The 115,343-nt window shown below is 53.2% G+C and carries 82 protein-coding genes and 4 pseudogenes (2 of these 86 cut by a window edge); 56 read left to right on the forward strand and 30 right to left on the reverse strand.

The features are described 5' to 3' along the window. The 3 genes in view from AC6I8W_RS25190 to AC6I8W_RS25200 are tightly spaced (at most 15 nt apart) and all read left to right on the forward strand, a layout consistent with a single transcriptional unit that may run on beyond the window. Positions 1 to 433 carry the 3' portion of a class I SAM-dependent methyltransferase gene (locus AC6I8W_RS25190; protein ID WP_497839289.1) on the forward strand. 272 nt of this gene lie to the left of the window's left edge, so the window shows 433 of its 705 coding nt (coding positions 273-705); its start codon lies off the left edge, out of view; its stop codon occupies positions 431 to 433. Continuing rightward, positions 426 to 2,030 carry a (2,3-dihydroxybenzoyl)adenylate synthase gene (locus tag AC6I8W_RS25195; RefSeq protein WP_497839290.1) on the forward strand — a complete coding sequence of 535 codons (1,605 nt, stop codon included), beginning with the start codon at positions 426 to 428 and terminating at the stop codon, positions 2,028 to 2,030. Before AC6I8W_RS25190 ends, AC6I8W_RS25195 begins: the two co-directional genes overlap by 8 nt. Positions 2,031 to 2,045: 15 nt before the next feature. Continuing rightward, positions 2,046 to 3,371 carry a salicylate synthase gene (locus AC6I8W_RS25200; protein WP_497839291.1) on the forward strand — a complete coding sequence of 442 codons (1,326 nt, stop codon included), beginning with the start codon at positions 2,046 to 2,048 and terminating at the stop codon, positions 3,369 to 3,371. Between the two features lie 52 nt (positions 3,372 to 3,423). On the opposite strand, the gene AC6I8W_RS25205 is transcribed toward AC6I8W_RS25200, so the two are convergent. Next, entirely contained in the window at positions 3,424 to 4,101 is a 678-nt protein-coding gene (locus AC6I8W_RS25205; RefSeq protein WP_497839292.1) for a hypothetical protein, read from the reverse strand. Positions 4,102 to 4,398: 297 nt separating this feature from the next. Between AC6I8W_RS25205 and AC6I8W_RS25210 the strand changes: the two genes are divergently transcribed. From AC6I8W_RS25210 to AC6I8W_RS25250, 9 genes are all read left to right on the forward strand, one after another. Continuing rightward, a complete protein-coding gene (locus AC6I8W_RS25210; protein WP_497839293.1) occupies positions 4,399 to 5,352 on the forward strand; it encodes a helix-turn-helix transcriptional regulator in 954 nt (317 codons plus the stop codon). Between the two features lie 132 nt (positions 5,353 to 5,484). Next, the gene (locus tag AC6I8W_RS25215; protein WP_497839294.1) at positions 5,485 to 7,683 is read left to right on the forward strand and encodes a TonB-dependent receptor; all 2,199 of its coding nucleotides are present in this window, start codon (positions 5,485 to 5,487) and stop codon (positions 7,681 to 7,683) included. Positions 7,684 to 7,741: 58 nt separating this feature from the next. Continuing rightward, on the forward strand, positions 7,742 to 9,226 hold the full coding sequence (locus AC6I8W_RS25220; RefSeq protein WP_497839295.1) for an ABC transporter substrate-binding protein: 1,485 nt from the start codon (positions 7,742 to 7,744) through the stop codon (positions 9,224 to 9,226). Beyond that, entirely contained in the window at positions 9,223 to 10,170 is a 948-nt protein-coding gene (locus tag AC6I8W_RS25225; RefSeq protein WP_497839296.1) for an ABC transporter permease, read from the forward strand. The genes AC6I8W_RS25220 and AC6I8W_RS25225 overlap by 4 nt, the downstream gene beginning before the upstream one ends. Further along, positions 10,167 to 10,922: an ABC transporter permease gene (locus AC6I8W_RS25230; protein ID WP_497839297.1), complete on the forward strand. Its 756-nt coding sequence runs from the start codon at positions 10,167 to 10,169 to the stop codon at positions 10,920 to 10,922. The genes AC6I8W_RS25225 and AC6I8W_RS25230 overlap by 4 nt, the downstream gene beginning before the upstream one ends. Then, positions 10,919 to 12,394, forward strand: coding sequence for an ABC transporter ATP-binding protein (locus AC6I8W_RS25235; RefSeq protein ID WP_497839298.1), 1,476 nt, complete (start codon positions 10,919 to 10,921; stop codon positions 12,392 to 12,394). The genes AC6I8W_RS25230 and AC6I8W_RS25235 overlap by 4 nt, the downstream gene beginning before the upstream one ends. After that, the gene (locus AC6I8W_RS25240) at positions 12,372 to 14,135 is read left to right on the forward strand and encodes an ABC transporter ATP-binding protein (protein WP_497839299.1); all 1,764 of its coding nucleotides are present in this window, start codon (positions 12,372 to 12,374) and stop codon (positions 14,133 to 14,135) included. The genes AC6I8W_RS25235 and AC6I8W_RS25240 overlap by 23 nt, the downstream gene beginning before the upstream one ends. Continuing rightward, the gene (locus tag AC6I8W_RS25245; RefSeq protein ID WP_497839300.1) at positions 14,126 to 15,862 is read left to right on the forward strand and encodes an ABC transporter ATP-binding protein; all 1,737 of its coding nucleotides are present in this window, start codon (positions 14,126 to 14,128) and stop codon (positions 15,860 to 15,862) included. Before AC6I8W_RS25240 ends, AC6I8W_RS25245 begins: the two co-directional genes overlap by 10 nt. A 15-nt stretch (positions 15,863 to 15,877) precedes the next feature. Then, positions 15,878 to 17,155, forward strand: a complete 1,278-nt coding sequence (locus AC6I8W_RS25250; RefSeq protein WP_497839301.1) for a cytochrome P450 — start codon at positions 15,878 to 15,880, stop codon at positions 17,153 to 17,155. A 15-nt stretch (positions 17,156 to 17,170) separates the two neighbouring features. On the opposite strand, the gene AC6I8W_RS25255 is transcribed toward AC6I8W_RS25250, so the two are convergent. The 5 genes from AC6I8W_RS25255 to AC6I8W_RS25275 form a co-directional block, all read right to left on the reverse strand. Next, positions 17,171 to 17,554, reverse strand: a complete 384-nt coding sequence (locus AC6I8W_RS25255) for a hypothetical protein (protein WP_497839302.1) — start codon at positions 17,552 to 17,554, stop codon at positions 17,171 to 17,173. Positions 17,555 to 17,572: 18 nt separating this feature from the next. Continuing rightward, entirely contained in the window at positions 17,573 to 18,493 is a 921-nt protein-coding gene (locus AC6I8W_RS25260; RefSeq protein WP_497839303.1) for an HlyD family secretion protein, read from the reverse strand. Further along, positions 18,486 to 18,680, reverse strand: a complete 195-nt coding sequence (locus AC6I8W_RS25265) for a DUF1656 domain-containing protein (protein ID WP_497839304.1) — start codon at positions 18,678 to 18,680, stop codon at positions 18,486 to 18,488. Before AC6I8W_RS25265 ends, AC6I8W_RS25260 begins: the two co-directional genes overlap by 8 nt. After that, positions 18,670 to 20,535: an FUSC family protein gene (locus tag AC6I8W_RS25270; protein ID WP_497839305.1), complete on the reverse strand. Its 1,866-nt coding sequence runs from the start codon at positions 20,533 to 20,535 to the stop codon at positions 18,670 to 18,672. The genes AC6I8W_RS25265 and AC6I8W_RS25270 overlap by 11 nt, the downstream gene beginning before the upstream one ends. A gap of 110 nt (positions 20,536 to 20,645) precedes the next feature. After that, a complete protein-coding gene (locus AC6I8W_RS25275) occupies positions 20,646 to 21,551 on the reverse strand; it encodes a LysR family transcriptional regulator (RefSeq protein ID WP_497839306.1) in 906 nt (301 codons plus the stop codon). Between the two features lie 411 nt (positions 21,552 to 21,962). On the opposite strand from AC6I8W_RS25275, the gene AC6I8W_RS25280 reads away from it, so the two are divergent. Genes AC6I8W_RS25280 through AC6I8W_RS25290 form a run of 3 tightly spaced genes read left to right on the forward strand, consistent with a single transcriptional unit; the run spans position 21,963 to position 24,631 of the window. Further along, positions 21,963 to 22,949 (forward strand): ABC transporter substrate-binding protein, encoded by a 987-nt coding sequence (locus AC6I8W_RS25280; protein ID WP_497839377.1) that lies wholly within the window; start codon positions 21,963 to 21,965, stop codon positions 22,947 to 22,949. A 1-nt stretch (position 22,950) separates the two neighbouring features. Next, the gene (locus AC6I8W_RS25285) at positions 22,951 to 23,793 is read left to right on the forward strand and encodes an ABC transporter ATP-binding protein (protein WP_497839307.1); all 843 of its coding nucleotides are present in this window, start codon (positions 22,951 to 22,953) and stop codon (positions 23,791 to 23,793) included. Then, entirely contained in the window at positions 23,765 to 24,631 is an 867-nt protein-coding gene (locus AC6I8W_RS25290) for an ABC transporter permease (RefSeq protein ID WP_497839308.1), read from the forward strand. The genes AC6I8W_RS25285 and AC6I8W_RS25290 overlap by 29 nt, the downstream gene beginning before the upstream one ends. A gap of 83 nt (positions 24,632 to 24,714) precedes the next feature. On the opposite strand, the pseudogene AC6I8W_RS25295 reads toward AC6I8W_RS25290, so the two are convergent. Continuing rightward, positions 24,715 to 25,181: pseudogene (locus tag AC6I8W_RS25295) on the reverse strand (YbaK/EbsC family protein). A gap of 234 nt (positions 25,182 to 25,415) precedes the next feature. Between AC6I8W_RS25295 and AC6I8W_RS25300 the strand changes: the two are divergent. The 11 genes from AC6I8W_RS25300 (at position 25,416) to AC6I8W_RS25350 (ending at position 36,876) form a co-directional block, all read left to right on the forward strand. Further along, complete coding sequence (locus AC6I8W_RS25300; RefSeq protein WP_497839309.1) at positions 25,416 to 25,958, forward strand: GNAT family N-acetyltransferase; 543 nt, start codon at positions 25,416 to 25,418, stop codon at positions 25,956 to 25,958. A gap of 153 nt (positions 25,959 to 26,111) precedes the next feature. Further along, complete coding sequence (locus AC6I8W_RS25305) at positions 26,112 to 26,852, forward strand: carbonic anhydrase (protein WP_497839378.1); 741 nt, start codon at positions 26,112 to 26,114, stop codon at positions 26,850 to 26,852. 303 nt (positions 26,853 to 27,155) lie between these two features. After that, positions 27,156 to 28,043: an SMP-30/gluconolactonase/LRE family protein gene (locus AC6I8W_RS25310; RefSeq protein ID WP_497839310.1), complete on the forward strand. Its 888-nt coding sequence runs from the start codon at positions 27,156 to 27,158 to the stop codon at positions 28,041 to 28,043. A gap of 51 nt (positions 28,044 to 28,094) precedes the next feature. Then, positions 28,095 to 29,261, forward strand: a complete 1,167-nt coding sequence (locus AC6I8W_RS25315; RefSeq protein WP_497839311.1) for a mandelate racemase/muconate lactonizing enzyme family protein — start codon at positions 28,095 to 28,097, stop codon at positions 29,259 to 29,261. An 11-nt stretch (positions 29,262 to 29,272) separates the two neighbouring features. Further along, positions 29,273 to 30,049: an SDR family NAD(P)-dependent oxidoreductase gene (locus tag AC6I8W_RS25320; protein ID WP_497839312.1), complete on the forward strand. Its 777-nt coding sequence runs from the start codon at positions 29,273 to 29,275 to the stop codon at positions 30,047 to 30,049. Between the two features lie 47 nt (positions 30,050 to 30,096). Continuing rightward, a complete protein-coding gene (locus AC6I8W_RS25325) occupies positions 30,097 to 31,101 on the forward strand; it encodes an ABC transporter substrate-binding protein (protein WP_497839313.1) in 1,005 nt (334 codons plus the stop codon). A 24-nt stretch (positions 31,102 to 31,125) separates the two neighbouring features. After that, complete coding sequence (locus AC6I8W_RS25330; protein WP_497839314.1) at positions 31,126 to 32,679, forward strand: sugar ABC transporter ATP-binding protein; 1,554 nt, start codon at positions 31,126 to 31,128, stop codon at positions 32,677 to 32,679. Next, positions 32,676 to 33,656 (forward strand): ABC transporter permease, encoded by a 981-nt coding sequence (locus AC6I8W_RS25335; RefSeq protein ID WP_497839315.1) that lies wholly within the window; start codon positions 32,676 to 32,678, stop codon positions 33,654 to 33,656. The genes AC6I8W_RS25330 and AC6I8W_RS25335 overlap by 4 nt, the downstream gene beginning before the upstream one ends. A 9-nt stretch (positions 33,657 to 33,665) precedes the next feature. After that, entirely contained in the window at positions 33,666 to 34,670 is a 1,005-nt protein-coding gene (locus tag AC6I8W_RS25340; RefSeq protein WP_497839316.1) for an ABC transporter permease, read from the forward strand. Positions 34,671 to 34,780: 110 nt separating this feature from the next. Further along, positions 34,781 to 35,467: a GntR family transcriptional regulator gene (locus AC6I8W_RS25345; RefSeq protein ID WP_497839317.1), complete on the forward strand. Its 687-nt coding sequence runs from the start codon at positions 34,781 to 34,783 to the stop codon at positions 35,465 to 35,467. A gap of 347 nt (positions 35,468 to 35,814) precedes the next feature. Then, positions 35,815 to 36,876 (forward strand): glycosyltransferase family 9 protein, encoded by a 1,062-nt coding sequence (locus tag AC6I8W_RS25350; RefSeq protein ID WP_497839318.1) that lies wholly within the window; start codon positions 35,815 to 35,817, stop codon positions 36,874 to 36,876. A 63-nt stretch (positions 36,877 to 36,939) separates the two neighbouring features. Here the strand turns inward: AC6I8W_RS25350 and AC6I8W_RS25355 are convergent, their stop codons facing one another. Continuing rightward, the gene (locus tag AC6I8W_RS25355; protein WP_497839319.1) at positions 36,940 to 37,950 is read right to left on the reverse strand and encodes a glycosyltransferase family 9 protein; all 1,011 of its coding nucleotides are present in this window, start codon (positions 37,948 to 37,950) and stop codon (positions 36,940 to 36,942) included. 652 nt (positions 37,951 to 38,602) lie between these two features. Between AC6I8W_RS25355 and AC6I8W_RS25360 the strand changes: the two genes are divergently transcribed. Beyond that, positions 38,603 to 39,088 carry a hypothetical protein gene (locus tag AC6I8W_RS25360; RefSeq protein ID WP_497839320.1) on the forward strand — a complete coding sequence of 162 codons (486 nt, stop codon included), beginning with the start codon at positions 38,603 to 38,605 and terminating at the stop codon, positions 39,086 to 39,088. 83 nt (positions 39,089 to 39,171) lie between these two features. Here AC6I8W_RS25360 and AC6I8W_RS25365 read toward each other — a convergent pair whose 3' ends face one another. Next, positions 39,172 to 39,597, reverse strand: a complete 426-nt coding sequence (locus tag AC6I8W_RS25365) for a DUF1090 domain-containing protein (protein ID WP_497839321.1) — start codon at positions 39,595 to 39,597, stop codon at positions 39,172 to 39,174. A gap of 1,359 nt (positions 39,598 to 40,956) precedes the next feature. On the opposite strand from AC6I8W_RS25365, the gene AC6I8W_RS25370 reads away from it, so the two are divergent. From AC6I8W_RS25370 to AC6I8W_RS25510, 29 genes and pseudogenes are all read left to right on the forward strand, one after another. Continuing rightward, a complete protein-coding gene (locus AC6I8W_RS25370) occupies positions 40,957 to 41,148 on the forward strand; it encodes a DUF4762 family protein (protein WP_497839322.1) in 192 nt (63 codons plus the stop codon). Positions 41,149 to 41,279: 131 nt separating this feature from the next. Continuing rightward, on the forward strand, positions 41,280 to 41,951 hold the full coding sequence (locus tag AC6I8W_RS25375; RefSeq protein ID WP_497839323.1) for a thioredoxin domain-containing protein: 672 nt from the start codon (positions 41,280 to 41,282) through the stop codon (positions 41,949 to 41,951). 2 nt (positions 41,952 to 41,953) lie between these two features. Then, positions 41,954 to 42,901 carry a lysophospholipid acyltransferase family protein gene (locus tag AC6I8W_RS25380; RefSeq protein ID WP_497839324.1) on the forward strand — a complete coding sequence of 316 codons (948 nt, stop codon included), beginning with the start codon at positions 41,954 to 41,956 and terminating at the stop codon, positions 42,899 to 42,901. A gap of 68 nt (positions 42,902 to 42,969) precedes the next feature. Then, positions 42,970 to 45,108, forward strand: coding sequence for a peptidase domain-containing ABC transporter (locus AC6I8W_RS25385; RefSeq protein WP_497839325.1), 2,139 nt, complete (start codon positions 42,970 to 42,972; stop codon positions 45,106 to 45,108). 8 nt (positions 45,109 to 45,116) lie between these two features. Beyond that, positions 45,117 to 46,292 carry an efflux RND transporter periplasmic adaptor subunit gene (locus AC6I8W_RS25390; RefSeq protein ID WP_497839326.1) on the forward strand — a complete coding sequence of 392 codons (1,176 nt, stop codon included), beginning with the start codon at positions 45,117 to 45,119 and terminating at the stop codon, positions 46,290 to 46,292. Continuing rightward, positions 46,285 to 48,231, forward strand: coding sequence for an ABC transporter permease (locus tag AC6I8W_RS25395; protein WP_497839327.1), 1,947 nt, complete (start codon positions 46,285 to 46,287; stop codon positions 48,229 to 48,231). Before AC6I8W_RS25390 ends, AC6I8W_RS25395 begins: the two co-directional genes overlap by 8 nt. Beyond that, positions 48,228 to 49,616, forward strand: coding sequence for an efflux transporter outer membrane subunit (locus tag AC6I8W_RS25400; RefSeq protein ID WP_497839328.1), 1,389 nt, complete (start codon positions 48,228 to 48,230; stop codon positions 49,614 to 49,616). The genes AC6I8W_RS25395 and AC6I8W_RS25400 overlap by 4 nt, the downstream gene beginning before the upstream one ends. A 9-nt stretch (positions 49,617 to 49,625) precedes the next feature. Then, positions 49,626 to 50,897, forward strand: coding sequence for a beta-ketoacyl-[acyl-carrier-protein] synthase family protein (locus AC6I8W_RS25405; protein WP_497839329.1), 1,272 nt, complete (start codon positions 49,626 to 49,628; stop codon positions 50,895 to 50,897). Beyond that, a complete protein-coding gene (locus AC6I8W_RS25410; RefSeq protein ID WP_497839330.1) occupies positions 50,897 to 51,709 on the forward strand; it encodes a MaoC/PaaZ C-terminal domain-containing protein in 813 nt (270 codons plus the stop codon). The genes AC6I8W_RS25405 and AC6I8W_RS25410 overlap by 1 nt, the downstream gene beginning before the upstream one ends. Positions 51,710 to 51,771: 62 nt before the next feature. After that, positions 51,772 to 52,020, forward strand: coding sequence for an acyl carrier protein (locus tag AC6I8W_RS25415; RefSeq protein ID WP_497839331.1), 249 nt, complete (start codon positions 51,772 to 51,774; stop codon positions 52,018 to 52,020). Between the two features lie 3 nt (positions 52,021 to 52,023). Continuing rightward, entirely contained in the window at positions 52,024 to 52,758 is a 735-nt protein-coding gene (locus AC6I8W_RS25420) for an SDR family NAD(P)-dependent oxidoreductase (RefSeq protein ID WP_497839332.1), read from the forward strand. 706 nt (positions 52,759 to 53,464) lie between these two features. Beyond that, the gene (locus AC6I8W_RS25425) at positions 53,465 to 54,013 is read left to right on the forward strand and encodes a tyrosine-type DNA invertase (RefSeq protein ID WP_497839333.1); all 549 of its coding nucleotides are present in this window, start codon (positions 53,465 to 53,467) and stop codon (positions 54,011 to 54,013) included. Positions 54,014 to 54,502: 489 nt separating this feature from the next. Next, entirely contained in the window at positions 54,503 to 55,024 is a 522-nt protein-coding gene (locus AC6I8W_RS25430; RefSeq protein WP_497839334.1) for a fimbrial protein, read from the forward strand. Between the two features lie 77 nt (positions 55,025 to 55,101). After that, complete coding sequence (locus tag AC6I8W_RS25435) at positions 55,102 to 55,788, forward strand: fimbrial biogenesis chaperone (RefSeq protein ID WP_497839335.1); 687 nt, start codon at positions 55,102 to 55,104, stop codon at positions 55,786 to 55,788. Positions 55,789 to 55,867: 79 nt separating this feature from the next. Then, positions 55,868 to 58,426, forward strand: a complete 2,559-nt coding sequence (locus AC6I8W_RS25440; protein ID WP_497839336.1) for a fimbria/pilus outer membrane usher protein — start codon at positions 55,868 to 55,870, stop codon at positions 58,424 to 58,426. Positions 58,427 to 58,452: 26 nt separating this feature from the next. Further along, positions 58,453 to 59,526 carry a fimbrial protein gene (locus AC6I8W_RS25445; protein ID WP_497839337.1) on the forward strand — a complete coding sequence of 358 codons (1,074 nt, stop codon included), beginning with the start codon at positions 58,453 to 58,455 and terminating at the stop codon, positions 59,524 to 59,526. 31 nt (positions 59,527 to 59,557) lie between these two features. Beyond that, positions 59,558 to 60,103: a fimbrial protein gene (locus AC6I8W_RS25450; protein WP_497839338.1), complete on the forward strand. Its 546-nt coding sequence runs from the start codon at positions 59,558 to 59,560 to the stop codon at positions 60,101 to 60,103. A gap of 81 nt (positions 60,104 to 60,184) precedes the next feature. Beyond that, entirely contained in the window at positions 60,185 to 60,883 is a 699-nt protein-coding gene (locus tag AC6I8W_RS25455; RefSeq protein ID WP_497839339.1) for a LuxR C-terminal-related transcriptional regulator, read from the forward strand. 65 nt (positions 60,884 to 60,948) lie between these two features. Next, positions 60,949 to 61,620, forward strand: a complete 672-nt coding sequence (locus AC6I8W_RS25460) for a LuxR C-terminal-related transcriptional regulator (protein WP_497839340.1) — start codon at positions 60,949 to 60,951, stop codon at positions 61,618 to 61,620. Between the two features lie 157 nt (positions 61,621 to 61,777). Then, positions 61,778 to 62,347 carry a tyrosine-type DNA invertase gene (locus AC6I8W_RS25465; RefSeq protein WP_497839379.1) on the forward strand — a complete coding sequence of 190 codons (570 nt, stop codon included), beginning with the start codon at positions 61,778 to 61,780 and terminating at the stop codon, positions 62,345 to 62,347. A 157-nt stretch (positions 62,348 to 62,504) separates the two neighbouring features. Further along, positions 62,505 to 64,026, forward strand: a pseudogene (locus tag AC6I8W_RS25470) (IS3 family transposase). 204 nt (positions 64,027 to 64,230) lie between these two features. Continuing rightward, positions 64,231 to 64,595, forward strand: a pseudogene (locus AC6I8W_RS25475) (transposase); the annotation flags it as partial. A gap of 1,171 nt (positions 64,596 to 65,766) precedes the next feature. Continuing rightward, positions 65,767 to 69,303 (forward strand): S6 family peptidase, encoded by a 3,537-nt coding sequence (locus AC6I8W_RS25480; protein ID WP_497839341.1) that lies wholly within the window; start codon positions 65,767 to 65,769, stop codon positions 69,301 to 69,303. 623 nt (positions 69,304 to 69,926) lie between these two features. Beyond that, complete coding sequence (locus AC6I8W_RS25485; protein ID WP_497839342.1) at positions 69,927 to 70,523, forward strand: helix-turn-helix transcriptional regulator; 597 nt, start codon at positions 69,927 to 69,929, stop codon at positions 70,521 to 70,523. A gap of 641 nt (positions 70,524 to 71,164) precedes the next feature. Then, positions 71,165 to 87,352 carry an Ig-like domain-containing protein gene (locus AC6I8W_RS25490; RefSeq protein ID WP_497839380.1) on the forward strand — a complete coding sequence of 5,396 codons (16,188 nt, stop codon included), beginning with the start codon at positions 71,165 to 71,167 and terminating at the stop codon, positions 87,350 to 87,352. A gap of 136 nt (positions 87,353 to 87,488) precedes the next feature. Then, complete coding sequence (locus tag AC6I8W_RS25495; protein ID WP_497839343.1) at positions 87,489 to 88,412, forward strand: OmpA family protein; 924 nt, start codon at positions 87,489 to 87,491, stop codon at positions 88,410 to 88,412. A 506-nt stretch (positions 88,413 to 88,918) separates the two neighbouring features. After that, positions 88,919 to 91,141, forward strand: coding sequence for a type I secretion system permease/ATPase (locus tag AC6I8W_RS25500; protein ID WP_497839344.1), 2,223 nt, complete (start codon positions 88,919 to 88,921; stop codon positions 91,139 to 91,141). 128 nt (positions 91,142 to 91,269) lie between these two features. Next, complete coding sequence (locus AC6I8W_RS25505; RefSeq protein ID WP_497839381.1) at positions 91,270 to 92,448, forward strand: HlyD family type I secretion periplasmic adaptor subunit; 1,179 nt, start codon at positions 91,270 to 91,272, stop codon at positions 92,446 to 92,448. 4 nt (positions 92,449 to 92,452) lie between these two features. Further along, positions 92,453 to 93,973, forward strand: coding sequence for a TolC family protein (locus AC6I8W_RS25510; RefSeq protein ID WP_497839345.1), 1,521 nt, complete (start codon positions 92,453 to 92,455; stop codon positions 93,971 to 93,973). Positions 93,974 to 94,297: 324 nt separating this feature from the next. Here AC6I8W_RS25510 and AC6I8W_RS25515 read toward each other — a convergent pair. From AC6I8W_RS25515 to AC6I8W_RS25615, 21 genes and pseudogenes are all read right to left on the reverse strand, one after another. Further along, positions 94,298 to 94,390 (reverse strand): annotated as a pseudogene (locus AC6I8W_RS25515) (hypothetical protein); the annotation flags it as partial. Beyond that, positions 94,348 to 94,578 (reverse strand): hypothetical protein, encoded by a 231-nt coding sequence (locus tag AC6I8W_RS25520; RefSeq protein WP_497839346.1) that lies wholly within the window; start codon positions 94,576 to 94,578, stop codon positions 94,348 to 94,350. The gene AC6I8W_RS25520 and the pseudogene AC6I8W_RS25515, both read right to left, overlap by 43 nt. Before the next feature lie 17 nt (positions 94,579 to 94,595). Further along, positions 94,596 to 95,978 (reverse strand): VasL domain-containing protein, encoded by a 1,383-nt coding sequence (locus AC6I8W_RS25525; protein WP_497839347.1) that lies wholly within the window; start codon positions 95,976 to 95,978, stop codon positions 94,596 to 94,598. Between the two features lie 46 nt (positions 95,979 to 96,024). After that, on the reverse strand, positions 96,025 to 96,297 hold the full coding sequence (locus AC6I8W_RS25530; protein WP_497839348.1) for a GIY-YIG nuclease family protein: 273 nt from the start codon (positions 96,295 to 96,297) through the stop codon (positions 96,025 to 96,027). Between the two features lie 6 nt (positions 96,298 to 96,303). After that, on the reverse strand, positions 96,304 to 96,702 hold the full coding sequence (locus AC6I8W_RS25535) for a YdcA family protein (RefSeq protein ID WP_497839349.1): 399 nt from the start codon (positions 96,700 to 96,702) through the stop codon (positions 96,304 to 96,306). Between the two features lie 121 nt (positions 96,703 to 96,823). Beyond that, a complete protein-coding gene (locus AC6I8W_RS25540; protein ID WP_497839350.1) occupies positions 96,824 to 97,294 on the reverse strand; it encodes a hypothetical protein in 471 nt (156 codons plus the stop codon). A gap of 14 nt (positions 97,295 to 97,308) precedes the next feature. Beyond that, positions 97,309 to 97,764 carry a type VI secretion system baseplate subunit TssE gene (gene tssE, locus AC6I8W_RS25545; protein ID WP_497839351.1) on the reverse strand — a complete coding sequence of 152 codons (456 nt, stop codon included), beginning with the start codon at positions 97,762 to 97,764 and terminating at the stop codon, positions 97,309 to 97,311. Further along, positions 97,764 to 98,309: a type VI secretion system lipoprotein TssJ gene (gene tssJ / locus AC6I8W_RS25550; RefSeq protein ID WP_497839352.1), complete on the reverse strand. Its 546-nt coding sequence runs from the start codon at positions 98,307 to 98,309 to the stop codon at positions 97,764 to 97,766. Before tssJ ends, tssE begins: the two co-directional genes overlap by 1 nt. Next, on the reverse strand, positions 98,287 to 99,372 hold the full coding sequence (gene tssG, locus AC6I8W_RS25555) for a type VI secretion system baseplate subunit TssG (RefSeq protein WP_497839353.1): 1,086 nt from the start codon (positions 99,370 to 99,372) through the stop codon (positions 98,287 to 98,289). Before tssG ends, tssJ begins: the two co-directional genes overlap by 23 nt. After that, a complete protein-coding gene (gene tssF / locus AC6I8W_RS25560; protein ID WP_497839354.1) occupies positions 99,336 to 101,090 on the reverse strand; it encodes a type VI secretion system baseplate subunit TssF in 1,755 nt (584 codons plus the stop codon). Before tssF ends, tssG begins: the two co-directional genes overlap by 37 nt. Positions 101,091 to 101,179: 89 nt before the next feature. Further along, a complete protein-coding gene (locus AC6I8W_RS25565; protein ID WP_497839355.1) occupies positions 101,180 to 101,425 on the reverse strand; it encodes a DUF1240 domain-containing protein in 246 nt (81 codons plus the stop codon). Positions 101,426 to 101,631: 206 nt separating this feature from the next. Continuing rightward, a complete protein-coding gene (locus tag AC6I8W_RS25570; protein ID WP_497839356.1) occupies positions 101,632 to 102,042 on the reverse strand; it encodes a hypothetical protein in 411 nt (136 codons plus the stop codon). After that, positions 102,035 to 103,459, reverse strand: coding sequence for a PAAR domain-containing protein (locus AC6I8W_RS25575; RefSeq protein ID WP_497839357.1), 1,425 nt, complete (start codon positions 103,457 to 103,459; stop codon positions 102,035 to 102,037). The genes AC6I8W_RS25570 and AC6I8W_RS25575 overlap by 8 nt, the downstream gene beginning before the upstream one ends. 31 nt (positions 103,460 to 103,490) lie before the next feature. Then, the gene (gene tssA / locus AC6I8W_RS25580; protein WP_497839358.1) at positions 103,491 to 105,092 is read right to left on the reverse strand and encodes a type VI secretion system protein TssA; all 1,602 of its coding nucleotides are present in this window, start codon (positions 105,090 to 105,092) and stop codon (positions 103,491 to 103,493) included. Continuing rightward, positions 105,092 to 108,574 (reverse strand): ImcF-related family protein, encoded by a 3,483-nt coding sequence (locus AC6I8W_RS25585; protein WP_497839359.1) that lies wholly within the window; start codon positions 108,572 to 108,574, stop codon positions 105,092 to 105,094. Before AC6I8W_RS25585 ends, tssA begins: the two co-directional genes overlap by 1 nt. After that, positions 108,571 to 109,779 carry a KPHS_23130 family T6SS system protein gene (locus tag AC6I8W_RS25590; RefSeq protein ID WP_497839360.1) on the reverse strand — a complete coding sequence of 403 codons (1,209 nt, stop codon included), beginning with the start codon at positions 109,777 to 109,779 and terminating at the stop codon, positions 108,571 to 108,573. The genes AC6I8W_RS25585 and AC6I8W_RS25590 overlap by 4 nt, the downstream gene beginning before the upstream one ends. A gap of 96 nt (positions 109,780 to 109,875) precedes the next feature. After that, positions 109,876 to 110,292, reverse strand: coding sequence for a hypothetical protein (locus tag AC6I8W_RS25595; protein ID WP_497839361.1), 417 nt, complete (start codon positions 110,290 to 110,292; stop codon positions 109,876 to 109,878). A gap of 191 nt (positions 110,293 to 110,483) precedes the next feature. Continuing rightward, positions 110,484 to 110,951 carry an XAC2610-related protein gene (locus AC6I8W_RS25600; protein ID WP_497839362.1) on the reverse strand — a complete coding sequence of 156 codons (468 nt, stop codon included), beginning with the start codon at positions 110,949 to 110,951 and terminating at the stop codon, positions 110,484 to 110,486. A 57-nt stretch (positions 110,952 to 111,008) separates the two neighbouring features. After that, positions 111,009 to 111,482: a hypothetical protein gene (locus AC6I8W_RS25605; protein ID WP_497839363.1), complete on the reverse strand. Its 474-nt coding sequence runs from the start codon at positions 111,480 to 111,482 to the stop codon at positions 111,009 to 111,011. A gap of 3 nt (positions 111,483 to 111,485) precedes the next feature. After that, complete coding sequence (locus AC6I8W_RS25610; protein WP_497839364.1) at positions 111,486 to 113,561, reverse strand: kinase; 2,076 nt, start codon at positions 113,559 to 113,561, stop codon at positions 111,486 to 111,488. Between the two features lie 11 nt (positions 113,562 to 113,572). Next, positions 113,573 to 115,343: the 3' portion of a type VI secretion system Vgr family protein gene (locus AC6I8W_RS25615; RefSeq protein ID WP_497839365.1), read on the reverse strand. Its footprint extends 581 nt past the window's final position; only the last 1,771 of its 2,352 coding nucleotides appear in the window; the start codon falls outside the window, past its right edge; the stop codon is at positions 113,573 to 113,575.

Consider the following 115,343-nt stretch of genomic DNA (forward strand, 5'->3'; position numbering starts at 1 on the left):
GATTATCCCGGACACGGTGGACAAGTTGCAGCTACCCGAGCGGCTGGGTGCGGTGGTGGCCTTTGGGGTACTGGGGCACCTGACGGCTGAAGCGCGTCAGACGCTGTGGTCGATATTGCTGCCGCGACTCGCACCGGGCGCGCCGGTATTTGTGGAGTTGTTGCCGGTCGAAAAACCCATGAAGTTGCCCACCATGACGTTGGCGAGTGAGAACATCGGTCAGCGTCATTATCACGCCACCCTCGAAGGTGAGCCGGGACCCAACGACACCATGCTATTGACGTCATGCTGGACGGTGAGCGGCGGTCCTTGTGCCACGCAGGTGATCCGTAACCGCAGCGTCTGGCATACCTTTGGCCTGGACGATCTTGCCCGTGAGACTGGGCTACATGCCGAACGTCTGACGGCACAGGCGGGGGTGTTGTATGTCTGAACCGATTGCGAACCCCGATCATCGCATCCTGCCGGAGGCGATGCGCTGGCCGCTTGCGTTGGCTGAACGTTATACGCAACGCGGCTATTGGCAACCGGAAACACTGGGTCAGTTGATTTTGCGATGGCGACAGTATGGCGCACGCCCAGCCCTGATAGAACCAGACCGCAGCTGGAGTTATCACCAGTTGATTAACCAGGCTTGTCGCTTCGCCAGTGAACTCAGGCAACGAGGGATGCGAACCGGGCAAACGGTGGTTATTCAGTTGCCCAACGGTGCCGATTTTGTGGTGGCCTTCTTTGCGGTGATCCTCAACGGAGCGGTGCCCGTGCTGATGCTACCTGCTCATCGTCAGCGCGAAATCCTGCACGTAGTGGAACTGGCCCAAGCGGGCTGGTTCCTGAGTGATGCCGAACAGGCAGGCATTGATGCTCAGAGCCTGGGGGCGAACGCCCCGGATTGTCATCGCCTGTTCTCAACGGCAGACCAACGTTTTGCCGCCAGTCAGGCCCCGGCGATTGAGGGATTGCCGCCCGGCGATGCGCCCCAGCATATCGCGTTGCTGCTGCTTTCTGGCGGTACTACCGGGTTACCGAAGCTGATCCCGCGAACCCACGCCGATTATCACTACAACTTTCGCGCCAGCGCCGCGCTTTGCCATGTACAGCCGGATGACCGTTATCTGGCGGTGCTATCAATGGCGCATAACTTTCCCCTCGCCTGTCCGGGCATTCTCGGCATCTTTTCCCGTGGTGGTTGTGTGGTGGTCCCGGCCACTGTCGCCGCTGAGGATGCGTTTGATGCGATTCGTCAGCACCGCGTGACGCTTACGGCGCTGGTGCCCTCGCTGGCAACGTTATGGCTGGAGGCGGCGGAATGGGAACAACCCGATCTGAGTTCTCTGAGGCTGGTCCAGGTGGGGGGCGCGAAACTGGGAGCCGATGCCGCTCGTCAGTTGCTGACCCAGTGGGGATGCCAGTTGCAACAGGTGTTTGGCATGGCGGAAGGGTTGCTGAACTACACACGACTGGATGACTCACCCGAACTGATTACCACCACGCAGGGCCGACCGCTGTGTGACGACGATGAGATCCGGGTGGTGGATGAGCTGGGCCAGGCCGTGGTCAGCGGCCAGGTGGGGGAATTGCTGGTTCGCGGGCCTTACACCATCCGTGGCTACTATCGCGCGCCTGAACACAATCGGAAAGCGTTTGCCTCCGAGGGATTTTACCGCAGCGGCGATCGGGTGCGGCAGTTGCCTGGTGGTGAGCTGCTGGTGGAGGGGCGCACCCGTGACATGATCAACCGCCACGGAGAATCGGTCGCCGCCGATGAAATCGAGGAGTGTCTGCGGGCGCATCCGCTGGTGCGCGACGTGACGGTATTGGCCGATGCGGCCGGGGAGCAACAGGAAGCGATCCATGCGGTGATCATCGCCCATAGCCCTTTCACGCTGGCTGAGATGCGGGCGTTTCTGGAACAGCAGCAAGTCGCATCCTTTAAATGGCCGGATCGCCTGACCCTGGTGGAGGCTTTCCCGCTGACGCCAATTGGCAAAATCAACAAACACGCGCTGGCAGCCCGGCTGGCGGTTTAATTTTCAGGAGTCAACATGACGGATACACGCACCGAACTTCGACTCAACCTGCCCGCAGATCAGACGCTGGCCGCGATTGTCAGCCTTATCCGGCAGAATCCGACGGAGGATTACTATGTCTACGAACGGCCACCCAGCTGGTATGTGGGTCTCGGTAAACGGTCGAGTTTAACCCTTTCACCGGATGGCGCCCAGGCGATAACCGAAAGCGAAGCAGGCTGCCAGACGGTGCCGGTTACCGCTCCACTGGCGCATTACGCCCGCCAGTTCCGTGCGCAACATGCCAGCGCAGGACAACGGGTGTTTGGCATGGCCGGATTTAATTACGCAGCCTGCATTCGCGGGCTAACTTTCCCGAGCGGCGAGTGGCCGCTACTGTCGCTGCTGGTGCCGCGAGATGAACTGGTGTTTGCCGCCGGGAAAGTCAGGATCCTGGCGCAGAGCGCCGACCAATGCCAGCGGCTGGCCCAGCAATTACAGGATATCTCTCCGGCACCGGCTGGCAGTGCGTTGTTGGCTGACCTGACCGCGCAGGGTAAAGATTATCAGCAACGGGTGACACACGCGCTTGAAGAGATCGCCGCAGGCGAATACACCAAGGTGATTGTGTCGCGCGCTCTGGCGCTGTCACAACGCGTCGACATGCCCGCGACGCTCTGGCGCGGCAGAATGTCCAATACCCCGGCACGCAGTTTCTTGTTGCAGCAGGGGGCGTTTGCCGCCACCGGCTTCAGCCCGGAGATGGTGGTGACGGTCGAGCAGGGCATCGTCACCAGTGAACCGCTGGCGGGCACCCGTGCGCGATCCGGTTCGGCGGGTGAAGATGCGTACAATCGGGCGGAGCTGCAAAGCGATAGCAAAGAGATTGTGGAACACGTTATCTCGGTCAAAGCGGCGATTGAGGAACTGGAAACGCTGTGCGTGCCTGACTCGGTGGCGGTCACCGACCTGATGTCGGTCCGTGAACGAGGCAGCGTGCAACATCTGGGTTCGCAGGTGCGTGGCGAGCTGGTCTCGGGACGCGATGGCTGGGATGCTTTTAATGTGTTGTTCCCGGCGATCACCGCCTCCGGTATTCCCAAGATACCGGCGCTGGCCGCCATCCTCAGATTGGAGGCGATGCCGCGCGAACTCTACTCCGGCGCGATTCTGATGCTGGAAGGTGATCAATCGTTTGAAGCGGCATTGGTGCTGCGCAGCGCGTTTCAGGATGCACACAGAAGCTGGATCCAGGCCGGAGCCGGGGTGATTGCCCAGTCGAATGCGTTGCGTGAACTGACGGAGACCTGCGAGAAACTTTCCAGTGTCGCGCCTTACCTGTTGGTTTCACAGGCGAAATAAACGGGTTATTACCGATAGGTCCCACAAGCGTCCGTGGGACTTTTTTCATCATCTATTTTTCCTTCATATATCGCGCCACTTTGGTGTGGATGTTTACGTCGATCATTAAGGCTGATAACAGGTAGAGAAAGAAAGCAATACAAATGAAACCAAAAAACATAGCCGCATGTTTTTGTTTTTGGGTGTTGTTGATCCTTTCGTTGATCCCTTCTCGTTCTCCCACCAGACCAATTCGGCTACAGATTGAATGCGTCAGGTCGGGCGATATTCTCCTCTCTCTTGCTATATTTTCATAGACATCTGAATAACAATCGTCAGGCGTCAGGTCCCATGTGGTTTCCCCAGGGATGTTTTTAGCTTCATCATAGGTCAGCAAAAAATTTTCTTTTGTTTTTATTAACATCAATGCTGCCCATTTGTCGGGTTGGTCAATCGTGCTTTTATGCATTAACACGGAAAAGGTTGAAATCATTGCTAAAAGAATGAGCGCTATGATGCTATAACCGCTTTTTTGTATGGTCGTTAACTTCTTTGTTTTCCAGAAGTTAAATTTTGTCAGGCTAAGTTTGAGTTCAATCGGTCTGACTCCCGCCTTTGAAAAGTAACCATCGTCATTTTCAGGCGTCTTCTGTAGCCATTTATAAAACAAAGCGGCCATGCTAAATAGGGCAGAAATAAGCGCGGTAAAGAAGTTAGTATACAGCACGCTAAGAATATCAGCATTATTCAAAACACCCTCCATGAGTTTTTGGAATTTTATGGACATTAAAAATAGATTAAAAAATAACAAACTGCATCGTCGAATGCTACCCGACCCCCTATCATCAATCTGCCTGGCACCCTGGTAATAAGTCGGCTTGTGGGCGCAAGCCCCGCAACACCAGGAACTGTCAGGAAAGCGTCAAGAACTGATAATGATTATTATTTACATTTTGGCGCGCCTTAGTATGATGACTCTCTGAGTTTCGTTTCGGGAACTAAGCACCTGACCACTTCGCCAGCCGGGTACTTACAAAAGAGGGTTTTTATGCAATCCACTCACCAGTTACATTCTCTGCAACAGTTAACCGATATGGCGCACAAATGGGGCTATGACTACGAGCTGGCTAATGCCAACTGCTCGGTGCGCCAGTCTGGCGAGTTTGACGGCACGATCAAAACGGTCACGCTGCCCTACGGTGTCAATCTCTGTCTCAACGAGCTGACCGCCAACGGTGATGATCACCGCAGCGGCACGCTGCATCATTGTCTGACCATTTTGCTCACGCTCGACGGCGATGAACCCAATTACCATCTTGATGATGGCAGCCCGTTACCGGCAGAGAGAGGCATGGCGAAGGTGATTGCCACCAAAGATCGTATGCGTCTGTGGTGCCGCAATCCGCGTGGACATCATTGCCGCAGCCTGGTGATTCAGGCGGCGCCAGAACGCATCAGCGATAAAGAGCTGGCGGAGCAGGTTGAACGTATTCTGCAACGTAACCATGTCTTCGGGTTTATCGTGCCGCAGTACACCATTGACCGGGCCAATGAGCTGTTTGGCTTTTGCGATAACTGCGTGATTGGTCGGTTACAGACCCACAGTTGTGTGCTGGATCTGATGGCACAGGTGCTGCGCGCAGCCGATCAGGACCAGCCCCAGGTAGGGGTGATGGCACCGCATCGTGATGTGGCGCGAATGCTGAAGGTGAGGGATAAACTGGTTACTGAGCTGGACAGCAACCATTGCCTGTGTGACCTGGCACGTGACGTTGGCATTAGCGTCAGCGCACTAAAAAGTAAGTTCCAGGCGGTGATGGGACAGTCGGTTTTTGCCTTTCTGCGCGATCAGCGCCTCAACCGGGCGCGGCTGGGGTTAGAGTCGGAAGGATGGACGGTAAAACAGGCCGCTTACTATGTCGGTTATCAGCATCCCAGTAACTTCTCGACTGCCTATCGGCGCAAATTTGGTATGCCTCCCCGCGACTCCCTCAGCCTTTGACTGGCTGAAAACATAACTCATTTGGCTTTGCTCATAGCTGAGTTAACTAGGGTGTCGTATGACCGCCCCATACAATTGTGACAGATATAAAAACGATTTTTTTTGTCTCTGTTTCAATACCATGGGGATGTCATGCGCACCACTTCACACCAGCATCGCTTAAAACAAAATCTGACGACCACCATCAAACCTCTCTGCCTGTTGTGCGGTCTGGCGATTTCAGCCCCGGCTTTCAGCGCGGAACAAGCCACCGACAGCAAAAAGGAAGAAACCCTGCTGGTGACCGCCCGCAAGGTGAAAGAGGACCCGTTGAAAGTCCCGGTCAGCATGACCTTATTTGATCGTCAGACACTGAACGACCGCCGCATTAATGATGTGGAGCACTTAATCCGTGACGTGCCAAACATCAGCTTCAGCTCACTGGGGGATATGCGCTCGACCTATATGTCGATCCGTGGCGTCGGCCCAATGGCACAGCCGCTCGGTTTTGATGATACGTCGGTCGTGACTTACATCGATGGCGTGCCGCAACCGGCCTTCGGTTCGGATCTGCGTTTCCTGGATGTCGAACGGATTGAAGTGCTGCGCGGCCCGCAGGGCACGGTGTTTGGCCGCAATGCGCAAGCCGGGGCGATTAACATCACCACGCGCCAGCCTGGCGATACCTTCGAAGGTACACTGCGCGCGGAAGCGGGCCTGAACAGTGAATCCGAGAATGTGGGACAGTTGACGGTTTCCGGGCCACTGATTGAGGATCGCCTTGGCGGACGCTTCTCTGCCGCCTATTCCAATCTGGGTGCCGATGTGGATAACCTGGCGCCGGGTGGCAAGTTAGGTAAGGTGGAAACCGGGGTGTTCCGTGGTTCGCTGGTCTTCACACCCGATGACCGAACCCGCTTCGTGTTGACCGGCAACTACGAGCGCGACAACAACACGCCATCCAACTTCATTCTGAAAAATGGTCCGAACTTCCCCACGGTAGAACTGGATCCTAAAGGTTGGGTCGATCGTGAGATCTCCGGCCTGTCATTAACCGCTAATCGCCAGTTTGATCAGATGCAGTTCACCTCCGTCTCGGCAGTGAACCATTACGATTTCAAAAACCTGACCAATAACTCCGAGGCGCTGACCTTCAGCAAAGTGTTCGGGATGCCGACGTCGGCATTTATTCCCGCCACTGACTGGAGTACCTATGACGAAAGCCAGAACAGCCTGTATCAGGAACTGCGGCTGAGCAGCCTCGATGACGCCGATATTGTCTGGGTCGGTGGCATCAACTACCTGCATGACAGTTACAAGCTGACCACCAAATATGATTCAGCGTTCTTCTCTTCTACCAACGGGACGCGCAACGGGGATTATACCACCGACAGCTATGCCGCTTTTGGTGAGGTAACGGTGCCGTTATTTGGCTCCGAAAAACTGAAAGGGACGTTAGGCGGCCGCTACACCCATGACCGTAAAACCTATGAATCGCTGTATCGCTCCAACGGGTTCCCTGGCACGGTGGCCTCCTTCAATCAGAGCGGGGTGCTGAATTACGACATGGTGACAGGTCGCGCGGCGCTGAGTTATGACCTGACGGATGACTCGACGATCTATGCCAGCGTGGCACGTGGTGCGAAGAGCGGTGGCTTCCCCAATTTTACCAACAACGCCCCCAGCGGTTTGAAGGATGAGCCTTATAAAGATTCCTCTTCGTGGAGCTACGAGATCGGCAGCAAAAACCGTTTCCTCGACGGGCGTGCTGAACTGAATGCCTCGTTGTTCTACAACACGGTGAAGGATGAAAACCTGTTTGCGCTGGATTCAGCGTCATTCACCTTCGTACCCAAACCGATGGATACCCGCAATTATGGCGTGGAACTGGAAGGCTCACTGCAACTGGCCGAGCACTGGAAGGTCAGTGGCGGGGCGGGCTACACCCATACCGAGTTGCGCAATGTCTCGGATGATGTTGCGGCCTCATCCGGTGCGCGTAACGGCAACCGCGTACCGGCAGTACCGAAATTCAACACTAACCTGACGCTGCAATATTACGACTCAGCCGCCTGGCTGGGGCTGCCGGAAGCCAACATTTTCGCCCTGGCACAGCATCAGTATGTTGGCAGTCGTGAGGCGGATGTCGGCAGCCACTTCAAACTGAATGCCTACCAGCTCTACAACGCCAAAGTGGGTCTGGAATTTTCCGCCTTTGATGTCTACGTGTTTGGTCAAAACCTGACGGATGAACGTCCACAGTACATCGGCTTGTATTACGGACCGGGCAGCGAGGCGGTCACGGTGGGACATGGTCGTGTGCTGGGCGTCGGTACACAAATCAGATTCTGATTAAGCGTGCGCCCGGCTTGGTGTCCGGGCGCGTCATTGAGTTTACCCGGATACAAACATGATGAGATTTCGCCTGTCAGGCTGGTGGTTGCTGGGCATGATCATGGCGCTGCCCGCCACTGCGGCAACTGACCGTACGCTCCGCGTGGTGATGCTGGGCAGCCAGAGTGAAACGCTCGATTACGGGCGTGCGCAAACCTATTACCCCTGGGTGGTGACCGGCAATGTGTGTGATGTGCTGGTGGCGGATAAACAGGGCAATCCCGACTATCAGTTGAGTCGAGCCATCACCCCGAATCAGGATGCCACACGCTGGACTATCTCCCTGCGTGCCGGGGTACGCTTTTCCGATGGATCGCCGCTGACCGCTAATGATGTGCTGGCGAGCCTGCGCTTTCTGGCCGCCTCTCCCGGTTTTGCCGGGTTCTTCAGCGATGTCGATATGCAGGCCAGCCGGGTGGTTAATGCCGGGGAGCTGGAGCTGATCCTCACCCGTCCACGCGCTGACCTGGTGACCACGGTGCTCACCGCTGCCAGCATGGTATGGAAACAGGGCCGGGGGGATGCGACGATTCCGGTATGCAGCGGGTCTTATCAGGTCACGTCCTTCAATGCGCAGAATGGTGCGATGCTCAGTCGCAACCCTTATGCCTGGCATCCGGCGGCGTGGTTTGATCATATTGAGATCCGCCCGCTGGCTGATGCCACGGCACGGGTCAACGCGCTGATGAGTGGGGCCGCAGACTATGCCTTTGACATTCCGGTCAGCAGCGCCCGCAGCGTAGACGGACGTCAGGGTTGGCAAATCATCCGCAGCGGTGTGGCGAATGCCAGCGGTTATTACTTTGCCATGAACACACGGGTAAAACCGTTTGACGATGTCGAGGTGCGGCAGGCGCTGAAAATGCTGGTGAATCGCCAGCAGTTGCTTGATGTGGTTCTCGGCGGTTATGGCTATCGCGGAAACGATGTGTTCGGCCAGGGGTTAAGTGGTTTTGACAATCAACTCCCACCGCGCCAGACCGATATTGCCGCTGCCCAGGCGCTGTTGCGGAAAAAAGGCATCACGCAACTCACTTTGCTGACCGCTGATTTAACTCCAGGGCTGAATGACGCGGCCGAACTGCTACGTCAGCAACTGGCCGATGTGGGCATCACCCTTAAGGTTGCGACGGTAGCCGCCGCCGACTATCTGGGGGATATTCCACGCCTGCATCAGGCGCAGATGTTGTCGATGTTTGCGTTAAATCGTCCCTTCCTGGCGGCGATTCCGATGCTGTTTGGTCATGACAATCCCTATAACTATGGCGGGTGGTATCCGGACGATTTTGCCGGTGGTGTAGAGCAGGCGCGTAAAACGCTCGATCCACAGCGTCAACAGCAACAACTTAATCAGTTACAACAGCAGTTGTGGCAACAAGGACCGTATCTGCTCTGGGGGTATCGCGATCAGCTCTCGGCGGCGGTTACGCCTTTGCAGGGCGTTGAACTGAACCAGGGTATTCCCTTGTTTCGCAATGCCCGGATGGTGAGCGGGCAATGATGACCCGATTTGTACTCTGGCGTCTGCTCAGTACTTTGCTGCTGCTGTGGCTGGCGAGCATGTTGATCTTCTTCACCCTCGCGCTGGCACCCGGTGATGCTGCGGTACAGGCATTGGGTGAACACGCGACGCCGCAGGCGTTGCAGGCACTGCGTCACCAGTACGGCCTTGATCAACCGGTCACCGCCAGGTACGGGCAGTGGCTTGACGGTATGTTGCGTGGCAATCCCGGCGTCTCCTTTATCAGCCAGCAACCGGTGGTCGATATTATCGGCCCTGCCGCGCAGCGGAGTGGGCTGCTGGCGTTGCTGGCGGCCAGCGGAATGGTGCTGCTGGGCGGCACGGGCGGCGTGCTGGCGGCGATGCATCGGGATCAGTGGCAGGACCGGCTGTTGTCATTCATCGCAATGAGCGGATTAAGCACCCCGGAATTTATTGTCGCCACGCTGATGATCCTGCTGTTAGCGGTTGGGGCGGGTTGGTTCCCAGCGGTTTCCTTGTTGCCTGCCTCCGGCAACATCAGTGACCAGTGGTCGATTCTGGTTCTGCCTGCGTTAACCCTGGCGCTGATCAGCGGTTGTTATTTGCTGCGGATGATACGCGCGTCGCTGATCAGGCTGACTGCTGCTCCGCATATTCTCAGCGCCCGTCTGAATGGCGTGCGCGGCCTGACGCTGGTAACCCGCCATTTACTGCCTCAGGCAGTCGGTCCGTTGGCGCAATTATTTGCCGCCAGTTTGCCCTATCTGATTGGCGGTGCGGTGGTGGTGGAACGCGTATTTGGCTTTCCCGGCCTTGGTGAATTGCTGCTGACGGCGCTGAATACCCGCGATGCCATCTTACTCCAGGGGGGGGCGATGTTGCTGGCGCTGATTACCGCCCTGTGTTGGCTGGCGGCGGATATCTTTGCGGTCTGGCGCGATCCCTGGCGGAGGCGCTCGTGAGAACCGTCAGTTTACTATTGTTGCTTCTGATCCTTTGTAGCCCGTGGCTGGCTCCTTATAACCCACAGCGGAGCCTCGGTCTGGCGTGGCAACTGCCGGGTCAAACCCTGTGGTTGGGTAGTGACGGGCTGGGACGCGATGTATTGAGCCGCCTGCTGAGCGGGGGGCGTCAGATTCTGCTTTTCCCCCTGCTGTGCACGCTGTGCTCCTCATTATTCGGCAGCCTGTTGGCGCTGCTGCTGGTTGCGTTACCCGATCGCGGCAGGAGGCTGGTGGTGTTACTGGACCCGCTATTGTATATGCCGCCGCTGCTGGTGCTGATTGGGGTGATCTATGCCTTTGGCACCGGACAGGTCGCGTTACTGGTCGGGGTTACGTTACTCAATATCCCTTTCACCGTGCGTTACGTGCGTGCGCTGGCGGATCCGATCCTCGATTCCGGTTATGTCGAGGTGGCGCGTGCGGCAGGCGATGCGCTGCCGTTACTGCTGTGGCGCGAAGTCCTGCCGGTGATAGTTCCCGGTATTCTGGCCGATGGGACCACCCGTTTAGTCGCGGCAATTTATCTGCTCGCCTCAGCCAGTTTTCTCGGCATCGCCAGTCCCGGTGGAATCGACTGGGCGTCAATGGTGCGTGATGGGTTACCCGGACTGATGCTCAATCCCTGGGCCGTATTATTACCGGCGCTGTGTATCGCGCTGGTGGTGGTGGTGATCGGTTTGCAGACCGATCGGTGGAGCAAAAGCCGATGACGTGGGTAGCACAGGTATCCGATCTGACGATTTGCAATGCGCAGGGCGATACGGTGTTGCAGGAGATTAACTTCACGCTGGCCGCGGGCGGTATTCTGGCAATCATTGGCAGCAGTGGGGCGGGGAAAAGCACCCTTGGTCGCGCGCTGCTGGGTGACCTGACAACGGGGCAGCGTCACGTCAGCGGGCAAATTATCTGTTGCGGATGTGAGGTATGGCAGGCGACGCCTCGCCAGCTCCGGCAGCTGAGATTCCGACATACCGCCTGGCTGGGTCAGGACCCGGCACAGGAACTGACTCCGGGTATGACGGTTCGGCGTCAGCTCCATGAATTTTATCAAGGCGATGCCAACGTCATTAGCGACATGCTGGCCTCGCTCGGATTGCCGCAGGATAACGCGTTCCTGCAACGCTTCCCTCACCAGCTTTCGGGTGGACAACGTCGCCGGATCGCACTGACTCGGGTGTTATTGAAACGCCCGCAATTACTTATCCTCGATGAACCCTTCGCCGGGTTAGACCAGCGCCACCGTGAGCAGATGATGGCGGAACTGCGCCAGCTTCAGCAGCAATGTGGATTTGCCCTGTTACTGATCAGCCACGAACTCAATGCCGTAGCGGAGCTGGCGCAGCAGATACTGGTACTGCATAACGGGCAGCAACTGGAGCATGGCGACACCCGGCAGTTGTTCGCTACCCCAAAAAGTCCACTGTTGCGCGAATGGCTGTCTCCTGTGACGTTGCCACTCCCGCTGGTCACTCAGGAAGCGCCATTGCTGCGGGTTTCACGCTGGCAGCCGGGACATTCCGGACCAACGTCATTGCCCGCGCTGAATTTCGAGCTGTCGCCGGGGCAATGCCTTGCGGTCACCGGGCCATCCGGCATCGGCAAAAGTACCCTGGCGCGATCGCTGGCCGGTTTATATCCATCCCATGATGGCGTTGCCACCCTGGCCGATCAGCCGCTGGCGAGAGATGTGCGCCAACGCTCCCGCGAACAGCAGCGCGCCATCGCGTTGGTTCCCCAGGATCCAGCCCATTCCCTGCACCCGTTGCGCAACGTCGGACAGCAACTGCAACAGGCGCTTGATCGTTACCGTTTATCCCAGCCGCTTACTGTGGAAGCGCTGCTGTACCAGGTCGGATTACCAGGCGATTACGCCCGCCGCTTGCCACGGCAGCTGTCTGGCGGTGAACAACAGCGCGTGGCGTTGGCGCGTGCGCTGGCAGGTCAGCCGAGGTTGCTTATCTGCGATGAAGTGACGTCGGCGCTGGATGTGATCAGCACCCGCACGATTCTGCAACTGCTGAGTCAGCTCCTGACGCAAGGCATGGCAGTGCTTTTTATTACTCATGATTTACCGGCAGCCAGACAGCTTTGTACCGCGAGTTTGCATCTCAGTGGTGGTGAAGCTGATTCCGGCGCGGTGTTTGACAAGGAGATTGGTAATGACTTCAACGTGCGAAACTGAACCTCAGCAGGTCAGGTTACTACGCCCGGTACGTGGCTGGATTGCCCTGGCGGTGGTACTTCAGGTGGGTTCATCGGCGCTGGTGCTGGCCCCGCTGATTGGCCTGACTGAACTGGCGCGGGTGTTGATGAGCGCGCAGGCAGATCGTGCCGCTGCGGCCTGGCATATCGTAAGAATCTCCGCGTTATGCCTGGGCGGAGGGCTGGCATTGCGGGGGTTGGCCGATCTCACCACCCATCTGGCTGATAATGCATTCTCGTTGTGGCTACGTCGCCAGTTAGCGCGCCGTATGGCGCACGCGCCGCTCAGTTGGTTCAGCGCCAACAGCAGCGGCAGAATTAAGCAGGGTATGCAGGATGACGTGACCGCGATTCATCATCTGGTGGCGCATGCCTATCCAAACCTGGCTAACGCGACGGCCACGATCCTGTGCGTTTATGGTTACCTGTTCTTCATCGACTGGCGGATGACGCTGATCACGCTGCTTCCGCTGCCGTTCTTTTTTCTGCTCTATCGCCAGATTATGCGCGCCAGTCAGGCCAAAATGGCGGAATACGGCCAGGAACTGGAGCAGGTCAATCGCTCGGTGGTGGAGTTTGTCCAGGGCATACCGGTGGTAAAAACCTTCGGCCAGCACGGTGTTGCCCATCAGGCATATCGCCGGGCGGTGGACAGCTTTCGTGATTTCTTTCTCGACTGGGTGCGCCCGCTGATCAAACCGGAAAGCCTCTCAGGGGTGATCATTGCACCGATCACCTTGTTGCTGTTGGTGCTGGTTGGGGGTGTCGCTTTTATTCATCTCGGCTGGATGGATATCTGGCAACTGCTGCCGTTTGCAGTGCTGGGACTGGGGATCTCGGTGCCCATTGGCACCTTAAGCAGCAGCGCGCAGTCACTCCAGATGGCGAAGGGGGCTTTTGCCCGGCTCGCCAGGCTACTGGCCATCCCGCAACAAAAAGAGCCGGAGCGGGTGATGCTCAATGCCGGTAATCAGGTGCGTTTTGAGCGCGTCAGCTTCAGCTACGGACCCGAGCGTCAGATTTTGCATGACGTCTCTCTGACGCTGGAACCCGGTACCGTGACGGCGCTGGTCGGCGCGTCCGGTGCGGGAAAATCAACGCTGGCGAAGCTACTGCTGCGCTTTGCCGAACCTGACTCAGGCCGGATTATGCTGGGAGGTGTCGATCTGGCGAACATCGCGGTCGACCATCTCTATCGCCAGATTGGCTGTGTGTTTCAGGAGGTACGGCTGCTGCGGCTGAGCATCAGAGACAATATCGCGCTGGGGCAACCGCAGGCCACCGATCAGCAGGTGATTGCAGCGGCACAGGCGGCCAATATTCATCAACGCATTCTGCAACTGCCGCGTGGTTATCAGTCGGTTTATGGTGAAGATGCACGCCTGTCGGGCGGGGAGGCGCAGCGCCTGAGTATTGCCCGAGCGCTACTGAAGGAGCCGCCATTGCTGGTGCTGGATGAAGCCACGGCGCAGGCAGATGCGGAATCGGAAGCAGCCATTCAGGACACGCTCTCCCGTCTCATTTCCCAACAGGACAACCGCTCGTTGCTGGTGGTGGCTCACCGCCTTGCCACGGTGGTGAACGCCGACAATATCGTGGTGCTGGCGCAGGGACGTATTGCAGAACAAGGAACGCATAACCAGTTGCTGGCTAACAACGGCGAATACGCACGTCTTTGGCAGGCCCAGTTCTCAGCCTCTCAGGAGGCGATATGCTGCTGACCCGTCTCTCGTCACTGCTGGGCAAAGATCACGCGAAGGTTCTGCAACGTTACCTGATCCTGATGGTGCTGTTCTGCCTGGTGCAGGGCATCGCATTTGCGATGGTTGTGCCGATCATTAAGGCGTTATTGCAGGATGATGTCGCGCAGGCTACGTGGTGGTTATTGCCGCTCATGCTGGGCACGTTGCTGACCTGGTATCTCAACTACGCTGCTTCAATGGGCGGTTTCAGGGTTGCCATTGCCCTGCTGAACACCTTACGTCACCGTATTGGCGATCATGTAGTGACGCTGCCACTGGGTTGGTTCAGTCCCGACAATACCAGCCAGCTAGGCGTGCTGCTCAGTCAGGGGGTGATGGAAATCCTTGGGCTGCCAGCACATCAATTAAGCCCGTTAATGCGCGCCACCTTAACACCGCTGGTGGTGGTGGTGATCACCTTCTGCTTTGACTGGCGTATCGCCCTGATCGCGCTGGTGATTTTTCCGCTGGTGGCGCTGATTTACTGGTGGGCTGGCAAGCTGGGCCGGACCGCAGATGAAGCGGTTCATCACGCCACCGCAGAAGCCAGCGATCGTATGCTTGAGTTTGCGCAGAACCAAATGGTGTTGCGCACCCACGGTTGCGGCGAGCAGGGGCATGCCAACTTTGACGCCGCTTTACTGGCACAAAATCGGGCCAGTAAACGCCAGCTGTGGCTGGTGCTGCCGCCGTTACTGGCTAACTCCTGGTTGGCGCAACTCAGTTTCCTGACGTTGATGGCCAGTGTCACCTGGCTGGGGCTGACCGATAACGACCCGCAACAGCTGGTCACCTTGCTGGCGTTGCTGGTGCTGATTAACCGGGTGATTGATCCCCTGACCGAAGTGGCTGCCTATGGCTCAGGGATCCGCATGGCTGCTGCACAGATGGATGCGGTGGAACGGGTACTGGCTGAACAACCGTTGCCGCAGAGCGAAAAGCCGCAACCTTACAGTGGCGAGGCCAGCATTGCGCTGCATAACGTGACCTTTGGCTACCAACCTGAACGTCCCATCCTGAAGAATGTGTCGGTCATACTGCCTGCCAACACCACCACGGCACTGGTGGGCCTGTCTGGCGCAGGTAAAACCACCCTTACGCGTTTGATCGCGCGTTTCTTTGATCCCAACAACGGCAGCATCACGTTGGGTGGCACCGATCTGCGTCAGTTAAGCAGCCGCGAGCACATGGCACTGATCGCGCCAGTCTTTCAGGACAACTATCTGTTCAGTGGCACCCTGCGGGAAAACGTATTAATTGGTAAACCGCAGGCCGATGCAGAGGAGATTGCGCAGGTGGTCAGGCTGGCGCGATTAGACGAACTGCTGCAACGGCTGCCGGATGGCTGGCAAAGCCAGGTGGGTGAGGGCGGCGGTCTGCTTTCTGGCGGTGAACGGCAGCGTGTCGCCATCGCCCGCGCGTTGTTGAAAAACGCACCGATTTTGCTGCTGGATGAAGCCACTGGCGCGCTTGATGCCGAGAACCAGGCCGCGATCACCGCCGGGCTACAGTCACTGCACCATCGTTGCACGTTGCTGGTCATCGCCCATCAGCTTTCGACCATCCAAAACGCGGACCAGATTCTGGTGCTGGATCAGCAGCAAATCATCGAGCAGGGCACTCATCAGCAATTACTGGCCGCAGGCGGTCGCTATGCCGATTTCTGGCAGGCGCGTAGCCGTGCTGAAGGCTGGCGTCTGCAATAAACCGGGGAGGTAACCATGTCCGAAGCGATTATCAACAGTGAACAGGGCGCGCAGTATTGGCCTTTGCCTGAGGTGGATCTGACCAATCTGGATCTGTTCAGCCAGGGGTTTCCACATCACATCTTCACCGAACTGCGTCGCCACAATGGGGCATTGTTCCACCCCCGGACAGCACTCACCCCTGATGGTGAAGGGTTTTGGGTGTTCACGCGTTATCACGACATTGCTGCCATCGCCAAAGACAACGACACCTTTTCCTCTGCCGGTGGTGGTGATCGGCAAGGCGGCGGAACCATGATTGAGGATTTGCCGCGCGAAATGGGGCCGGGGTCGGTGATCAATATGATGGATGATCCCCGCCATAAGGCGCTGCGCAGGATGATTGGCCCGGCCATCACCAATGCCCGTGTGGCGGCGATGGAAGATGTGCTGTCTGCCGCAGCGGGATCTGCCGTACAGGCTGCGCTCCAACAGGAAACTGTCGATTTCGTCTCCGCTATCGCGGCGGAGCTGCCTCTGTTTGCTATCGCCAATCTGGTTGGCATTCCGCACGACGATCGCCATCAGATCTTTGCATGGATTAACGCGGTGCTGGATTATGCAGACCGCCAGTTGGGTGAAACCAGCGTCAGTAGCCAGGAGGGCATGAAGAACTTTATGGCCTATGGGCATAAGTTTGTCGAAGAGAAACGCCAGAACCCAGGCAGCGATATTGTGTCGCTGGCCGTGACGGGTGAGTTACCCAAAGGGCTGGGAAAACTGACGCCGCTGGAACAATTGATGGTGTTCAGCGTAGTGATGGTGGCAGGGCTGGAAACCACACGTAACGCCATTGCGGGCGGCATTCTGGCGTTTATTCAGCATCCAGCGCAGTGGCAGCGCCTGCAACAAGACGGCAGTCTGATGAATTCCGCACTCGACGAGATCCTGCGCTGGACGTCGCCCACACCGTACAACCGTCGAACGGCAACGCGCGATGTGATTATTGGTGACCGCCTGATTCGGCGTGGAGAGAAAGTCACATTATGGTGGGCATCGGCTAACCGGGATGATGCGTATTATGAGCAGCCTTTTGCCTTCGATATTGGCCGCCAGAAAAACCTGCATCTGTCATTTGGGGGTGGGGGACATAGCTGCCTTGGTGCGCAGTTAGCGAGGCTGGAAATGCGCGTTGTTTTGCGTCATCTGTTGGATAACGTGAATGAATTTATGCTGGATGGTGACGTCAATTGGGTACGTAGTAATAAACACACCGGGATTCGGAGAATGCTGGTGCGGTTTGTGAAACGTTAATCGAGTCGTACCCCATCAAACTTTATTGGCTTTCACCGGGCTATCACCACAGAACCGCAAACAGGCGGTTCTGATTTTTCCCATTTCTTTTCGATTCGAATGTTTGCGCATCTTCATCAGCTCATCCAGCCGCTGCGTATCTGTTTCAATGCTGATCATACCCCGGCATACCGCGCTGAGTTTTTTTCGCTGCTGAATCAGCCATTGACCGCGAAGCTGACGATCCGCTTCACTCTCTTCTGCCCGCATATGGTCGTAAACCATCACAAAGGGTAACGCCTGTTCAATGAGCCGGGACATTTCGTCCATCCACTGAGTGGCGTAACCCTCAACTACCGCCTGTTGATTGAGCGTAATCATGGGAAAGCGACTGACATTAAGTACCACAAAATTTTGCATAACCTCTCCTGAAGCAGATTAAAACCAGCGAGCCAGCAACGCTGTCAGCCGCCCCTGGGGTCCAGAGCCGTCTGCCATAGCAATACTGGCGCTCATGCCCGCTGTGATAAGTTGATTTGCGGGAAGATCGTCGAATTCGATACGCACCGGCACCCGCTGTGCCAGGCGTATCCAGCTGAACGTAGCCTCCACGCTGGGCAGTCCTTGTGCACCAGAGGCCTGATTGCTATCGCTGATGCCGTGACCAAAACTGGCAATGTGCCCGTGTAATTGTTCGGGTTGCCCCATTAAGTGGATATTGACGCGATCGCCAATATGCATCGCATGCAGCTTGGTCTCTTCAAAATAACCGGTGATCCAGAAGCTGTTCGCTTCTATTAAAGTGATATCGGGTGTGCCTGCGACGGCGTAATCACCCGGCTGTAAATGCAACTGCGTGATAAATCCATCAGCAGGTGCGTGGATGGCAGCGCGTTGCAGATTGAGCCGGGCCAGTGCCAAAGCGGTACTGGCTTGCTGTTGCTGCGCCTGAGCCACCAGTGCGGCTTCCTGCGCGCGCTGGATCTCTTCTGTCGCCATTAGCGATCTCATCTGTTGGCGATGTTTTTCTTCCTCACGTTTTTGCAGCAGGGTGGCATTCGCTTCATTGAGCTGTGCCTGCGCACTGGCGACGGCCAGTTCAAAACGGGCCGTATCGATACTGAACAGCAGTGCGCCTTTAGCTACCCACTGGTTGTCTGCGACGGGCACGCTGCTGATCGTGCCGGAAATTTCCGGCGCAATGCGAATCACCTGAACACTGACTCGCCCATCACGTGTCCAGGGAGCCAGCACATAGGCGCGCCACAGAACAACCGCCAGCAGCAGCGCAATCGTAACCATGACAAAGCTGAACACGACTTTTAACGCGTGTTTGAGGGGAGAAGATAATTCAGACATAGAGAATCAGTACCGCCAGTAATATGAAGGAAAGAGAAAATTCAACTAACGCCGGGTGCCACACCCGCCGCAGGATACCCGTACGTAACAGACCGAAACGAACCACAAGAAACAGCGGCCAGGTAAAGCAGAGATAAATAAACAGCGGTGGCAGATAGATGCCTGCGATGGAGACTTCACTCAGCATGCCATCCTCCTGAATTTCGCAACGCGACGGCGATGGTGGTCAGACACTCTGCCAACTGCTGATTATCACCTGTTAACTGCCGGGCAGCGCGGTGTGCATGACGTGCGGCAATTAAGGGTTGCCGGGCGCGGCGTGCCATTCTCTGCCTCACGACATCAATGACATGGCGTTGCTGAGAAGATGTCGGAAGTTCAGGCAAAGCCAGTAAGGCGCGCCCCAGATTGAGATGAGCCAGTCCCCACTGCATAGCCTGCGTTTGCTGTTCGGGTTGAGTACGCAGTAAACCCACCACCTGCGCCAGACGATGTTGCTGGTGTTGCTGCCAACGCGCGGCGGATACCTGTTTCCCCGCCAGGAGGGCGAGGGTACTGCGCCGCATCTGTGCCTGCAGCCGGGCAATGTGACGCAGCGGGTTACGTGGCATCAGTTGAAAGGCCAGCAGGGTCAGCAACGTACCGATCAGCCAGGCCAGCGACCAGTTCAGAAACTGCTCCGGGTCATAGACCATCGGGTTGGCGGCTGCTGTCAGAGTGTTGAAGCCGACTAAATAAGCCAGCCCGCTCAGCATCGTCTGCGGCTTGCTGGTGGCATAAATGCCTGGCAACCAGAACAGACTCAAGACCAGCAACAACAGCGGTAAACCCTCAATCAGGGGCAAGACCATAAAAGAGCAGATAAAGGCCAGCGGCAGGGCGAACAACGTACCCAGCAGAAATTTGCGCGCACCTGCTGCGGGCTGAGGTGCGGTTGAGAGCAAGGCAAAGTAAGGTGCAATGATCAGCAGCATGATGTCGCCAGCGGGCCATCCGCTGCCGACCCAGATTGCTGAAGCGATGAACAACGTGATCGTGGCACGTATGCCATTACGACGTGCGCCAGGCCAGTCGCGATGGAAAGCAAAGTTTGCCACCGGCTGAGTGACGGAATGGGATGACAGGGACGCGATAATAGCCAGCACCTGGCCCAGCCGAGCTATATGGGCCATTTCCTGCGACGAAAGCATGTCGTCAGTCTGGCGTTGCGAACAACTGTGCGCTTTAGCTATCCCGGCATGGCCAAGGTTTAATTCCTGAGTGACCTCCTGCCAGCAGGGGCTGATGCAGCGGGTGTTGTCAGTCGCCAGCAGTAGCAACAGATCCATCGCCCGGCGAATCGCCACCGCTTGCCGTGCCACAGCGGGTGACTCCTGGCTGGCAGCGGCAAGTAAATCATCAACCCCATACAATTCGGTCAGTAGTTGGCGATGCGCGGGTGATGCTGCATCACCCGTTGCCAGCAATGCGGTCGTTTGCTGTGTCAGGCGCAACAGTATGGATTCAACTTTGGCACCGAGACTGCGGCGGCTAAACAAGGCAGTGACCACACCCAGTGTTATGACACCCACCGCCACCGTCGAGGCGCGTCCCACAGCGTGTTCAAAGCCCAACTCGGGATGCTGCATGGCACCGAGGGTTGCCAGGCCGATGGTGTAACCGGCGACGGCAGCACCGGAGGCACGAAAGTGGCGCAGCACGCTCATCGCCATAACGCACAGCCCCAGCCATACGCTATCGGCCAGCGCAAACAGCCACGGTTGCTGGATGAAACATGCCATCAGGATCAGGGCGGCGACCATGCCAACCAGCGTGCCAATAAGCCGCCATTTGCCTTTGCCCAGTACCGCACCCTGTACCGGGTTGAGTACCAGCAGGACGGTGGTGGCGGCGGAGTAAGGCATATCCAGCTCCAGCCAGTAGGCGATCACCAGTGCCAGATTGGCGGCCAGCAGCGAACGCAGTACATAGGTGGCACGTGGTGAGGTCAGGTCAAACTGCTGGAGACGTCGGGTAAAAGGTAAAACAATCGCGCTGTTCATCAACTTCTCTTCCACGGTGAGTTGGAAACTCAATGTAGTGATGAGTGATGATGTCGGGAAGTGAGCTTTTTCGAATCTATGCGTGCGTCAAACGCACGCATCTATAGATGTTAATCGTTGTCATTGCACAGTTGATGGATAGTCTGGCGCAGCCAGCGGTGAGCCGCATCATGCTGAAAACGTGGATGCCAGGCCTGAGTTAACAGCACCGTTTCCAGCGGCACCGGCAATTCGAACAGGCGCGCCCGCAGGCCAGAGGCGATTGCGCTGCGCGCAAGGTGTTCCGGTAACGGCAGCAGCAGATTGGAATCCTGTAGGGCAAAGATGGCACTGTAGGGTGTCGCGACAATCAGCGAGACCTGGCGCTGTAATCCCAGATCTTTCAATGCACTGTCAATCGGACCATGGGCTTTGCCGCGTCTGGAGATGCTGATATGGCCCCAGCGTGTTAACTGCTCGGGCGTGATGTCCTGAGAGAAAATGGGATGATCTTCCCGTGCCATACCAACAAAGCGCGTGGTAAACAGTGGCTGGACGCGGATTTCCGGGCCAAGCTGACGTGCCGCGCTGATAAACAGGTCGATGCGCCCACCACGCAGCATCTCAACGTCGACATCATCTTCCTCGGGGGAGAAGTGCAGCACCGCGCGTGGCATCTCTCTGGACATCGCTTCAAGCAGCTGGCCGGAGTAATACCCGACAAATGTATCGTTAGCGCGCACATTGAAACGGCGGGTAACCTCCTGCAATTGCACATGCTCGCCGGGGGTTAACACCTGGGTGGCCTGTTCCACTGCGGTGCGCACCTGTTCGCGTAGCGCCAACGCGCGTGGTGTTGGCACCAGCTTACGCCCCGCCTGAACAAAGATGGGATCGCCCAGCGTATCGCGTATTCGCCCCAGCGTACGGCTCATGGCTGGAGCACTCAGGTTCATGCGCCGTGCGGCGGCGGCAACGCTGCCTTCCTCCAGCAGTACATCCAGCGCCAGCAGCAGGTTCAGATCCGGGTATTTCATCACAGTCTCATATGCAAAAAGTCTTCCCGATCCTTTTATCGTGGTTAACGGTTTTTATCAATGCATGTGTTCTATGCACTTGAGTCCTGTATCGCGTGTCATGGTCTTTGAGCGACGATTCGACAAGCTTTGCGGCTACCGTACTGCTTTATTCGCATAACGATATAAAATGAATTTCTATATTTAAAACCCGTACAGTGATGCAGGTATGTCGTGAGAATAATATATTCCAAAAAGTGATTTATTAATGCGCGTTGATGGCTTCAGAATTAATTCTCTTTATCAAAAAACGAAACTCATTTTATTGCATAGCACGCGTGATATCGATGCGCCTAATGATTCGGCTTATTATTTAAGGGAATTAAAATGAATTTACTTCCAGCTAACCGGTTTGCCTCTTTCTGGCCTCGAATGGGCATTCCTTTGTTGCTGTTCGGCAGTCTGTTCGGTTCTGGCGCGGCCAACGCCGAGGGCCAGATCAGCATCGCCCAGCAGTACGGTATCGGCTATCTGATCCTCGATGTGGTGCGGGATCAGAAACTTATCGAGAAACACGGTAAGGAAGACGGGTTGGATATCAAAGTCGACTGGCGGACACTTTCAGGTGCTACCGGGTTAAATGAGGGGCTGCTGTCCGGCTCGTTGGATGTGGTTGCCGCCGGGGTGCCACCGGCGCTGACGCTGTGGGACCGCACCAAAGGCAAGCAAAATGTTAAGGCAATTGCTGCACTCGGGTCGATGCCCAATTATCTGCTGAGTAACAATCCGGCAGTGAAAAGCGTGAAGGACCTGAGCAGCAAAGACCGCATCGCCGTACCGGCTGCTGGCGTCGGGTTCCAGTCCCGGACATTGCAGATAGAAACGGCGCGCCTCTACGGCAACGCGGACTACAAGCGGTTTGATAATATTACGGTAAGTCTGCCGCATCCAGACGCCAGTGCGGCGTTGATCGCTGGTGGTTCGGAAATCACCGCGCATTTCTCCAGCCCCCCTTTCCAGTATCAGGCGTTGGAACATCCTGGTATTCATAAAATATTAAGTTCTTACGACGTATTAGGTGGGCCGGGAACCTTTAATCTGCTTTATACCACCGCGAAATTCCATGATGAAAACCCCAAAACGTACCGCGCATTCTTTGAGGCTTTAGCCGAAGCAGAGAAGATCATTAAGGCCGATAAAGCGGCGGCGGCACAAACCTATATCCGCGTTGAAAACTCCAAATTACCGGTGGCCTTTATTCAGGAAATGATTGAGGACCCGGAGAATAATTTCACGATTACGCCAGAACGTACCTTTATTTATGCCGATAAGCTTTATCAACTGGGTGTACTGAAAAACAAAGCGGCTTCGTGGAAGGATTATTTCTTCAGTGAAGCCTATATCTTGCCTGGGAGCTGATATGTCTGAGTTGTCTGCGCCATTATTGCAGGTTGAGGACGTTAACCTGCAATACCGCACCCATGAACGTCTGATTCAGGCTACGCACGATGTCAGTTTTGATGTCTGGCCTGCTGACCGCTTCGTATTACTGGGGCCGTCAGGGTGCGGGAAATCCAGTTTGTTGAAAGCCATTGGCGGGTTTCTGGCACCGGTATCTGGCTCCATCCGTCTTGCGGGTGAGACAGTCAGTCAGCCCGGCCCTGACCGCATGATGGTCTTCCAGGAGTTTGATCAGTTACCGCCGTGGAAAACCGTGCTGGAAAACGTGGCTTTCCCGCTGATCGCCAGCCGCCGGGTGGGGCGGGCTGAAGCGAAGGAGCGTGCCGAGTATTTCCTGCAAAAAGTCGGACTGGGGGCATTTCGCAACGCTTATCCCAATACGTTATCCGGCGGTATGAAGCAGCGGGTCGCCATTGCGCGCTCGCTGGCATTGCATCCGCAGGTTTTACTGATGGATGAACCCTTTGCGGCGCTGGATGCGCTGACCCGGCGCAAAATGCAGGAAGAATTGCTGAACCTGTGGGACGACGTGCGGTTTACGCTGCTTTTTGTTACCCACTCCATAGAAGAAGCACTGATTGTCGGCAGCCGCGTGCTGCTGCTGTCACCGCATCCGGGAAGGGTAAAAGCCGAACTCAACTGTCATCAGTATTCACTGGCGGATTCTGGTGGCACGGCGTTTCAGGCGGATGTCACCCGCATTCATGATTTGTTATTTCCGCAACCCGCCACGCCAGTCGTAGCATCACAATGCCAATCGAGAGGGGATCGTCATGAGCAGCCAGCCGCCTATCCGGCCTGAGTACCAGCGCGAGTTAACCCCGCTGGAAGATTTTACGCTGGTCACGCCGTTGCCTTTACGCGTGCGACTTGGGAATCAGAGCTGGCTGCGGAAGTCGTTGTTATTGCTGGTACTGATCATGATCTGGGAAGTGGCCGCGCGCTGGCAAAACAATGACCTGATGTTTCCCAGTTTCTGGCAGACCTTTACCGCTCTGCGTGAGGATATGGCGAGTGGTGAATTGCCAGGGCGTGCGTGGCTGTCAGTAAGCCTGCTGCTGAAAGGCTACGTACTGGGTACTTTGCTGGCGTTGCTTTTCAGTGCGCTGGCAATTTCAACGCGTATTGGCCGCGATTTGCTGAGTACGCTGACGGCCATGTTTAACCCGCTGCCCGCGATTGCCCTGCTGCCGTTATCGCTGCTCTGGTTCGGCCTGGGAAATGCCAGCCTGGTGTTCGTCATTGTGCATTCAGTGATGTGGCCGATGGCGCTCAACACCTGGTCCGGTTTTATGGGCGTTTCCGAAACGCTGAAAATGGCAGGCCGTAACTACGGACTGAAGGGATGGCGTTATGTGGCGTGGATTCTGATCCCTGCTGCGTTACCGGCACTGCTGTCCGGGCTTAAAATTGGTTGGGCATTTGCCTGGAGAACACTGATTGCGGCGGAGCTGGTGTTTGGCGCGTCAAGCGGCAGCGGCGGGCTTGGCTGGTACATTTTCCAGAATCGCAATGAAATGTACACCGATCGGGTATTTGCGGGGCTGGTGACGGTCACCGTCATTGGTCTGCTGGTTGAGGGGCTGGTGTTTGCCACCCTTGAAAGGCTGACGATTAAACGTTGGGGTATGCAGAACTGACGCTACCGCTGTCACCCGGCAGCAAGCCCGCTGCCGAGGTTTACCGTCTGGAAGAAATGAATGTAATCCGTTTTGAGCGGATATTAGCCCACATCAACACTCAGACTCACCCATTTGGCCCCGGTAATGCTGGCCAGCCTTTCTGGTGAGATGCGCACTCCAGAGCGTGCATTTCCGCCCGCTGGCAGTACTTCAGGATAACTGAGCAGACTTTCATCGCAATAAACGCTCACTGCCGGATTCACCCCGAAGGGGCAGACGCCACCGGGAGCAAAACCTGTCTGCATCTCTACCTCTTCTGCCGCCAGCATACGTGCCTTCACACCAAAAAATTCTTTGTATTTGCGGTTATCCAGTCGCCGATCGCCCGCCATGACCACCAGCACGACCTGATCATTAACCCGAAAGGACAGCGACTTCGCGATTTGCCCATGTTCAACGCCAAATGCTTCTGCTGCCTGAATCACGGTTCGGTCGGTGCTTCCAACTCGGTCACGGTTATTTCTGGTGCGTGTGTTTGCAGGAAGCTGCGAACGCGTTGAATACCCATATTGCTCTCCATGTAGTTCATCTCAGCCCAAGGATACCCGTCGGTCTGCGGGCCGACGCCATTAGCAGCACAAATAATACCTATATCAGACTCAACGGCAAGTTCACCTCGTCGTACAACGACGGCCGCAGGGCGCTAGCTTTAAATAAGGTTTTACCTGCAAAAAAGTGCGTTATTCCACATCTTTCTTTGGTACTGTTTTCAAACTTAACCTCATACCCAGGAGAAGGACGTATGTTTGATAAACAGATAAATATACAGGAACGGACAGATTCAAAATCGGGATATATAGGTAAATACATTATCAGGGAAGCAACGACAGAAGATGTTCCCCAAATTCTCGAACTTCATTTTAATGGATTAAGAGAGAGCAATTCATGTTCTGCTGATACATCATTAGATGCTGACCTCTATAATTTCAGCGAGTATTATCCGCCAGGTCATGCCAGGTTTGTGGTGGCTGTAACTCAGCAAGGCGTTATTATGGGCATGGGAGCCGTTGTCAGTCAGTCAACGGAAGCGTGTGAAATCAAAAGGATGCGTGTATCGAGCGCGTTCCGGCGGCAGGGTGTTGCTCAGGGCATACTTAATGAGCTACTGGCGTTTGCTGCAAGGCAATATCCGGGAAGAGAGATTCATCTCGACAGTTCCCAAACCCAGACGGCAGCTCATCGGTTATATGAAAAAAATGGTTTTGTGCGCTACGCTGAAAAAATGATTGGCGGGGATATACCCAGTTATCTGTTCCGTAAGCCTAATAAAGCTATTTCCTCCTAAAATAAGACAGAATAATGCCAATCGGGCGTATTTATTACTGCTTAAATTAGATTTGATATGGTGACTCCCCTTGCACTGAGGGGTTTTAGTCAGGTTTTTCCATGTATAGCTTCTATCTGAATTCATACATTTCAACATTGAAAGGAGTGCATGATGAACCATAACCACCTGAATCAATCGTCACGTCGAACATTATTGAAACAGTCGCTTGCGATATCAGCTCTCTCGATCACTGGCCTGGCAGGCTTGTCAGTGCCCTCGGTCAGCTTTGCTGCATCACTTAGCAAAGCTGAACGTGATGCCATGACGCCTGATGCAGTCATTGAGCATTTCAGGCAGGGTAATCTGCGCTTCAGGGAAAATCGTCCTGCGAAACATGATTATCTGGCACAGAAACGCAGTAGCGCTGCGGGCCAGTATCCGGCAGCCGTGATCCTCAGTTGCATTGACTCACGTGCACCGGCTGAGATTGTGCTGGATGCAGGGATAGGGGAGACATTTAATTCTCGCGTTGCTGGCAATATCAGCAATAGGGATATGCTGGGGAGCATGGAGTTCGCCTGTGCAGTCGCCGGGGCGAAGTTGGTGCTGGTGATGGGGCATACCAGCTGCGGGGCAGTTCGGGGGGCAATTGATAATGCCGAGTTAGGAAATTTGACGGGGTTACTTGATGAAATTAAACCTGCGATTGAAAAAACCAAATACAGTGGCGAACGTAAAGGAAGTAATTACGATTTTGTCGATGCTGTAGCCCGAGAAAATGTTGTGTTAACCATTTTTAATATTCGCAAAAATAGCCCGGTACTAAAAAATCTGGAAGACCAGAAGAAGATTAAAATTGTGGGCAGCATGTATCACCTCGTAGGTGGAAAGGTTGATTTTTTTGAGGTGTAAATCTGTCACTATATATTAATTATTTTTTTATAACTGATTAATTGTATGGGATATTGTCTTTATTTAGCGGTTTATTGGCCGGGTGTTAATATATGCCCGGTTCCTGCCATTTGATCCTGGTCACGCGTAAAAATAACCTGACCTTTCACGTACCCCTCCCAGTCCCCGGACAGAGGACAAGATTGAACGAAAAATCGCCGTAACGATCACACTTTTCACAAGCTGTTCACAATTTGGCTTGCCTGATATATCAGATTTGATACTTACTATATCTAACATGTCACCTGATCGGATAATTCAGCAATGCAACTTACCGAGTCACCTCAAGTCATTCTTGACTGCCAAAACGTGTTGGGAGAAAGCATCCTCTGGGATGATCGTACAAATCAACTCTGGTGGACAAATATTCATGCCCGTGAAGTGTGGTGCTGGGCGCCTGGTCAGGATAAAGAACCACGAATTTTTCCCATGCAACAACGGGTTGGGGCGATTGCCTTATGTGAAGGGCCGGGCATAGCGTTGGCGCTGGAAAAAGGGTTCGGCATGCTGAACACGGACACTGGCGAGGTTGAATGGTGCGCGGATGTTGAAGCGGCCGTGCTTGATACCCGACTCAATGATGGCAGGGTCGATCCCGCCGGACGCTTTATTTGCGGAGGGATGCATGAAGGTTCGCCGCAGTTGCCCCATTCCGCGCTCTGGCGTTGGGAAGGCCGCAATGAGGTGACTCTGTGTTTGCCCCATGTGTCCTGTGCAAACTCACTGTGCTGGAGTCCGGATGGCAAGACGATGTATTTCACCGATATGCCGGAAGGCACCATCAACGCCTATCCCTATAACCCGGACACCGGTGAAGCCGGTGAACCACGCTTGTTTGTCGATCTGGTCGAGCAGCCCGGTCTGGCGGATGGATCGGTCGTGGATGAAGAAGGGTATTTGTGGAATGCCCAATGGGGTGGGGCGCGTATCGTACGTTATTCCCCGGAGGGTGACATCGATCGCATCGTCTCTCTCCCGGTCGACAACCCTAGCTGCCTGGCGTTTGGTGGCTTAAATCGGGATGTGCTGTTTATTACCTCTGCCTGGTGGGGGCTAACCGAAGAACAGCGCCAGCAACAACCCTTAGCCGGCAGCGTCTTTGCTTTCAGGCCTGGGGTTCGGGGCCAGCGAGAACATCGATTTAAACGCTAACGTGCTGCGCCGTGCAGTGTCCTGCCACTTTCCTTCATGAGTGACTTATCAATGAAAATAAAATCAGTGACGTCTCATCTTTTACGTGTGCCATTGGGAGATAAAACCTTCTATTCATCGCAGGCGGCGTTTCCGGAGAGAAACAGCTACCTGGTCCGCATTGAAACCGATACCGGACTGATTGGCTGGGGTGAAGGTGGCCAGTACGGACCGGCACAACCGGTTGCGGCGGTGGTTGACCACGTTTTCACCCCACGCATCATCGGGCGTGATCCCACTGAGCCCGTCCGAATCTGGGAGGAGTTGTACGCATTTTCTCGCGATTTCGGCCAGCGCGGCACCTATATCGAAGCGCTTTCCGCTATTGATATCGCGTTGTGGGATATCGCCGGGCAGGCCGCCGGTGTTCCAGTGTGGAAGTTACTGGGTGGGCGTTTTCGCGACAAAATCACCGCCTACGCGACAGGGTGCTATTACCCGGAAAACTTCGCTGATTTGCCTTCCATCCTGACGTCATTGCAGGCCGAGGCGGCAAGTTATGCCAATGCCGGATTCGGTTTGCTGAAGGTCAAGATTGGGTTGTTATCGCTGGAGGATGACATTGCCCGGTTACGCACCATCCGGGAAGCTGTCGGTCCGCATATCGGCCTGTTAGTGGATGCCAATCATGCCTACAACGCCGCTACCGCCGTTCGAATGGGGCGGATGATGCAGGAGCTGGGCGTGCTGTTTTATGAGGAGCCGGTGGTTCCCGAGGATCGTGACGGTTACCGCAAGGTGCGTGCTGAAAACCCGATTGCGGTAGCAGGCGGAGAGTGCGAATTCACCCGTTACGGTTTCCGTGATTTTATCGCGGGCGGGTGCGTGGACATAGTTCAGCCCGATCTGGCCGTGTGCGGCGGCTTTACCGCCTTCACGCAAATCCTTGCGCTGGCTAACAGCTGGGGCGTTGCCACCGTGCCACATGTCTGGGGTTCCGGTATCGCCGTGGCAGCAGCGTTACAGGCGGTGGCGATTATTCCCTCCTTCCCCTTCACCGCTAATGGACTGCCGTTATTGAATCAGCCTGTGATTGAGTTCGATCGCAAGCATAACCCGTTGCGTGATGATCTGCTGCACCAGCGCTTTGAGCTGGTTGATGGGTGCCTGGCCGTGCCTGATGCGCCAGGACTGGGCGTCACAGTGCGCAACGACATACTTAGCCAGTTTTCATATTGAGGAGATAAACCATGAGATATCAGGGAAAAAACGTGCTTATCACCGGTGCCGCAGCCGGATTGGGTCAGGTTATCGCCACCTCCTACGCCCGTGAAGGGGCCAGTATTGCCATTATCGATTTTGCTGACGCCAGTGACTCCGTGGCAAAAGTGCAGGCACTGGGGCAGAAGGCGGTGGCGTTTAAGGCTGATGTTCGTGATCAGGTAGCCATTCAGGCCGCAGTGCAGCAGGCCGCCACCTTCTTTGAGGGCCGCATCGATGTGCTGATTAACAATGCCGGTTTTAACGGCCATTACAATCTGGTGGAAAACATGCCACTGGAACAATGGCGTGAAACGCTGGATATCAATCTCACCGGCACCATGTTGGTCACTCAGGCGGTGATCCCACATATGAAAGCCAGCGGCGGCGGTGCCATTGGGATCACCGCCTCCAATGTGGCACGTCGCGGATTACCCTATCGCGCCGATTACGTCTGCTCCAAATGGGCATTGCTGGGCCTGAATCAAACGCTCGCACTGGAACTGGTCGATGACCATATCCGCGTTAACGCGGTCTGCCCTGGGCCGATTGAGGGGGATCGCATTGAAGATGTGATGGTGCGGCAGGCCGAAGCCGAAGGTAAGAGCCTGAGTGAAATGCGCAAGGCCTGGGAGGACGCGGCACCGATGAAACGCTTCGTCACCGCAGAGGAAGTGACCGCCGCCATGATGTTTCTGACCAGTGACGCCGCCAGTGCGATGACCGGGCAGGCATTGAATGTCACCGGCGGATTTTTGATGACCTGAGAACAGCTTCCCAACACCAAAACACCCCTACACCCGAGGAAGTCAAAATGAAAAATAGAACAACCTACGCCCTCGCTGGCGCAATGACGCTCGCCCTGCTTTCAGCTTCCGCAGCCAGTTGGGCAAAAGAACTGGTGGCGTTTTCCCAGGCCGGTATGGAAAACGAGTGGCGCGTTATGGACACCAAAGACATGGAGAAAACCTTTAAAGACGCGGGTTACGACTTTGTCTGGACCAATGCCAACTCCGACCCCGCCAAGCAGATCTCCGATATTGAAGATTTGCTGGCGCGCAAGCCAGCCCTGTTGATCGTGGCACCTATCGAGTATGAACCGCTGGCACCGGTGCCGGATATGGCCACCAAAGCGGATGTGCCATTGATTGTGGTCGATCGCGCCCTGCCTGGCGAACCCGGTAAAGGCAAGTGGCTCGCATTGCTCACCACCAATTTTGTCGACACTGGTGAACTGGTGGGGAAAGACGTGGTGAAAGGGCTGACGGAGAAGAACGGGGCACCCAAAGGCAACCTGCTGCATATCACCGGAAACAAAGGGGCATCGCCGGTGGTTGATGAACAGAAAGGGCTGGATAACATCCTGAGCAAATACCCTGAGATTAAATTCGTTGCCAGCTGCGACGGACTTTACTCGCGCGAGCCGGGTCGTAAGTGTGTGGAAGACCTGTTCCAGGCTTTCCCGAAAGGCAAAATTGACGGCATCGTGTTTGACAGTGATGACATGATGATCGGCGGTATTCAGGCCATTAAAGCCGCAGGCAGAAATGAGTTGCTGGGCTACCTGTGGGGTAAAGATGGCACGGTTGATGGCCTGCAAGCGATGATCAATGGTGAGGCGCGCTTTAGCGTGCAAACTCCGCCGTTCTTCGGTGCAAAAGCCCTGGAAGTCTTCAACCTTTTCCGTGCGGGCAAGCCTATCGAACCTAAGACGCAGTACGTGCCTAAGGAGATTTTCCAGCGCGATACCGATCAACATCGGGCGCGTTTACCGCTGCGTATTCAGGAGTTGAAAGCGATGGGTGTTGGCTGCTGCTAACCCCGGTAACGGCAGGCAGCGGGTATGGCTGCCTGCTTTTCTCACTGCGACAACACCTGGGAATACGATATGCAACCATTAGCCAGACTTGAAGGCATCAAGAAGACCTATCCGGGCGTGAAAGCGTTAAGCGGTATTGATTTCGACGTAGTAGCCGGCGAGATCCATTGTCTGGTGGGCGAGAACGGCGCGGGCAAATCGACGCTGATGCGGGTGCTGACCGGCGCGACACAGCCGGACAGCGGCACCATCTTTATTGACGGAAAACCCACGGTGCTGGATGCCAAAACCCGCCTCGACCACGGCATCGGCATTGTCTGGCAGGAACTGGATCTGATCCCTGCCATGAGCGTATCCGAGAACATCTATATCGGTCATGAGCCGATGCTGAGTATGGGACGCATTGACCGCGCGGCATTACGTGAAAATACGCAGAAGCTGCTGAGTAATTTCGACCTCAACGTATCCCCCGATACCCGGGTGGATCGTCTGGCTCCCGCCCAGCAACAACTGGTGCAGATAGCCAAAGCGCTCAGCCATCATAACCGCATCCTGATCCTGGATGAGCCAACGGCATCACTCACCGACAATGAAGTGGCAAACCTGTTTGTTCTGCTGCGCAAATTACGGCAGCAGGGGCTGGGTATTGTCTATATCTCGCATCGGCTTGAAGAGTTGACCGCGATTGGTGATCGCCTCACCGTACTGCGTGACGGACACTATATTCTGACGGCCAACGTCGCCTCACTCAGCCATAGCGATATCATTAAAGCGATGGTTGGACGCCCGCTGGCGGAACAGTTTCCCCGTGGTTCACGTAAAACGGCGGATATTGGATTACAGGTAACTGGGTTAGGGCGACACGGGGAATTTGAAGAGATAAGTTTCAGCGTCAATAAAGGAGAAGTACTGGCCATTGCCGGGATCATCGGTGCCGGACGCAGTGAACTGCTCGAAACCCTGTTTGGCCTGCGTAAGGCAGATAAAGGCAGCATCCGCATCGATGGCGAGCCGGTCAATATCCGTCATCCACGGGACGCGGTGCGGCTCGGTATGGGACTGGTGCCGGAAGAGCGCCGCGAAAGTGGGCTGATCCTCAACCGTGCCATTAATGACAACCTCATTTATCCCATCATCAACCGGCTTGGCAATATCCTGCACTTTAGCCGCAGTGAAATGCGTGCGGTCAGTGACCGTCTTATCAAACAGTTAGCGATTAAAGCCCCTTCAGGACAGGCGCTGGCGGGGAGTTTATCTGGCGGTAATCAGCAGAAAATCGTGATTGGCAAATGGCTGGCAGCAGGCGTGAAAGTGTTATTGCTGGATGAGCCGACACGCGGCGTAGACGTGAATGCCAAAGCAGAAATTTACCGTCTGATTGACCAGCTGGCGCAAACCGGTGTCACCGTGGTGGTGGTGTCCTCTGAATTACCCGAAGTGCTGGGCATTTCCGATCGCGTACTGGTGATTGCACAAGGTCGCCAGACTGCACTTCTGAACACCGCCGAAACCAGTCAGGAAGAGATTATGTCTTTTGCGGTCGCCAGCACCAGCATGCCGCAACCGGAGGAAGCATGAATTCAACGACCTTAAACAAAAAAGAGACGCTCAACCTGGGGCGTCTCCCTGGTGAAAGTCTGCTGAGGAAGCTGTTATCTGCCTGGGCACTGGTGTTTATCTGGGTGGCGATGGCGATCGTGGCCTCGATCATCTCGCCGGTTTTTCTCACCAGCACCAACCTCAGTAATATTCTGAACCAGGCTTCGATACTCGGCATTCTGGCGTGTGCGCAGTTTCTGGTGGTGCTGATTGGCGGTTTTGACCTCTCCGTCGCGGCCATTCTGGCACTCTCCTCAGTGATCTTTGCCAGTGCGGTTCCGGTATCAACCGGGTTGAGCATGATGCTGGGTTGTCTGGCAGGCGCGGCCCTGGGCCTGCTCAGCGGTATTGCCGTCACATGGGGCCGGGTGCCGCCGATGATTGCCACCCTGAGCGTGATGGGCATCGCACGTGGTTTGGCATTCGTGGTGTCAGAGAAGAGTGTCGCCGTGCCAATGGCTAAACTGGCTGCTTACAAATTCAGTTTCTCAATACTTTCTTTGCCTGTGCTGACCTGGATGATAGCGGCGTGCCTGCTTTACTGGATGCTGAATTCACTGCGTTTTGGCAGAAATCTGTATGCCATTGGGGGCAATGAACGCGCCGCCAGCCTGGCAGGTATTGGTGTGCGCACCCATAAACTCATCGTTTACACCCTGGCGGGTGCGTTGTCCGCGCTGGCAGGGTTGATGCTGGTGGTGCGTACCTCATCAGGTGTCCCTCACGTAGGGCAGGGCTGGGAGCTGGATTCCATCGCCGCAATTGTCATCGGTGGTGCACGCCTGTTTGGCGGGGAAGGCAACATCCTGAAAGCCATGATGGGGGTGATTATTTATCAAACGATCGCCAACGTGATGAACCTGGCGAGCCTCGATCCTTTCTATCAGGACATTGTGAAAGCGCTGGTGATCATCACGGTGGTCGGCGCGACGGCTATGCGTACAGAAAAGATGTAGGAGAAGACGATGACAACGCAAACGGCAAAAACAGGCCTGAACCTGCGCAATCCGGCCTTCTGGCAGGATAACGGTACGGTGGTGGTATTAATCGCTTTTATTCTGCTGGCTACCGCAGTATCCGGTGGCGTTTTTATCCGACCGGATAACTTAATCACCATTGCTTACCAGGCATCGATCGTCGGTGTGCTGGTGCTGGGCCAGTCATTAGTGGTGATCTCTGGTGGGTTGGATCTGTCTATGGTCGGTATTTTGATCCTTTCAGCCGTGATCATGGGTGGGGCAGGCTCGGAACAACAATCGATGATGCTGCTGGGTGGATTGCCTTATATCGGTTTATGGCCGGCTATGGTAGCTGGATTCCTGGTGGCATTGCTGTTTGGTTTGTTAAACGGACTGATGGTGACGCGACTGCATATTCCGGCATTCATCGCCACGCTGGCGAGCACCTTACTGCTGGGGGGGATCATCCTTCTCACCACTGGTGGTGCTCCAATTTACTATCCAGACCCGTTTTTCACCCACTTTGGTAACAGCATCTGGCTGGGATTACCGGCACCGATTTATCTCTTTGTTGCCATGACACTCATTACCTGGTGGATGTTGAATCGAACCCGTTTCGGCAGAAAACTTTACGCCATCGGCGCGAATGCGCGTGCCAGCCATTATTCTGGCGTGGCGGTAAATAATGTACGCTTGTGTGTCTATATGTTGAGCGGCTTGGCGGCAGGGGTGGCAGGTTTTATGTTTCTGAGCCGAACCGGTTATATTGCGGCGGCTTCGGGTGGCGATATGCTCATGACCACCATTGCTTCGCTGGTAGTGGGCGGCATCAGTTTGTCCGGTGGGTTTGGTGGTATTAAGCATGCGATATCGGGGGTTCTGTTACTGGCCGCACTGAGTAATTTGATGAATATTCTGCTGATTTCTCCCTATGTGCAAAATGCGATCAACGGCTTTGTAATTCTTATCGCGGTGTCGGTGTATAGCCATATTCATCACGATCGCGCGTAAGCAAGAATGGGTGGACTTGTTTCACCCAAAATCGCTACGTAGACTGATATATAAGATTTCAGGCTTTCTAACGGTAAGCAGCTTAATGAGCGATGGATTGGATGACGATAATGACAAAAACGCAAACTGACGCGCTTCCCGCGATTTCTCTGGAAACACTGGGCAATCAGATTGTTGATGCGCTGAGTCAGGAGATTATTTCCGGCAGGTTAACACCCGGACAGCGCGTTGATCTCAGCTATTACGCGACACAATGGAACATCAGTATCACGCCGGTACGCGATGCGGCACGGAAATTAGAAGCGCTGGGCTTAATGGAGATTTTTCCTCGTCGTGGGGTGTTTGTGGCAACGCTGAATGCCAGAGATGTCAAAGAGTTGTTTGATGTGCGTATCGCGCTGGAAAGCGCCACGATTCGTCTGGCGACGCCGCATATACCGCGTGAAGAAGCCGAACAAACGCGTGCGCTCTATCTCCAGGCGGGTGAACAATTGCATCAACAGGGCGTTGAGCAGTCTCTGCCCGCGGTAGACCTGCTGATCCATAAGCTGGCATTGCAATATTGCGACAATGTCAGATTAACCAAAATGATGCAGGAGATGTGGAGCCAGATTGAGTGGTGTCAGAACACCATTGCCTCACAATTGCAGGAGCCTTTCCTGACAACGTTACCTGAGCATATTGCGATATGTGATGCGGTGATAGCCGGGGATGCTGAGGCTGCTTCGCAAGCGATGTATCGTCATCTTACCCTTACTGCTGAACGTATTCAGCGCTTGCTGATCCAGGCAAGTTGAATAATATCCCGAACATATAGTCAGCCTTACTGCTCAAGTGATTTTCTTTTGGCATGCACCCAAGACTTTTTTTGCTACCTCTTCGCTGCTAACATTGGCCGAATAAAGCTTCAGGTGCTTCCGCCAGGGAAATAACCCGCACCGTGTATACTCCCCAATACCCCTAACTCACGTAAGCGTAATGTGAGGTTTTTTGGGAAGATAGCCACCTGAAGCCTGGCGAGTTAATCTGCTGTTTATCGGATGAAAATGTACTTTCGCAATGAACTTTAGTCCCCGGATTAACCTCTAACATCTCCATAAAGACTTAATTTTGGGTGTTTTTTGTGCATTTGAAGGGGAGAGACGTGAAGAAAAAAAAGATAGATCTCATAGACCGAGTTTTAACACTTTACTCGCGATTTTTTAGCAGGGAAAAATCCCCTTCTTTACAGAATATTAATCCTGAAACTGTCGTGATCTATTCTACGACTGCGCTTGGCGATTTTTTGATGAATACACCGGCTATATGGAGCCTTAAAAATCGCTTTCCTGCCAGTAAATTCATTCTGGTGTCAAGCCAGAAGAATATGGATTTAGTCAGTCGTTATCAGTGGTTCGATGAAATCTATATATGGGACAATAAGTTACTGAAATACGCGCCATTGTTTTTTAAGCTGCGCCGTCAAAAACCCGATTTATCGGTGATATTACACGCTCACTTTCCGTACGATATTATGAGCGCAGTATTAACCGGTAGTAAGGTCATTATGCGTGACCACTACGGCAATGAGTCGCCACTTCTCAATAAGTATCTGGACCATTACTCGGGTTATTTCGACGGTCACACCATTAAGCGTAAACTTCAATTGATTGAGCCACTGGGGGCGCAGTCGGATCAGACCCGGATGCATCTGCCGGAACTGGAAATCAGTCCGACGACTGCTGCTAACCATCGGCGTATCGGCTTTCAGTTAGGGGCATCTAAAGATATTCGCCGCTGGCCGCTAACCTCATTTGCCCGGTTGCTGACAGCGCTGCTCGATCGCTGGCCTGACACGGAAATTATTGTCACTGGTGCGGCTCATGAACAGCATCTTGAAAGGGAATTTATTGATAGCCTGCCGCTGCATTACCGAAAAAATGTAACGCCGATGGCGGGTAAAACCGATCTTGTCGGATTGATTAACTTGATCCGCAGCCTGGACCTGTTGGTCACGGGTGATACCGGGCCGATGCATATTGCGATCGCCGCGCAAGTTCATACCGTCAGCCTCTTTTCTACCGCTACTCCACGTCACACTGGACCCTGTCAGGACAGTGACCTTCATATCATCATTCACCGTCCTCCTGAAAAGGAGTCGCCACGTCCCATGGCTTCGATCAGCGTTGAAGAGGTCGAACAGGCCGTAGTGAAACTGTTGGGATAATCACCCTACGCCAAAGGCCTGCACATCGGAAGCGGCCAGTCCTGGACACTGGCCTGAAGAGACTTACTGAATGATGGTGTGCAGGAAGGCGTCATAGACCTCATCGCTACTCAGCGAGGTTACCTGACGCGATGCCGGTTGCAGTACCTGATGCTTCACCTGCCAGGGATGCCAGCACGCCGGGTCACTGTCGCCAAACAGCGCGACAACCGGCAGTCCCAGAGCAGCACCAATGTGCATCGCACCACCATCACTGCTCACAAGGCCGCTAGCGAGGGACATTGCTGCAATCAGTTGCGGCAGGGTGGTGGTCGCCACCGCTTTCACCGGCAGGTGTGCGCAAAGTGCCATAATTTCACGGGCTTTCTCATCATCACCGGGATGGCGTGGATTGTCACGGCTACCCGGTGACCACAACAGCATAATCTGACAGCGATACCGGGTAGTAATTTTTTCGGCCAGCTCGGCGAACCGGGTTGCCTCCCACTGCTGGCTTGGTTTGCGGGCGCTAATTTGCAACGCATAGACCGGGAGTGCGGGATCGATAGCGTGGCTGTTACGCAGGTTATTCGCAATCTCAGCATCTGCCAAAAGGGTCAGTTTACCCGGCGAAGTGGCGCTGAGATTAAACGGCCGTCCAAGACTAAACAGGATTTCGCTGATATGTTGCTGAGATTCACTGGCAGGCGGAAGCAGTTCGGTAATCAGCGGGTGTGACTTCTGACCGAGGGCGATAACTCTGGCAGGACGTATTATTTTTACCCACTTCAGCCCATGCTGGTCCCAGCTGCTTTTTGCCAGGATCACCGCATCGTACTTCTGCTTTTTCAGGTTAAGCATCAGCATCAAGCGCTGGAGCAGACAGCTCAGTCGCCCTTGTCCTTCGTCACGATGATGCAGTTTGGTGTAATACAAAAGCTGCCGTATGTCGGGATTATTCTGTAACACCGGCGCTGCATAATTATTGGTCAGTACATCGACCTGATGTTGGCCAGACTGTGCCAATGCACTTATAAGCGGTGTCGTCAGTAACGTGTCGCCAATATTATCCCGACAAATAACTAAAACCTGCATATCTGATTTCCTTTGAGCACCGACGACTCTGTTCTGGCTTGACGAAAATGAGGCGCGCATCGTTAACGTCCTCAGAATGTGAGCATTATGGCAAAAATCAACATATTAGTCAGCGAACAACGAGGTTGGTTCAATCGATCGGATAACTGGAAGAGGTATTGCGTCATGGAGTATGGAATTTGACCATTTTGTATGAAAAGTAGAAAGCGTTTTCTCATGAAGGCTGAAATAGCAACTAGATTGACAAGGTTATGCCTGATTATGCTGGAACATATTCGCGCTCAGGGGTATTTATTTTATAATCAGGATGTTGAACGCTGGGTATAACGAGATATTGTTCAACATTATAACCTGATTTTGACAAAATACTGACGCTTTTAATTTTCTCATCGTTAACGCGCGAATTTCTTCAACTGCTGCGTTATGTGGGAATTTTTGTTGGCTACCCACTCAAAAAACCTTTTGTATCTTTTTAATTTTGACCGCGCGCATAGAGCCTCAGCCTAATATATCAGGTTGATTGCCCCCATTAAACGTTGCCTGTTATATTTACGTGAGATGAGAATAACATCTAACCGTAAAAAGGGCTTGCAACCTTTGTTATGATTATAACCCACTTTATACAAAAATTGTGCACCTTAGTCGAACAATAATGCGCACAGTGTCAGGCGGCACATTTTCTCCAGCGCCGGAAGGTATAGATATCGAGTCAATGTTAATATCTGAAGGGGAAAAGAATAAATTACAAAATCAAGAGTTTTCTGGCATCATTTTATGTCTCTATTTGCTATGTCAGTGTGTTAAGATTCTCAGGATTCCATTGACAGGATATAGGGATATGAAGAGGATTATTTTTAGTGTGGTTATGGCTTTCGTGCTCTCAGGATGTGTGTCAGTTGGAAAAAATTTTGATGAATCAAAGCTGGCAAATATCCATAACGGTTTAACAACAGAGCAATCAGTCATCGCTTATTTTGGCACACCATCAACTCAGTCAACAGATAGTAATGGCAATCAGTTTATGATGTGGAATTACAGTCACGGCAATGCGTTAGGATATGCAGATGCTAAGGTATTGATGATTCAATTATCGAATGGTGTGGTACAGGATTATACAGTAAGTAAATCAGCAATTTAATTACAGCACATCAAATATTGCGACTGACAATACTGTATGTGAGATAAACATGTTATGGAACCCGCAGGCATGCGGGTTTTATTTCAATTAATGGTATTGAATTCTGTTTGAGTATTGAAAAGTTCATCTGAGAGCGCATCAAGTTCGCCTTTCTTCTTATCCAGATTGTGTTGATATTTTGATACCTTTTCAGTGTTACCCTTTATTTTTGCATTTTCGAGGTCATACTCGATTTCGCGGATATCTTCCTTTCTTTCAGAAATCTTTCGTTCCAGTTTGACAATACGTTTTTCGACATCCTGCTTAACACGTTCCGGTGTGCAGTATGTATTAACTTCAGCGATGGCACGTTTTAATCCATTGACTTTACCTGTGTTGTTATATTCCTGAGCAATTTTTAGCTCGTTATCAAGGGCCGTTCTTTTGGCCTGACAACCTTCAATGGCACTGGCTGATGTAAGGCAGGGGAACATAAAAGAAATTAAAAAAGTTGTAGTTAAGTATTTCATCGTTAAATTCCTGTTGATATGTAGTGAAAATCGTCATTTAGACTATTAAGAGGATGATGTTACTTTTTGAGTGGCAGGAACTCAAATCATAAATATTTTTATTTTCCACTTCTTTTGTTTTTAACTAAATATAAATGTTCATGGTCATTTTGATATATTTAATCGCAAGGGGGTGAGGAGTTATTGATTTAGGTCAATGTTTCAATCACATGAAATCTGTAAAGCGATAAAAGGAATGTTCTTAAAGTGCAGGGGATGAAAAGTATGTTTAATGTGCGTTCATATTTTTCAGTTAAAATTATACAGCCACGGTGAATCCCCCTGTGCGGCGGGGCTAAGCCATTACTCCTGTGTCAATTAACAGCAGCGGGTCAGGTTGTGGCTTTTCCTGACCCACCGGGAGGCACCCGGCATCGTGGCGAATAATGGCTGATGGATTTTAAATTAACAATCATTCTCATATGACATTATTTTTATGAGATTTAAAATTCACAGATTGACATTGATCAACTAATTTTAAGTGAAATGAATTAATATTAATGACGTGTTAAGCGCGAATGTGACACGCTTTAATTGTTCGAGTGTTTGCCTGTCATTTAATATTGACCTCATGTTTTAACCTGCGGAAGCAGGTTTTTTTTTGCGATAAATAATTTCTTAACCTACCAACTGTGTGGGTTGTCGCATTTAAGCAATTCAAACCCTTTCAGGGTGTTCCTCCAGTTCGGGGCTTGTATCACATTAAGCAGGTTATCTATCAAAAGGAGATGATTACCCGCTTCATGAAGTCTCCGCTGATTAACACATTGCGATATTAGTCAGTCTTCATCTGTCATGTGAGAACATCGACATATAAATCTGGTTATAAATTTCTTTGTAAACATGCCATGCCTGACGGTTAGAGATAAACGTTATGCCATGTTGCAGGCAGAAGGCCCGCAGACTTGCTCTTCATACGGTGTACATCAAATTTTTTTTCTAAAAAAATTCATGTTTATGATCCTGAATGCCTGACTTTTTCCAAGAAAACTCCCCCTTGTTTAATAAGGAAGACCCGCAATGGGATAAGGATTGTGTTTTGTCTGTTAGAGTGAGAGGGCGTTTTATACAAGAAAGATCTTGCAACCATTAATAGCAGAACAACCTTTTTTCCTAATTCGTACCGTTTCAGGTGTATTGCCTAATTAAAAAAACGCCACTAAAATGCGCGGCATCCGACAATGACATTATGAAACACTCTTCCATGAGAGGTGTCATTGCGGAGCGCAGAGGCGATAATTATAAACATCACCTTTGTGTAGTATGTAATGAAATATACATAACGACAATGTTATTAATAATAAAACGAGGAGATCACGGATGAAAAAAATCAATATGTCTGAAGCTAGTGCAGTAGTTGGTGGTTGCGATACTTGTGTAAACAGCTTCGAACTGAATCTGGTTGGTGAGACTACTGTTTGTAACGCAGTAAAAACTTGTACTGATAAAAATGGTGTTGTGACTAAAACCTACACCGCTGCAGCCATCATCAACTGCAGTAGTGCAGGCTAAGAGAAATTTCACTCTCAGTTGATAAGAGTAAGTTTCTTTAAATTTTAATTAAACAGACGTTGTATTTTAGATACAACGTCTTCTTGACAGACATTCGGTAAATCTATCGTATTCAGGGTTAAAAACCTTCTATGAAAAAAAGAGTATTTTACGTTCTGGCTTATACCGTTTTTGTTGCGGTTATTTCAGCCGTGGTTACGACAGCTTGGTTCCAGGCTTTCGTTTTAAATCAACCCGGCGATAATGGTCAGCAGGTGCTGACATCTATCTCAGCTGAAAGATTGGGAAAAAGTCCGATTGCAGATGGTGATGATATTATTGAGGTTTTCTCATACGGTTGCCATTATTGTGAGAAAAATGAAAAAAATGTGGAAGAACTGGAAAAGCGTATGCCAGCAGGGAAAAAGCTCGTACGCCTGCATCTCAGCCAGGATAATCAGGCCGGGCTGGCGCGCTTTGCTCCGGTATTCGCAACACTGCAAGTTATGGGGATTGAAGAAGCTCATCGTCAAAGCGCCTATGATGCGGTCATAAAGAACCATATTGATTTGGGTGACCCGGCCAAGCGAGACGCATGGCTGGAAGAAAACAAGATCAATGTTGTTGAATACCATAAAGTCAGTCAGTCCGTTGAAGTTAAAAAACTTCTGGATTATATGACCAGCGTTTCGAGTTATTATGAGATAAATGCAACGCCAAGCTTTATTATCGCAAAAAAATGGATTGCCATTCAGGATCGTGATTTCCCGGCATTCTCTGATAAATTGCTCTCTATTTTAAAAACAGGTAACGCGCCGGAGTAACAATGAAACTTTACGCCCTGTGGTGTGCGCTTGTTTGGCGAAATATTATCACCAGATGTCAATGGCTGGTGTATAAACTCCAGCTTATCAGCTACAGAGCGCATTGTTTGTTATTTCGCCGACTAAATTATCGTATTGTTTTTTCCTTTGCACATGTCAGGCGTTTTTTAAAGCTAATCCCGCGCGATGTGAAATTGCGCGCAGCTGTTGCAGAATCTAACTATAAGTGCCTGCTTAATGATAATAGGAAATTTGATTATATCTGGCTGACCCAACGGCGAACGTTACTGATTCAGGCGGTGACTTACGGACAAAATCGCCGGTTGTTGCGGGAGCTGGCAGCCTGTTCGGCACAGCTTAATGGTATTGTCGAACCTCTTCAACGTGCAGGGCAGCCGGTGATCCTTGCACCGCTACACATGGTCTCAGATGTCTTGAGCACGATGGTCGGTGCTGCTGCATTTCCGGGGAAAGCTACGGTGATAACCTCCCGCAGCGCCAATGCCCATTCCGAAGCCGAGCGGCAGCTGGGTGGAGTAGATCTCACTTATTGTTCAATCCATGAGGATAACAAAAATATTGCTGGTAACTTAATGACGTCGGTGATGGAAGCATCGGAGAATAAACGGAATATTATTCTATTTCCTGACATTACTCCCGATTTCACGCAGTTTGCCAGTAAAGATAAAACTGAAAAATTACCTTGTCGACTATTTGATCGCCCGGCTAATTTGCACAACGGTATTATCCGATTGGCCAGAGTCATGTCTGCGAAGGTTGTATTTTTTCATCTTTATTTTGATAAAGGGTTGAAAATTTATGTTTACGAGCCTATCCCAGCCAAGAAACTGAGAGATGAAATGCCTGGAATTATCGAGAAAAGCATTCGTGATTATTCTACTGATTGGATGCTGTGGCACTCACACTCGTTGTTTTTCATTAATGACTAATAATGTACATCGATAGAACGAGTGCATCGACTGAATAGAAAAGAACAGGGCGTTTTAAGGTATGAATTATGGAAAATGTTATTCCTAAAATAGTTTATCAGGCTGAAACAAATGAATGTGCACTGGCCTGTATTTCCATGCTGGCAGAAACGCAGGGTATCGACGCACCTCTGGAAGAGCTACGTGAACATTTCCCGGCATCCGGGCATGGCACTGCGCTTTCATCAATGTGCGACATCTTATCCGAGCTGGCCATTCCGGTTTATCCGGTTGCATTCGATCTGGATGAACTTACCGAACTCCCTTTACCGGCCATTTTGCATTACGGTGCCAACCATTATGTTCTGCTGGCCTATCGGCTGGGGAGCTATGTATGCGTGATGAACCCGGCCATTGGCGAGCAGGTTTTACCCATTGCCGCACTAAGATCCGAAATCAGCGGCTATGCGCTGGTACTTGACCAGGAAAAAGGTGTTGCTACGCCTTTAGTGAAACAGCACAAACATACGCGTCGTTTCCGCGCACTGGATTGTATGAGTCTGAAACAGACAGCAGCGATTCCGGGCATTTACAACCTGATGCTGTTGGCGTTTCTGGTCTCGCTGACCCTGTTCATTATGCCGGTGATGGTCAGCTCTGCTATCAACAATGTCTTTTCTTCCGGTGGTAAAACAGACTTCCCTTACTTCTATTACCTGTTGGCCTTTGTCGTGTCGACCCTGCTGGCATTTATTGTGCGCAGCATAACCGAACGGTTTATCAAGCGTTTTGTAGTGATGCAAAGTGTCAGCGGCTTCGCCAGCCTTCTGACTAACTCACTCTCTTTTTTTGAAAAGCGCAGTCCTGGTGAAATTTACAGCCGCTTTTCTAACTGGCAGATGGCGGCAGCTCGGAAAATCGAACTGGATAACGGCCTGCGTGTGGACTGGGTTGTTGGCGTGATTGCGCTGGCGGTGATGTGCTACATCAGCCCGCTTCTTGCCGCTATTTCTGCCATAGGCGTGACGTTAATGGGACTTGTCAGCATATGGGCCATCTTCCGCGACCGTTATTACACCCAGCAAATTCAGGTGAAAAGTGCTGAGCAAAGTGACTTCCTGCTGGAATCGATACAGGGGTTCGCCACGCTTAAATCGGCAGGCTTACACAGCCAGCGCCAGACGACGTTTGCCGCATATGCTTTATCCCTCTTTGACTGTAGGCAGAAGCAAAAAGTGTACGAGCAGGTCAAAAGCAGCCTGTATCAGTTGATTGGTAGTCTGGAGATGGTTTTTTTCATGCTACTGGCGTTACCGCTGCTAAAAGACCATCGCATCTCGTTGGGTGAGTTTTTCGCCTATAGCTTTGTGCGCCAGATTTTTACCGCCTACATCACGCAAATTTTCTTTTCGGTCCTGCAGAAGAACCAGCTACATGTCATTGATACTCGTGCCGCTGATCTATTCCCACAGATCAAAAAAGAAGAGGGCACCACGGAGCTGTTGCCGCCCGTGCAGTTTAACCAGCGGCTCAGCTACCATGAACTTCAGTTTGCCTATGATCCCGGCAAACCGGTGCTCAATGGGGTGGCTCTCCAAATATATCGTGGTGAAACCCTGGCGATTGTTGGTGAGTCTGGCGCAGGAAAAAGTACTCTGCTGAAAGTTATCACCGGGCTTATCGACCTTCAGGCTGGTGAAATCCTCGCTGACGGACAGCCGGTGAGTACCTGTCAGGCAAGGAAATTGTTTTTCCTCCAAAGCCAGGAGGACATCCTTTTCAACACCAGCGTTCTGCAAAATATTACGCTGTTTGATCGTCATCATGATGCGCAAAAACAACTGCGAATTGATAAATCCTTACATGGTCTGATGCTGACTGAGGTGATTGATAGTCTGCCGGGGAAACAAAACGCACTGATCCGTGAAAGCCATCCCGCCCTGTCTCTTGGCCAGCGTCAGCGACTGATGCTGGCGCGTGCGATGTACAGTGACTGTCCGATCATGGTGCTGGACGAGCCGACTGCCAATCTTGACGAGCAAACCGCGCAGCGAGTGATGAAAACCCTGATGGAACACTGCCGTGAATACGGAAAAACGCTCATCACCGTGACCCATAGCGAAACGGCACTGCAGTTATTTGACCGCATCTGTGTGCTGAAAAATGGACAAATAAACGAGGTTCAGTGCGCGATGACTGCTGCTGTCCCTCAAGGAGAACCGGTGTGAGTTCTGTCATGAAAAAGCTCCCTGCCCTGGCAGCCAGGCATCGTAAATCATTTTATACGCTGGCCGTGCTGATACTCATCGTACTGGTTAGCGGCGTATGGATTGTGCACAGTGTGATGACTGGCACTATCACGCCGGTGGTTTCACAAGTGATTGACCGTGGTGATATTGAAAAAACCGTACTGGCAACAGGGACCCTTAAGCCTTCTGTGCAGGTGAGTGTAGGTGCACAGGTCAACGGCCAGTTAAAAAAACTGTATGTCTATGTCGGAGAGCGCGTATCCAAAGGCCAGTTGTTGGCTGAAATTGACCCAACGCTGCAACAGAGCGAATTACGTAAATCTGAGGCTGAGCTTGAGAGTGCCGTGGCGCAGAAACAGGCATCTGCGTTCACATTAACCCAATATCAACTGGAGCTGAGCCGTCAGCTACGGATGGATCGCGATGGATCCGGAACGAAAAGTAACCTTGAGCAAGCACAAGCCAAGGTTGACACTCAGAAAGCACAGATAAAAGTCAATGAGGCGCAGATCGTGCAAGCGCAGATGGCACTGGAAACGGCGAAAGCCAACCTGGGCTATACGCGCATCCTGGCACCGATGGACGGCCAGGTGCTGGGGATCGTGACTAAAGAAGGTCAGACCGTCGTCTCCTCGCAAACTGCGCCAACAATTCTGGTGCTGGCGAACGTCGACACCATGACCGTGCAAACCCGCATTTCAGAAACCGATATTCTTAAAGTCCATCCCGGGCAGCCGCTGTCGTTCTATGTTGTCGCCGATCCTAAGCATCGTTATCAAAGTGTGATGGGGGTTTTGCAGGATGCACCCAACGATGCTTTACAGGATGACAGCGCAAGCGCTCAGTCACAGCAGCCTTCCGCCGTGTATTACAACGGTGTATTTAGCGTTCCGAATCCTCAACATCTGCTGCGTACCTCAATGACGGCACAGGTGTTTATCGTCACCGAGCAAGCCAAAAATGTGTTACGCCTGCCGGTAATGGCGCTTGGTCAGCCTCAGGGTGGCGACACCTATCATGTGCAGGTGATGAAGGGGGATACCACCGAACAACGGCTTGTCCGCGTGGGTATTAACGACCGGCAGTTTATCGAAGTGAAAGACGGCCTGCGTGAAGGCGAACGTGTGGTGATGCAAAATACAGCAGAGACTGCCAATGGTTAATTCTCCGGTTATCGAGCTTTCGCATATATCCCGTCGCTTTGGTTCAGGTAATGCCGCTGTCACCGTGTTGAAGGACATTTCCCTGCGCGTTCATTCCGGGGAGATGTTGGCCATCATCGGCGCATCCGGCTCAGGTAAATCCACGTTGATGAATATTCTTGGCTGCCTGGATAAACCTTCAGAGGGTGAGATGCGCATTATGGATGTGCCTACGCAGGTGGCCAGCAGCGTAAAACTGGCGCAGTTGCGCAGTCAGTATCTGGGGTTTATTTTTCAGCGCTATCACCTGATGCCGTATCTGACAGCCGTTGAGAACGTCACTATTCCTGCGCTCTATACCGACATGCCGGCGCCTACGCGCTTGTCGCGTGCGGAATATCTGCTGAATCGCCTGGGGTTAGGTAACCGCATGGACTACCGACCTGCGCAGCTTTCCGGTGGCCAGCAGCAACGCGTCAGTATCGCGCGAGCCTTGATGAATGGTGCACCGATAATTCTGGCGGATGAACCGACCGGTGCACTCGATAGCACCAGCGGTCAGGAGTTGATGGGTATTTTACATGGTCTACATCAGGCTGGTCATACGCTGATTATCGTGACCCACGACCGGAGCATCGCCGAACAATGTCAGCGTATTGTTGAAATACACGACGGCCAGATTGTCGCTGATCGTGCCAATCCGGTTATGCCGCAGCGAACAACGCAGGGTTTACCGGCCATTGCCGCTACCGGGCGAACTCCTCTCTGGCAGAGCATCAAAGAAGCGGTGCGCATGGCGTGGCGCTCTCTGCTTGGACACCGCATCCGTGCGTTTCTTTCGATGCTCGGTATCATTATCGGCATCTCTTCCGTGGTTTCCTCTATGGCGGTGGGCGAGGGGGCACGGCAAAACATTCTGAGCCAGATAAGCCAACTTGGTACCAGTACAATCGAAATTCAGCCCGGTCTGGGTTGGGACCAACCGCGCCCGGATTTTGAACGTTCTCTGACGCTGGAAGACGTAGAGTTGCTGGGCAAACAGCCTTTTATCGACAGCCTTTCACCCGTGGTAAGCAAAACTGTGAGAGCAATCCGCGGGGGGAAACAGGTTCTGGTGTCGCTGTCGGGCGTCAGCAATGGCTTCTTTCGTGTGCAGGGTCTGCGTTTTGTTGCCGGAAACCGTTTTACGCCACGCGACCTTGAGGATCGTGAGCCGGTCATAATTATTGATCCGAACGTAGGCAGCACGCTGTTTGCCGACGGTCAGGATCCGCTGGGCGGAATTATTCAACTTTCCGGCGTGCCATTCCGGGTCATTGGTGTCGCGGATAAAAAAGGGCCGAAGTATGTTGGTGAGCAGCTTGCCGCATGGATCCCTTATACCTCTTTGCTGGAACGCATGTCGGGTGATACGCCTTTGCAGTCAATTACCCTGCGTATTGCCGACGGTTATCCGATCGAAGTTGCCCAGCGCGATGTTGAGCAACTGCTGGATTCGGCACATGGCAAGCGCGATTTCTTCACCATGACCAATGATCAAATGACGAAGACTATCCGTAAAACGTCAGAGTCGATGACGCTGCTAATCACGGCAATTGCCGGGATCTCTCTGCTGGTAGGAGGGGTCGGGGTCATGAACATCATGCTGGTATCGGTCACCGAAAGGACGCATGAAATTGGCATTCGTCTCTCGGTGGGTGCCCGCCCGGTGGACATCATGCGCCAGTTCTTGATTGAAGCGATGGTCATTTGTACGCTCGGCGGCCTGATTGGCATTATAGGATCGGGCGTCGCAGGGCTGATTTTTTCTCAGGTTACCCAGGAATTCACCATGATTTTCACCTGGCCGCCGATCATTCTGGCCTGCGGATTCTCCGCCCTTATTGGGCTGGGATTTGGCTTTTTTCCGGCACGCAATGCTTCCCGTCTACACCCGACCGAGGCGTTAGCTCGCGAATGAACAAGCTGAATCTACTCTCAACGGCGGTGATGGCGCTAGTGCTGACTGGCTGCGGCCAGGCATTGAAGAGTGAGTATCAGCGCCCTTTGCTTTCCGTTCCAGGTACCTGGCGTGTGCAGGATACCGGTGAAGGCGTGGCGCAATTTACCCCGCACTGGTGGGACAACTTTGATGATCCGCAACTCTCCCGACTTATCGTTGCCACCCTGCAAAGCAATAACGATTTGGCGCTGGCAGGCATAAAACTTAAGCAGGCGCTACTGACCGCAGGCATATCAGATCTTAATCTGACCCCTGATTTTTCCGCCAGCGCTGATGCCAGCAACACCAAATATTTGCATCACGGCACGACGCCGACGGAAAGCTACAGCAATTCGCTTACCGCCTCATATGAACTGGACCTGTGGGGAAAGCTGGCGCGCACGCGTGAGCAGTCCGACTGGCTGGCAAAGGCGTCGGAACAGGATTTGCGTGCGACCGCGCTAACACTTATCGGCACGACTTCGCAGCTCTACTGGCAGATAGCCAGCCTGAATCAGCAAATCGAGAATATGAAGCAGAGTCTGGACATTGCCAGGGATACGCTGGTCATGGTTACGTCCCGCTGGAAAGCCGGGGATCTCGGCCAGCTTGATTATTTACAAGCACAGCAAACGGTGCTGAGCCGGGAAAATAGTCTGCGTGATTTATATCAGGAGCGCGATGAAGACCGTAATGCGCTCACGATTTTACTGAGTCGTCCGCCGGGGCAATATCCAGCAGAACGTCATTCGCTGGATATTCATCAGAGCGTGCCGGTTGCGCAGCGCCTGCCGCTGGAGGTGATTGCCAAAAGACCTGATGTCCAGTCGGCCGAGCTGAATCTGCGTGCAGTGCTGGCCGGTTCCGACGTTGCGCGGCTGAACTTTTATCCCTCACTGACGCTGAATGCATCTCTGAATGCCGGGGCTACGGTGTTTCAGCAGTGGTTCAGTAACCCCTACAGAACGCTCGGTTCTGCGCTCGATCTTCCATTTATCCAGTGGAATAAGGTGCGACTAACAATTGAGCAGTCCGATCTGGATGTACAAACCGCCGCGATCCAGTTCAAAAGCGCCGCCTATAGCGCGTTACAGGATATCGATAACGCGATGTCACAGCGCCTGACCTGGCAGCAGGAGAAACAGCGTCAACTGGAAGACCTGGCTCTAAGCCAGCAAAGGCTGGCGCTGGTGGAAAGTCAGTATCGTCACGGCTCCGTTGTCTATCAAACGCTGCTTGATTCGCAGAATACGCTGCTGGATAGCCAAAACACGCTGGTGAAAACCCAATACAACTATCTGTATTCCACGATGAAACTCTGGCTGGCGCTGGGCGGCGGAGAAGGCGACGCAGTGAATCAATAAGGATAAATCATGCAAACGGAAGTTTTACAGACGACAAATATGGGACATCGGGTGGTCGTCACCGGTTATGGAGCGGTCACTCCGCTGGGTATGAATTCCACGGAGAGCTGGGCAGCCATAATGGACTACAAAACCGGCTATCGTTATTGCGATAAATCTGCTGCTGGGATCAAATCCCGCTTTTACGGGCTGATCGATGAGGAACCCTCGCTCAAGGGGGTGCCTGCCGCCATCCGCCGTCGCCTGCCTCGCTATGCACGGCTTACGCTGGCCGCAGCTCGTGAAGCTATGCAGATGGCCTTTGGCGATGAAAAACCAGAGCAGCATTACGATCTGCGCGATTGTGGCGTCATCATGGGTACCGGCTGGGCTGGGCAAGACGAAACCCAGCGGCATTATGAAGACTATATACGCACCGGTGTGGGATCACCTTTTGGATGTTTCTTCTCAATGCCTAACGCAGCCACGGCTGCCGTAAGCCTGCTGTGGGCACTACGTGGGTATCAGAACACGCCGGTAGCGGCCTGTGCGACCGGGACCATTGCCGTTGGTGACGCGTTTGAGCTGATCCGTACTGGTCGCGCAAATATGATGCTGGCGGGGGCCGGAGAGTCACTGCGTTCTGACTCGGCAGTATGGAACATTGACGTGCTGGGTGCGCTGGCCAGTGAGCAGGAGGTTTTAACCCGCGCCTGCTGTCCGTTTAACCAATATCGTAACGGTTTTGTGCTGAGCGAAGGGGCGGCAGTACTGTGCCTGGAGGAGCGGGAGTCCGCTATTGCACGCGGCGCTAACATACTTGGCGAAATTCTCGGGTACGGGAGTTACTCTGATGCCTACGATTTTACCGCACCGGCCGAGGATAAAATTGCGCGGGTGCAGACCATTCGCCGCGCGCTTAATCAGGCTGGCATTGCGGCCTGCGAGCTGGATTACATTAACGCGCACGGGACATCTACGCCGCTTAACGATCTCAATGAAACCGAGGCGATCAAAATTGCGCTGGGTGAGACGGCGGCATATGCCACACCGTGTTCCAGCACCAAATCCTATACCGGTCATCTGATCGCCGCGGCGGGCAGTTTCGAATCCATCGTCTGTCTTCAGGCTTTGCAGCATCAGATTATGCCTGCGACCTGTCATCTTGATGCGCCGGATCCAGCCTGCGATTTGGATTATGTCCCTAATATACACCGCCCGGCAGAGCTGAAGATAACTCTCAACCTAAGTTTCGGATTCGGCGGCGCTAATGCGGCACTGGTTATCGGACGGGGGCAATAATGTCGTTGTGCTACTCACAGCGAGATGCAGAGCGCTGGGCAGCGTTTTCCGGAGACTACAATCCGATTCATTTTGATGCAGCGAAGGCGAGACATCTGGGCATGGACGGATTATGTGTACACGGCATGCGTGCGATGTTGGATGTGAAGTCGGGACTGAGTCAGGTGCTGGAAAAACACGCATTGTCGACGGGGGGGCTGCGGTTTAGTAGCCGGCTTCGCGAACCCGTATTATGCGCTATACCCTATCAGTTGTCGTTAAGCGAAACGCGCATTGGTGAGTTGATACAGGTCGGTAGCAAATTACTTAATGCGCATACTCAGCGGACCAGCATCAGCAGTAGGCTGGTCGAAGCTAAACCGCTGGTGTTATCCCCGGTTACGCAGGCGAAAAGTTTGCGTGGGGAAGCTCTGGCGGCGTTGTATCGTCATTTTCAGGGCATGGGAAATCCGTCAACTCCGTTGTGGAGCTTTTTGGATGCGGTGCTATTTCGCGAGCTGGTGAATTCTCCGGAATCAATCGAGACCGTAAACAGCATTATCCCCGCGCATAAGGCTGCCAGCTTGGGTGAAGTCTTCAACCTGGTACAGGTGGTGCAGACCCATCACGACACCTATTTTTCTCCCAGGCTGTTGCTGCATGAGAGGGAATGTCCGCGATTCAAATCTTTATATTATTCCATCCAGCCAACGCTGGTGATGGGAGAAAAAGAGGTCGGCCTGGTGTTAATGGCTGGCATTCAGGCATGGCGTGTCAATGAACCGCTGATCTCAGTCACGGTTACGTTGAAAACCGGGCCGCTGGCAGCGTAGCAGAGCACTGTCATTCAAGAACACAAAATAATTATTAACTGACTAAATTAAAGGAATAAAAATTGGCTCAATTTGATGAAATTTACAGCAAGGTTAGCGAAATGCTGTGTGATGCAAAAGATTTGGAAATGGCTGACATTGCTCCAGACATGCCGCTGTATCAGCTTAAACTTGATAGTCTCGATTATGTGGAATTGATGGTGCTGGCGAAGAAAGAGTTTGGGGTAACGATTGAGGCTGATGTATTCGTCAACAATGTCAACATGACTCTTAGCGAGTTGTGCCACTATCTCAGCGAAAAAAGTCAATAAGCTATGCGTAATCAATGGATATTAGTCACCGGCGGAAGCCGTGGGATTGGACGTGCTACGGTGCTGCGTCTGGCAAAACAGTGGAATGTGGTGTTCACCTGGTGTAAGGATGAAACTGCAGCAAACGAGGTGGAGCTTGCCTGTGAGGCGTTACCCGGCATGGTTGAGGGTTATCAATGTGACGGATGTGATGAACAGGCAGTAACCCGACTGGCAGTCGATCTGCTGACGCATTACGGTGCACCGTATGCGATTGTACACAATGCCGGTATCACCCTTGATGCATTGAACATTCACCAGAGCCCGGAGAACTGGCGCAAGGTCATGGACACCAACCTTAATGCCATCTTCTACTGGAATCGTCTGTTGCTCGAACCCATGATGATGCAGGGCGCGGGTTCTGTTGTGCTGATGTCGTCAGTGACAGGCGTAAAAGGCAATAGCGGGCAAAGCGCCTACGGGGCAAGCAAAGCGGCGATGATTGGTCTGGCGCGCACATTGTCGATCGAGCTAGGACGCTTTGGTGTGCGGGTTAACTGCCTGCTGCCTGGTTATATTAATACGGAAATCATGGCCAATATGCCTAAAGAAAAGCTGGTGGAGCTGCGGAAAACGATCCCCATGAAGCGCTTCGGGAAAGTGGCCGAGGTGGCTGGCGCAGTTGCATGGTTGGTCAGTGAAGATAGCACCTATATGACCGGACAAACACTCATTTTGGATGGTGGTCTTGCCGCCTGATCCCCCTGCGTTAATTCTTCTCTGTTCAAACAGGACGTGATACGTCCTGTTTTTTCGACCTCCATTGGTTCTTTCTGCTCGTTTCCCGTCAGGCATCAATCAATGCACATCTCTTGTACGCGTGATTTCCCCAGGTTCTGAGGCCAAAAAATGCTCTTAATTGAGTCATTCCGTCCTGCCGATAAAATGAAGCGTTTACCTGAACTAACCAGTGGTTAGATTTTAGAAAAATCCTTGTGAAAAAAATGTGCTGAAAAAGGGGACAAGACACCTGTAAAGGACATAACTGACTGAAGTTAGACGGTAATGATGGGGTTTCGGCACCGTAATAACGGTGCTCATACTGACCGGAACTATTAATCCATAGATTAAAATATGCGCTAAATTTAAAAGGCGCCGTTATAAATTCTCTCAAAAATATCCTTATGGTTTTACGGGGATTCAGTGTGCGGTTTTTTTAGATGTCTTCTATTTGCTGTATTGGATTTTAAGACGTATATTGTAAATGGATTCGTGATTTATTCATGTGCCATTCAAGGAGGTTTTATAAATACGTTGAGTAAACTTGTTGTTGTTATTATTGTACAAAGCATTATTCTACCTCTCTGTATCAACAGGGAGCATTTCCAATATCAGAAAAGCATTTTTTTGTGAGCTCCAGCGAAATCAATGCTTATGTGTGATCACATGAATATGAAGAGGCACTATGAAAAATCGTAAGTACCTGACGCCGTCCGAAGTTGAAAGGTTGCTTGAGGCTACGCTGCGCGGGAAGCACGCAGAGCGGGATTACTGCCTGATCTGGATGTGCTTCATCCATGGCTGTAGAGTCAGTGAAATCAGCAGCTGGCGGTTGTCCGATATCGATATAGAAGGAAATAATATCTATATTCATCGATTAAAAAACGGATTTTCGACCGTTCATCCACTTTACAGTCGTGAGCGTAAATCATTAATGCTTTGGATGAATAAAAGAAACCAATATCGCGGAGCGGATACAGACTGGTTATTTCTTTCTAATCGGGGTACAAAATTATCCCGACAACGAATTTACTGGCTAATAAGAAATTACAGTAAGGCTGCAAATCTGACTATTAATGCTCATCCCCATATGTTGCGACATGGCTGTGGTTTTGCACTGGCTGATCGGGGAATAGATACTCGATTAATTCAGGATTATTTAGGTCACCGTAATATCCAAAACACGGTCATCTATACTGCAAGTAACGCTACGCGATTTAAAAATGTTTGGTAAGTGAAATGTAATTAATTGTTACAATGGAGTCATTTTGAACTAAACTGAAGCATACTCTAGTGAGACGGTAAATCTCTGTCAATACTGATTGTAGTGTCTGGTTATATTTTATTATTAATATCACATTTTCAATGCCTTATACATAAATCCGCTATTTAACCTCCCTCAGAATTCTCTCGGTTTTTTCTTGCATCGGTATGGCTGTTTTATAACATGCGTGAACAATGGTTTAAAAAAAACACCAACAATATATTGTAAAATATATTTTTTTAGTTTTTTGTTCTGTTTGTGTGTGTGTTTATGGTTTTAAAGTTCAAAGGAGTCACTTTAGTTCAAAATGAATCGTTTCTCTTTCGGGATTAACAGGCGATTTATTAATTGAGGCGGAGTCTCATGAACTAAATAAAGGAATGACAGATGGTGTTGTCATAACTAATTCGAGTGCCGTTTTGAAGGCATATCGATTTTTATTGTTTATAGGAAATTCTGATGAAAAAGACTCTTCTTGCTATTGCTCTGATGGCTACTTCCGCTATTTCTTCTTCTGCTTTCGCTTCTGATGGTGCAGTGAACTTCACCGGTACTATCACCGATGCAGCTTGTACCATTGATACTGCCTCTCAAAACCAGGATGTATTCCTGGGCAACATCGCTCGTACTGCATTCCCGACTGCTGGTTCTCTGGCAGCGGCCAAGAAATTTACCCTGGTACTGACTAACTGCCCGGACACCGTAACTGGCGCGACCGTACGTTTCGACGGTGAACAGGTTTCTGGCGACAACAGCATTCTGGCACTGACTGCCGGTGACAGCACAGCAACTGGCGTAGGTGTTCAGATTTCTGACAGTTCCAACAAAATTGTTTCTCTGTACGAAGATTCCTCTGTTTACCCTCTGGTCAGTACCGGTTCTAACAGCCTGGACTTCAGCGCACGTTATGTCTCCGTGTCTGACGATGTGACCGTGGGTGATGCAAACGCCGTAACTCAGTTTACTGTTGTATATCAGTAAGTTAGATTGAGATAAATCAGATCAGGGGCAATTGATGCCTCTGGTCTTTTTGAATGTTGAAGAGAGGTAGGGACACCATGAAAAACTGGCGTGCCACAATGGTGGCAGCTCTATTAATAACCTTTTGCACGATGGCGCAGGCTGGCGTGGTAGTCGGTGGCACGCGTGTCATCTACGACGGTACAAAGAAAGAGTCATCCATCAATATCAACAATCCGGACAAAAACCCTTACTTAATCCAGTCATGGGTAGACAGTGGTGAGACGACTGCGGGCGCACATGCAAATAAAGCCCCGTTTATCGTCACGCCGCCTTTGTTCCGACTGGACGGGACTCAGCAAAACATTTTGCGCGTGGTACGCGCGGGTGGTGATCTGCCGGAGAATAAAGAGTCGCTGTTCTGGCTGAATATCAAATCGATTCCTTCTGCTGAGAAGCGGCAAAACACCCTACAAATTGCGGTGAAAACACGTATCAAACTGATTTACCGTCCTGCTGGCGTGAAAGGTTCTCTTGAAGAGGCGGCGAAGACGCTCACCTGGAAACGGACCGGTAACCAGCTCCAGGTGACCAATCCGTCCCCGCATTACATCACTTTTTTCAACGTCAAAATCAACGGAACTGAATTAAAGGACGCTCACATGGTTGCACCGCAATCACAAGCCACTTTTGCCTTGCCTGCCAGCGTTGCTGGAGGATCGCTGACCTGGCAGTTTATTAACGATTACGGTGGTACCAGCAAAGTTCTGACGGGCAGTATCTGATCCCGCGGTCTGTTACGTCTAATCAAAAAGGAAGTGAGAACGCAGCCGTCAAACTGCGTTATTAGTTGGAACTAAGAAAATGAAAAAAATAACGAAGATTCATGATCCGGCCAGTTTTAGACTGTCCCGCCTTGCGCTGTTGGTAGCATGCCCGGTTGCGCTTTTAATCGGTGGAACGGACGTGGTCCATGCAGCTGAGTATTTCAACCCAGCTTTATTAGAAATCGATAACCCTGGTCAGGGGAAAGCTGATTTATCCATTTTCGAAGACGGCAAACTACAGCCTCCTGGCACCTATCGTGTTGATATTTATCTTAATGGTTCAGAGGTTGACACTCGAGACGTAAACTTCACCCTGGCGACTGATGCAAGTGGTAAGCAAAGCCTTCAGCCTTGTCTGAGCGGAGAGCTTCTGCGGGATATGGGCGTGAAAATTGGCATGTACCCTGGTATTCAGGCGACAGATGAATGTGCCAATTTCACCGCTGCGATAGATCAATCCTCAGCCAACTTCCGTTTTGACCAACAAAGGCTGGATCTGAGCATTCCACAGGCGGCATTGAATTCGCAAGCACGCGGTTATGTTTCCCCAGAGCAGTGGGACTCAGGTATTCCAGCACTGCTGTTCAATTACAGTTTCAGCGGGGCGAACAGCGAAGCGAGAAATAATGACACCCGCAATTCCAATACTTATTACCTGAACCTGCGTTCCGGCGCGAACCTGGGCGCCTGGCGTCTGCGCAACTATTCAACCTGGAACCGGGACAGCAATGGTAACGACAACTGGAACTCAATCAATACTTACCTGCAACGTGACATCCAGGTACTGAGAAGTCAGTTGACGCTGGGCGACAGTAACTCGCCTACGGAAGTTTTTGATACCGTGCCTTTCCGTGGCGTTCAGCTCGCTTCCGATGACGATATGTTGCCGGACAGCATGAAGGGTTATTCGCCCGTGGTTCGTGGCATCGCGCAAAGTAATGCGCAGGTGACCATCCGCCAGAATGGCTATGTGATCTATCAAAGCTACGTGCCTGCGGGACCGTTCGTGATTTCCGACCTCTATCCGACGGCGGGCAGTGGCGATCTTAACGTGACCATCAAAGAAGCTGACGGCACCGAGCGAACATTGGTAGTCCCTTTCGCTTCTGTACCGGTCCTTCAGCGTGAAGGACACCTTAAATACAGCTTCACCAGCGGTCAGTATCGCTCGTACAACGATGACGTTGAAAAGACACTGTTTACTCAGGGCACCGCGATCTACGGTTTGTCGCACGGTGCGACCGTATATGGTGGCCTACAGGCAGCGAGTAAATACCAGTCGATGGCTATCGGGCTTGGGCAAAACCTTGGCCGCATCGGTGCGCTCTCTGCGGATGTCACGCAGGCGTGGACCACACGTAAAGATGCTGCGAAAGAAAACGGGCAATCTTATCGGCTGCGCTACGGTAAGAGCTTCGTTGAAACCGGAACTAACTTCAGTCTCGCCAGCTACCGTTATTCGACTTCTGGTTTTTATACCCTTCAGGAGGCGCTGGAAAGCTACGACCACGGCAATCGCTATTATATCGATCATAAGAAGAGCCGTGCCGAACTCACTCTCAGCCAGAACTTATGGAAGAAGGGGGGGGCGCTTTCGCTGAGCCTGGTGAAAGAAGAGTACTGGAATAACAACCGTTCTACCGAATCGGCCAGCGTCGGATACAACAACACCTGGAAAGGGATCTCATATGGTGTGAGTTATACCTATAGTCGCAACGGTCTGGACAGCTACGGCAACCGTAACTATTACACCGATCAGATTATTGCCTTGAACCTCAGCATACCGTTGAGCAAATGGCTGCCGGGCAGTTACGCCACCTATAACATGAACAACAGCAAAAATGGGAGTACCTCGCATAACGTGGGCCTCAGTGGTACAGCGTTACATGATGACAACCTTAATTACAACATCAGCCAAGGTTATACCACGAATGGGCAGGGCGCGAATGGCTACGCCAGTGCCGACTATAAAGGGACCTATGGCGAAGTTAACGCCGGTTACGGTTATGACAACAGCCAGCGTCGTGTGGATTATGGCCTGCAGGGCGGCATTGTGGTCCATGAAAATGGCGTAACCCTTTCTCAGCCGTTGAGCGAAACGGTCGTGTTGGTTAAAGCACCGGGCGCAGATGATGTGAACATCTCCAGCAATACGGGGGTGAGAACTGACTGGCGCGGTTATGCCGTGGTGCCTTACGCCACAGCGTACCGGCGTAACCAGATTTCACTTGATACCTCAACCTTACCGGACAATGTGGATATGACACTGACTAGTACGACGGTGATACCGACCCGTGGCGCCGTGGTACGTGCAGACTTTGATCCGAACATTGGTCAGCGCGTGCTGATGACATTGACCCGTGCGAACGGCGAGCCGGTGCCTTTCGGCGCGAAGGCGGCTATTGCTGATGACAAAAAGGGCAATGGCAGCATTGTCGGCGATGGTGGGCAGGTTTATCTGTCTGGTATGCCGGATGCCGGAATGCTTATGGTGAAATGGGGAACTTCAGCGGCTGAGACCTGCCGGGTGAATTATCACCTGCCTGAACAGTCGGCCACATCGGGTATTCAACTTATTAATGGAGCCTGCCAATAAGGCGGAATATGGACATGATTGATCGCATGCATACGTTTTTTGTAGACATCACTTCACGCCGCAATTTACCTCGCCATTCTTTCTGTGGCAAAAATGCTGCGTTGCTTTGCCTGGCGCTGGCCGGCGGAATGCTGAGTGCCCGGGCACAAGCGGAAAGTTGTTACGCGACTACCGGGGCAAAAACTTACAACTTCGATTTGGCTTATTTATTGTCGGAGCCGTCAGAAAACACCGCTGGCAAGATAGTTAACAATGCCTATCAGTGGAGCCTCAGCGGCAACTATAACGTGACCTGTTCTTGTTCCGGTACCTATACTGGTGCCTATGTCACGGCAAAAGTGCCGGATACCAGCCTGGTCTACAGCGACGGTAGTCTCAATTATTACAGCATCAACGATTATCTGGCGGTGGCTAGCGAAGTTTTTATTGGCGGGGGATATGGCGCGAACAAACCAACGCCGTTTACCAGCGTCAGCAACCTGAATACCGCGACCAGTTGTGATAAGTATCCTTACGCAACCGGTTCGCGTGGTTCGATATCCCTCTATTTCCGGCGGCCATTTGTCGGAGTACAAACAATCCCGCTTACCAAAGTGGTTGATGTTTATATCGCCTCCGACTCATCAACGCAATCTCCTGACCCCGTTTCATCCGTCTGGATGAGTGGTACGGTTACTGTGCCACAATCCTGCGAGATTAATGGCGGAGGGGTCATCACCGTACCTTTCGGCGACATCCTGTCTGGTGATATCGCCACTAAGGGCGAAATGGCGAAAAACTTTACGCCTAAAAACGTCAACTTCAACGTTGCCTGCACCAATATTTCTGATGGCGTGCAGGTAAGCCTCTCTTTCCAGGGAACCCCGGATGCGAACGATCCGACCGCACTTGCTACCACCAATAGCGACGTGGGTGTCAGGATTCAGAATACCGCCGGCGAAACCATCGCCCCGCAGACTGGACGCCTCCCACTGACGATGGATTACACCACTCAGGTTGGCACCTCGGCGATTAACTTATTTCCTATTAACACCACAGGTAATGCGCCTGAGACCGGGGATTTCACCGCAACAGCGACTATTCGCGCCGAAATTGAGTAATTCCGTGATGGGACGGGTAAGGAATACGAAAATGTTTAAGGAATCCAGGGTGAATTTGAGCAACAAAGCAAAAATATCGGTGTTTACTCTATGGCTGGCAGTCATGGTGCTTTTACCTCCGGCGAATGCGGATACTCAACTTAACATTACTGGCAACATTAAAGCCTCACCTTGCAGTATTGACTTGCCTTCCGGTGGGTTGAATGTGGATTTAGGACAGAAAATATTGGCGTCCTCACTTGCTGAGGCTGGCTCGTCAACCGACTGGAAATCCTTTTCAATTGTACTGAGCGAATGCCCGACATCGACGACGGAGGCCACCATGAGCCTGAGCGGCACGGCGGATGACGTCGAAAGCACCATGTACGCGAATACAGGAACCGCAACGGGGGTGCAAATCGAAGTGCAAAGCAGTGCCGGCGCGGTGCTGGGAAACGCGACACAAATAGTGCAGAGCATTGATACCGCAAGTCGCAGTACAACGTTCGAGATGCTGGCGCGAGCTTACAGTGCGCAGGGCAATGTTACGCCAGGAACTATTGTTGGAACAATGCAGGTCACCTTTACGTACCAGTAATTAAGCAAATCGAGAGGGAGAGCAATACAGAAAAGAGAATGCTCCGTTCAGAGCACGTTACCTAGAAAACAAGGAGGTCAGATGAGCTGTTTCAATAAACTAACCCTATCAGACAATTCTGCTGCAAGTTCTGCTGGAGAAGGTGTGTTGATCATGGATACCTGCCCTGTTACGGCGATGGGCATAAAGCAAGTACTGATCGTTTCCTGCGGGATCACCGATTCCATAAGCTATGTACACAGTCTTGCTGGCATTTCAACGCGAGTTGCCAGAGCGCAGCCTTCGCTATTGATCATGGATATCTGTGGCGAACAAGAACTCATGCTGGATGGGTTGCGGCTTTTGGCGCAACTACGTAAAGCACACCCAACAATGAAGATTATCATCTGCACTGATTTTAGCGACTCTCGGGTACTTGAGCTTCTCGTGTCATCTAAAGCCAACGGAATTTTGTTAAAACAAGAACCGGTACTGGCGCTGGCGCAATGTGTCTCAAAGGGTATGTCTGGGGGGCGGCAATGGTTAAGTCCAAAAGTACAACTCCTGCTCGCAAAAACACCGGTGAAAAATACCTCACTCACCGCCAGGGAATTGGATGTACTTGCTTACCTGTTTTCTGGTCTGAGCGTTTCCAGGGTAGCGCAAACGCTACATCGCGATGTGCGCACAGTCAGTAAACATAAGCGTAATGCCATGATGAAACTGGGTTTTCATAATGACAGTGAACTCTTTGCTCAGGGCACCTGGATGGCAAAAATCGGTCCAACATCCGGTCTTTAAGTGTTATCCGTGATGTTTTTTTAAATAGATCAATGCCGGGAGTCTCGGCCATCAAAGAGCAAAAGATGAATCAGACATACACACTGCCTCGTAGCGTGGCATTAATGGATAGCCACCCCTTAACGCTCATCGGGCTCTCAACGCTTATTAGGTCTATCAATAAGAACTGTGAAATTAGCATCCAGGAGCCGAGTTTGGGCAAAATGTTTGATGCCCTGATGTATCAATCCGTGGATATCCTTGTCACTGATTTGCAAAGCGCTGAAGAAAATCTACAGGAGGGGCTTGATATATTGCGGCAAATGAATGCTCTGTTCCCGGACATGAATATCGTAGTGTATACCTCTTGTTGGGACAGTAATGCACTGAGGATTTTACTCAATCATTACAACATCAGCGTGATTGCGCGCGGAGAAGCACTTACTGACACTGAAGATTTCTTCAGAAAGGCATTTGAACAACAGCGTGTGCTCAGTCCGAAAATCTGCTGTGACCTTGCGCAAGTAAATGAAGCGCTACAATGTGTCACTTCGAGATTAACACCTAGCGAAATTTATGTCTTACGGCATCTTTATAATGGTTTGGATTTGCAACAAATTGCACGCATGAAGAAATTAAGCATCAAAACCATTAGCGGCCATAAATGTAATGCTATGCGAAAACTTGGTATCAGAACAAAATCAGAGTTGTTTTTACAGTTAAATGATAAGTTTAATCAATGGAATGATTTATCCTGAATCATAATAAGTAGATTGACGAAATGTACGGGGATATTAAAGCCTGGTACCAGTAATCCTAAAAAACCTTATTAAACCTTAACTCATTGCTTATAAGACGATTACTTGTAGAATGCAATCGTTGAAGTTAAAGATAGGGGAAAGTAAAAATATGAAAATGAAGAAAATGAAGAAAATGAAGAGAAGGAAGTATCTTACCGTTAATGAGATAGAAAGGTTGATCTCTGCCGTTGGGTTATCAAAAAATAGCGAGAGAAATAAATGCATGCTGCTAATGTGTTTTATACATGGGCTCAGGGTAAGTGAGCTTTCTCAGCTAAGGTTGCGGGATGTCGAAATTTCCAATAAAATTATCTATATATCAAGATTAAAAAATGGGTTTTCGGTTCAGCACCCTTTGCAATATCGCGAACTGTTAGCATTAGAAGCTTGGATGCAGATGCGATCCAGCTATTTGGGTTCTGATTCTGAATATTTGTTTTTATCAACACATGGTAAAAAAATATCGAGGCAGCAATTATACCGCATCTTCAGGGTGGCTGGAAAAGTCGCCAACATCAATGTTGATGTGCATCCGCATATGTTCAGGCATGCATGTGGTTATGCCTTGGCAGATAAGGGATGTGATACCCGGCTCATACAAGATTACTTAGGGCATAAGAACATCCAAAATACAGTTATTTACACTGCATCTAATGCCGCCCGGTTTAAGTCTGTTGTTTTTTAATTAGATTGTTATCCACATCCTTGCCAGTGCGTTCTTTTCTGTGCACTGGCTCAAATCATCACTTAACATAACTATAAGTTGTCTATCCATTATTAAGATGTCGTCTCAGTGGCTAAGGGGGGTGCGGACGATTTCCTGGACCTTCGGGAGATAATTTATGCACTCATATGAGGATCGGATCCGGGCCGTGGAGCTTTACTTCAGGTATGGCAAAAGGCTGACAGTTGTTGTCAGAGAGTTGGGCTATCCATCCGTTAAACAGCTTTCCCGGTGGGTTCGAATTTATGAAGAGGCCGGTGACTTACCCAGGGAATTAAAGCCAAGAAAACGCTATTCACATGCACAGGGTTGAGCATTATCTTACGCACGGCGGCTGTCTGGCTTTCACGCGGCGTGCCATCGGTTATCCCAGCAACGAAGTGCTTAAGAGCTGGATCGAAGAGATTTATCCGGGACGACGCCCGCTGATTATTCGCTCGAACACGAATAAATGCTTCAGCCCGGAAGAAAAAACCCAGGCTGTGCGCGAACTCTGCACCCGACGCGGAACCGCCCTTAAAGTTGCACAAAAGATAGGTATCAGCGTTCCGGTCCTGTACAAATGGAAGAAAGACCTGATCGACGATGAGGCTTATCAATCCATGCGTAAACGTAAACCAGCTTCTCGGGATAAGCAGCAGGATGCACTGCGCGATGAAATAAAGCAGCTTCAACAGCAGGTTCATCAGCTACAGCTTGAACGTGACATCCTGACAAAAGCGAATGAACTGATAAAAAAAGACATGGGCATCAACGTCCTGACCCTGAAGAACAGGGAGAAGACCCGGCTCGTTGATGCCCTTAAAGAAATCTATCCCGTTGCTGAACTGCTCAGTGCTCTGCAGCTTGCCCGCAGTTGCTATTTTTATCACAAAGCAAGCCTGCGTCTGCATGACAAGTACGCGAAAATACGCGTAACTATGGCAAAGATCTTTGAGGGAAATTATCGCTGCTATGGCTACCGACGCCTCCACGCGATGCTCCGTGAAAACAACACATATATCTCAGAAAAGGTTGTCCGCAGACTGATGGCTGAAGAGCAACTGGTTGTTAAGCGTGTCGGGCGGCGGCGATACAGCGCTTACTGCGGGGAAATCGGACCGGCACCTGCAAATCTCCTCGCCAGAAATTTTCGTGCCTACAGACCAAATGAGAAGTGGCTGACCGATATTACCGAGTTCCATCTTCCGGCAGGAAAGGTCTATCTGTCGCCAGTCATCGACTGTTTTGATGGCAAAGTGGTGAGCTGGGCCATAGGGACACGTCCGGACGCAAAACTGGTAAATGCCATGCTCGATGATGCGATCGATACGCTCAGGGAAAATGAAAGGCCGGTGATACACAGTGACAGAGGAAGCCATTACCGATGGCCGGGCTGGCTGGATCGTATCAATGGATCGGGTCTTATAAGGTCCATGTCACGCAAGGGTTGCTCGTCGGATAATGCGGCGTGCGAAGGCTTCTTCGGGCGGGTCAAAAATGAAATGTACTATGGCAGAAACTGGGCGGGCACATCGCTGGAAGATTTTATGTGCTTCCTGGACAGGTACATACGCTGGTATAACGAGAAGAGAATCAAAATATCATTAGGTGCGATGAGTCCGGTGAAGTACCGGGAGCATCTGGGGATCACAACATAGCAGTCCAGGAAAACATCCGCATCTCCCCGTACGACATTAGCGTTTTGGAGTAACACATTAATGGCGCATAATCATAATTATGTTAAATAACATATCCGGCTAATCCCCGAAGCGCCCGCCTCTCCTGTAAGTATCCCTGCAAAACGAACCGTTCACTTTTAGAGATCTTCCGACATACTGTTTATGTTTCCGGAGGAGATTGCCATGCGTAAAGCACGATTCACCGAACACCAGATCATCGCCGTGTTGAAGTCTGTTGAGGCTGGAAGAACGGTGAAAGACGTTTGCCGTGAGGCGGGTATTTCTGAGGCTACTTACGACAACTGGAAAGCAAAGTTCGGCGGTATGGAAGCCTCTGATATCAAAAAGATGAAAGATCTGGAGGATGAAAACCGACGTCTCAAACAGATGTTTGCCGATCTCAGTCTCAAGTGTCGGGCACTGAAGGACGTTATCGAAAAAAAGCTTTAAAACCAGCGATAAAACGGGAACTCTCCAGGTATCTGGTTTCGCAATTTGCGATGAGTATCCGTCAGGCATGCAGGATCTTGTCGCTGAAAAAAGGCATTGTTGCACTGGCGAGGAAACTGACAACATTGATGTTGAGTATGTGGAAGTCAGAAACTTTTTATAATGAACGTCTTAACGCGGTAAATTAACAAGCATAAAGTCATGACCAATCAGAGTGAGTTCGTCTTTCACTTCAATTCCGGAACGCGCTTTGCAGGGTAAAAGCCTTGCGGGAATCACATAGGAATGAAGACGACGTCTTGCAACATGTTGTAGCATCAATAGATGACTACGAAGACGACAAAGACCCCGCCTGATCCTGATATTGACTGATTAGACGATAAACGCGTTCACCGGATTTACTGCCTGCTTAAACTGAAAAGTCCTTCGCCTTGGGAATACCATGGTATAATTTATTAACCTAACTCTGCCCTGCCCTATTTCATGTTTTTTCTGTCGAAAGGGAAAAAAAGTTGAGTATCGGCAGAGCGGTTTTTTATCTGATAGGAACATTAAGCAGCCCATATTCGGAAAAATTCACCCCTGATGCTTTTTTTTAAAATCAACGTTAAATATTATCACTTTCTCAGAATCACAAAATGATTCAGGTCACATTTTATTATCACTTCGCAAAATCGATAAGAAGTAGCTGGTTCCGTTTTTTTTTCCTGTTGCAGGCCCCCGGGGGGGGAGCTCTTTAATGAGATGGTGTTTTCAATTTTCTACGCATATAAGTTCCATTGTTTTAAATTAAACAACTTTGACCTTCTTTGCATGTGAATGACTTCATTAATAAAAACAATGTGTTATATGTGTCTGTCGCTAATGGAATTAACCCAGTCTCATATGAGTCTACTTTTATTTTACCTGGCAAGATGCTTGCATTTACTTTCTGTTACAACTTTGATAGAAATTGATGATTACAAACAGTACATAAGGAGAAATAAATTAACGACTGAGATGACACATAAAGACAAAAATAACCACTATATGCAGTTATTTAATTTCGCGGGGCTTTGTCCATTGAATGAGGCTGAGAAATCACGCGCTGATGTTATGCGCTAAATATTTTCAGGGTATGAGCCCTACTATTCAGCTCGTTGCCTGAATTTAAAAAATACATTTATCCTTTTTATTCCTGCTTATGTCAGAGGGGTTGTTTTGATAAAATACTATAACACAGTATGGTACGCTACTATATTCATCTATACGACCGCTTACGCGGGAGTCATGCGACACGATGTTGATGTTCAGGATTATCGTGATTTTGCCGAGAATTTAGGGAAATATTCTGTCGGGGCGTCAGATATTGCCGTGTATAAAAAAGATGGTACGCTATCCGGCATCCTTGAGTTTTCCATGCCTGATTTTGGCATGGTTGCGACTTACGGATACAGCACACTCGTTTCACCCTCTTATCTCGCCAGCGTGCGTCACAACACCGGGTATAAGACTGTCACCTTCGGGAATGGTGCGCAATATGCTGCCACTTACACTTTGATCAATCGTAATGAGTCCCCCCTCGATGATATAGATTTTCATCTGCCACGTTTAAACAAGGTGGTGACGGATGCTGCCCCGGTCGGGGTAGTCGTAAAGTCTGAGATTCGAAAGGGGGATACCTCCCGTTATTCCTGGTACACCCGGGCCGGTGGCGGTTTACAAACCCAGGTAACAGATGATCAGACCGGAAGCATCAGACTCAGCGGAGCGTATAACTGGGTCAGCGGGGGGACCATCAATACTGCTGCGGTGACATGGCCTTCCGGGACTCTACGTGCGCCTGATTATGGCCCAGATAGTCCGCTGACTTCTCCGTTGTCGATTGGCACATTAGCTGGTGACAGTGGAAGCCCTGTCATGGTCTATGACGAAGTGGACAGCGTGTGGAAAATTGCAGGTGTGCTTCATGGTGGTACGTCGTCAAATGCCTATGGGGCCATTTCCATGTGGGAGTACATACCAGATGGCTATATCCAGGACACGGTTGCTGCTAACACCTCGCCCGACATTACTGACAGTGCTGGAGGCGGTATCATCAGCTGGGGCTGGGATGCGATAACTCAACTGGGAAGTACGTGGTCCTGGGCCGGTCTGTCAGACACTTACAGCACACTCGCACCGTCAGCAGCAACGAGTAAGGAGCTGGATGCCACAAAAGACATACGTTTTAACGGTGATGGTGGCGTCATCGAGCTGAGCGGTCCCGTCAACCTGGGAGCTGGGAAGCTGCGTTTTTCCGCTGATTACACACTGACATCGGCTGCGGGAGTCAGCGCCACTTGGGTGGGGGGCGGGATTGAAGTTGATGCCGGTAACGAGGTGCTCTGGCAGGTCAACGGTCTGACCGGTGATGCACTGCACAAAATCGGGGATGGCACGCTTCATGTGAACGCGGAAGGCATAAACCCCGGCAGCCTTAATGTTGGAGCAGGAACGGTCATTCTCGATCAGCAGGCTGATGCATTAGGCCAGAAACAGGCTTTTTCTTCCATCACAATGGTCAGTGGACGCCCAACCGTCGTGTTGAGCGACAGCGGGCAGGTTCCGACCAGTAATATTTATTTCGGCTACCGGGGCGGTACGCTGGATTTGAACGGTAACGCGCTGACCTTCACGAAAATAAACCATACCGACAGTGGTGCCAGGCTGGTAAACCACAGCAGCACGAATATGGCAAACCTTACTATCACTGGGCATACACAACCCGACAAGCAGGTGTTTCGCGGTTTTATCGGTGAGACCGATGGAAACAATGTCAATGGTGCACTGAACGTCAGCATCACTCCAGAAAAGAGCACAGCACTGGTGGCACTCACGGGCGGCATGAACCTTAACGGCAGCCTGAATGTTGACAACGGCGTCGTCATTCTATCCGGTCAGCCCGTGGCTCACGCTGGCAGTGTGGTGATTGACGATGACTGGTTGATGTCTCTGTTTAAAGCGGACAGCATCAACGTGGGCAGTAATGCTATTTTTCAGGTCGGTGAATACGCCAGCGTAACTGCCGATATTACAACTGGTGAATCGGCAAAGGTATCTCTGGGATACAACGACAGCGACAGTGAAGCTGAAAAATCATGGCGTTGTTATGCGGTAATTTATCTAAACAATGTGACCTGCAGCCAGCCGGTACGTGATGCGGATGCGCTGGAGCTTCTACCCGCCAGTACCGTGAACGGCAACGTGCAGTTGGCTGATAACGCCAGCCTGTATCTCGGGAAAGTATTCTACCAGGGGGCAGTTACGTCAACAGGAGCGACCCGCATGACGCTGGCCTCTGATGCCTACTGGCAGATGACCGGGGACAGCAATATCAGCAGCTTGGTGGCTGGTAACGGGGCATCCTTATCACTCACATCTTCCGGGAACTGGACAGCCAAAACGCTTGCAACGGACACATTTGATGCGACCGGTCTGACGGTCACGCTGGGCGTCCGGCCTTCCACTCTGGAAAGTGACCGCATTACCATTAAAAACGCCGCCACCGGCGGTAATAATCTGCTCGAAGTGGATCTGCTGGTCAGGGAAGAAGAACAGGTTGCGCTGGAACAGAACCTGGTCATGGTCGATGCGCCAGTGGGCACGGCACATGACTACTTCACGTTTGCCAGCACCTACAGTGGCTTCACTATTTATACACCAGACTATATGGTGCAGGATGAGGCAGACCGTGTGCTGTGGATGCTTAAAAAGAATAAAGAACCGGTGATAGATAGGGACAGCGAACCTACTGTGCAGGAAACTAAGGAGACGGGAGGTCAGGTTACGGCTGCACCGGATGAACAGCCTGCAGTAAATGGCAGCGGAGCAGACACTGGAGCCAGCGCAGCCGCGCAGCCGCAATTCAATCCTGATGACTGGTTCACCATTCAGGACAATAAACCCCTCATCCGCACGGTGCGAGCCATGATGGCCTCACGGCAGTACATTTTCAGCGAGTCACTCAGCAGGCTTCATGACCGCTCCACCCAGCTCCATACAGCCGGGGAAACCAGCGGAGTGTGGGTAACGGTTGATCACACACGGGGAAGTTTTCTCGATTCATCAGCGACTCAGCAGACTCTGACAGTAGGATGGGATACGCTGAACAACGGTCAGATATTTGGTATCAGCGCAGATTATACCAAGGGGGATATCCGCAGTCAGGGAAGAGAAAATCACCGTCTGGCCACAGCTGGAATGTACTACTCGTGGCGGCCGTGGAAAGGTATCTTTGTTGATGTGGCCAGCCGGTATATGTACCTCAGTCAGGAACTGATGCTTGTTCCTGTGCTCGGTGCTGGCGAGGCAAAACGCGATACCCATATACTGGCCGGTGGCGTAAGGTCAGGTTATCAGTTCAGCACTTCGGATGATATGCTGCTGATTTCCCCCTATCTCGGCGTAAGCGGTGGTGCACTTTCAGGCTATAATGTGACAGGACATGACGCGGCGATATCACTGAGTTCAGGCACGCCTTATTACGGAACCGGTGGTTTGTTGGTACAGAAACGCGGCATGTGGGCAGGTAATGATAGTATTATGCTGACGGCGGGTATTGAGTATCAGTATTCACTGGGGAAATCGGGAACAAAAACTATTCTTACCGATCGCCAGTCAGTTCGTCGTTATGATGCCTGGTCAGATAACCGCTATCGAGCACACCTCGGTGTGGAAGGACAATTGACCGACAGCCTGTCAGTTAGTGCAAAAGTCAAAAACAGCTTCGGTGGGACGTTCAAAACTGACTACAGCGGCCAGGTCGGCCTGAGCTATCATTTCTGAACTACAGTTCCCCTGCCTGACAGGCAGGGGAGTTATCAGAACCCAGACAGATATTTACGGCACATCGGATAAACAGATCAGGATTAAAGTTCATTTCCATTGCATGCAATCACCCGTCGATACCTCTCGGAACTTCGTGTCTTCAGGTATCAAATTCGACATTCTTGTTGCTGCCTCTACTGGTAAGCCAATTTTTCCTATCACATTTTAGCCAAGTATAAATGCTGTTTAAGCATACAATTAAGTTGCATTTTTTGTTTAATTATAGGAGGTTTTTTATTTCTTTTTACATTCATTCTCATTTGAGAATGGATAAAAATTAAAATATTAAGTTTTTTGTTTTAGATCTGTTGACAATCTATCCCTCTGACAGATTCCTATTTTATTCCTTGTTAAATCTTAGATTGAGTCAGAGGATTACATAAAAGTACGAATTATCCCAATTATTATAATCCTCTCGTCTTAGAGAGGATTTGTTGCATATTGTGTGATATTTTCCACACCAATTAGTAAGGTTTTTGTCATTTTTTTATCTATTTTTAGTTGTTATAGAAAGTATTTTGTTGGGAATTAATGGTTTTCAATGGAAAGCATTGAAAAGTTACATGCTTTAGTGGGGTGATATGAATATCTTATTTTTAGGTGCAGAGAATCTTAGTTTCTATGGTGTTTCTTATATACTGGAGAAAGGGTTCCCTGGAGCTGGGGTTACTACCTCGGCGATACAAAAAGTGCATTCGGCTTTAGCTAAAGAACACTTTGATATAATTGTGTTAGATTGCGAAGAAGCCTATCAGCACAGCGAATTACTAACCCGGGAACTTACAAAAACAAACACCCCTATACTGGCTTTGGTAGATGACATGAAGCAGATAAGGTGGCTACAAAAGCACATCCCTTCAATGCGGGGAATATTAAACAGAGATAGTAGTGTCAATCAGTTCGTCTCCACGATTAATCTCATATTTGATGGCTGCTACTGCTATTCATGGAATGTATTGAATATTCAAAATATTTCGGCTAATGATTTCAGTGAAGACATGTATGAGACAGCCAGGCTGACCAAACGAGAACGTCAGATACTTGAGCTATTTTTGGCTGGGCAATCAAACAAAGCCATATCAGTTAAGCTTTCTCGCAGTGAAAAAACTATCAGCGCCCATAAATCAAATTTACTCAAGAAGCTGGGGATACAAGGGTGGCAACTTAAAGCTGGATAATTATCGGACTTTTCTTTTCTTATTCAGGATTGCTTAACGGTTGCGATTTTTATTATGGCTATACTTTAAAGATTACTATCTTTATATTGAGTTAAATTGCGCCTAAAATATTAAGTGTGGATTATTTACATTGTAGTTTTGTAAGGGTTGAATAATCCATAAATCGTTTTAATACAGCGTGTTAAATGTCATTAATCCATTTCTAAGTGTTTTTCCTTTTTGTATAGGCCATGGCTGCGTCTATATCCGTACTGTCTTTTAATAAATAAAATAAGTGAGCTATCGAAAATGGCCTTATTTACAAGTGATGGCAAAGTTGAAACTCGAAATAAAATGGTAGTTGCGTCTCAGGAGAGCATATGATCGGGAAGCTAAACGGAAACTCAATCGTTTTAGTAACTAAAAACGTGGAAGGCAAAGGTGAAAGCCAATCTGCAAGCACCACACATTTACTCAAGGTTAAGGTAGAGCCTGGAAATGTTTATCTTTTAAAGAATGAAAACAATAACTTTGCGCCTGAAAACATCACATTAAAGCGCACAGGTAGCAATCTTGAAGTTTTTAATGAAGGCGATGATAAGCCATGCCTGATTCTTGAAGACTATTTTAAACAAGGGGGAGAGCATCCTCTTCTGCTTGGTATGTCTGAAGATGGGCAGATTTATCAATATATCCCCCTATCCGGCGAAAGCTATGATACTGGCTATTTGTTGACTGACAGCCAATTGTCTCCTGTGGCGTTAGGAGGCCAGCCATTGGGCGCAGGTGATGTCTTCTTTGCGAGCGAAGAATCTGACTCTCACTTCTACCCTATTCTGTTCGGCCTGCTTGGGCTGGCCGGAGCCGTAGGCGCTGGAGTTGCGATTGCCCATCATAACGACAATGACAGCCATCACTCAGAGAAGACCGTGCCTGTATCAACAGGGGTTGGAAGCGCACTGGACAATACAGGTACTGTTACTGGTTCACTCCAAAGTGGCGATACGACCGACGAGAAGCGTCCTGTCCTGGGGGGAACAGGCGAATCGGGTAACACCATAACCATTTACGACAATGGTAGCGCCATTGGTTCGGCAACCGTAGATAAGAATGGCAACTGGAGCTTTACGCCTGACGTGGATCTTGCAGATGGTAGTCACTCACTGACCACTACTGAATCGGATCCAGCTGGCAACATCAGTACAGAATCCGCGGAATTTGTTATTGCAGTCGACACCACCGCTCCGGCCACCCCGGTCGCCCCGGTCGTCACCGACAACGTGGGCGACGTGACCGGCCCGCTGGCCGACGGCGGCACCACCGACGACACCCAGCCGACGTTGTCCGGCCAGGGCGAGGCCGGTGACACCATCACCATCCTCGACAACGGCGAGGTGATTGGCACGGCCACCGTCGGCGACGACGGCAGCTGGTCGTGGACGCCGGACACCGCGCTGGACGAAGGTGACCACACCCTCTCCACCACCGCCACCGACGCGGCGGGCAACACCTCCGAGCCGTCAGCGGCCATCACCGTGACCGTCGACACCACCGCGCCGGCCACTCCGGCCGCCCCGGTCGTCACCGACAACGTGGGCGACGTGACCGGTCCGCTGGCCGACGGTGGCACCACCGATGACACCCAGCCGGCGCTGTCCGGCCAGGGCGAGGCCGGTGACACCATCACCATCCTCGACAACGGCGAGGTGATCGGCACGGCCACCGTCGGCGACGACGGCAGCTGGTCGTGGACGCCGGAGACGCCACTGGACGAAGGTGACCACACCCTCTCGACCACCGCCACCGACGCGGCGGGCAACACCTCCGAGCCGTCAGCGGCCATCACCGTGACCGTCGACACCACCGCGCCGGCCACCCCGGCGGCACCGGTCGTCACCGACAACGTGGGCGACGTGACCGGTCCGCTGGCCGACGGCGACACCACCGATGACACCCAGCCGGCGCTGTCCGGCCAGGGCGAGGCCGGTGACACCATCGCCATCCTCGACAACGGCGAGGTGATCGGCACGGCCACCGTCGGCGACGACGGCAGCTGGTCGTGGACGCCGGACACCGCGCTGGACGAAGGTGACCACACCCTCTCGACCACCGCCACCGACGCGGCGGGCAACACCTCCGAGCCGTCAGCGGCCATCACCGTGACCGTGGACACCACCGCGCCGGCCACCCCGGCCGCCCCGGTCGTCACCGACAACGTGGGCGACGTGACCGGTCCGCTGGCCGACGGCGACACCACCGACGACACCCAGCCGGCGCTGTCCGGCCAGGGCGAGGCCGGTGACACCATCGCCATCCTCGACAACGGCGAGATGATCGGCAGCACCACCGTCGGCGACGACGGCAGCTGGTCGTGGACCCCGGACACCGCGCTGGACGACGGTGACCACACCCTCTCGACCACCGCCACCGACGCGGCGGGCAACACCTCCGAGCCGTCAGCGGCCATCACCGTGACCGTGGACACCACCGCGCCGGCCACCCCGGCCGCCCCGGTCGTCACCGACAACGTGGGTGACGTGACCGGTCCGCTGGCCGACGGCGACACCACCGACGACACCCAGCCGGCGCTGTCCGGCCAGGGCGAGGCCGGTGACACCATCGCCATCCTCGACAACGGCGAGGTGATCGGCAGCACCACCGTCGGCGACGACGGCAGCTGGTCGTGGACGCCGGATATCGCGCTGGACGACGGTGACCACACCCTCTCGACCACCGCCACCGACGCGGCAGGCAACACCTCCGAGCCGTCAGCGGCCATCACCGTGACCGTGGACACCACCGCGCCGGCCACCCCGGCCGCCCCGGTCGTCACCGATAACGTGGGCGACATCACCGGTCCGCTGACCAACGGCGACACCACCGATGACACCCAGCCGGCGCTGTCCGGTCAGGGCGAGGCCGGTGACACCATCGCCATCCTCGACAACGGCGAGGTGATCGGCAGCACCACCGTCGGCGACGACGGCAGCTGGTCGTGGACGCCGGACACCGCGCTGGACGACGGTGACCACACCCTCTCGACCACCGCCACCGACGCGGCGGGCAACACCTCCGAGCCGTCAGCGGCCATCACCGTGACCGTGGACACTGCGGCCCCGGCCACCCCGGCGGCGCCGGTGGTGACCGACAACGTGGGCGACATCACCGGTCCGCTGGTCGACGGCGACACCACCGACGACACCCAGCCGGCGCTGTCCGGCCAGGGCGAGGCCGGTGACACCATCGCCATCCTCGACAACGGCGAGGTGATCGGCAGCACCACCGTCGGCGACGACGGCAGCTGGTCGTGGACGCCGGACACCGCGCTGGACGACGGTGACCACACCCTCTCAACCACCGCCACCGACGCGGCGGGCAACACCTCCGAGCCGTCAGCGGCCATCACCGTGACCGTGGACACTGCGGCCCCGGCCACCCCGGCGGCGCCGGTGGTGACTGACAACGTGGGCGACATCACCGGTCCGCTGGCCGACGGCGACACCACCGACGACACCCAGCCGGCGCTGTCCGGCCAGGGCGAGGCCGGTGACACCATCGCCATCCTCGACAACGGCGAGGTGATCGGCAGCACCACCGTCGGCGACGACGGCAGCTGGTCGTGGACGCCGGACACCGCGCTGGACGACGGTGACCACACCCTCTCGACCACCGCCACCGACGCGGCGGGTAACACCTCGGAACCGTCAGCGGCCATCACCGTGACCGTGGACACCACCGCGCCGGCCACCCCGGCGGCACCGGTGGTGACTGATAACGTGGGTGACATCACCGGTCAGCTGGCCGACGGCGACGTGACCGACGACGCCCAGCCGGCGCTGTCCGGTCAGGGCGAAGCCGGTGACACCATCGCCATTCTGGACAACGGCGAGGTGATCGGCAGCACCACCGTCGGCGACGACGGCAGCTGGTCGTGGACGCCGGAGACGCCGCTGGACGAAGGCGATCACACGCTCTCCACCACCGAAATCGATGCGGCAGGCAACGCCTCTGAACCGTCGGCGGCGGTCACCATTACGGTTGACACGACTCCGCCGGACGCCTCGAAACTTGCCATCAGCGGGTTCGCGGATGATGTGGGCGAAATCCAGGGCAACGTCGTCAGCGGCGGCAGCACCGATGACACCCAGCCGGTGATCTCCGGTACCGGCACCGCAGGCGACACGATCACCGTCTATACCACGCTGAACGGCACGCAGTCCGTGCTGGGCAGTGCGACCGTTGACGGGGACGGCAGCTGGAGCCTGGCGCTGGACGGCAGCAACGCGCTGGCGGCGGGCACCCACAGCCTGACGGCGGTGGAGACCGACGCGGCGGGCAACAGCACCAGCCCGACTCCGGCCTACGACGTCACCGTGGTGACCGGCGCCCCGGCGGCACCGAGCATTAACAGCGTGATCGACGACGTGGGCATCACGGAAGCCGTGCAGAAAGGTGCCGTCACCAACGACAGCACCCCTGCCCTCAACGGCTCTGCGGGGGCCGGCATGGTGGTCCGCGTGTACGACAACGGCAGCCTGCTGGGCAGCAGCACCGCCGATAACGACGGCAACTGGAGCTTCACCCCGGCCACTGCCCTGCAGGACGGTGACCACGTGTTTACCGCAGACGCGGTGAGCAGCGTCGGCCAGGTCAGCAGCGAAAGCGGCGCGTGGGATCTCACCGTGGATACCCAGGCCCCGGCCGCCGTCAGCGATCTGAGCCTGACCGACAACGTCGGCGACAGCCAGGGGACCCTCCTGAGCGGTGACACCACCGACGACAGCACCCCGACCTTCGGCGGTACCGCCGAGCCGGGCAGCGTGGTCAGCGTGTACGACGGCAGCGAGGTCATCGGCTCCGTTACGGCCGGCGAAGACGGCAGCTGGAGCTTCACGCCGGGCAGCGCGCTGTCCGACGGGGATCACAGCCTGGCCGTCAGCGTCACCGACGCGGCGGGCAACGAGTCGGCGCTGACGCCGGCGGTGAGCATCACCGTTGACACCAGCGCGGTAACCATCGCCATCACCAGCGTGGTGGACGATGCGGGCAGCGTCACCGGCAACGTGGCGCAGAACGGCGTGACCGACGATGCCCTGCCGGAGATCCGCGGCAGCGGCAAGGCGGGCAGCATCATCAGCGTGCTGGACAACGGCACCCTGCTGGGTACCGCCACCGTGGACCAGAGCGGCAGCTGGAGCTTCACACCGGCCAGTGCGCTGGCTGACGGCGCGCACACCATCACCGCGAACGCCACCGACGCGGCGGGCAACGTCAGTGAGGATGCGGTGACGGCCTTCACCGTCGATACCGCCGCCCCGGCCGCCCCGGCCATCGGCAGCGTCACCGACGATGTGGGCAGCGTGCAGGGCGAGCTGGCGAACGGCAGCACCACCGACGATCCGACGCCGACCCTGAGCGGCACGGCGGAAGCGGGCAGCATCATTACCGTCTATGACGGCGACAAGGCGATGGGCTCGGTGAAAGCCGACGGCAGCGGCAACTGGAGCTACACGCCGACCTCCACCCTGAGCGAAGGCGCGCACAGCTTCACCACCACCGCGACTGACGCGGCGGGCAACGTCAGCGGGCAGTCAGAAGCGTTTGATCTGACCACCGACTACAGCCAGCCGGCCACCCCGGCCGCCCCGGTCGTCACCGACAACGTGGGCGACATCACCGGTCCGCTGGCCGACGGCGACACCACCGATGACACCCAGCCGGCGCTGTCCGGTCAGGGCGAGGCCGGTGACACCATCGCCATCCTCGACAACGGCGAGGTGATCGGCAGCACCACCGTCGGCGACGACGGCAGCTGGTCGTGGACGCCGGACACCGCGCTGGATGACGGTGACCACGCGCTCTCGACCACCGCCACTGACGCGGCGGGTAACACCTCCGAGCCGTCAGCGGCCATCACCGTGACCGTGGACACCACCGCGCCGGCCACCCCGGCGGCACCGGTCGTCACCGATAACGTGGGTGACATCACCGGTCCGCTGGCCGACGGCGACACCACCGACGACACCCAGCCGGCGCTGTCCGGTCAGGGCGAGGCCGGTGACACCATCGCCATTCTGGACAACGGCGAGGTGATCGGCAGCACCACCGTCGGCGACGACGGCAGCTGGTCGTGGACGCCGGACACCGCGCTGGACGACGGTGACCACACCCTCTCGACCACCGCCACCGACGCGGCGGGTAACACCTCGGAACCGTCAGCGGCCATCACCGTGACCGTGGACACCACCGCGCCGGCCACCCCGGCAGCACCGGTGGTGACTGATAACGTGGGTGACATCACCGGTCAGCTGGCCGACGGCGACGTGACCGACGACACCCAGCCGGCGCTGTCCGGTCAGGGCGAGGCCGGTGACACCATCGCCATCCTCGACAACGGCGAGGTGATCGGCAGCACCACCGTCGGCGACGACGGCAGCTGGTCGTGGACGCCGGACACCGCGCTGGACGAAGGCGATCACACGCTCTCCACCACCGCCACCGACGCGGCAGGCAACACCTCCGAGCCGTCGGCGGCGGTCACCATCACGGTTGACATCACCCCGCCGGACGCCTCGAAACTTGCCATCAGCGGGTTCGCGGATGACGTGGGCGAAATCCAGGGCAACGTCGTCAGCGGCGGCAGCACCGATGACACCCAGCCGGTGATCTCCGGTACCGGCACCGCAGGCGACACGATCACCGTCTATACCACGCTGAACGGCACGCAGTCCGTGCTGGGCAGCGCGACCGTTGACGGGGACGGCAGCTGGAGCCTGGCGCTGGACGGCAGCAACGCGCTGGCGGCGGGCACCCACAGCCTGACGGCGGTGGAGACCGACGCGGCGGGCAACAGCACCAGCCCGACTCCGGCCTACGACGTCACCGTGGTGACCGGCGCCCCGGCGGCACCGAGCATTAACAGCGTGATCGACGACGTGGGCATCACGGAAGCCGTGCAGAAAGGTGCCGTCACCAACGACAGCACCCCTGCCCTCAACGGCTCTGCGGGGGCCGGCATGGTGGTCCGCGTGTACGACAACGGCAGCCTGCTGGGCAGCAGCACCGCCGATAACGACGGCAACTGGAGCTTCACCCCGGCCACTGCCCTGCAGGACGGTGACCACGTGTTTACCGCAGACGCGGTGAGCAGCGTCGGCCAGGTCAGCAGCGAAAGCGGCGCGTGGGATCTCACCGTGGATACCCAGGCCCCGGCCGCCGTCAGCGATCTGAGCCTGACCGACAACGTCGGCGACAGCCAGGGGACCCTCCTGAGCGGTGACACCACCGACGACAGCACCCCGACCTTCGGCGGTACCGCCGAGCCGGGCAGCGTGGTCAGCGTGTACGACGGCAGCGAGGTCATCGGCTCCGTTACGGCCGGCGAAGACGGCAGCTGGAGCTTCACGCCGGGCAGCGCGCTGTCCGACGGGGATCACAGCCTGGCCGTCAGCGTCACCGACGCGGCGGGCAACGAGTCGGCGCTGACGCCGGCGGTGAGCATCACCGTTGACACCAGCGCGGTAACCATCGCCATCACCAGCGTGGTGGACGATGCGGGCAGCGTCACCGGCAACGTGGCGCAGAACGGCGTGACCGACGATACCCTGCCGGAGATCCGCGGCAGCGGCAAGGCGGGCAGCATCATCAGCGTGCTGGACAACGGCACCCTGCTGGGTACCGCCACCGTGGACCAGAGCGGCAGCTGGAGCTTCACACCGGCCAGTGCGCTGGCTGACGGCGCGCACACCATCACCGCGAACGCCACCGACGCGGCGGGCAACGTCAGTGAGGATGCGGTGACGGCCTTCACCGTCGATACCGCCGCCCCGGCCGCCCCGGCCATCGGCAGCGTCACCGACGATGTGGGCAGCGTGCAGGGCGAGCTGGCGAACGGCAGCACCACCGACGATCCGACGCCGACCCTGAGCGGCACGGCGGAAGCGGGCAGCATCATTACCGTCTATGACGGCGACAAGGCGATGGGCTCGGTGAAAGCCGACGGCAGCGGCAACTGGAGCTACACGCCGACCTCCACCCTGAGCGAAGGCGCGCACAGCTTCACCACCACCGCGACTGACGCGGCGGGCAACGTCAGCGGGCAGTCAGAAGCGTTTGATCTGACCACCGACTACAGCCAGCCGGCCACCCCGGCCGCCCCGGTCGTCACCGACAACGTGGGCGACATCACCGGTCCGCTGGCCGACGGCGACACCACCGATGACACCCAGCCGGCGCTGTCCGGTCAGGGCGAGGCCGGTGACACCATCGCCATCCTCGACAACGGCGAGGTGATCGGCAGCACCACCGTCGGCGACGACGGCAGCTGGTCGTGGACGCCGGACACCGCGCTGGACGACGGTGACCACACCCTCTCCACCACCGCCACCGACGCGGCGGGTAACACCTCGGAACCGTCAGCGGCCATTACCGTGACCGTGGACACCACCGCGCCGGCCACCCCGGCGGCACCGGTCGTCACCGATAACGTGGGTGACATCACCGGTCAGCTGGCCGACGGCGACACCACCGACGACACCCAGCCGGCGCTGTCCGGCCAGGGCGAGGCCGGTGACACCATCGCCATCCTCGACAACGGTGAGGTGATCGGCAGCACCACCGTCGGCGACGACGGCAGCTGGTCGTGGACGCCGGACACCGCGCTGGACGAAGGCGATCACACGCTCTCCACCACTGCAACCGACGCGGCGGGCAACACCTCCGAGCCGTCAGCGACCATTACCGTGACCGTGGACACTGCGGCCCCGGCCACCCCGGCGGCGCCGGTGGTGACTGACAACGTGGGCGACATCACCGGTCCGCTGGCCGACGGCGACACCACCGACGACACCCAGCCGGCGCTGTCCGGTCAGGGCGAGGCCGGTGACACCATCGCCATTCTGGACAACGGCGAGGTGATCGGCAGCACCACCGTCGGCGACGACGGCAGCTGGTCGTGGACGCCGGACACCGCGCTGGACGACGGTGACCACACCCTCTCGACCACCGCCACCGACGCGGCGGGTAACACCTCCGAGCCGTCAGCAGCGGTCACCATCACGGTTGACACTGCGGCCCCGGCCACCCCGGCGGCGCCGGTCGTCACCGATAACGTGGGTGACATCACCGGTCCGCTGGCCGACGGCGACACCACCGACGACACCCAGCCGGCGCTGTCCGGCCAGGGCGAGGCCGGTGACACCATCGCCATCCTCGACAACGGCGAGGTGATCGGCAGCACCACCGTCGGCGACGACGGCAGCTGGTCGTGGACGCCGGACACCGCGCTGGACGAAGGTGACCACACCCTCTCCACCACCGCCACCGACGCGGCGGGCAACACCTCCGAGCCGTCAGCGGCCATTACCGTGACCGTCGACACTGCGGCCCCGGCCACCCCGGCGGCGCCGGTGGTGACTGACAACGTGGGCGACATCACCGGTCAGCTGGCCGACGGCGACACCACCGACGACACCCAGCCGGCGCTGTCCGGTCAGGGCGAGGCCGGTGACACCATCGCCATTCTGGACAACGGCGAGGTGATCGGCAGCACCACCGTCGGCGACGACGGCAGCTGGTCGTGGACGCCGGACACCGCGCTGGACGAAGGTGACCACACCCTCTCCACCACCGCCACCGACGCGGCGGGTAACACCTCGGAACCGTCAGCGGCCATCACCGTGACCGTGGACACCACCGCGCCGGCCACCCCGGCGGCACCGGTGGTGACTGACAACGTGGGTGACATCACCGGTCCGCTGGCCGACGGCGACACCACCGACGACACCCAGCCGGCGCTGTCCGGTCAGGGCGAGGCCGGTGACACCATCGCCATTCTGGACAACGGCGAGGTGATCGGCAGCACCACCGTCGGCGACGACGGCAGCTGGTCGTGGACGCCGGACACCGCGCTGGACGACGGTGACCACACCCTCTCGACCACCGCCACCGACGCGGCGGGTAACACCTCGGAACCGTCAGCGGCCATCACCGTGACCGTGGACACCACCGCGCCGGCCACCCCGGCAGCGCCGGTGGTGACCGATAACGTCGGCGACATCACCGGTCCGCTGGCCGACGGCGACACCACCGACGACACCCAGCCGGCGCTGTCCGGTCAGGGCGAGGCCGGTGACACCATCGCCATTCTGGACAACGGCGAGGTGATCGGCAGCACCACCGTCGGCGACGACGGCAGCTGGTCGTGGACGCCGGACACCGCGCTGGACGAAGGTGACCACACCCTCTCGACCACCGCCACCGACGCGGCGGGTAACACCTCGGAACCGTCAGCGGCCATTACCGTGACCGTGGATACCACCGCGCCGGCCACCCCGGCGGCACCGGTCGTCACCGATAACGTGGGTGACATCACCGGTCAGCTGGCCGACGGCGACACCACCGACGACACCCAGCCGGCGCTGTCCGGTCAGGGCGAGGCCGGTGACACCATCGCCATTCTGGACAACGGCGAGGTGATCGGCAGCACCACCGTCGGCGACGACGGCAGCTGGTCGTGGACGCCGGACACCGCGCTGGACGACGGTGACCACACCCTCTCCACCACTGCAACCGACGCGGCGGGCAACACCTCCGAGCCGTCAGCGACCATTACCGTGACCGTGGACACTGCGGCCCCGGCCACCCCGGCGGCGCCGGTGGTGACTGACAACGTGGGCGACATCACCGGTCAGCTGGCCGACGGCGACACCACCGACGACACCCAGCCGGCGCTGTCCGGTCAGGGCGAGGCCGGTGACACCATCGCCATTCTGGACAACGGCGAGGTGATCGGCAGCACCACCGTCGGCGACGACGGCAGCTGGTCGTGGACGCCGGACACCGCGCTGGACGACGGTGACCACACCCTCTCGACCACCGCCACCGACGCGGCGGGTAACACCTCCGAACCGTCAGCGGCCATTACCGTGACCGTGGACACCACCGCGCCGGCCACCCCGGCCGCCCCGGTCGTCACCGATAACGTGGGTGACATCACCGGTCAGCTGGCCGACGGCGACACCACCGACGACACCCAGCCGGCGCTGTCCGGTCAGGGCGAGGCCGGTGACACCATCGCCATCCTCGACAACGGTGAGGTGATCGGCAGCACCACCGTCGGCGACGACGGCAGCTGGTCGTGGACGCCGGACACCGCGCTGGACGAAGGCGATCACACGCTCTCCACCACTGCCACCGACGCGGCGGGCAACACCTCCGAGCCGTCAGCGGCCATTACCGTGACCGTGGACACTGCGGCCCCGGCCACCCCGGCGGCGCCGGTGGTGACTGACAACGTGGGCGACATCACCGGTCCGCTGGCCGACGGCGACACCACCGACGACACCCAGCCGGCGCTGTCCGGTCAGGGCGAGGCCGGTGACACCATCGCCATTCTGGACAACGGCGAGGTGATCGGCAGCACCACCGTCGGCGACGACGGCAGCTGGTCGTGGACGCCGGACACCGCGCTGGACGACGGTGACCACACCCTCTCGACCACCGCCACCGACGCGGCGGGTAACACCTCCGAGCCGTCAGCGGCCATTACCGTGACCGTGGACACCACCGCGCCGGCCACCCCGGCGGCGCCGGTGGTGACTGATAACGTGGGCGACGTGACCGGTCCGCTGGCCGACGGCGACACCACCGACGACACCCAGCCGGCGCTGTCCGGCCAGGGCGAGGCCGGTGACACCATCGCCATCCTCGACAACGGCGAGGTGATCGGCAGCACCACCGTCGGCGACGACGGCAGCTGGTCGTGGACGCCGGACACCGCGCTGGACGAAGGTGACCACACCCTCTCCACCACCGCCACCGACGCGGCGGGCAACACCTCCGAGCCGTCAGCGGCCATTACCGTGACCGTCGACACTGCGGCCCCGGCCACCCCGGCGGCGCCGGTGGTGACCGATAACGTGGGCGACATCACCGGTCAGCTGGCCGACGGCGACACCACCGACGACACCCAGCCGGCGCTGTCCGGTCAGGGCGAGGCCGGTGACACCATCGCCATCCTCGACAACGGCGAGGTGATCGGCAGCACCACCGTCGGCGACGACGGCAGCTGGTCGTGGACGCCGGACACCGCGCTGGACGAAGGTGACCACACCCTCTCCACCACCGCCACCGACGCGGCGGGTAACACCTCGGAACCGTCAGCGGCCATCACCGTGACCGTGGACACCACCGCGCCGGCCACCCCGGCGGCACCGGTGGTGACTGACAACGTGGGTGACATCACCGGTCAGCTGGCCGACGGCGACACCACCGACGACACCCAGCCGGCGCTGTCCGGCCAGGGCGAAGCCGGTGACACCATCGCCATTCTGGACAACGGCGAGGTGATCGGCAGCACCACCGTCGGCGACGACGGCAGCTGGTCGTGGACGCCGGACACCGCGCTGGACGACGGTGACCACACCCTCTCCACCACCGCCACGGATGCGGCAGGCAACACCTCCGAACCGTCAGCAGCGGTCACCATCACGGTTGACACTGCGGCCCCGGCCACCCCGGCGGCGCCGGTGGTGACCGATAACGTCGGCGACATCACCGGTCCGCTGGCCGACGGCGACACCACCGACGACACCCAGCCGGCGCTGTCCGGTCAGGGCGAGGCCGGTGACACCATCGCCATCTTCGACAACGGTGAGGTGATCGGCAGCACCACCGTCGGCGACGACGGCAGCTGGTCGTGGACGCCGGACATCGCGCTGGACGAAGGTGACCACACCCTCTCCACCACCGCCACCGACGCGGCGGGTAACACCTCGGAACCGTCAGCGGCCATCACCGTGACCGTGGACACCACCGCGCCGGCCACCCCGGCGGCACCGGTGGTGACTGATAACGTGGGTGACATCACCGGTCAGCTGGCCGACGGCGACGTGACCGACGACGCCCAGCCGGCGCTGTCCGGTCAGGGCGAAGCCGGTGACACCATCGCCATTCTGGACAACGGCGAGGTGATCGGCAGCACCACCGTCGGCGACGACGGCAGCTGGTCGTGGACGCCGGAGACGCCGCTGGACGAAGGCGATCACACGCTCTCCACCACCGAAATCGATGCGGCAGGCAACGCCTCTGAACCGTCGGCGGCGGTCACCATTACGGTTGACACGACTCCGCCGGACGCCTCGAAACTTGCCATCAGCGGGTTCGCGGATGACGTGGGCGAAATCCAGGGCAACGTCGTCAGCGGCGGCAGCACCGACGACACCCAGCCGGTGATCTCCGGTACCGGCACAGCAGGCGACACGATCACCGTCAGCGCCACGCTGAACGGCACGCAGTCCGTGTTGGGCAGCACCACCGTACAGACAGACGGCAACTGGAACCTGGCGCTGGACGACAGCAACGCACTTTCAGTAGGCGTGAACGATCTGACGGCGGTAGAGACCGATGCAGCGGGTAACAGTACCGACCCGACCCCGGCATACACGATCACTGTGGTGTCTGAGTCAATCGACGCACCAACGATTGATAAGGGATATGACGATGCGGGCATTAATACGGGGGATTTGGCCAGTGGCGACAGTACGGACGACGCTACGCCAACGCTAAGCGGTACAGCGGTTGCCGACAGCGTGGTGCACATCCTGGACAATGGCACGGAGATTGGCACTACCCAGGCGGACGCTACGGGTAATTGGACTTTCACCGCCAGTGGCCTTGAGGATGGAACCCATGCGTTTACGGCAACATCCAGTAGTGATGTAGGGCAGACAAGTGCTGAAAGCAATGTCTTTGACCTGACGCTGAAAACCACAGGACCAGACGTTGCGGGTATCACTACCACGGCGCTCATCACTACTGATACCAGCAATGGTCTGACAGAAGGTGATTTGTTCAGCCACAGTGCAGATGCTACCAACAGCGATCTGGTCACCCGTGACACCACGGTAACTGTCAGCGGTACTCTGAGCCAGGAGCTGAAGGACGACGAATATCTACAGATTTCGTTCGATAACGGTAGTACCTGGACCACACTGCTGTCTGAAAGCGGATCCACCTGGAGTTACGGGCTGGCGGAAGCCACAGTGAGTACGACCTATGACTTCCAGCTTCGTGTGATGGACAGTCTGGGAAATGTGGCGGATGACACCGGATTCCAGGACAGCTACAGCGTCGTGATCGATCTGGATTCGCCTGATGCGCTGACGATGGCACCGCAAGTCGATACGGCTGTTGGCTCTGAGGATGTCATGACATTCACCAGCGCCACTTACGGTACAGTCGAAGCAGGGGCAATCGTCTCGCTGGTCAGCGATGTGAATCAGAACGGAACTTACCAGGAAGGTTTGGATCAGGTGATAGGGTTCGCCACTGCCAACAGTGATGGAACCTGGACTCTGACTACCACTTTGCCAGCAGGTGCTCAGAATCTGGCCTTTGTGGTCTGGGATGCGGCAGGTAACCGTTCATCGATGTCGCTCTCCACCAGTACAGGTGTAACTGACGGTACAGGTGTAACGGTGCTCGAGCAATCATGGGGGGGAACGGCATCACCGGAAATCGGGCTAAACGCCGCAGCAGTAACCATTGATGGTTCAGGCGGCTGGTCGTTTGCTCAGAGCGTTGGTGGTACCAAGAATGATGACCTGGCCAACGCCGTGCGCGTTTACGATGCAGTAACCACTGAGGATTACACCTCTACCTATCTTGAGGAGGCGACCAATGACAATGGTGCTAACTGGAATCTCAGCGCAGGAGGCTACTGGCACTACGTCAACTCGATGACCTTTGCCGATATCAACCGCGATGGTTACACCGATTTGATGGCGCAAGTCAGTGACTATAACAACTACGGGCGCACTGGCTATTGGATACAGAATGCCGACGGCACCTGGACACCGCAAGTTGTGGACCAGGGTACCCTGAACCACCTTGGCGGCGTGATCGCTTACGATCGTGAGGGTGACGGTTATCTGGACTTTGTGCTCGCAGACTCTGAATCGGACTCCATTTCGTTTCTTAAAAACGTAGATGGTACGCTTTCTTATGAGAAGAATGATGGATTTGATAACGGCCATCCAGGAGGTGCTGTACCGGCTGATCTGAGCATCATGCACGAAGTAGGTGCGGTAGATATCGATAACAACGGTACTGTTGATATCACCGCCCACATTGATTACAACGGCGCCGGTAACTATGCGGGCAATGGTTCACGTGGGTTGGGGATTTTGTACAACACCACTAATGGTGATGGCACCACCACCTTTAGCTCCGTAGGTTACTACGCTGACGTTTTCAAAAACGATGGTGCGGATGATTATGGAAATTACTCCATATCAATGACCTATGCGGACTTCAACGGTGATGGCTGGTTGGATCTGTTCCTCGCCAGTGGTTCGAAGGCGGCGAACAACACGTCTGAAAGTCGTATTTATCTGAACGATGGTGAGGGTCATCTGCTGGCAACGGACGCCAATGCCCTGTGGTTTGGTGACGACTTACTGGGTGGTACTTCACTGGCTGTTGACTGGAACCACGACGGGATGATGGACATCATCGAAGTTCCGCGAACCGGCACTTCAGCAACACCGATGTTGTATCTGAATAATGGCACCAACGACTGGAGTGGTGGCGGAATCGCCCTGACTGATACAGCCTACAGTAACCTGACGGGGGCAGTAGCGCTGGATTATGACTGGGATGGCTCGATGGACTTGGTGCTTTATCGTTCTGGCACCAGGACTGACGTGGTGGCTAGCGACGATGCTGCACCGACACTGCTGGTGAAAAACACCAACATTGCCGCGGACGGTACCAGCCTGCAGATCCGTATCCTTGATGGTAATGGCATCAATACGTACTACAGCAACACCGTGAAGCTTTACAACTCCGCGGGTGAACTGGTGTCCACGCAGCTGATTAACCCGCAAAGTTCAGGTTCCAGCAACAGTATGGGACTGGTGAGCTTCTTCGGGTTGGATCCGAATGAAGTTTACTCGGTACAGCTGCTGCGTATCACTAATGGCGTAGCTGACCACGTCGGGGCTACTGACAGTATTGGCGGCTACGTCAACGGCACAGTAAACGAAACTTGGGGGGGACTGACCACCGGTAAAGCACACGATGCCTATGTTCTGACGGCTGAGAGTGATACGGCGGATAACAGTACCATCGGCTCCGATGGCATCACGGGTACCGGTTATAACGATACCTTCCACGGTTCATTGGGTGATGATACTTACACCGGCGGCGGCGGTTGGAATCTAACCGTTATTGGGGAACAGACGTGGGACGCAAACGCAGGTCTGGATACGCTGGACTACAGCAACTCCACCAGCGCGGTCACGGCAAACCTGAGTACGGGCACAGCCAGTGGTGCAGGCATCGGTAATGACACACTGATCAGTATCGAAGGTCTGATCGGCACCAGCCAGGCAGATACGTTCACTGACAGCGCGGCTAACAACCAGTTTGAAGGTCGCGGTGGCAATGACACGTTTATCCTGACCGGCGGCGGTAACGATGTACTCATGTACAAAGTGCTGACTGGCGCTGAGCAGGACGGTACTGGCGGTAACGGTCATGACACGGTTCAGGGATTCCATGTAGGCAATATCGCTACGGACGGAAACGCTGACGTTATCGACCTCAGCGCTATGCTCGACTACACAGGTAGCGTTTCCTTCTATAAGGATGACGGCGTACTGAAGCTGGATAACTCTTCAAAAGGCCTCATGGATTATCTGAAGGTAGAAGTGTCGGGCAACGATACGGTGATCAGTATTGATCGTGACGGAACAGGTGGCAGCCACAATTTTACTGCGGTTGTAACGCTGACGGATGTTCATACCGACCTCGTAACTCTGCTGCAGAACAATCAGATCATGGTGTGATGCAGTTGCTACGTTGACGAATGTCCACCGCCTCTGGTGAGGGACAGGTAAATAAAAGCGCAGCTCTTACGGGCTGCGCTATCGAAAAACTCTTTGCGGGTAAATGGAACCGTACTAGAGAATATGGAGCATTAATATGAAATGTAATCCTACTATGCGTGGCGTGAAGCAGGCATTGGCATGTCTGCTTGGCGGTGCTTTACTGTTATCAACCCAGGCTCAGGCCAAAGGTTTTCTGCTGAATGGCAGCGAAAAGAAGGATCAAAACACATCTGTTACAAGCTTATATCAGCCCAGCGCGCAGGTGGTGCCTGAGCAGTCACTCATTACCTACTATTATCCGATTTCTGCAAAGGTTAGCTCAGCACCGATAAGTATCTATGTCGATAAAGAGTTTCACACTGCACTACTACCGGGTGAGTTTACGACTCTGTGCGTGGCAGCAGGTCAGCATACACTGGTCGCAGCCGTGCACGACGAGCCATTTTATCGTCAGAAAACCAACGCCACTGCGCACGCGCAGTTTAATGGAGGCACAAGTTACTTCATACGTGCTGAACCAGGTCAAAGTTTGATCAGCAAACCTGTATATCGGCAGGACGCGGAAAGGGAACTATCGTCTATGGACCGCAACCATCGTCTGATTAACCGCGCTTCCAGCGTACAGCAATGTCGCTACATCGGTGGTGGCAAGGATGTCACGCTAATTAAAGATTCAGTTCTGTTTCGCTTTGCCGGTAGTAGCTATGAGCAACTCCTGCCTGAATCGAAACGAAAACTGGAGCGGATAATCGAATTCACCCGTCATTCCAATAACATTGGGGGTATTGTTCTTATTGGATTTACTGATGGTATTGGCAACAGTGAAAGTAATCGTCGTCTTTCAGCGGCGCGTGCGGAAACCGTACGCAAAGCTTTAATTGATGCTGGTATTACAGCAGCCATTATTGATACCCAAGGACAGGGCATTGCCCAGAGCGCAAATGGTTGCAGTAAGCAACAGGGCGATGGCTGTAATAAATTGAGTCGGCGTGTTGACATTATGGTGAATAGCCAGTAGTAAAATTATTTCCATATAGTTAATGTTTGTTATGTTTCTGCTCCGCCCAGTTAATTTTTCGGCGGAGCTTTTTTTTATTAAAGGTTAATTGATATTTCTATCTTGTTCATGCATCAGTGAATTCATCCGTAAAACATGATCTCAATCAAATTTAAATGTTTCATCTCTCATATAAAATGACAAGCTTACAGGCAGGCCTAGCCTTGTGAGTGACACAATTTCTGCCAGAGATGCTCCCTTCTATAAAATGTTTCTGCCATTGGTTAAATTATGATGGTGGTTCTAAGAAATTACTTATTTTTTTATTTTATAATTCATTGTTTTTATTGGCTAAAGATTCACTTTCTAAGAGGATGCCTCATCATTGCTCGCACATTTAAGAAAACTTAATTTTCTGTGTGATTTCTAATCATAATTAAGTGGAAAATAATCCATGACGTCGCGAGTAAAAATAAAATCTATGATATAAATGCAATCCGAATTGTTATTTAAGTAAAAAGAACGTTATGGGTGATATTCAACTCGCGCCAGTGCCACCGCTTATGGCTCTGGACGAAGCAGCTAACAGTGGGATGCAAGATACACTGTTAGCATCTGTCAAATGGCTAACCAGATTCTATGACAAGAATGTTAGTACAGCGGTATTATATTCAGACCTGCCAAGAGAGCGTAGGCTTTCTCCAGAAATGGCCGTTAAAATGCTTGGGCAAACAGGAATATCAGCCGGTTGGGTTAAGCGCGATCTGAAAAATATTTCTGATTATCTGTTTCCAGTTGTCATTGCTAAAAAAGACGATACCTATTGTGTACTGACATCGCGCAATAAAGGGAAAGCAGGTCAGATTACTTACACCATAATCCTGCCAGAGAGCAATACTGAGTGTAAGGTAAGTACTGATGATTTAATGCGTGATTTTACTGGCTATGCATTACTCTCCAGCCGCAGACCGGAAATGAAATCTGGCATAGATACTATCCTGCCGGAGGTTAATCGTGAAGGGCATTGGTTATTCAGTACCTTATGGCGTTACCGCCATTTCTTTTATAGCGCCGCGATCGCCGCGCTACTGGCTAACATTCTGACACTGGCCACCACTTTTTTCACCATGAACGTTTACGATCGCGTGGTACCTAACCAAGCTTACGCGACCCTCTGGTCTTTGGCGATTGGCGTGGCAATAGCGATTATATTTGAGTTTGTGTCTCGCCAGATCCGTGCCTGGCTTATTGATGTTGCTGGTAAAAAAGCTGACCTGGTACTTGGTACAACGCTATTTCGCCAGATGATGTCGGTACGACTGGAGTATAAGCCTCAATCTGCTGGCTCCTTTGCTAACCAGTTACGTGAGTTTGAGTCGGTACGTGACTTTATGACTTCAGCCACGTTAGCAACATTGTCGGATCTTCCGTTCAGTATCCTCTTTTTGCTGATCATTTATATGATCGGTGGCCCGCTGGCGTGGGTGCCATTTATGGCAATCCCGATCATCCTGATTGTCAGCATCCTGATTCAGCGTCCGCTGTCCCGCTATATGAGCGAGAATATGCGTGAGTCGTCGCTTAAGCACGGTTTGTTGATAGAAAGCATCGAAGGCATTGAAGCGCTGAAAGCTTCTCGCGGTGAAGGTGTCATGCAAAAGCGATGGGAAGACTTCAGTGCGCTTTCTGCTGCTACCTCGATGAAGATCCGTCACCTCTCCAGCCTGACACTCAGCTTTGCCACATTCACGCAACAGCTTACCACGGTGACCATCGTGGTGTGGGGAGTCTACTTAATTCACGCCGGGCAACTCACTATGGGTTCGATGGTTGGTGTGGTGATCCTTTCTGGCCGTTTATTGTCACCATTGGCTGCAATGGTAGGTTTGGCGATCCGATACCAGCAGGCGAAAACGGCTCTGAGATCACTTAACCAGTTTATGAAAATGCCGACGGATCGCGACCATACGCGCAGCTATCTCCCTTCACCGAGTTTTGAAGGCAACATTCATCTGAAGCAGGTCAATTTTGACTACCCGATTCCCGGAATGGCCAACACGATTAAAGTCATTGATAACCTCACTTTTCAGATTGGACGTGGTGAGCGTGTAGCGATCATCGGCAATATCGGTAGTGGTAAATCTACCCTTCTCAAACTCATTGCCCGTCTTTATCAGCCAGACAGTGGTCAGATGACTATCGATGGTGTGGATGTATCACAGATTGATCCGTCCGACTGGCGTACTGCTGTGGGTTACGTGGGACAGGATTGTCGACTGTTTTACGGTTCGCTACGTGAAAACGTAATGATTGGCAACCCTTCGGCCAGTACCTCACATTTCCTGCGTATATCGAAAATGACCGGTCTTGATCAGATTGCAGCGCACCATCCTATGGGATTCGATATGCCGGTTGGTGAGATGGGACAGCTACTTTCTGGCGGTCAGCGTCAATTGGTGGCTCTGGCAAGATGCATGCTGCTGGAACCCAAAATCATTTTGATGGATGAGCCGACCAGTTCAATGGATGCGCTGACTGAGGCGAAATTTATTGATCAGCTTCAGAAAGCGATCACGGACCAGACGCTGATTATCGTGACGCACCGTTTCTCATTGTTAAAACTCGTGAACCGCCTGATGGTTTTGGTTGATGGGCGTATCACGCGTGATGGAGATAAGGATGCAGTTTTCGCGGAACTTCATGCAGCCACCAACGTTGAAAATAGGAAAGATTTGCCTGAACAGGGCTGAAGAGAAAGGTTATGAATGATAAATCGAATGTGCCCGTTCAGGCTGGAGAAGTTAATTCGGGCAATGCGTTGCAAATAGTACCGCCCCAAAAAGCGGGAGGCAGGGCGAATGGAGATGACTTGAAATTCATGCGCGATCTTCAAGGCGCGCTGCTGGTACAAAAAACACCCGTCACCACCATGGTGCTATGGCTAATCATGGCGATTCTGGTGATTGCCCTGACATGGGCTCATTTCGCCATCGTGGAAGAAATAACTACGGGTGAAGGAAAGGTCATTCCTGCCTCACACGAGCAGGTCATTCAGAGCCTGGAAGGCGGGATCCTCGAAGATCTAAACGTAAAAGAGGGAGACGTAGTGGAAAAGGGTCAGGTGTTGCTCAACATCGATCCTACCCGCTCCAATGCCAGCTATCAGGAAGCGCTTTCTCGTGTTCAAGGGCTTGAAGGTACCGTGGCCCGCCTGCGTTCTGAAGCTTATAGCACCCCACTTGACTTCCCTGATGAGATTAAAAACATCAATTCGATCATCCATGATGAAACACAGGCCTGGATATCGCGACAGAAAACCCTGAATGAATCCGTTGATGCGCTAAAACATAGCCTGGAGTTGTCCGAGGGTGAAGTAAAGCTGTCCGAGCCTCTGGCGCGGCAGGGGCTGATCTCCGATGTAGAAATACTGCGGCTCAAACGTCAGGCAAACGAATTCAGGCTGCAGATTGCCGATCGCACTAACCGCTTTCGGTCTGACGCTAACAGCGATTTAACCAAGGCAGAAAGTGAACTGGCCCAGGCAAGGCAGATCCTCGCCGGGCGAAAGGACGTGATGCAGCGCACCACAATTGTGGCGCCGCTGCGCGGTACGATTAATAACATCAAAGTGACGACTCGCGGTGGTGTTATCCAGGAAGGTGCGGAGATTATGACGCTAATACCCCTGGAGGATCGGTTATTGGTGGAAGCAAAAATCAAACCTTCAGATGTTGCGTTTCTCCGTCCTGGCATGCCAGCGACGGTAAAAATCACAGCTTATGATTATGCGATTTATGGTGGGCTGAACGGACAGGTTGAGCATATCAGTCCGGATACGATTTACGATGAAGAGCGTGCTCGCACAGGTCGGGGCGATCCTAATTACTACCGCGTATACATACGTACCGACACTGCAGCCCTCCACGTAAAGGATAAGCAGTTTCCAATTATTCCCGGCATGGTTGCGACTGTAGAGATTCGCACCGGTGAAAAATCAATTTTGTCTTACTTGTTGAAGCCAGTACTGAAGGCTCGCGAAGCATTCAGGGAGCGTTAATTTTATGCATAAGAAGTTTGTTTTACAGGCAGTCACATTGTTACTGCCCTTAGCGTTGGTATCAGGTGTTCAGGCTGCCAGTAATAATTTATCCGGCGCCACATCAGGAACACGAATGCTGACTATAGCGCCTGCGCCACGAAGCGAAACCATCGGAGAGTCGATCGGTACTGATATAGACACACCTCAGACGGTGGGGACTCCGACGGCAGACATGAAAGATATCCCGCCGAGACGAAATAGTGCACCGGAGAGCGTTATGGACAGCGCGAAGTTGCACACATGGTTTCAGAAAATGGTGGGTATTGCATTAAATTACAGCCCGGAGATACGTGGTGCATTGTCCGATATGGATGCCTCTGGCTGGGATGTGAAGCAGGTCGAAGGTAAACGCCTGCCTCAGATCACCGTGGGAAGTAACGCCCCATTCGGTTCTTTCGGTAGCGGAACCAGTACGCGTTATAACAATTCCATGAGCGATACCAGTGTTTCCGTTTCCGTCAACACAACGGTATTCGACTGGGGAAAAATCAGCGCCGACCTGGAAGGAGCCAAACAAACGTTGAGTGCGTCAGAGTTTCTGATTAAAGAGACGCGCGAGCAGGTGGCTTCCAACACCATGACGGAGTTGCTAAACCTGAGCCGGTATAGAGAAAGCCTGCGGGCCGCCAAAGCTTATGTGGTGCGCATGCAGGAACTGGTTACGATGTTGTCTGGTATCGCGAAAGTGGATACAGGGCGTGCAAGTGAACTGGTACAGGCCCGAGCGCGGCTGCTCTCAGCACAGGCACAAGAGAAGCAGTTGCAACATCAGTATGACAATACGCGCATCAAGCTGATACGTCTTATGGGTATCGAGCCTGAATCCCCTCCAGCTGTGCGCTGGACTGCTGATTTTATACCTCTTAATACCGCCCTTAGCGCCCTGTCCCACCACCCAACATTACTGCGCAACGAGGCACAAGTGCGTGCAGCCGATGCTGAGGCTGAGTCTATTAAAGCGGCTGGTTTGCCGCAGTTGAATTGGGTTGTTCAGAAAAGCACCGCGAGGGATGAGTATGGCGATGAAAATGCCTGGTTTACAGGTCTGAACGTTCAATGGAACGCCTTTAGTGGCGGCTCTGAACGCGCGGCCCGGCAAGCTGCACTGGCCAAAGTTCGTTCCGCACAAGAGAAAAACCAGACTTCGCGCTATGAGCTGGAGTATCAAATTCGCAATATGGTGGAGACTCGCGACTCCTCCCTGTTGCGTGCGGAAAATTACGTTCTGCTGAGCAAAGAAACCGATCGTGTACGCGATATGTTTTACCGTCAATGGTATCACCTGGGAACACGTACACTACTCGATGTATTGACCGCTGAAAGCGACCACTTTAACAACCAGATTTCAGCTATCAACAACCGCTACGATGCATATAATAGTAATGTTTCAGTTATGTACAATGCAGCGATCTTGCTCAACTGGTTGGCTAAACCCGCAGGGGATTTTCCAAAAAATAATAGGAGCAGAGGGATACAAAGTTAAGCAAAGAAGCTATTGTCCATGAAGTGGGCGGAAAAGTCTTGGATGGTTCACCTGTATTAGCTCAGACCTGATCTGACAGTTACCGGTTATTTTTCTCGATCTTTCAACCTGAAAGCCGCCCCATCGGGCTAATTCAGTCCCATCCGCTCACTCCAGACTCAGGGTAAAAGGCTATTAATACGCGGTCTTCATCAGGTTGCCAGAACCAGGTCTCCGTCAGCCTCATTTTTCCGAATGGCCTCCCGGGTACGAACCGGCAGTAACGCTTCTATTTTATTAATCCCTTTACTGTAGTGCCAGCATCAACACCTGTTCCATTTCAGTTCAGGGTCTGTTTTTCCACGTTCCAGGGCCAAGCTGGACGACTGCCGCCCTCACCGCACTGACGCTTCTGCCCAGTCTGGCGGCAATTTCTTTTGTTGGCAGATTTCCGTAATGCTTTTCCAGAAAGGCCTTCTCTTCACGGCTCCAACAGCTGCGACCGGTGATCTCTGCCCGGAAGGCCTGCCGGAAGATAGCTGACCATAGCGTTGTTCCACAAACGTATTTTTGGCGACCGTCCACTGTGCCTGGTGATTCCGCTGACGCTGCGTTTTATCCTCCATGTCAGAACTCCCTGGTATTAGTCACGTTGCTTTTCCTGCGCCAGTGTTGAGATTTGAGCCCGGAGGCCTTGCTCGATCTGCCGGACCTGCTGCTGACGCTGCAGTGAGTCTTCAGGGAGCAGCTTCAACTGCCGAAGCTGTTCTTCCAGCGGGACGGTCTGCCGGAAGCTTGTCAGCATGCCAAAGACCTGCGATTTAAGTTCACTGACGGTGATATATTTCCCTTTCTGGCCGTCAAGCGCATCCAGTTTATCGGCAAGTGCCTGAAGCTGTGTCATACCTTCATGCCAGCCGTTCATTGTATCGACAGGAAGTACTGAGACATTAATCTGTTGCCGCCACTGTTGTATGAGGGGCTCAGCCTGTTCCGGCCACAATGCCTGAACCTGTTCGATGAGTTTTCTGCTGTATGTAATATCCCAGTCAGGAGGCAACTTATCCAGTCGGGCAAGCTGCTGCTGTGTCTGTGCGATAAGGTCCTGCAATAACGGAGTCTGCTGACGCAACATCCCCAGCTGTTCAGACGTGAGAGGTGCAGGGAACGGAGCCAGTGAAGCAGCAAGCTGGTTCTGTAGAGGGTCTGGCCGGTGAAGAAAATGCCAGCTCCACACTGCGACGATACTTATTACCAGCATGGTACACATCCCGGCGGCGAAGGATTTCCATTTTTTTACCGGAGTGGGCACAGCTGCCAGCACTTCCACGTTCGGCTGCTGTTCCGGTTGCGCGACATATACCCACTTCACTGCACTGCCTGGAACCTGGAAATCTTCACTCGGACCACCAGCAAGGTCTCGCGTTGATGCTGTCGCATCATTCATCACGGAGGCAGGCAACACGATATCTGGCTGAACGTTCGACCCGGAGCTTGTTATGACATCGCTGCTTTCCAGCCTGACAGCACGATTGTGCATCAGAGTACGCAACGTATCGAGCTGGCTCAGATGCTTAAGCTCCAGATGCTGCAATACCTGCCCCATAGCAGTAAGCAGCTGCTCTGCCCGATTCAACTGACTGAGGTCACTGTAATTCAGCGGGAGCGAACGCATTTGTTGCTTCAGGCGTTGACTCAGACTGCTGAGGATTTCCATGCGGGCATGGACTGGCTGAGGCCACAGCGCCCCCCACTGATGACTTATCAGTGCCTCGAGTATTGTCAGCCCTTCATTGAGCCCGAATAAGCCGGCCAGTTGCGTACGCGCAAGTGTATACCAGGCTGCCGTTTGCAATTCCACGCCGTTCTGCTCAAACAGTGAGAGACAAAGTTTTTCGACATACTGCCAGCTCACATCCGGGCGAGCCGGATGTGTCAGCTTACTCAGTTCATCACGCAGGGCAGCATAATCCGGCAGCATGCGTGGGTCGCCGCCGGTTTTTTTACGTGTGGGGATGTCATTCATGACCAGTTGTCCATTTGACGTACCAGGAGCTATTAAAGGTTATTGTTTATGCGGCTTTGCTTTCTGCATATTCGAGACTCTGCAGATACTGTAGCGCCACCGGGTCAGCAATATATTCAACCTGCCCGTGGTGACGCTCCACCTCATCGATAATTCTGCTGAGCTCGACCCGGAAAAACTCCTTACGCAGGTTAATCCGGTAGCTTTCCAGATGGTCATGCAGCGTCTTTTCAAGCGCAGTGGCGTCAATTAATGCTCTTACCGCGACATAAATACCCCAGGCAATTACGCCAATAATAAGGCAGGGAATCTGTGCCATATCCGATTAATACTGGTTCCCTGAGCAAATCGGTAAATGGGTATATCCGGGCTTGCTGGCCATATAGAGGGGAGCGCATGTTGGCTGTCGGGGTTGTGTGCTGACCGGTTCGTCGTTTTCTGTCACGCGTTGCTGAGTCTGTTTTTCCGCAGTTGTCATCTTTTTCGTCTGCATTTTGCGGGGGGAGGTGGAAGGTTTTGCCCGATTGCCGGCTTCTGAGGAACCATAGCCGGAACAGAATCGTTTCGACTGACTCAGACTCCCGTCATTACAGACAAAGCCTCCATCCGATGTGCAGTGCGCTATACCGCCTTTTGAGCCTGAACAGGGCTGCCTTCCACGCGCAGCATCAGCTTGTGCCGTAAAAAGAATTCCTGAGACCAGAAGGAAGATTAATTTTCTCATTTCCATATCCGTGAATTATTTCGTTATATTGGGACTCTGTTTCCCGTCAGCTATTGACTGTTTTACCTGGTAAATACGCAATAACTAACAGGCAAACAAACTATTACTCATTCCGGTTCCGCTATGGAAGGAGCGCCAGAATCAAACCAAAAAATGTGCTCTCATCAAAACCCTGCCCGGAGGGAGATAAAGCGCCAGGCTGAGTAAAGGTCCAGTTGTTCACCGTTCCTGACCGCATAAATAATCGCCCCAGAGGCGTCACGAGTCCTCCATTATGGAAGGCCACCTCCACGCACCCGGTCACACCCTGACCATACAGGAATACAGGCACAAATTTCACAGACCGCTCGTCGATACGCAGAACGAGGGCGGCTATATCAAATGCTCCCCCCTTAACCAGCAGGTCAGTAACAGAGACGGTAAACGTCTCCACGTGCAGTCCGGTACCCTCCAGCCACGCGTCCATCTGCTCCTGAAGTTGCATTATTCGCAGACAAAACTCTGCAATATCGGCCTGAGTTTTGCTGGTAAACGAGACCGGAGCGGGTTGTCTGGCCTGCAGTTTTTTAAGGAACTTTGATTTGACTGACATGCTGTTATCTGGCCTTACAAACGGGTTGTGGTGTCGAGATACTGCTGTTGCTTCAGGTGTCTCAGCATCACTCGTCCCTCGGGCATAAACTCGGTGCCGTAACGCACGAGGCCAATGCCTTTCAGCTCAGCATCAATGGCGTAACTCAATTGACCCGGGACACTCTGCTCCAGCAGGACAACGGCTATTTTTCTCAGGCGTGGCTCATATTTGAGCAGAACAGCCGACAGGGTGCCCATCAGCTCATGGGCAGTACCGGGCATGCCCTGAAGGATTGTGGTCATATCGGGCAGGCCATAGTCCGGCAAATGCGCCAGCGTACCGGCGCGGCAGTTGAGGATGCGTTGCATGTTATCGAGCACGGACAAAATCACCTGGTTCTGCTCACTGACCTGACGGAGGCTCAGGCCACCGGAGAAGTTCCCGCTCAGCATTTCATACAACGATGGCGTGTTATGTCCTTGTGGCATCAGTTGTCCTTGAGCGGTTGCAGCGTCAGATGATTGCTACCGGCTTCCAGAATGCGGGGTTTATCCGGATCGAGATCTTCACGTTTGAGAACCTGCTTCCAGGTGTTGTTGACCATATCCGGATGGCGGAACAACCCGACCACTGCGACAAACCGCGCGTCTTCTTCCATGGGCATATTAAGATTTGCATCCCCGCCAGGTTTCACCACGACGTCCCGGGTCGCCAGCAGGTCGGCTTTCAGGAGCGTGTCACCGTCCTTGAGGAGCTGCTGATAGACCGTTTTGTCGAATGCTTTGCGGTCTTTCAACTGGTAGACACGGACCACCACCGGCTCGGAGAGTGAGTTACTCTCGCGCGCATCGGTGTTCAGTGCTTCACGCGCCGTGAAATCCAGATGGAGCACTTTAATTTTCTTGTAAAACACGGCGGTATAGACCGATTTGGTGCCATCTGCGACGCCCTGCGCCACCCCACAGCCCGTCAGGCTGAACGCCAGCAGTGCAGGTAGCCAGCACGCGGGTTTAATCAAACTTGTACGTAACACGTCGGTTTCCTCGTTGTGGTGTTGCGGGCTGCAGGCCGGTGTAATAGCCCAGTTCCGTCGTAAAGGTCTGCGGGATATCGTCCGGGAGGTCTTCGTCTTCCGCGCCCAGCACGCCATTCATCCCCAGCCAGAAAGGACCTTCGCCGAGCGGCGGCGCGGCAAGCAGACGGATCCGGGTGGTCAGGGTGATTTTTGCCTTAAAGCGCCAGCCCAGATACACCCGCAGCATTACCAGAAAGTCCTGATACAGCAGGCCATCCGGTTTCCAGCCCTGTGATTCCAGCTCGTTTTCGGTGGACAGGGCAATCAGCAGCTGGCTGTTGGCATCCATCGCCTCATCGCCAAGCGGTGTGTTACCGTCGAGGCGAAAATCGTCATCACCATAAAAGCCCAGTGGCTGACTGACCTCTACCGGCCGCAGGCAATACGGGCTCACCTGCACCGTCGTGTCAGGTGCCAGCAGGCTCACCAGGGCCTGCATCCCCTCCTGGGTTTTACCTGGCTGTTGCAGTACGCCCAGCAGTGACAGAAAACGGGATACCGGGGTGGCGATGTGCTCTGCAGTGCCCGGAATGCCCAGCCCCACCAGACCCAGCAACGACTGCGAAATGCTGTCGGTGCCGCCGGGCTCAAACGTGGCCGGGTACGAGTATTTACGCCAGATGCGATAAAACTGCGTCAGAATGCGGTGGCTGAAGATATCCAGAAAGCCCTGAAGCGCCTCGTGCCCTTCGCGACGCTGGGTGATGTCATCCAGGTAGGCCGTTGGTAAGGGGGAATCGACACCGTACATCCCCATAAAAGTCGTGCGGATGAGCGGTGGCTTGCTGTCATCATCCTCGCCATATTCGACAGCCTTCAGTTCACTGGCAGGGAAACCCATCCCCGGATGCGGCACAAACCGCACCGGGTCATCCGCCGGATGGCTGGTCGACCCCATCAGCGGCCGGCCCGGATTACGTTTTTCCAACAGCTGGCATAAACGGTAAAAGTTGATGCGGTGAAGGTCGGCTTCCAGCCGCGGGGTCAGCCGGGAATGCGGCGGTTGTGCTTCTCTTCCCATTCCAGGCGCTCTCCGGTCGGTTGCAGAATGATAATCAGGCGGTTAAACAGATAGATATCGGTGTAGAGCGCGAAGAAGCGACTCAGCATCTCGCCAAACAGGCAGATATCGCCACGCCCCGCAAAGCCGTGACTGTCCAGCGTCACCTCAATCTGCACACCGCGTACCAGATAGCCCTGCTCGAAACGCTCGGTTTCGCTGTGCTTAACGTCAATGATGGCTTCCAGGCGACGTCGGTTCATCTCGCTGTCGGTCCATTCGTACAACGCCAGGGTGCCACGCAGTACGTCGGCATTATCCATCATCGACAGGAATCCGCTGCCGAGGTGACTCAGCACACGCCAGTGGAAACGATCCTGCGCCGGTGGATAACAGGGGAGTGTCGGCGCACACAGGTTACGCACGGCGATACTGGCCGAGGTGGTTTTCATCACCGTATCGAGCACTGTGCTCTGCAGTGCACGTCGTGGCAGCTGGCCGTTGGTGCCGGTGAGCGTCAGTGACAGGCTTTCGTCTTCCGGCACCGTATGGCTATCAAAGGCTTCACCGCCGAGGATAAGCCAGGTGTTATGCAGGCCCGATGGGCCACGGCGCACGCGGGTGTGGTAGTAATATTCCGGGGCTTCATGGCGCATCATTCCGCCTTTGTGGCGGAAGCTTGAGAATGGCACGTAGGTATGCTGGCTCGATGACATCACCGAATCCACCGCGTATATTTCGGTATGGCCATCCTGAACGCGCATCGGGCGCAGCATGTATTCTGTTTGCAGAGAATTGAGCGTTAGCGGGTCAGATTCCAGCGGGAACAGGTTAATCACCGGTACACAGTTCAGGCGCAGATGCTTTTCGGTAAAGCTGAAGTCATGCTCCCAGCGTTCCGCCAGTACCACATCGATTTCAAACCATGGGAGCTCAGCCGGAAAGACCACGGTCTCCAGCCCACGCAGACTCGTGAACATGAATTTCTCACGGAAGGTGAAGTACTCCAGCAGCAGCTGATAGCCGCTAAAGCTGCTGCTGCCCTTCGGCCACAGGTCATCGTCATCGCCAAATCCGAGCGCGGTGAAATACCCGTCAAGCGGTCTTCTGTCCATTTCACCCGGCATTCGCAACCAGAGACGCGCCGTGTTCATGGTAAAGGCCTCATGCATGGCACAGGCCAGCGGTGCATCAGCGTTGAAGTAGAACGGAATCTGGCTGAGATCGACATGACTCCAGTCGGCAAGATGGCTGCAGTTAAACCGCAGGCTGATGACCGAACGTCCGTCAGGGGCAGTCGACAGGCGGGCGTGCTCCAGCGACAACGGCTGAAGGGTAATCTCTTTGGTTGTGGTGTACCGACAACGCGTGCCCTTCTCACCGATCGGCCGCGAGTTCACCTCGAAACCTTTGACGATGCGCATCTGCTCTTTCATCTCACGCCAGTCAGGGGTGAATTCCACCACCGACATTGACGGAATGGTACGCAGGTAATGCGGCCACAGCAGGCTGACCAGCCCTTCGGTCAGTTCAGGCAGGTCGTCATCGAGCTTTTCACGCAGCCTGCCCATCAGGAAGGCAAAACCTTCGAACAGGCGTTCCACGTACGGATCGCGCGCCCCCGCTTTATCGAGATTGAGCATTGCCGCCTGCTCGGGGTGAGCACGGGCAAACTCTTCACCAGCTTCCAGCAGATAGCGCATTTCAGCGTCATAATAACGCAGGGTTAAATCATCCATATTTATTCTGCTTAGTAAATTGCTGCGTGTTAAACACTGAAGCAGACTCCGGGAGTCTGACACAGGTAATCATATAGAAAAGAGAACCATCAATGCTGAGTACAAAGAGACGGTTCTATGGCATATTTTTTTGCCATACCAGGCATCCAACCTGAAGGGATCCACTGGCATTCTGTGAATCCTTTATGCATTAAAGATGTCGTGTATCTTTCTGAAAAGATGAACATTCCCAGGACAGTTAGCCCCAAGATAACAAACGTGTTTTTCAGTGATTTTTTACCTGATGTAGCGGTTATCTGCTTGCCGGTAACAATAACAGGGAAGATCATCGCCAATAACGGTGAGAAAAAAAAGAAAAACGCGGCAGCAAAAGTAACCCAAAAAGAGAAGTTAACGACATCAGGGTAAGAAAGGTATTAGCGCAACTTAAAAATACCGAGATATGAAATCCCGACGGAAACCACCAGGAAGAATACCACTCCGAAAAATTCAATTACTCGTCGTTTAAAAGGATATACTGCTAGTCAAATTCGTCAAGATTTCACGGACAAATGCCATGAGAGCTAATTTCAAGATATATGAAATCCTGGTCTTTATCAGACACAGTTTTCAGTAAAGGGTATATGTTGGCTCCAGAGTAATTTTTTTGATGAACACCACCCCCTGTTGTTAAATTAAATCCACCACCATATTCATCTGAAAACAACCATTCTAGATTCTGCTCTTTACTGGATCGTTGAAACTGAGCAAATGCTTTCTGTTGTCCGACAGCAAGCGTAAAATGTTCATCGGTATTTCCATCCAATGATGAGATATAGCCTGAGAATTTTGAAACCGAGACAGAAAGCGGCGCATCACAAGGGTTTTTTATAAAAATGACGCCGGGGAATGGCTTTTGCGACGAACACGCTGACATGCTAAAAAAAAGACAAACAAGAAGTAATCTAGTCATTGAATTTTACCCTACTCAGCCAGAGCAAACCTTTTACATCTTCTTCAGCCGCCACTGAATGTTTACTCTGAATGTCCAATGATTGCTGCTTATCTGCATATTTCATTATATCTATTTCTCCACTTGATGGCATAGTGGTACCGGGCAGAGACTCCTGGGAAAGGCTTGAGCTACTCTTATGTGTCCACGAATAGTCTTTTGTCCAACCAAAAGGTGCATATTTATCAAGCACTATGTGCCCCATTTCGTGGGACGCTGTCAGCTTAAATAACATATCAGCTTGAGATGATGCATTTTGTGAAGGTAAGAATTGATAGATCTTCGAATAGAAACCAAGATTATGGCAAACTTTTCTGAATCCCTTCAGGCTTGTTGAACGTCCAAATTCACTATCCAGAACCTCTATCAAATCAAATGATGGCATGGCCGGAGCTATATTAATACTCACCGAGACCTTTACTTTATAACGCCCATTCTTTGTTAGAATATCCTCACCAATTGTTGGTAGCCGACTACCATTTCGAGACCAATATAGTTCTATCCCTTCTTTTGCCATCTTCTGTAAATCAGTATAACTCACGGGTTGGAGCGATTGATTGTTACCGTCAATACCGCCATCATCAAAAGCGACCCTCCAGAAAACATCAGCTGTGGTACTATTTCTATTGATCTGCACATCCACCCAATCTTGTTCTTTAGGTGAATTATTTAGCGGTAGATCTACCTTTATCATTTGATCGCCCCTAAGGGCAATTAATCTGACTGTTAATGATATACTTTTAAGCCTGCGAGTATCCAGTATTCCTGCATTACTGTAACCATCCCAATACCATTCATGCTCGCCTTGCTCAAAGAACTTGGAAGTATGCTTTTCGCTGTAAATAAGTTCAGCTCCATCCACAACCTCCAGGGAAAGCCCTTCTGCCTCATCGCCTTTATTGATGATTCGGAAACCAATTTTCTCAGTGTTGTTGGTATTTCCTCCCTTTATCATCTCATCATAATCTGGAACTGAGAGAGGCGTAAGGATCTTATTTCCTGACAGCAGGATCTTATAATCCAGCTTTCCATCGCTTTTTTTATTATTCTTATTTGTTGACTGTGCATGTTGTTCAGGTTCGCTCTGGCCTGAGGTTGTCTTCTCGTACGTATCATCCATCATTGATGGAATAAACTTCGCCTTGCAGGGACAGGTGCTGTAGCTGTCGAGGGTTCCGGCCATTCGCCGGTCATGAATGGTATCGCTGTCGATGCCACCGGCTATCTTGAATAGTCCGGCATGCTTCCCGCAGGTCACACTGTCCTGCTCCCGGGCAACAGGTTTATCAAACAGAGTGTGATCCTCTGCGCCTGTGGTGATTTTCCCGCCGCAGGTCGTTTTGTCGCCCTGCACCAGATAATAGCCTTCAGCTCCCATACGTTTCCCTTTTCGCTAAATTCAGTCCTGGTTACCCGCAAAGCACTGCACTGCTGGCCGGATCGAGCGCAATCAGACCCGCCAGAAGCTGGTCCATCTCTGGCTGTAACCGTGATTTATCGGTTTCACTGCGTGTGGCTTTCATACGCAGCAGTCTGAGGCGACGCGATTTCACTTCAAACAACAGTGCTGGTGTCCACTGCGTGAGGGTGATTGACTGTGCGGCACTATCGAGCTCACCCAGCAGATGCAGGGCCAGTTCATTCTTGCCCTTCTGCTCGGCCACACGGGCCATCAGCAGACGCAGCAGCCATTTGTCTTTTGTGGTGTCAGTGCCCGGGCGGGTCTGCAGCCAGTGAAGTGTGGCATCCAGACCGTCAGTGTCCGCTTTATCCAGCGCTTCCGGCTCGAGAGCCAGGATATCGTTATCCGTCTCAACCACGGCACTGACAGGCTCATCCCGCCAGCCGGACATATCGTCCAGCACGCTCTGATTTATCCAGTTCAGCGTGACTTCATCGGCAAACGGCGTACTGTCGTTAAAGGCCAGCGTTTCAAGTCCGGTAAGGCGACGCAGCAGCCCTTTCAGGTCGGCGGTGATGATGTCGGCCAATACATCCTGCCCCGACTTCACCAGTGCCTGGTGGGTGTACCACTGCAAATCCAGCCAGAGGTGATTGGCACCGCGCGAGAAAGTGCTGTCCGCCTGCTCCAGTATCTCCAGCCAGCTCTGTTGCAGGTACAGACGTTTGAGCATGGCCCGCTGGTCAGCCCGCGGCGGTTCGATGCGCGTTTTCCCTTCAGCATCCGGTGCCGGGATAGCGCTAAGCGTGTCATGACGCAGGCTTTTCATCAGCCGGTGTGCTGCCAGCCAGCCATCGGGTTGCTCACGCAGATACCCGGTCAGTGTACGGGCCTGGGCCAGCAAATCCTGACCGGAGGTAATGCGGCTCAGAACTGGCGCGTCTGACTCGGTTGTATGCGTGGAAGTCTGCGACTGAGCCTTATTACCTGCGTTCTGCGGTACCATGGCATCCACACCACCGGCCTTCATCAGGCGAGATTCCAGCGCGCTGTACAGGGCATTCAGCTCTGGCCGTGACGCTTCCGGCTCTGACTCCAGACTGTCGCGGATGAGCAACAGCGCACCTGCTGTGCGCAGTGCATCGTCGCGTACCACTTCCGGCCAGAGTGACAGGCTGTCCAGAACGCGGGAGCCTGCGAGCCACTCCAGCGCCGGTTTACGGCTCCGCTCACGCTGAGGATGAAGCTGCGTTCCATAACGCCGTATCAATCCCGCCAGCAATTCAAGCCCTTCGGCAAAGCCGGTTTCCCCGTCCTGGTGCAGACGCGCCCAGCAGTAATAGGTGGCAATCCGGATATCTTTTGCAGTGGTGGTCAGCAGTTTTTCGGCAAGCGTGCAAATCAACCCGGTATCGATGCCGGAAAGTTTATTGACCTCCTCCCGGATACGCTGAAAATCATCGTGATAGCCGGGGTCTTCTCCGGTCGGACTGGCGTCGCTTACCGGAGCAAACCAGGGCTGCCAGTTTTCCGTGCGTGTCTGCGCCTGTTGCCGCAGCTGCGTGTCGTCAGACTGACAGGCGGCGACCAGATTCTGTAGTGTGCTCATTATTCGACTCCATCCATGTCACTGTTTTCGGTGTTGGCCATCAGCGCCTGTGCAGTGGCCGCGCTGTCGACACTGAATATCTGATCCGGCAGCGTGAAACCACGCAGATCCAACAGCGCCAGCGGACCTTTTCCTAGTTGTGAGCGCATTACCCACTGCAGAGTGCGACCGTCCGGGGCAGTAAAGCTCATCATCCACTGGCTGCGGTCAAGCTGCTGGCGCTTGCCCTGGTCCAGCCAGCGAATAAAGCCCCAGGTTCCGCTGTAATCCCCGAACAGGCGCGCACCAGCGTTGACTGTAGTCCAGGTCAGCATCGTCCCCGGCTTGTAAGTCTCTCCCGGCCAGCGGAAGCTCTGCCAGTCAGCCATTTGGTTGAAGTAGTGCAGCGGCTGGCCATCGATAGTCAGTTGCGTTTCGACCACCTGCGGTGCAGGGCGCGCCTGCAGCTCAAAGCTGATACCCTGGCTTCCATCGGTGAACAGAATGTCTGAAAGCTGGCTCAGCTGATTAATCGCCCGCAGGAAGGCCGGGTTAAAGTTCAGCCCCTGGCTGTTGACTTTATCCGGTACCCACTGGCTGCCCTCCTTGTGCAGCACCCCGCTAAGCTCTGTCGTCAGGAAGCGTTCAATACGTCCGCTGTCCTTGCGCAAAAACTCAGCCAGCATCGGCAGGGAGGCATCACTTTTGCTCGCAGCGAACGGGAAACGCCCGTCAAAGGCGGTGTGCCAGTTCGCCACCACGGAGCGGCTCCATTTGTCATTCAGGCTCGCCGCCGACGGCTGAAGCACGGTCTCCCAGGCCTGAGTCAGTGGCTGAACAAACATCGTGCTGCCAAAACCGCTCCACTCTTCGCCAAGACTTGCCGAAATCAGGCTGCCGTACTGTTGGGTGTCAGTGAGATCCACGCTTTTGCCCTGGAATACGGTCTGCGCCAGTGTCTGCATCATCTCCTGCGGATCAGAAGCACTGGCTACCTGTTGCAGGCGCAGACGCACGCGGGTGATGCGGGTCAGATACGTCTGCAGACTCAGGGAGTTGTCAGCCGACATTACGTTGCTGCCTTTATTTTTACCCATCAACGTCAGCAGCGGGCCAAAGGTTTCATCGAGCGGCCCCTGCGGCCCTGACGCAGACTGGTCAATCGCAGGTTTGTCTTTTCCGCCTACGAGGTCTTTAGCCGATTTGATGATGGAATCCGAAAGGCCTTCGCTTTGCTGGCCGGTCTGCCCCTGCCAGGCGATGGTATTCATCAGGGCAATCAATGGCGACTGGCGGACATCACTCATCAGCGTCAGCTGGTCGGTAACGTCAGCAATATTGTTTGCCGGGTTAAGTCGCAGGCTGTTGAGGAAACTCAGCCAACTGCCGGCAAAGTCGGTGAAGTATCGTTGCGTCAGACGTGCTTTCAGTGCTTCTGGTGACAGGTCTGAGGAGACCGCTTTCCGGCTGTCACTCAGCACCCAGTCAATTTCATCCCGGCGGGAGTTTGCGGCCTTTTCGATAGCCTGCTGAATGCCCCCTTCCCACGCCTGGCGGGTGAACATGCCAGGCACCACCTCCTCGGTGGTGAACAGTCGCCGCGCATCGGTACCGCTGGTCATGTCTTCCAGAGACACATCGGCAAAGTTACGACGCACGGATTTGAGCATGTTCTCATATAGGGTGCTTTCAGCGTTACGCCGGCCAATTTGCTGCAACAGCACCTGACGGCTCTGACTCACCAGCTGCGCATCCGGCGTAATTTTCCACTGTGGTTGCTCAGGCAGTTCGTTGATGTAGAAGGCCCACAAATCCGGCGACAGGCTTTGCCACAGGCCGGCTGAGATGCCTATTCGCGTCGGCTGCACGGCTTTCATGGTCTGGGCGTAATACGCGCCGTCGGCTTTATCCGGACGGGCCATCATCAGCCAGGCCTTCAGCTGGTCATAGCCCGGCCTCGCCAGTTGTGCCCGTTGATCGCTGCCAGGTGCGGAGCCTGCAAGTGCGCTGAGTTTCTGCGTAAGCGCTTCATTTGCCGGGTCACGAATCAGGCGGTTGTTCGCCACGCCGTACCAGGGCAGCATCGCGTCGAGCAACTGCTGGTTATGGTCCAGGCCGAAGCGTTGATGCCAGGGCGCGCCTTCCTGAATACGGTGCTGCAGGCGGCCGGCGTCATTACGCAGCGTATGCAGAGCCGTCAGCTGGTAATCCGATATGGAAGGATGCTCCACCACGGCGCGGGCCTTTTCGGCAACATAGACTATCTGCATCCGATTGACCGCGAACGACAGCAGTATTCCCGCGCCCCAGACACCGATAATGGCCATCAGCGTCCAGGCCAGCGTCTGTTCCCACGCCATACCGACACGGTGGCCACGCACGCGGGTACAGTCATCAACGATCCCCTGCCAGGTCACCGGTAGGGTCAGCGCATGGCGTTGTGATTCCGGGATATATTTCTCAGCGTCGGCAGGTGCAGCACCGGCTGTTTCTCCTGCGATAGCGGTGGGTTTATTCTCCGGAAGACTGAACATCAGGCCACGCAGCGGCACACGCTGCTGGGAGGCAGCCAGCCATGGCACCAGTTGCTGAGCCCAGCGGGCGATACCGCCGTCTTTGAGGTGCTGGCCCAGGCGCAGCAGGAAGTCGTGGGCGTTATTCTCAGCGACCTGACTCACCCCCTGCGTTCGCAGGGTCGGCAGCATCAGCTCAAGCTGGCGGGTAATATCGTCAGGCTTAGCACGCAGCGGTAAACTGGCCCCTACCGTCTGTTCAGTGCGTTTTGCCTGCGACCACTTGCTGTCACACAGTTTCCACAGCCATACCGGTGCAGAATAGCGCAGTAATTCACTGATTTTTTCCAGTCCGCGTAAATCGTTATCACTAATCTGAGGGGTGAGGTTAAGCGACTGCGGCATGACGCGGACAATACCGTCCAGTGGGCGGCCGCGACGCAGTTTACACAGTGCGGCGTATTTTTCCTTATCGGGCTCAGCAGTCAGACTGCCGCCGTAAATCAGAACGGTACGGTTACCTTCAAGCCACTGGTTTTCCTGCAGGCCAGGTACCAACTGTTCGATTGCCGCCTCATCGCCAGTGATTAACAACAGACGGGTTTTACGACGCCAGTAAAGGCCAATACGGGCACGGAGATGCTCCCGAATCTTGTTACACATGGCCACCGCAGCGTGAACAGGCGCTTTATCATTTTCCCGCTTCTTTTTCTCATCATCACCGTTGGTATTGTCGACAAGCGCATTAAACTCCTGCTTACCGGCACTACGAACTGCCGCCAGAAGCACCACGGATACGATAAGGGCGCAGCCTGAAATACATCCGCCGGCGATAAGCCAGTAAATTTGCTGCTGACTTCCGTCTTCAATCCCTGCTATGTCCGGATGCTTCCAGACCATGAACGTCATAACGGCTAACAGCAAAAAGAAAATCAATGCGACAGCAAGATAGCGGCCTTCCGTTGTCTTCGGTGCTAAAGGTAGCTTCACGGATCCATCTCCTGTCGGGAAGCAATCGGGGTAATGAGCGTGCTCCACAGCACATTCTGTGTGGTATCACCGCAGATAATCATCTGTGGTAACTGAGTTTGTCGGGCGATTTCGGTGGCGGCAGCGATAGCCAGCCAGGGGGCCGCGGCACCGGCATGTCCCATAGATGTATCGAGCGAAATGACGGCTTCGTCCTCTACAGATTGCGCAGGGTGCGCATTCTGGCACGCAATAACTTCTGCACGCTGCTCACCCGTCAGCCCGGCAAGCCATAAATTTTTCACGATATTTTCTTTGAGCGGGACGTTATAGGCGGCCATGTTCATCCCCTCACTCAGCTCACCGGTTGGAGCAGCATCTGCCCGGTGCAGCAACGCGAGAGGTTCGAGTGCTTCCTGGGTCAGGCGGTTGCCAAGAAGCAGAGCAACGGCTGCTTCAGCAGTATTGTTTGAAACAACCGGATCAATCTGGAGGCCAACAATCAATAACATCGCATCATCTTTAATGCGGTGATCCAGCCAGTGGTTGACTACCCCCGGCCCATTGCTGTCTGCGTACTCAAGCGCACAGGTTATGCCACTCTCCTGCCAGGCTTCCTGCCAGATATTTCTGACAGCAGGGAGTGGCAGAGAAGACGAGACATCGAGGATGACAGCAAGCGAAGCGGTCTCCTCAAACTGGTGAACTGGAAGTTCAGCAATCAGCTCTGAAAACAGGCGTGAGATAACCAATCCAGGAGTATCTTCCGGTTCTGTCAGGATACGGCTCAGCCTCCGGCTTTCTTCGCCATTCCAGTCCGACTGCGAAATGATAATGCTGTGGTTATTGAGCATTTCAACTGCAACAGAAACTTGTTCATTTGCCTGATGGGCCGTAATAAATGTCGTATTCAACACCTGAAGCGCACGACGTGCCCTACGGGTCTCACCTAAGATCCATTGCTCCCGACGTCGGTCAAAACCATTCGCTTTACTGTCTTGTAATGACCACGCCCACATGCGAATAATGAAACTAACAGTCCATATAACGACGGGTGTGCCTATGGCAATTAACCAAAAGTGCCGGGTATCAATGTAGCGTCCAAATATGCGCATGAGGATCACGCTAATGACCAACATTGATGCCAGGACGGCAAACCAGCGCGATACTTTTGGATGATCTGGACGTGGATAACAATCAGGAAGATGTTTAAGGGAATACAACATTAATTATCTCGATATGAAAATACCACAAACGAATTTTTTGATTATGAGTAATGCTCATCGCAATAAAAATCAGTCAATAATGAGTTGCCAAAGCGTCTACTCAGCAGAAACCTTGGACAAAACCATTTTAGGGAAGTAGTTCAGGCATTCAGGGCTTACAGTTACATTAAAATGGCTAACGTGACCTATATTACTAATATACATAGCACTTACATCAGGCGATCTATCTTTAGCAATATCACGATAAAACACCCCTCCAACCCCGCGATTAGATTTATTTAAATATATAACTTCGTCAGTTTGATTGCCATTTTCCATACTATATATGGTCAAGGAATCTAATTTTAAAAGGGCGTCATTTAAAATATATGCATGCCCATCGATAGCTAACCTGTCGTCACCCCAAGAATAATTTGCTTCACTGGCACTTGTTACAAGGAGGTAAGAATTATCTTCACTCGTTTTAGCACTCATGCTTTGATAAACATCAGAAATAGCATCAGTGGGAATCATAGCACACATTGATACAGATTCTTTGTCAGCGTTATCATTAGCAAGGCTAATAAGTTGCCGGCAAAATAATCAATAGACCACACAAAATCGAGTTTGATATCGACCTGCTAAATGTGAAAGAATAATTGATTATCCATTTCATGATTCACCCCTTCCAGTTAACAGTAATCACCGCCCCTCAGCCATCTATACTAATATTTAATTTCCTCAAGCGTTTTGAGTCGAATATAGCATGATTTGTGGGTATTGCCGTCATAAATAACATTAACCAAAGTATCCCTCTCAACTCTGATATTGACAAACTCATCCCCGCATGATGGCTTTATCTCTTTGAATTGTTTATCACCAGGGAAAAAGATAAATAACCTATATATTTTATAAATGCCCATACCCTCATCCATGTGCCAAATACTAAAATCCCTATAACCATCATGGTTGTAATCTTCAAATGATATGTGGTTTTTTTTATCAGATGAAACATCAATTCTTTCTATATTAACCTGTTTATCTGCATCTAAAACGGATACTAACAACGAATCATTATCAACCAGCAAAATCTCTGCAGAAAGCTTTTTTCCATTATTAACATCTAAAATGCAATTATCACATCCAATTGCAATCTTTGTAAAAATGCACAGGAAGAAAAAAATATATTTCATGATAGTATCATTAGGGATTTTGAGTAATTATCCAGCAGGGCTTAGACGGGCTGTGGCTTAAGGATATCTATTAAATTCCCACGAGCTATTTTTCTTGCACGTTTCAAAGTTATTATCATCCGTAGGATCAAATTCTGACCCAACTGGCTTCAAATTTCCATTTGCAAGATTTAAAAACAACCCCTGATTGGTTCCGATATAAGCGAGATCCTTTCCTTTTATAAAATCAATGCTAAAAACACCTTCACTCACACTCTTTTCAATTTTTTTATATCTGTGCTCCAAATCTACAAGAATCACATTTGTATCCTGAGGATTTCCCTCGTTAATGATTTTCGGCTTACCCCAGAGAATTATTTTATCACCGCTACATTTAACACTATAGCCATTGATAACAGTATCAAACTTAAGAGTCTTTGTATGATTGTTAATGTCAACGGTTATTGAGTCAGTACCATTTAATGTAACCCCTGATGCATATGCATTAAATGAAATAAAAAACCCGGCAATTGTTGAAATAATAAGATTCATTAGTTAGTCCATCAAAATATGAGAGATTCTAGTTGTTTCTTTCCAACGACGTTCTTCGTCAGTATACGCACCATTAATAGCTTTGGTTACAACCTTGGAGTGTTCATGTGAAACGTCAAACTCCACAATTTTAGCATTTATTGGACGAAAACCAGCGGTACGAGCACCGGCAATCCAGTACCACGCCCCAGCGTCAATACAGTTGTATGGGGAAATGGATAGAAGCTGTGGGTCGTCAATAGCAGGAGCTTTGCTCAAATTAACAGGTCTCCACCATCCATTTATAAATCCTTTATAGTTCATAGGGTATTTCTCTAAGTCAATCCATCCCCTATAACCCCAGTATTTACTATAATTTTCGCGGCCTGTAAGCTGTTTCATCCCCCGACCTCTAAATTTCGGACCATCTCCCGGCTCAATATTTCCAAGTCGTCCATTAAGATAATCAAGATAGCCTCCAGGCGGAGGGTTATAGTACCCATTTATCTCAGAAGCAAAACTTGAATGAGTAGGATTTCGTGAAAAACTTGCTGCCCCTTCAATCATTAGCGATAACATCCCTGACTCAATTGCACCCTGCCCAAAAAAATGTGATTTTCTTGTTGGTGTGGTAATGAAGTATTTTTCAAGGCAACGGTTGATAATCTCTCTATATTTTTCTCTAACCTCCTTTGGAGATGTGCCTATCTTTTGCAACGCCTTAAGAGGGTAGAGGTTATCTGGGTAGACCTTTTCTAATTCTTCTGCTGAAAGCCAATTACATTTCCGAAACAATGTAATAAACGCTCTGGGGTCAAAATGCCATACCCTGTTTTTAGGGACATCACCACTTATGCATAGAGCTCGAGCATGATCTAGTAATTTAACCCAAGAGTCGTTATCTAATGGAGGATCTACAGTTTCATTTTTCTCCTGCAACCATCCAAGTCGCTGCTCTAGCGTATTTTGATCCCATTCAAAGGGGAATCGACAAATTAATCGGCTTCTGCATTCATTTTTTGAATTTAGTACAATGTTTGAATTGCACTGGCTATCCATATCTGAATCATCTGTTACTAAAATCCAGCCCAGCCAATGGGGGAAATCCGCATCGCTATATTTTTTTACCGAATCTGATGCGACATTTATGAAACCGCAGCCACCAGGATAATTCACATTCAGCCAGTAGTTATTGCTTTTATCGGACAAAGGCTTACTTTCAGAATTTATAACACGGCCAAACCTGAGTAATTCATAGCCTGATGAAATGGAATCTGGATGCCCTTTAAGGGCATATTCATACATATTGTTTTCATTCAAACCACTGGTATCATTAATAGGCTCGCCAACGATATCAAACTGCCCATCTTCTTTACCATTCTGCCTAGTGGTTATTACACGCACCTCTTCTTTAGTTTCGATAGTTACAAATAGCTCAGAACTATTAGTGTATATTGGTGTACTTTCGTCAACGACAGTAACACCATCTATGCTTTTGCCATTATAAAAAGAGGTGCCTGACGGAATGTAGAAATGAATATCACCAAAACATACATCAACCCTTCCATTTTTGGATGTGTCAAGGTGCGGTTGTGATCTTCCAGTGATTTTTTCTATATACTGGTCTTCACAGTATATTTGCACGTGTGTAGCATTCACGCCATCGACCATGCCGGTTGTGCCTAATGAATCTTTTCTTCCGACCACTCCCCCAACAGAAAGTGTATTCGATATAAAATTCAGATGCATATACATAGAAAAAAACGTGATTTTACCGTTTTCCCCAGAACCGATTTCAGTTTCATGTTTTATAACAATACAACCATTATCAGTATAACCATTATAATTCAAAGGTTCTTTCTTTGTTTTTTCTTTTTCGGCAGGCTCTCTAATGAACACTATAGTCCCATCGGCTATCGCACGTAACATTTCTGGAGGATGACTCGAATCATTATGTTTTATATGTACGCCGCCGTGCCATGATTCTTTCCCATTAATCGGAAACCCACGACTAACATCAACGGGCATCAATTTGCCCACCCATCCTTCATCACTTTCATTTTTGGAATGAGGCCTTAAATATGGAGGACTAATAATCATGTTTAAATCCTTTATGAAAATGTAAACTTCCCAGATGGAGTATTTTGCTCTGGAGTTAATGCAGGCACAGCTTCTTTATTATTGGCTTTATCCTTTCGTCCATAATGCCCTGCTTTTGTTCTGTACTCACCCAACGTGGCTGATTCAATAGCATTACCATCTATAGTGATGTAGCTTCCTCCACCATTCAGGGTCAGCTTCTTCTTCGCGATGATTTTGATTTCATCTTCAGTACTGACGATACTAATTTCCTTACGAGCAAGCAGAGCCATCAGGTCGTTCTGCGCCTGTACCTGCACCGGCCCCTGGTTCGCAATGAGCTTGATCCCCAGCTTGCGAACAAACACGCTCAGGGCATTGCCCACCCCGATGAACAGATTTTTCACCACGCTGACGTCTGCATTTTTACCGGCAGTGGCTATCAGGTTCTGGCCAGCAGATACCTGCAGATGTTGCCCGCTGGTCAGCGCCATTCCATCCGGTGCGCTGAGCAGCAGCACTGATTTTTTGAGGTCTGTCAGCTGCTGTTCCAGTAGTTTGATTTGCGCCTGAAGATCGGCCGGGTTCGCGGTTGCCTTCTGCGCATCATCGGAGATGGACGTCATCTGCTCCCGGGCATCACCCAGATTGCTGACCGCCGGCTGCATCTCCAGCACCTGGCCCTGTGCTTTCGTCTGGCCATCAGCGCTGATGAACATCCCTTTCTGTGCCCGGATGGCTCCCCAGCTGTCGGTTCTGAGCTCAAAACCCTCACCACGCTTCTGCTTCTCAGCATCCACTAAATGTCCGAGATTCAGCTGACTCTTGCCGCCGTACTCGGTGGAGACCTTGATATGCTCCTGATCACGGCTGTCATCAAGGCGGATTTTGTTGTTCGCCGGGGTGCGCAGGACGTTACGTTTGTAGTTACGGATAGTGACATGATCACCGTGCGCCGAGTCGTGCAGCACGCCGGAAATATATGGCCTGTCCGGGTTACCGTCCTCAAAGCCAATCGCCACTTCGGTGCCTGCCAGCAGCGGCAGGTGCAGACCGTAAGTGTCGCCGGCATACGGGCGGGACTGACGGACCCACAGGCTCTCGAACCCGGTCTCCCAGTTATCACGGTCAAACAGCATGTTGACGCGATAACGGCCGTCTTTATCGATGTGGCCGTAGGTGTCGTTCTCGGTGGTGCTCGTGACCCGGGCCGGTAATGTGCCGGCCATCACCGGGCGTGAGCCCGGCTCAGGACGGAAACTAAAATCAGAGCTGTCCGGGATCCCGTCGAAGTTGACGCCAAAATCTTCATCCCGCCGCGCATGGCTGTGCATCGCCGTGATGACCACGCCCTGAGCAAACACGTCGGCCACTTCGTACCCGCCGGTGACTTTCAGCACCTGCCCCGGAGAGAGGGTCGGACAACTGGTGATGGCATGGGTCTGCGTCTGGCCATTCAGGTAGCGCTCATGACGAATGCGGGCATAAAACGCCCCGGACTCCGGGACCGGATTGCGGTCATGGTGACTTCCCGGTGTCAGATAGTTATCCGCATAGTGATAGGCATCACCGTAGGTGGTGGCATCCCCGCGGGTCGCATCGACCTGGATGTTCATGTCATCCGTGGCCTGACGGTAGTTGTAATCACGGGTGCTGACCTGCTTTTGCACCACGTTATGATGGCTCTCCATGCCCCAGACCGAGTCCAGACCTTCAGAATGCTGTCCTGATGGTGGAACTGATGGCAGCGTCAGGCCTTTTTCATACCCCTGCTGACCGTCGTAAAACTCCACGACGTCGATG

This window comes from Pantoea sp. X-Soil-TKNS-1211 (assembly GCF_059730495.1).

What these genes read in the sequence shown, in the direction of transcription:
- AC6I8W_RS25195 (WP_497839290.1), top strand. Translation starts at nt 426, where the DNA reads ATGTCTGAACCGATTGCGAACCCCGATCATCGCATCCTGCCGGAGGCG.
- AC6I8W_RS25200 (WP_497839291.1), top strand. Translation starts at nt 2,046, where the DNA reads ATGACGGATACACGCACCGAACTTCGACTCAACCTGCCCGCAGATCAG.
- AC6I8W_RS25210 (WP_497839293.1), top strand. Translation starts at nt 4,399, where the DNA reads ATGCAATCCACTCACCAGTTACATTCTCTGCAACAGTTAACCGATATG.
- AC6I8W_RS25215 (WP_497839294.1), top strand. Translation starts at nt 5,485, where the DNA reads ATGCGCACCACTTCACACCAGCATCGCTTAAAACAAAATCTGACGACC.
- AC6I8W_RS25220 (WP_497839295.1), top strand. Translation starts at nt 7,742, where the DNA reads ATGATGAGATTTCGCCTGTCAGGCTGGTGGTTGCTGGGCATGATCATG.
- AC6I8W_RS25225 (WP_497839296.1), top strand. Translation starts at nt 9,223, where the DNA reads ATGATGACCCGATTTGTACTCTGGCGTCTGCTCAGTACTTTGCTGCTG.
- AC6I8W_RS25235 (WP_497839298.1), top strand. Translation starts at nt 10,919, where the DNA reads ATGACGTGGGTAGCACAGGTATCCGATCTGACGATTTGCAATGCGCAG.
- AC6I8W_RS25240 (WP_497839299.1), top strand. Translation starts at nt 12,372, where the DNA reads ATGACTTCAACGTGCGAAACTGAACCTCAGCAGGTCAGGTTACTACGC.
- AC6I8W_RS25245 (WP_497839300.1), top strand. Translation starts at nt 14,126, where the DNA reads ATGCTGCTGACCCGTCTCTCGTCACTGCTGGGCAAAGATCACGCGAAG.
- AC6I8W_RS25250 (WP_497839301.1), top strand. Translation starts at nt 15,878, where the DNA reads ATGTCCGAAGCGATTATCAACAGTGAACAGGGCGCGCAGTATTGGCCT.
- AC6I8W_RS25255 (WP_497839302.1), bottom strand. Translation starts at nt 17,554, where the DNA reads ATGCAAAATTTTGTGGTACTTAATGTCAGTCGCTTTCCCATGATTACG.
- AC6I8W_RS25260 (WP_497839303.1), bottom strand. Translation starts at nt 18,493, where the DNA reads ATGTCTGAATTATCTTCTCCCCTCAAACACGCGTTAAAAGTCGTGTTC.
- AC6I8W_RS25265 (WP_497839304.1), bottom strand. Translation starts at nt 18,680, where the DNA reads ATGCTGAGTGAAGTCTCCATCGCAGGCATCTATCTGCCACCGCTGTTT.
- AC6I8W_RS25270 (WP_497839305.1), bottom strand. Translation starts at nt 20,535, where the DNA reads ATGAACAGCGCGATTGTTTTACCTTTTACCCGACGTCTCCAGCAGTTT.
- AC6I8W_RS25275 (WP_497839306.1), bottom strand. Translation starts at nt 21,551, where the DNA reads ATGAAATACCCGGATCTGAACCTGCTGCTGGCGCTGGATGTACTGCTG.
- AC6I8W_RS25280 (WP_497839377.1), top strand. Translation starts at nt 21,963, where the DNA reads ATGGGCATTCCTTTGTTGCTGTTCGGCAGTCTGTTCGGTTCTGGCGCG.
- AC6I8W_RS25285 (WP_497839307.1), top strand. Translation starts at nt 22,951, where the DNA reads ATGTCTGAGTTGTCTGCGCCATTATTGCAGGTTGAGGACGTTAACCTG.
- AC6I8W_RS25290 (WP_497839308.1), top strand. Translation starts at nt 23,765, where the DNA reads ATGAGCAGCCAGCCGCCTATCCGGCCTGAGTACCAGCGCGAGTTAACC.
- AC6I8W_RS25300 (WP_497839309.1), top strand. Translation starts at nt 25,416, where the DNA reads ATGTTTGATAAACAGATAAATATACAGGAACGGACAGATTCAAAATCG.
- AC6I8W_RS25305 (WP_497839378.1), top strand. Translation starts at nt 26,112, where the DNA reads ATGAACCATAACCACCTGAATCAATCGTCACGTCGAACATTATTGAAA.
- AC6I8W_RS25310 (WP_497839310.1), top strand. Translation starts at nt 27,156, where the DNA reads ATGCAACTTACCGAGTCACCTCAAGTCATTCTTGACTGCCAAAACGTG.
- AC6I8W_RS25315 (WP_497839311.1), top strand. Translation starts at nt 28,095, where the DNA reads ATGAAAATAAAATCAGTGACGTCTCATCTTTTACGTGTGCCATTGGGA.
- AC6I8W_RS25320 (WP_497839312.1), top strand. Translation starts at nt 29,273, where the DNA reads ATGAGATATCAGGGAAAAAACGTGCTTATCACCGGTGCCGCAGCCGGA.
- AC6I8W_RS25325 (WP_497839313.1), top strand. Translation starts at nt 30,097, where the DNA reads ATGAAAAATAGAACAACCTACGCCCTCGCTGGCGCAATGACGCTCGCC.
- AC6I8W_RS25330 (WP_497839314.1), top strand. Translation starts at nt 31,126, where the DNA reads ATGGCTGCCTGCTTTTCTCACTGCGACAACACCTGGGAATACGATATG.
- AC6I8W_RS25335 (WP_497839315.1), top strand. Translation starts at nt 32,676, where the DNA reads ATGAATTCAACGACCTTAAACAAAAAAGAGACGCTCAACCTGGGGCGT.
- AC6I8W_RS25340 (WP_497839316.1), top strand. Translation starts at nt 33,666, where the DNA reads ATGACAACGCAAACGGCAAAAACAGGCCTGAACCTGCGCAATCCGGCC.
- AC6I8W_RS25345 (WP_497839317.1), top strand. Translation starts at nt 34,781, where the DNA reads ATGACAAAAACGCAAACTGACGCGCTTCCCGCGATTTCTCTGGAAACA.
- AC6I8W_RS25355 (WP_497839319.1), bottom strand. Translation starts at nt 37,950, where the DNA reads ATGCAGGTTTTAGTTATTTGTCGGGATAATATTGGCGACACGTTACTG.
- AC6I8W_RS25360 (WP_497839320.1), top strand. Translation starts at nt 38,603, where the DNA reads ATGCGCACAGTGTCAGGCGGCACATTTTCTCCAGCGCCGGAAGGTATA.
- AC6I8W_RS25365 (WP_497839321.1), bottom strand. Translation starts at nt 39,597, where the DNA reads ATGAAATACTTAACTACAACTTTTTTAATTTCTTTTATGTTCCCCTGC.
- AC6I8W_RS25370 (WP_497839322.1), top strand. Translation starts at nt 40,957, where the DNA reads ATGAAAAAAATCAATATGTCTGAAGCTAGTGCAGTAGTTGGTGGTTGC.
- AC6I8W_RS25375 (WP_497839323.1), top strand. Translation starts at nt 41,280, where the DNA reads ATGAAAAAAAGAGTATTTTACGTTCTGGCTTATACCGTTTTTGTTGCG.
- AC6I8W_RS25380 (WP_497839324.1), top strand. Translation starts at nt 41,954, where the DNA reads ATGAAACTTTACGCCCTGTGGTGTGCGCTTGTTTGGCGAAATATTATC.
- AC6I8W_RS25385 (WP_497839325.1), top strand. Translation starts at nt 42,970, where the DNA reads ATGGAAAATGTTATTCCTAAAATAGTTTATCAGGCTGAAACAAATGAA.
- AC6I8W_RS25390 (WP_497839326.1), top strand. Translation starts at nt 45,117, where the DNA reads ATGAAAAAGCTCCCTGCCCTGGCAGCCAGGCATCGTAAATCATTTTAT.
- AC6I8W_RS25395 (WP_497839327.1), top strand. Translation starts at nt 46,285, where the DNA reads ATGGTTAATTCTCCGGTTATCGAGCTTTCGCATATATCCCGTCGCTTT.
- AC6I8W_RS25400 (WP_497839328.1), top strand. Translation starts at nt 48,228, where the DNA reads ATGAACAAGCTGAATCTACTCTCAACGGCGGTGATGGCGCTAGTGCTG.
- AC6I8W_RS25405 (WP_497839329.1), top strand. Translation starts at nt 49,626, where the DNA reads ATGCAAACGGAAGTTTTACAGACGACAAATATGGGACATCGGGTGGTC.
- AC6I8W_RS25410 (WP_497839330.1), top strand. Translation starts at nt 50,897, where the DNA reads ATGTCGTTGTGCTACTCACAGCGAGATGCAGAGCGCTGGGCAGCGTTT.
- AC6I8W_RS25420 (WP_497839332.1), top strand. Translation starts at nt 52,024, where the DNA reads ATGCGTAATCAATGGATATTAGTCACCGGCGGAAGCCGTGGGATTGGA.
- AC6I8W_RS25425 (WP_497839333.1), top strand. Translation starts at nt 53,465, where the DNA reads ATGAAAAATCGTAAGTACCTGACGCCGTCCGAAGTTGAAAGGTTGCTT.
- AC6I8W_RS25430 (WP_497839334.1), top strand. Translation starts at nt 54,503, where the DNA reads ATGAAAAAGACTCTTCTTGCTATTGCTCTGATGGCTACTTCCGCTATT.
- AC6I8W_RS25435 (WP_497839335.1), top strand. Translation starts at nt 55,102, where the DNA reads ATGAAAAACTGGCGTGCCACAATGGTGGCAGCTCTATTAATAACCTTT.
- AC6I8W_RS25440 (WP_497839336.1), top strand. Translation starts at nt 55,868, where the DNA reads ATGAAAAAAATAACGAAGATTCATGATCCGGCCAGTTTTAGACTGTCC.
- AC6I8W_RS25445 (WP_497839337.1), top strand. Translation starts at nt 58,453, where the DNA reads ATGCATACGTTTTTTGTAGACATCACTTCACGCCGCAATTTACCTCGC.
- AC6I8W_RS25450 (WP_497839338.1), top strand. Translation starts at nt 59,558, where the DNA reads ATGTTTAAGGAATCCAGGGTGAATTTGAGCAACAAAGCAAAAATATCG.
- AC6I8W_RS25455 (WP_497839339.1), top strand. Translation starts at nt 60,185, where the DNA reads ATGAGCTGTTTCAATAAACTAACCCTATCAGACAATTCTGCTGCAAGT.
- AC6I8W_RS25460 (WP_497839340.1), top strand. Translation starts at nt 60,949, where the DNA reads ATGAATCAGACATACACACTGCCTCGTAGCGTGGCATTAATGGATAGC.
- AC6I8W_RS25465 (WP_497839379.1), top strand. Translation starts at nt 61,778, where the DNA reads ATGAAGAAAATGAAGAAAATGAAGAGAAGGAAGTATCTTACCGTTAAT.
- AC6I8W_RS25480 (WP_497839341.1), top strand. Translation starts at nt 65,767, where the DNA reads ATGCGACACGATGTTGATGTTCAGGATTATCGTGATTTTGCCGAGAAT.
- AC6I8W_RS25485 (WP_497839342.1), top strand. Translation starts at nt 69,927, where the DNA reads ATGAATATCTTATTTTTAGGTGCAGAGAATCTTAGTTTCTATGGTGTT.
- AC6I8W_RS25490 (WP_497839380.1), top strand. Translation starts at nt 71,165, where the DNA reads ATGTCTGAAGATGGGCAGATTTATCAATATATCCCCCTATCCGGCGAA.
- AC6I8W_RS25495 (WP_497839343.1), top strand. Translation starts at nt 87,489, where the DNA reads ATGAAATGTAATCCTACTATGCGTGGCGTGAAGCAGGCATTGGCATGT.
- AC6I8W_RS25500 (WP_497839344.1), top strand. Translation starts at nt 88,919, where the DNA reads ATGGGTGATATTCAACTCGCGCCAGTGCCACCGCTTATGGCTCTGGAC.
- AC6I8W_RS25505 (WP_497839381.1), top strand. Translation starts at nt 91,270, where the DNA reads ATGCGCGATCTTCAAGGCGCGCTGCTGGTACAAAAAACACCCGTCACC.
- AC6I8W_RS25510 (WP_497839345.1), top strand. Translation starts at nt 92,453, where the DNA reads ATGCATAAGAAGTTTGTTTTACAGGCAGTCACATTGTTACTGCCCTTA.
- AC6I8W_RS25520 (WP_497839346.1), bottom strand. Translation starts at nt 94,578, where the DNA reads ATGGAGGATAAAACGCAGCGTCAGCGGAATCACCAGGCACAGTGGACG.
- AC6I8W_RS25525 (WP_497839347.1), bottom strand. Translation starts at nt 95,978, where the DNA reads ATGAATGACATCCCCACACGTAAAAAAACCGGCGGCGACCCACGCATG.
- AC6I8W_RS25530 (WP_497839348.1), bottom strand. Translation starts at nt 96,297, where the DNA reads ATGGCACAGATTCCCTGCCTTATTATTGGCGTAATTGCCTGGGGTATT.
- AC6I8W_RS25535 (WP_497839349.1), bottom strand. Translation starts at nt 96,702, where the DNA reads ATGAGAAAATTAATCTTCCTTCTGGTCTCAGGAATTCTTTTTACGGCA.
- AC6I8W_RS25540 (WP_497839350.1), bottom strand. Translation starts at nt 97,294, where the DNA reads ATGTCAGTCAAATCAAAGTTCCTTAAAAAACTGCAGGCCAGACAACCC.
- tssE (WP_497839351.1), bottom strand. Translation starts at nt 97,764, where the DNA reads ATGCCACAAGGACATAACACGCCATCGTTGTATGAAATGCTGAGCGGG.
- tssG (WP_497839353.1), bottom strand. Translation starts at nt 99,372, where the DNA reads ATGGGAAGAGAAGCACAACCGCCGCATTCCCGGCTGACCCCGCGGCTG.
- tssF (WP_497839354.1), bottom strand. Translation starts at nt 101,090, where the DNA reads ATGGATGATTTAACCCTGCGTTATTATGACGCTGAAATGCGCTATCTG.
- AC6I8W_RS25570 (WP_497839356.1), bottom strand. Translation starts at nt 102,042, where the DNA reads ATGACTAGATTACTTCTTGTTTGTCTTTTTTTTAGCATGTCAGCGTGT.
- AC6I8W_RS25575 (WP_497839357.1), bottom strand. Translation starts at nt 103,459, where the DNA reads ATGGGAGCTGAAGGCTATTATCTGGTGCAGGGCGACAAAACGACCTGC.
- tssA (WP_497839358.1), bottom strand. Translation starts at nt 105,092, where the DNA reads ATGAGCACACTACAGAATCTGGTCGCCGCCTGTCAGTCTGACGACACG.
- AC6I8W_RS25590 (WP_497839360.1), bottom strand. Translation starts at nt 109,779, where the DNA reads ATGTTGTATTCCCTTAAACATCTTCCTGATTGTTATCCACGTCCAGAT.
- AC6I8W_RS25595 (WP_497839361.1), bottom strand. Translation starts at nt 110,292, where the DNA reads ATGATTCCCACTGATGCTATTTCTGATGTTTATCAAAGCATGAGTGCT.
- AC6I8W_RS25600 (WP_497839362.1), bottom strand. Translation starts at nt 110,951, where the DNA reads ATGAAATATATTTTTTTCTTCCTGTGCATTTTTACAAAGATTGCAATT.
- AC6I8W_RS25605 (WP_497839363.1), bottom strand. Translation starts at nt 111,482, where the DNA reads ATGAATCTTATTATTTCAACAATTGCCGGGTTTTTTATTTCATTTAAT.
- AC6I8W_RS25610 (WP_497839364.1), bottom strand. Translation starts at nt 113,561, where the DNA reads ATGATTATTAGTCCTCCATATTTAAGGCCTCATTCCAAAAATGAAAGT.